Genomic DNA, 112123 nt, shown 5'->3' with positions numbered 1-112123 from the left:
GGCATCACATAATAGCCGGTAAGGTCCATCTCCTGGTCGCCGGGCGCGGCGCGCTCGGTGGGATCGATCGCGCCGGGGGAGCCGATCGACTTGATCTGCGCGATGCGGTCGTTCTCGATCACGATATCGAACGGCCCCTGCGCGGGCGCGCCGGTGCCGTCGATCATGGTGACGTTGCGCAGCACGACGCGCTTGAACGGACCGATTCCTTCGGTGCGCGCGGGGATGACGTCGGCCGCCGTCTGTCCGGCCGACGCGGGCGCCGCTGCGGTGGTGACGGGGAGGGCGGCGAATAAAGAAGCGGCCGCCATCAGGGCGGCGATACGACGCGGTTTGAAGGTCATGAAATAGGGCCTTCCATAGCGGAAAAAGAAAGGCCGGCGGAGCAGTGACGCGCCGCCGGCCGGGAGCAAGTTTTTAGAACTTCATCCGGACACCGGCGAAATAGCGCCTGCCGAGCGTGTCGTAGAGCGACACGTCGACATTGGCGTCGCCGACGAAAGTGGTGCCGAGGATCGGCGGCATCTTGTCGAGCAGATTGTCGACGCCGGCGAAGAAGGTGAAGTTGTCGTTGATCTCGAACGTGCTCGTCAGATCGAAATACCAGGTGGCCGGAGCCGACTTCACGATCGTGGTCACGGTCTTGTAGGGCTTGAGGCCGCCGATCATGCGGGCCTGGCCGCGGATGCTGAGCGGACCGCTGGTATAGGCGGCGCCGAGATTCAGCTTGAAGTCCGGAACGATGAACCCGCCGGTGCCGGTCGAACAACCCGCGCCATAGAAGCCGGCGCAATCCTGCGGCGCGTTGGCGCTGAGCACTTGCGTCGAGCGCTCGAACAGCCAGCTCGCAACGCCGGTCAGGCGCAGGCTGGCATCGTCGCCGAGCGCCGCCGGAAGCGGAATGGTATAGTCGCCCTGGACGTCGAGGCCGCGGACCTTGAGCGCCCCGATATTATTCTGGGCGGTGCTGACATGGTCGATCTGGCCGCTCGGCAGGCGAGAGATGGCCAGGCAGGTCGGGCTGTTGGCGTCGAGGTTGGTGTAGCAGTCGTTCATCGTCTGCTGCGCGTTGATCGTCGTGATCGCGCCCTTCACCTCGACGTTGAAATAATCGACGGTAATGTTGAGGCGCGGGATGAACGGCGGCGAGATCACCGCGCCGATCGTATAGGTCTTCGATTTCTCTTCGGTCAGATTGGGATTGCCGCCCGATTCCTGCGTGACGCCGAGCGTCGCCTGGGTGAAGTTGGTGATATCCCCCGAAGGGACGCCCTGCGCGACGCAGAAATCGCGCAACTGCTGGCTGCGGGGATCGGTGCCGGTCAGGTTCGGACGCGCGCACGGATCGGTGCCCCCGGTGAAGCCCTGACCCGTCGCCGAAAACAGCTCGCTGATGTTCGGTGCGCGGATCGCGCTGTTATACGCACCGCGAATGCGGACCCAGCTGACCGGCGCCCATTCGCCGCCCGCTTTCCAAGTAAAGACGCCGCCGACGGTCGAATAGTCCGAATAGCGCGCGGCCCCTTCGATCGCGAGCGTGTCGAAGAAGGGCGTGTCCGACAGGATCGGGATGCGGATTTCGCCGAAGATTTCCTTGACGTCGAACGAACCCGACAGCGCGTTGTTCGACGCGGCACCATATTCCTTGTTGAGGTCCATCGCGCTCGGCGTCGACTGATAGCTGTCCTTGCGATATTCGACGCCCACCGCGACCGCCACCGGGCCGGCGGGCAGGTCGAACAACGTGCCGCTCAGCGAGGCGCCGGCGACCTGGCGTTCGAAGATGTCGTTGCTGGCACGCGTCGGCGTCAGATAGGCACCGGCTTGGGGGGTGATCGAACCGAGGCCGAAGATCGAGACGGGGACGCAGCCCGGGACTCCCGACCGGCAAACGACCTGGCCCGCTCCGTTGACGATCGAATCGAGTCCGAGGCTGAGCCGCGTCTGGTTGATCACGCCTTCCGCACGCGTGTCGGTGCGGTTGCGCAGATATTGATAAAAGGCATCCCAGCGCCAGTTCTGCTTGCCGATGTCGAAATCGCCGCGCAGGCCGGTGGTGACCGCATAGGATTGCCGTTCGAAGAAGCTGTCGCGCGTGCCAAGCTCGTCGGCGCGGCGGCCGCCGCCGACTACCGCCGCGGTGCCGTCGCCATCGGGATCGAAGGTTCGGGCGTTGTTGATGAAAAAGTCCCGTACCGTCGGCGAGAGGCTGGCGCTGGTCGCATAGTTGGGAACGAGCAACGTTTGCGAAGCAGCACCCGGCGTCACCGGCGTGAAGCTGTCGGGCGCCAGCTTCGAATTATTCTTCGCGTTGACGAAGAAGGCTTCGGCATAGGCGGTGATGTGGTCGGTCACGTCATAATGCGCGAGCGCCGAGAAGTTGATGCGTTCGAGCGGGCGCTGGAGCAGGTTGAACGGCGCGTAGTTGTAGGTGTCCTCGGGCTGGCAATAGGGCATGGGCGTGCCGCCCTCGCCGAAACGGATGCCGGTGATCGAGGTGCAGGGGCCGCTCGGCGTCAGGTTGACGCCGACGAGAGCGTTGCGCTGCGCCAGGCTGAGCGGCACGCGCGTGCCTGGGATGTTGCCCGATCCCGAATAGACCAGCGCGCCGCCGACTTCGGCGAGCGGCAGCACGCCGAACGGACGGTCGGCCTGCGTGATCGAATCCTGCCGGGCCCAGGCGCCCGAGATCGCGACATTGCCGCGCCCGCCGCCGATGTCGGCGCCGAAAGTGATATCGATCTTCTTCGATGCGGCATCGCCGCGGTCCGAAATGCCGGCCTGCGCGGACATCTCAAGGCCCTCGAAATTATCGTCGAGGATGAAGTTGACCGCGCCCGCGATCGCGTCCGAACCATAGACGGCCGACGCGCCGCCGGTGATCACCTCGACGCGCTTGATCAGGGCGTCGGGGATGCTGGTCAAGTCGACCGAGCCGTTTGCGTTGGCCGGGATGAAGCGGCGCCCGTTGACCAAAGTCAGCGTCCGCGTTTCGCCCAGACCGCGCAGATTCGCCGCCAGCACGCCCGCGCCGCCGCCATTGTTGACGGTCGAGGTGTTGCCCGAGGCGAGCTGCGGGAATTCGTTCATCGTCTTTTCGAGCGTGAGGTTGCCCGACAGCTGGACGTCTTCCTGTCCGACGACCGTGATCGGGCTCGGCGCGGTCAGGTCGGTGCGCTGCAGGCGCGACCCCGTCACGATGATGTCGGTCGGCGCTTCAGCGGCGGCTTCGTCGACCGCGACATCCTGCGCGGACGCGACGCCGGGCAGCAGGATGGTGGACAACAGGCTGGTGGCAAGAAGTATGCGGCGAAAACGGACCTGCGGATTGGTTTGATCGTAAGACATATGGACGCTCCCTGTGTACGGCCTTTGGCCTGTCGTTGATTTCGCTTGTGCCCCCCGACCGGCGGGCGACGTCGTTCTCCTGCACACTTCCCCGGACGCCGCTCAGCCCCCATTTTTTGCCCGGGACGGGCGCGATTTTTCGCGCCGCGACCCGGCTGGCTGAACGGTGAACATGTCGGAGCTTTGGGCGCCCTCGCCGGCAGCGGGATCGAAGGGGAAACACATCCCTTCATCGCGCGCGGGGCGGTGATCGGTGATCGTCGGAATGCCCTTGCGGGCTCCGGGCATTTGAGTCTGATATGACAGCTTTGGCGCGCGCGCGGCCATCCGCGAAAAAACGGCGTTGCCACGCGTCGCCAATTCCTCGCGGTACAGCATCAAGACCCCTTTTTTGCTATTACTGTATACGAAATACGATATACTCAATCTTCGAAGAGTCAATGCCACATGTTTCCGGGGAGGGTCGCTTGACCGCAACAAACTGTCTTAGAACCGCTTTTGCTGGCATGTTTCTGATGATTTCCGCGCTTTTCGGCCCACAGTCGACTCGTGCGGAGTCCCCTGCCGGGGGGCGGATCGCCATCACCGGCGTCACGCTGATCGACGGTACGGGCGCTCCGCCGAAGCCGGGCATGACCGTCGTCGTCGAAAAGGGCCGGATCGTTTCGATCGCCAAGGGCGGTGCCGATGCGGCGGGGGCGCAAGTCATCGACGGCCGCGGTCGCTATCTGCTGCCCGGCTTCATCGACAGCAATGTCCATGTCTCGGTCTATGGCCAGCCGGCGCGACGCGACACGTCGCTGAAATATGCCGACCGCGGCGAGGAACTCGCGCTCGAATTCGCGCAGCGCGCGCTGACCTATGGCGTAACGACGATGCGTGACAGCTATGGCGTACTGCCGCCGATCCTGACGGTGCGCGACCGCATCGACCGTGGCGAAGTCGTCGGCGCGAGGCTTAAGGCGGCGGGCAACATTCTCGGCTGGGGCGGGCCCTTCTCGCTGACCTTCTCGCTCACCAAGGATTCGGACCTGTCGCTGTTCCAGGAAAAATGGAACGACCTGCTCGCACAGGACATGGGCGAAGAGATCATGGACATGACGCCCGACGAGCTGCGCGTCGCGATGAACCACTATCTCGACAAGGGAGTCGACTTCATCAAATATGGCGGCACCAGCCATTTCCTCCGCCCCGCGCTGATCGGCTTTTCGCCGCGCCAGCAGGCCGTGATCGTCGAGGAAGCCCACAAGCGCGGCAAGCCGGTCGAGACGCACGCCACCAGTTCGGAAGGACTGACGCTCGCAGTCGAAGCGGGGATCGACCTGATCCAGCATCCCGAGCTGACGAGCCGCGACCTGCCCGACGATCTCATCGCGCTGATCGTGAAGAAGGATGTGCTGTGCGGAATCCGGTCGAATTACATCACCGGCGACTATCGTAAAAAGCATCTCGCCAAGCGCGCAGAACTGGAGGCGAAGATCGCGAAGATGCCGCCCCCGACGACCAGCGCCGAACGCTGGCGGCGGCTCGAAATGATGGACGACAATCAGGACGTGCAGCGCCGCAACGCCGAACGGCTGATCAAGGCGGGATGCCGGGTCACCCCGGCGACCGACAGCTTCTATGGCGACGCTCCCGAATTCCGCCGCGTGCCCAAGGGCGACGAGGCCGAGCCGGGGATCGGCACGATCCGCGCGATCGAGGGACTCGTCGAACTCGGCATGACCCCGATGGAGGCGATCGTCGCGGGAACCAAACATGGCGCCGCCGCCGCGCGGATGAGCGCCGACCTCGGCACGATCGAGCCCGGCAAGATCGCCGACCTCGTCCTGCTGTCGGACGATCCGCTCGCCGACATTCGCAATATCGAAAAGGTCGAGGCGGTGATCGCGGGCGGGAAGATTGTCGATCGCTCGCGCCTGCCCGAACATCCGCTGTTCCTGCGCAAGCCCTGAGGAGAGGGGTCCCATGACGAAATGGATGAGGATGCTGGTGGCGGCGCTGCTGCTGTTCGGCGCCACAACTCCGGCGCACGCCGACGATGCGGCGGAGAAGGCGGCGATCCTGAAGGTCGTGACCGATATGGAGGCCGCGTGGAACCGCAGCGATTTTAACGGCTATATGGCGGGCTTCTGGAACCCCGGAGTGACCTTCGTCTCGGGTGGCAAGATCCAGGACGGGTGGCAGGGCACGCTCGACCATTATGTCCGCGACTATGGCGGCTCACCCGACCGGCGCGGGACGCTCCATTTCTATGACATCAGCATCGACATCCTCGCGCCCGACGCCGCGCTGCTCATCAGCCACTATAATCTCGCGCGGCCCGAGCGGTCTCAAGAAGGGATCAACACCCGCCTGTTTCGCAAGATCGACGGCCGCTGGGTGATCGCGATGAACCATGTTTCGTCATACGACCCGGCAGCGCCCGCCGCGAAATAGCCTGCCTCGGCCGCTGCCGGAGGGGTCGGGGGTGGACCAACAACGGTGAGATTGCGCCCACCCCGCTGCGGCTAGCCAGCAAGCTGGCAAGCGTCGCTGCGCCTCCCGCTTGCGGGAGGGGATATTCGTGCGCCATTCAAACGTCCGCTCGCCACCCCGCAACCGCCATACCCTACCCTCAAACCAGCCCCACCATTCGCATCCGTACCTTCATCGCCGCAAGGAACAGCCGCACCGCGGGCAAACCGGCGCGCGACGGTTCGAACAGCAGGTGCACCGGCAGCGCGGGCGGCTGCTCGTCGGTGAGCAACGCGATCAACCGCCCCGCATCGATCGCCGCAGCGAGCTGGTAACTCAAGAGATTGGCGATCCCCAGCCCCGCCTCGGCCGCCGCCAAAATGCCGTCGACGGTGTTGAGCATCAGCCGCGGGCGCGGTTCGACGCGCCAGCGTCTCGACACGAATTGCCATTCGCCCGCAGCGCGCGGCCCCATCGCCGCGATCAAATCATGCCCCGCCAGCTCCGCCACCCTTTCCGGCGCGCCGCGCCGCGCCAGATAGGCGGGGCTCGCGACGAGCATCTGGCGCACCCGGCCGATGCGCACCGCCTTCAGCCCGGAGTCCGCGAGCGGACCGATGCGCACTGCGACGTCGATCCCCTCCTCGACGATCCGCACATTGCGGTCGATCAGCATCATCCGCGCCGACAGCTCGCGGTGCTGCGCCATCAACTCGCCCACGACGGGCAGCACATGCAGCCGCCCGAACATCACCGGCGCGGTCAGGTGCAATTGCCCGCGCGGTTCGGCCTCGGCACCGCGGATTTCGCGCTCGGCGCCCGCGAGGTCGGCGAGGATCCGGCGCGCCTGTTCCAGAAACGCCGCGCCCGCATCGGTCAGCGCGACCGCGCGCGTCGAACGATGAAACAGGCTCGTCCCCAGCCGCGCCTCGAGCGCCGCGATTCCGCGCGTCACCGCGGGCGGCGAGCTGCCCAGCTTGCGCGCAGCGGCGGCAAAGCCGCCCTCGGTCGCGACCGCGACGAACATTTCGAGCGTGAGCAGGCGGTCCATAATTATTCCATTTACCGGAATTAACTTGTTCAATCTCCACTCATTATCACAAAAAGAGCAACAGCCTAAACCACTCTCGAAAGGAAACGGCCCATGGCGCAAAATTATCGGCACACGCTGTTCAGCGACGCGGTGAAAGCGGTGCAGGAACGCCATGGCTCGCGCGCCGCCTATATCAAGATGGACGCCGGCGCCGACGGCACCCCCGACGCGCTGACCGCCATGGAACTCGATTATATCGCGCTGCGCGACAGCTTTTACATGGCGAGCGTCAACGCCGATGGCTGGCCCTATATGCAGCATCGCGGCGGTCCCGCGGGCTTCCTCCGCCACATCGCGGGCAATCGCATCGGTTTCGCCGACTATCGCGGCAACCGCCAATATATCAGCACCGCCAACCTTGCCGGCAACGACCGCGTCTCGCTGTTTCTGATGGATTATCCGAACAGGGACCGGCTGAAGCTCGTCGGCCATGCGGTGAGCGTCGAACTCGCCGACGACCCCGCCGCGGTCACCGCGCTGATGCCCGAGGGGTATCGCGCGACCCCCGAACGCGCCTTCTTCATCGATGTCATCGGCTGGGAATGGAATTGCTCGCAGCACATCACCCCGCGCTTCACCGAGGTCGAGATTGCCGCCGCGGTCCGCCCGATGGCGGCCGAGATCAACCAGCTGCGCGCCGAAATCGCAGCCCTACGCGCCGCATCGTCCGGAGACCCCCAATGATCACCCTCTATGGCACCCCTCTGTCGGGCAACACGCACAAGGTCCGCATGGCGCTCGCCTTCCTCGGCCTGCCGTGGGACGCGCGATTGACCGATGCCGCGGCGCGCCAGTCGGACGCCTATCGCGCGCTGACCCCGATGACGCAGATCCCGCTATTGGTCGACGGCGATGTCACGCTACGCGACAGCCAGGCGATCCTCGCTTTCCTCGCCGCGCGCTACCGCGCGGGCGTGTGGGACGGCGAGACGCCCGGGGAGCGCGGCGAGATTGCCCTCTGGCTCTCGCACGCCGCCAACGAGATCGCGAACGGTCCCGCCGCGCTCCGCCTCGCGCGCAGATTCGGCATATCGATTCCCGAGGATCATGCCGCCGCGGTCACCGCGCGCTTCCTGCCCGTCATCGAGGCGCATCTGGCGCGCCGCGACTGGCTCGTCGGCGGCCGGCTGACCATCGCCGACCTTGCGGCGAGTCCGTATCTGGCGCTGATGGCGGATGCCGGGATCGACCTCGTCGACTGGCCGGCGATCGACGCCTGGGCGCGCCGGATCGCCGCGCTGCCCGGCTTCCCCGCCATGCCGGGCTGGCAACCACTGTCGTGACGATCGACGCGGCAGGGACCGCCAATTGGGGATTAGGCGGATGGCCCATCCTCGCCTATCGCGCTGCGCAGGCCGCCAAGGAGATCCAGCGATGACCGCGAACAATGCCGCCCCCGCCTTCGCCACGATCATGTTCCTGACCGGGGTCGGCATCCCGATCCTCGCCGCATTGAACGGCGGCCTCGGCGCGCGGCTCGAAAGCCCGATGGCGGCATCGGTGATCCTCTTCAACCTCGGCCTGCTCATCGCGGTCACCGGCGCTATCGCTACCGGCTCGCTCGGGCAGGTGCGCCTGTCGCCCGACATTCCGGCGCATTTCTATTTCGGCGGCGCCTTCATGGCCTTTTACGCGATCTCGGTCACCTTCATCGCGCCGCGCTTCGGGGTCGGCAACGCGATCTTCTTCGTGCTCGTCGGCCAGCTGATCAGCGCCGCGACGATCGACCATTTCGGCCTCTTCGGCGCGATGCGCTCGGCGATCGACGCGAAGCGCCTCGCCGGGATCGCGCTGATGGTCGCGGGAGTATATCTCGCGCGGCGCTCCGCCTGAGCCGCGCCTACATATGCGACGTGACCTCAGGCGGGTTCCACCAATTGTTGCCCGCGCCATCCATATACTGAACTGGCAGCGCCGCCATCTCGGCGGGCTCCAGATCGTCGAGGCACGCGATCGCGACCGAATAATAGGCGCCGCCGATTTCCTCGACATAACCGTGGCCGAACGACGACACGCCGCACGTCTTGCAAAAGACATGGTGCGCGCTGTTCGACCCGAACTGATAGTCGGACAGCACCGCGGGATCGCTCAGCAGGCGAAAGGCGTCAGGCTTGATCTGCGCGCTCCAGCCGCGCTTCTTGGTGCAGATCGAGCAATTGCATTTGCCCGTCCCCGCCGCGAGGTCGATGTCGGCTTCGAATTTGACCGCGCCGCAATGGCACGAGCCGTGATAGGTCTGGGTCATCGCTGAAAATCCTTGGCATTCGCGGACGCCGATCGCCGGCCGCCCTTCACCCGGCAGGGTTTAGCCGGGTCTCCTGACAGATCATGTCAGCAGGCTGTTCGGAATAGTCGCGGTGGCGCCAGAAATCGGCCATCAGCACCGCGCGGCGTCGCCCAAAGCCTTCGTCGCCGATCCGCGCCGATGTCACGCGGTCGATGCGAAAGCTGCGGAAATCCTGGCGCAGCAGGCACCAGGCGGCGATGATATGCTTCTCTTCGAAATAGGCGAGTGCCGCGGGCCAGATCGCGCGCTCGGTCGCCGCGCCGCTCGCGTCGGCATAACCGATGTGCAGCGTCTTTTCGGTGCGCATCGCCGCGCGAACGGTCGCCAGCAACGGCGCATTGATCTCGCGCCACCCGCTGCTCACCGGCCAGAGCCCGGCCTCGTCGATCCGGTGCTTGAGTTCGTCGGGGCTCGCCGCCGCGATCTTGGCGAGCGCCAGCCCCGCCGCGCGCGACAGCGATCCGTCCTGCCGCCCCTCGACCCAGCGTGCCCCGAGCACGAGCGCTTCCAGCTCGTCGGCGGTGAACATCAACGGCGGCAGGAAGAAGCCGGCGCGCAGCACATAGCCGACCCCCGCCTCGCCCTCGATCGGCGCGCCAAGCGCGACCAGCGCCTGCACGTCGCGGTACAGCGTGCGCACCGACACGCCCTGTTCCTCGGCGAGTATCTCGGCGGTCACCGGCCGCCGCCGTCGGCGCAGGCTGTCGATGATCGCGAACAACCGTCCCGTCTTGTCCATCAGCGCCGCCGATAGGTCCAGCTGCGCGGCTTCGACCCGTCGATCGCCGAAATCGTCGCGGTCAGCGTGTCGCCAGTGCGGGCATAGGCGATGCGCTGCGGATAATCATGCGCGGCATTCTCGAAGGTCGCGCTCGCCTTGTCGTGCCGCACCAGCGGAAAGGCGACCGGCGCCCGCCCCTGCGGCTGCGCCAGATAGGCGAGTCCGCCGCCCTCCCCCACCGCGATCCGCAGAAACTCGAACTCGCGCAAAGCCTCGCCGCGCCCCGACCGGCTGTACCCGATCATCACCCCGCCGCGCGGCGCCGACCAGCTCTCCTCGGTCCAGCGTCCGTCGGCCTCGCTGGCCCAATCGCCCGCAAGCCAGGCGAGATCGTCGACCGTCGCCACCGGGCTCGCCGCCACGAGCAGGAGCGAAAGAACCGCCGCCATGATCCGCATAAATCTCTCCCTCGCCGCTCTTTACCACCGCCCCATCCCCATCATCAATGGACAGCGCATCGCCCGCCGCCTATAACGCCCCCATCCCCGGGGAGCCGCGTCTGTAATGGCCGGTTGAGAGCGGAATAGACCGCGACCCGTTGAACCTGATCCGGCTAATACCGGCGGAGGGAGGGTTGGCGTTCCTAGGCCGGAATCCCATTCTCGCTCCGATAACCAACGGAGCGACTGCACATGGCCGACATCGATTCCCGCCTCGACAAGCGCGACGCCACCCCCATCGGCGTCACCACCGGCCCGATCCGCGGCAGCCGCAAGATCCACGTCGCGACGCAGACCGGCAGCGGCATCCGCGTCGCGATGCGCGAGATCGACCTCGACCCGCATTCGGGCGAGCCCCCCGTGCGCGTCTATGACACCAGCGGCCCCTATACCGACGCCAACGCGACGATCGACATCAACGCCGGCCTCCCCGAGATCCGCGCCGACTGGATCCGCGGCCGCGGCGACGTCGAAGAAGTCACCCAGCGCGAGGTGAAGCCCGAAGATAACGGCCAGCTCGGCCCCGACCGCAGCGGCGGCGTCCCCGCCTTCCCCAACGTCCGCCGCCAGGTCCTCCGCGCCAAGCCCGGCCAGAACGTCAGCCAGATGCACTATGCCCGCCGCGGCATCATCACGCCCGAGATGGAATATGTCGCCGAGCGCGAAAATCTCGGCCGCGCGCGCCTCGCTGAATATAAGCGCGACGGCGAAAGCTTCGGCGCCAGCATCCCCGATTATGTCACCCCCGAATTCGTCCGCGACGAGGTCGCGCGCGGCCGCGCGATCATCCCCAGCAACATCAACCACCCCGAATCCGAGCCGATGGCGATCGGCCGCAACTTCCTCGTCAAGATCAACGCCAATATCGGCAACAGCGCGGTCGCGTCCGACGTCGCCGCCGAGGTCGACAAGATGGTCTGGTCGATCCGCTGGGGCGCCGACACCGTCATGGACCTGTCGACCGGTCGCAACATCCACGACACGCGCGAATGGATCATCCGCAATTCGCCCGTCCCGATCGGCACCGTCCCCATCTATCAGGCGCTCGAAAAGGTCGGCGGCGTCGCCGAGGATCTGACGTGGGAAATCTTCGCCGACACGCTGATCGAACAGGCCGAACAGGGCGTCGACTATTTCACCATCCACGCCGGGGTCCGCCTGCCCTACGTGCCGCTCGCGGCGAAGCGCATGACCGGCATCGTGTCGCGCGGCGGCAGCATCATGGCGAAATGGTGCCTCGCGCATCACAAGGAAAGCTTCCTCTACGAACGCTTCGACGAGATTACCGAGATCATGAAGGCGTATGACGTCGCCTACAGCCTCGGCGACGGCCTCCGCCCCGGCAGCATCTACGACGCGAACGACGAGGCGCAGTTCGCCGAGCTCTATACGCTGGGCGAGCTCACCAAGCGCGCCTGGGCGCAGGATGTGCAGGTGATGATCGAGGGGCCGGGCCATGTCCCGATGCACAAGATCAAGGAAAATATGGACAAGCAGCTCGAAGCGTGCGGCGAGGCGCCCTTCTACACATTGGGGCCGCTCACCACCGACATCGCGCCGGGCTACGACCATATCACCAGCGGCATCGGCGCCGCGCAGATCGGCTGGTACGGCACCGCGATGCTTTGCTACGTCACGCCCAAGGAGCATCTGGGCCTGCCCGACCGCGACGATGTGAAGGTCGGCGTCGTCACCTACAAGCTCGCCGCGCACGCCGCCGACCTCGCCAAGGGCCACCCCGCCGCACAGGTCCGCGACGACGCGCTATCGAAAGCGCGCTTCGAATTCCGCTGGCGCGACCAGTTCAACCTGTCGCTCGACCCCGACACGGCCGAGCAATATCACGACCAGACCCTCCCGGCGGAAGGCGCCAAGACCGCGCATTTCTGCAGCATGTGCGGCCCGAAATTCTGCTCGATGAAGATCAGCCAGGAGGTGCGCGAGTTCGCGGCGAAGCAGAACCAGCCCGCCGAAAACTTCATTGCAGCCGAGGAAGCCGAAAAGGGCATGGCCGAGATGAGCGAGCTGTTCAAGGAGACGGGGAGCGAGCTTTATATGGGTGCGGGCGGGCGCGAACACGACTGATGACCGGAGGGGGCTTGTTCGGAAAGCTGTTCGGACGGCGGGGGCCGTCCGCTCTCGAATTTCTGCAATCGGCCCGCTGGAAATGCGCGAGTTGCGATGTCGAGCACCCGATCATTGGGGCAAGGCCGAACATCTCGATCCCAACAGCGCGCTACGCCTCGACGGCGATTTCCTGTCTGAAGATTTCTGCGTGATAGGCGGCGAGCATTTCTTCGTCCGATGCGTCTTCGACATCCCCGTCCACGGCATGCCCGAAAAATTCGGCTACGGCGTCTGGTCCACCCTCTCGCGCGAGAATTTCGAACGCTATGTCGACGGCTTCGACGACGGAAAATACAGCGATATGGGGCCGTGGTGGGGATGGTTCGCGAACAGCCTCAAGGGTTTTACCGAGACGATCAATCAGGGCTGCTGGGTTCATCCGCAATTGGCGCGGCAACGGCCGGTGATCAGCCTCGACGACGAAGGTCACGAACTGGCCATGGCACAGCAGGACGGTATCAGCCCCGAGCGGCTGCTCGAACTCTACGCCGAATATGGTCACGCGCCAGACGTAAGCTGACCTCAAGGATTAAGGGTTGTTGCACCTGCCACCGCAATTGCAGCGCCTATTCAGGCATTTCGAATTCTTCGATTTCCTCCACCCTGAGCGCCGGACTCGGAGCAAGCAAACTCTGAAAATTATGCCCAAGTTCGCGAAGGCGATTCTCAATTTTCGGCAAAATAATCTTACCTAGAGAATAATGGAAGCTGACCCTGTCACCAATTACGTTATCGATATTCTCTCGGCCTTCGAAAGTTCTCAAAATTTTGAACTTTAAATCTTCACGCTTCCTCGTAATTTTAGATGATAGCTTTGCCTGATTTTCATCGATCACTTCTTCGATAATCGTAAATGCCTCGTCTCCGTCAATCTCGCAAATTTCGGCGACATGATCCGAGCTACAAAAGAAATGCTCTATATCTGTAAGCGTAGATATAAACATAGTGGATCTTTCTGGAAGGATATTCGCATATCTTTCAAGAGCCCAAGCTCGCTCATTGGGCGTCATTCCATCACCATCTCTATAAATAAATACTCTGGCTTCTTCACTCATGCTGAGAAAATATTCCACTACGATCTTTGTCGCTTCTAGGTTATCAACTCCATTGAACGAAATGAATCTGCATTTTTCCAGATCCCATCCGTTTGACAGAAGAAGTATCTCAAGTTTCTTCGTTTTTTCATCCTCTGCAAATACCAAAACCTTTGGCTCAGCGCTTTTAAGCTCCTCAAATCGATCAAGCGCTCCCAGTTCTAGAAGAAGCCCAACGTCGGCGTCCAAATCTTCAACTAAATCTCCAGCACTTAGCCAATAAACGGAGCCGAGCGGATTATTCTGTATCGAATCAAAAACGTGACGCGAATGACTAGCGAGTATTATCTGAGTCCCCGCCGTGTCCGACAACGAAAATAGTAATTCTACAAGTAACTTCTGATTGCCGGGATGGAGATGGGCATCAGGCTCGTCCAGCAGCAGCAATTTTGGTTCATAGAGAATCACGTAGGCGGCGAGCTGCAAAGCCTGTAGGCATCCTGTCCCGGCCATCTCAAGCGGCGTCCAGCTGCCTCCGAGGCGCACTTTAGACGAAATGTATTGATTTAAATTTTCGTCGAATTTTGTCTCTACTGCGAATTTTGGGAATATATTGCGCATTAAAGTGCATAGCGCCGCCATATGGCGCGGCTCTTTTTCTAAACGATGCAATACATTACGAAGAAAAAGATTTGCATCCCCCTGCGCAATACCAGTTTGTACAATTGAATTTGCCCTACGCTCTTCGGCCAGTGGAATTCCCGCCAAGCCGGGCACATACACCGAAAACGGCGTTCTAACGTCAGATGCAGCGCGAAAAAATGGGGAATTTTTCGGGAAATTTAGCGAGATATTTGCATTCTTCCCTCGAAAAAGAGACAAACGAAAATCTTGAAGATCTCCATCTTCATCAAGGTACTGGAAGTCAAATTTAGGGCCGTAGTCCTGAGTCATCGGCCATCTATGATGAATCTCCATTATTTCTTGTGTTGGAAGAAATGTGAATTGATTAACGCCCAGCGTGCTAGCTGGCATATTTGCGCTTTTTCCATGCATCTTAGCAGAACGAAGAGCGCTTATAGTGAAATGTATACCTTGTATGACGGATGATTTTCCAGCGTTGTTTCCACCAACTAAAAGGTTCATATCATCTAGGTCTAATGAAATATCATTGATATTCTTAAAAGAGCGAATTCTTATCTTCTTGATTTTCATTCCGCTTCCCCTCTTGAATCCAGCGTGATCCTTTTTTTTCGCATTTTCAAGAGTTGGGGTGACGTTGACCGTTTACGAAACCACCCAATTCCAGCCCGCATGAAACGGCCGTCAGTCGTCCCCACCGCCGCCCCATGCTACACTCCCACCCATGCGCGCCCGGAACCCCCTCTACGTCATGGCCAAGCCGCCGCCGGAGGTGCAGGCGCAGATCGCCGCGCTGCCGCGCAACGATCCTTCGCGCGGGCCGCACCTCCTCCATGTCACGCTCATCTCGCTCTACGACCTGCACTATGCGCCGCCCGAGTGGCTGCCCGCGACCATCGCCGCGCTGGACGGCTTCGCCGCAGCACCTTTCCCGCTCCGCTTCGACCGGATCGAGAACCGCAAGGCGGTGACGCTGCGCACCCGCGAGCCGCTGGCCGAGGCGCGGGCGTTCCAGAAGGCGCTGGTGAACCATCTGCTGCGCGAAAAGGCGCCGATCATGGACGGCACCACCCCCGAACCGCACATCACGATCAACTACCGCGGCGACCGGCAGAACGCACAAAAGATGCCCCCGATCGGCTGGACGGTCGACGAGATCATCCTGATGGAAAGCATCGTCGGCAAGACCACCCATGTCGAACACGGCCGCTGGCCGCTCCGGGGGGAGGCCGCCTGAGTGCGCATCCCGCCATGGCAGTGCAGGGGTGCAAGGAGTCATTTCGTGTCTCGTCACCCCGGACTTGATCCGGGGTCCCGCTCAACAACGGCCAGAAGCTGGACCCCGGATCAAGTCCGGGGTGACGAAAGGGATGGGGCAGTCTAATGTGTCCGCGCCCCGCCAATCCTATTTTGCACCGCCCGGGCCAGAAACCCCTTTCCTACAATCTGCACATCTGCTCCACTCTATCGGCCGCTGTGGCAGCATCGCCTCCGGCTTCCGCTCCGTCTCCGCCGCCGCTCCTGTCATCCCGCCTGATACCGCCATCACCGCATCGCCATTGGGCTGAACTTTCCTGAACTTTGGCGGGCAACGATCAAAAGGCCCGCCCCCTCGAAGGCACCGCCATGTCCCACCCCTCGAACATCGTCCATTGCACCGGTCCCGGCGACCCGCATGCACTCGACGGCATTTCGCGGCGCCACCGCACCGGCGACCTCGACGCGATTTGCCCGGTCTGCACGGGACATGGTCAATGGAACAGCCAGATCGACCTCGTCAGCCACCGCTCGATCCGCGTGCCCTGCCCCAAGTGCGACGGGCGCGGCTGGATCGAGACGGGGGCCGACATGGTCCCCAGCCACGACATCGCGCTGTCGCCCGACGGGCGTCCGGTCTGGGTGGTGCGGCTCGACCCCTCCGACGATATCGAATGAGCTTCACGCTGCACCGGGTCGACTCGCGCGTTCGTCGCCGATAGGCTGACATCGGTTACCGATACACAGGAGAGCAAGGATGCGTGGACGGATCTGGCTGACGGCGGGCGCGGTGCTGTCGATTGCGGGGTGCGGCAAGGCGGAAGCCCCGGCGGCGCCCGAAAAATCGGTGCTCGCCGACGGGCCCGCGGCCGACATCCGCGCGGTCGCCGAAGCCGACTTGCCGCAGGGCGTGCGCGACGCGGTGCTCGCCAAGGTGCCCGGGATGAAAATCGCCGAGGCCGAGCGTAAGGCGCGCGACGGCAAGCTCTTCTACGACGTCGAGGGAACGCGCCCCGACGGCAGCCCGGTCGAGCTCGACCTGATCGAGGAAGCGGGCAAATACCGCGTCGTCGAGATGCAGCGCGACATCGCCTGGGCCGACGCGCCCGCCCCGGTGCGGACCACCGCCGGCGCCGCGGCCGACGCCTTCACCCCGGCGCGCGTCATCGAAAGCACGCAGGACGACGGGACGATCGTCTATGAACTGTTCGCGCCCGGCAAGGCCGACGAGCCCGCCGCCGAGGTCAATTGGAAGAACGGCAAGGCAACGCTGCGCACGACACGGAACGAGTATTGACCCGATGACCGACACCGCACCCACCGGCCCCGATATGGGCGCGACCTTCTATCACGGCACCCGCGCCGACCTGTCCATCGGAGACCTGCTCGCGGCGGGCTGGAGCAGCAATTACCAGGCCGCACCGATGTCGTGGATCTATTTCTCCGCCGCATTGGAGTCGGCGATCTGGGGCTGCGAACTCGCCGCCGGAACCGGCCGCGAGCGCATCTATATCGTCGAACCCACCGGCGACTGGTTCGACGACCCCAACCTCACCGACAAGAAATTCCCCGGCAACCCGACGCGCAGCTATCGCAGCCGCGCGCCGCTGCGCATCGTCGGCGAGGTGACCGAGTGGGAATCGCATCCGCCCGAAATCCTGCAGGCGATGAAGGACAATCTCGCGCGGTTGCAGGCCGAAGGCGCGCCGATCATCGACTGACCCGACCTTCGCTGCGCTCCATCAAGGAAGCCGATCATGCCCTCCCCCATTCGAATCCTCGCTATCGCGGCGCTTCTCGCCTTCGCACCGACCGCGGCCTCGGCCACCACCGCCGCACCCGTCCCCGCACGCGCCCCGCTGCAACAACTCCGCATCTACGAAATCCCGCACGCCAACGAGGGCGCGTTCCACGACCGTTTCCGTGACCATGCGCTGCGCATCATGGCACGCCACGGCTTCGCGGTCCGCTCGATCTGGCGCAGCGAGCATCAGGACAAGGTCGAATTCGTCTATCTGCTCGACTGGCCCGACGCCGCGGCGATGAAAGCCGCGTGGGACGCCTTCATGGCTGACCCCGAATGGATCGCGATCAAGAAGGAGACGGGCGCGCGCCACGGCCGCTTTGTCGACGCGATTGCGGACCGCACGCTCGAACCCCTCGCCTGGTCCCCCGACCGTGCGGGTGCGGCGGACTAGCGCGGCAGGGAACCCGGACCCGCTTTGGGGGGTCTATGCATCAGAGGGGCAAAGCATGCCCCGCCCGCTTGGCCCGGCACGCAATCCTGATGGAGTGATGTCGATGAACAAGCTGATGATCCTGCCCCTCGCCGCCGCGACCGCGCTGGCGGGCTGTGCCACCACCGGCGACGGTTACGCCTCGAATTATGATGACGGCGGTTATGGCTATTACGACCGCGCCTATTACGACGAGTACGGCCGCTATGACTACGACCGCCCCGACCCGCGCCATGGCGGCTATTATGCCGACAACTATTACCGCAACGACCGCCGCTACCGCGAGCGCCGCTTGTCGAACAACGACCGCGTCTATCGCGGCCGCGACGACAAATATTATTGCCGCCGCAACGACGGTTCGACCGGACTGATCGTCGGCGGCATCGCCGGCGGCGTGCTGGGCAACGTTATTGCGTCGGGCCGCTCCGAAACGCTCGGCACCGTGCTAGGCGCGATCGGCGGCGCGGCGGTCGGCACCGCGATCGACCGCGACAATGTGCGCTGCCGCTAACCGCGACGGCTGACGCGAAGGAGGGTGACAGGCGCAGCAGGCGCGCTAGGCTGAGAGTCCCATTTCCAAATCGGGAGCCGCCATGCTGACGACCCTGCTCACCCTCGCCGCCGCGACCGCAACGCCCGCATCCCCGGCCGACCTCGCCGCGATCGAGGCGACCTGCTTCGATTATGTCGACGGCCAGCTCGAGGGCGATCCCGAGCGCGTCAAACGCGCGCTCCACCCCGACCTCGCCAAGCGCCGCGTTCTGGGCGACACGCCCGACGAGCGGCTCGGGCTGCAGCGCATGAGCCGCGAGGAACTCGTCGACCTCACGAAACGTGGCGCGCTCAAGACCCCGCGCGCCGGGTGGAACCGCACGTGCAGGATCCTCGACGTCGCGGGTAACGCCGCCGCGGTGCGCGTCGAAACCCCATGGTTCGTCGACTATTTCCACATGGGCAAATTCGGCGAGCGATGGGTCATCGTCAACGCGCTGTGGCATATGAAGCCGCGGCCAGCGACGAAATAATGGGTGCCCCACCTCGCCCACGCCAGCTCGATCCGAGCTCAGGTAAGTGGAAGCTTGCGAACGGCGTGCCGCCTACATGTTGCGGAACGACTCCCACTCGGCGAGCCGTTCGGCGATCAGCGCGGCACGCGCCTGGCCGTCGCGGCCGTCCATCGTTTCCATGTCGCCCGGGTGCGCGCGCCAATAGACGCCGGTGGTGCGTATATTGAGTTCGGGATCGGCGCTCGATCGCGTCGTGAAATAGCCCGCGGCGCGGTCTTCGGCCTCGAGCCGGATCTCGCCCGTGCCGTCGAGCCGCGGCGCATCGGGGTCGAGTGGGCGCTCGCCGTTCCAATAATAGAAGAGCCCGTCGTCGCGCGCCGTCGTCGCTTCGCTCGCATAGCGTGCCGACAGCGTCCCGTCGGCGCGCCAAGCGCGCCCAACGAGCGTGAGCGCGCCGGCGCGGTCGCGCCCGATGCGCAGCAAGCCCAATGCGGAAGGCTCCTTTTCGCTGCGCGCGGTTAGCGAATATTGCCACCACACGCCCTCGATGCGCTGGAGCCGCCCTTCGCTCTCGATCGCCTTGCGCAGCTTTTGATTCATAACGCGCATCTCGGTCGCGGTCATCTCGCCCGGGTAGCGCACGCACGTGAGGCCAAGAAGGTCCGTGGGCAGCTTCGCACCGTTCGCGTGGAGGATGAAGGTCCGCCGCATCCCTAGCACGCCGCCGAACAACCCCGCCTCGAACACAACATTATCGCGCGGCGCAGCCTGGCTCGATTCGGTGCGCGACGCCGTCGACGGACTCGTCGTCCAGTCGTCCTCAGCGAAAACGAAGGCCGCGAAATCGACCTCGCGCGTCAGTTCTAGCAGCCGCTCGAGCGTCGACACGCCCGGGTTGAACGTCGTCGTCCAGGGCTCGACGTTCGCGATGTCGCCGAGTCCGCGCGTCAGCGCCTGGATCAGCTTCTCCTGCTTGCCCGACGAGCCCAGGAAAATCCGCGGCTTCTCCGTCATCTTTTCCCTCCATTGCGTTCGGCTGGCTTGTCCCGACCGCGCCGCGACTCGTTTCTATCATCCAAAAGCGCGTCGATCTCTTCCCCGCGAGGCTGCCGCCGATAAGCTAGCTCTTCTTGGCCCGCGTCGGCTTTTCGAGGTTCGCCTCGACCGCGGCGCGCACCAGCGCCTTGAACGCCGCCTCGTCGACGTCGTCGCCCTCGAACAGGTCGATCGCGCGCCGCATGTTGCCGTCGAGGCTCGAATTGAACAGCCCCTTTGGATCGGCAAGCGCCGCGCCTTTGGCAAAGGTCAGCTTGACCTTGTCCTTATACGTCTCGCCCGTGCACAGGATGCCCGTATGCTCCCACACCGGAACGCCCGACGGGTTCGACGGCTTCTGCCACTTCACCGTCTCCTCGACGTCCGGATCGGCGGCATGGATCAGCGTGCGCAGCTTCGTCAGCGTCGCTCCGCGCCAATCGCCGAGCCCCGCGATCTTCGCATCGATCAGATCCGCCGCCATGCCCTTCTCCTCACATCTTCTCGCCCGGCAGCGCCGCCGCCTGTTTCGCCCAGTCGGCGAATGCCGCCTCGTCGACCGGCTCGTCTTCATGGATATGGAAATAGCGCGTGTCGCCGCTCTTCGACGCGACCGGCGGCACCGGATCGAGCGACTGGCCGCGAAAGAAGGCGACCTTGATATATTTGTCGAAGCAATGGATGCTCAGGAACCAGTGGGTCGGCTCGTCGCCCTGCCCCGGCGGACCATAGAAAGGCGAGTTCCATTTGACCGCCTTCGCAACCCCCGGAATGCTCTTCTCGATCAGCTTGTCGAGCCGGCGCCAAACGCCCGACTTCCACCCCGGCATCGCGGCGATATAGGCTTGCACCGGCGCGTCGCCATAGCCTTTCGCGATCTGCGGATTGCCGCCGGACAGCAGCACGGGTGCCCTGTCAGCCATGGAATTCGTCGGCCATGGAATCGCGCTCCCTTCTTTCGTCTTCAAAAGAACGCGATAGCCACAGCGAGTCAAGTCACGCGGGCCTAGCCGGCGATCTCCGCCGTCGCCGCGCGCTCGATCGCGGCGCGCCAGTGCGCCCGCACCGGTAGCAGGAAAATCTCCGACAGCGTCCGCTCGATCTCATCGGCGGTGAGGTAGCGCCGGTCGATGCGCCCGTCGACGAGCCGCGTCGTCAGCCGGTTGTCGCGCAGGCCGTAACGCGCGTCGGCGGTCGTCCGCGCCGCGATCAGCTGGTGCCGAAAATGCGAGTCCGGATGCGCCGAGGTGTACCAGTTGCCGATTTCATAATCGATCGCCGGCGGCGATGCGGGGTCGAGCCGGTACAGCGTCCGCCACTCACTCTCAATCAGCGCCGCGACCTGCCACACGTCGCCGTGCCGCACGACACGATAGCTTTCGTGCCGCGTCGGCTGGGACTCCTCGCTGTCCATCGCGAGCGGCGCGGGCGGGACCGCCGCGCCGAAGCCGACATCGGCAAGCCAGGGCCGCCCACCCAGCGTCACCCGCACCACCATATGCGTGCGTGGGGTCGGCGGGGCATCATCGGGCAGCATCCAGCGCACCCGGCCGAGCAGCCCTTCGGCCTCGAACCCAATCGCCCGCAGCGCGCGGAGGAACAGGCTGTTCTGTTCGAAACAATAGCCGCCGCGCCGTTGGCCGATCAGCTTGGCGTCGATCGCATCGGCACCGATATCGATCCCCGCGCCGGTCAGCGCGTCGATCGCCTCGAACGGGATCGCGGCGATATGCGCGGCCTGAAGCGCGGCGAGCACCTCGAGCGTCGGCGCCACCGGCCCGGCATAGCCGATCCGTGCGAGATAACGCGGCAGGAAGGCCGCGGCGGGCGCGGCGGCATCGGTATCGACGGGGTCGGCAGGCGTGGCAGCGGGATAATGCAGCATGAACAAGGCTCCGTTCGCGAATCAACTGTCCCGCTCTTATGAAAGCTCAAGCCCGGTTGAGGTCAAGCGCGGATCGACAGCCAGGTTTGCTGTCCCGCAAAACACCATCATCTTGGTAACTTAGCCATTGCAGGCGGCCGCGCGCTGCGGCAGATGCGTCACACAACATAAGTCGCATAACATAAACATTTCAGGGAGCCACTCATGCGCACCACGACTTATTCCCGCCTCGCGATCGCGATCGCGCCGGCCGCAATCCTTCTCACGGCAGGCACAGCCAACGCCGCGACCTGCGAGGAAGCCTTCGTCAAAAAGGGCAATCCGATCACCGGACTGCGCTTCACCGCCGCGGTGACCGTCGCCGACCTGCCGCCCGCGGTCGCGATCGGCCAGATGCGCGGGCTCGTCGCTGCCAAGGGCTATGACATCATGGCCGACGAGGCCGAATATGGATCGATGCTGATCGAACAGCCGATGACGGGGACCGTGCGCGCCTTTCCGATCCAGATCACCGCGACCCAGACCGGCGGGATCGGCACAGTGGTGATGGAAGCCAAGCTGCGCGCCGGACAGGCGACCAAGGCCGATGCGGCGATGGCCGAAATGTGCGGAATGCTGAATCAGGTCAAGGGCGGCAAGGCGGGTGCCGCCGCTGCAAAGAAGGGTTCGACCGCGACCACCGTCGCCGCCGCGCCCGTGAAAATGAACTCGCTAAGCTTCTCGCAGCAGGTGTCAAAAGACACCGAACGCAATTCCGCGGGCATCCTCACCCGCTATAAGGGCAAGCAATTCACGATCGACGGGCTCGTCGACTATGTGACCAAGGACGGCAAGGATTTCCGCGTCGGCTACAAAATCCCCCAGCCCTATGAACAGGCGATCCGCCTGCCGAACCAGGCACCGTTCAAGACCGACATCGTCTGTTATATGGCACCGGGTCAGGCCGCTTTTTCGCTCCAGCTCAAGCCGAACAAGAGCATCAAACTGACCGGCACCGTCGAGGACTTCGACGAATACAAGCATGTCATCTGGCTGAAGGATTGCCGTCCGGCGCAGTAACCGGGCGGTAGCAACGGGAGGGGCCCATGCGCGGAATGATAGCGGCGATACTGGCTTTCGGCGTGGCGGCCTCAGCCGCTGCTGCCGAGGCGCCCGCCAGCGAAATTGCGGAGCTGCGCACCTTTGCCGATGCGTTCGACGCGGCGCAGATCGCGCAGGATCGCGCCGCGCTTGACCGCATGGTCGCCGACGACCTCGTCTTTATCGACGGCAGCGGGAAACGGTATGGAAAGGCGTTTTTCATCGACGGCTGGACCGGCGCCGACGACGATTACGACCCCGTCACGCTCAACGATCGCGTAATCCTCCCACTCGGCAAGGACATGGGCCTCGCGAGCGCCGAGACGGTCCTGTCGGGCCGCTCGGCGGGCAAATCCTTTCGCGTCCGCATCCGCTTCACCGACATCTTCCGCCGCCACGGCGACAGCTGGCAGGCGACCTATATCCACGTGACGCGCATGGCGGCCGATAGCGAGTAACGAGAAGGATTCGACTCTCGCTATTGATGAGAACATAATAGGAACATTGATCCGATTCGGAGGAATGGATGATGGACCCGATGTTCCGCTATTTCCTGGGTTTTCAGGTAAATGCCGACCGCGCCGGCTGGCTCGCGCGCCAATTGCCGCCCGTTTCGGGCGATCTGTTCGCGGGCCTGAGGCCCCAGCTTTACCATCTGACGCTGTGCACGATCGCCGAAACAATGGAGCCGCAGCCGTTCTTGCCCCAGCGTGTCGCGGCAGCGTTTGCATCGGGCCTCCCCGCTGCGAGCCACATTCCCTTTGGACGCATCAAGAGCCGGGAGGTGGGGGCCGAACTCACGACCGTCGGAAACATCGGCAGCATTCGCCATCTCTATGAGGGCATCGTCGCACTCTTAGAGACGCAAGGCATCGAACCGATGCATCGAAAGTCGGGGCTGCGGCCCCACATCACGCTCGGCTATGGTGCCTGTGACTTCGACCCGGTCCCGATGGCTTGGCGGTGGACTCCACGCGAGCTCGTCCTGATTGAAAGCCATGTCGGCCATCGCCGCCATCGCGTGCTGCAAAGCTGGTCGCTGCTTCCGCCGGCGCAGAGTGCCTTCGCCTTCATGGAAGATGAACTGCCCGCACCGTTGCTACGCGCCGCCTAGACGTCGAGACTGTGCTCCAGCGTGATCTCGCAATCGAGCAGCTTCGACACCGGGCAATTTTTCTCGGCTTCTTCAGCGATCTTGGCGAACTCGTCGGCTGAGATGCCCGGCACCTTGCCGGTCAGCGTCAGCGCCGATTTGGTGATCGTAAAGCCGCCGTCCTGCTGCTCCAGCGTCACTTCCGCGCTCGTCTCAAGCGTGTCGCCCGAATAGCCGGCGCGCGCGAGACCGAACGACAGCGCCATCGTGAAGCAGGCTGCATGCGCCGCGGCGATCAGCTCCTCGGGGTTTGTACCCGGCTGCCCTTCGAAGCGCGTACCGAAACCATAGGGCTGCTTGTCGAGCACGCCTGATTTGGTCGTGATCGATCCCTTGCCTTCCTTGCCGAAGCCTTCGTAGCGGGCCGATGCGCGATTGACGGTCATAATCGTATCTCCTTGGTGGGGTCGGGGAGTGAGCGAAAAAGCGGCCCGGGACTCGCGCCTCAGGCGGGCAGCAGCTTACGCCGCGCGCCCACGCGCTTCCACGCCTTTTCATGGAAGAAGAATGCGACAGCATTGATACACGGCTCGATGATCGCGATCCCGCCCCCCAGCGCGGCCGATCCGGTCATCACATAAGCGACGCTGAACCCGATCGTCAGGTGGATCGTGAGATAGGTGAAGGTCTTGATCAGGTCGGTGGGCATGGCCCGTCTCCAGCAAATGCGAACTCGCTCGAGTTAAGAATGATTCGCAATAAATGCCAGAGGGTGCCTTCGGTCAGTCTGATCGATTTTCCCGCACGACCCCGGCCCGGTCGAGTTCGGGACCGAGCCGCCCGGTGAGCCACATCGCCCACATTTTGAAATCGGCGGCGAGGCTCCACAGCGGATAGGTGAAGGTCGCTGGCCGGTTCTTCTCGACCCCGAAATGCGCGACCCACGCAAAGAAATAACCCGCGACCGGCAACGCGATCAGCCAACCCCAGCGGCCCGACAGCCCCGCCGCGAGCGCGATCAGCACGACGAGGCTGGTCCCGACATAATGCAGCGCGCGCGTCGACGTCTTGCTGTGCTCGCGCAGGTAAAAGGGCCAGAATTCGGCGAAGGTCGTATATTGGCGCGCCATTGCCCGATGCTGCCCTTCGCCGCGGCGCGGGTCAACTACAGGCTGCGCGCCGCCTCGTCGATCAGCGCCGCGACCTCGACCGGCCGCGAGGCGAGCGAGGCATGCCCCGCGTCGAGCGCGATCACCTTGCGCGCGCCGAGCCGGTCCGACATCGCCTTCTGGTTCGCGGGGTCGATCATCCGGTCTTCGTTCGAAATCTGGTACCAGCTCGGCTTCATCCGCCACGCCGGATCGCTCACCGCCTCGCCAAAGGTCGACGCGAGCGGCGCCTTTTGCGTCACCGCCATCACCAGCGCCTCGTCGGCGCTCACATCCTGACAGAAACTTTCGTGAAACTTGTCGGGCTTGACCCACAAATAGCCGTCGGCGTCGGGCGCCAGGTTCGCCGCGCCAGCAGGCGGATGCTGCTGCGTCAGCGCGCCGGGGCTCTCGCCCGCATCGGGCGCGAAGGCCGCGATATAGACGAGCCCCGCAACATTCGGTGCCGTACCCGCCTCGGTGATCACCGCGCCGCCATAGCTGTGCCCGACGAGCAGCACCGGCCCCTCGACCTGCGCCGCGATCTGCCGCGTCCGCGCGGCGTCGCCCGCAAGCGAGGTCAGCGGCAGTTCGACCGCGCGCATCCCTTTGTGCCCCAGCCGATCGAGCTCGACGATCGCCTTTGCCCAATGCGCGGCGCCGCCCCAGAAGCCATGCACGAGGATGATCGTAGGAAGCGCTGCCATGGTCCCGACTCCTGTAGAATTTCGCGAAGCCCGAAGCTAACATGCCCGGCAGATAGCCGACAGCAAAGAAACCGTCGGGATTTCGGGAGGGGAAATTTTCATGAAAAAATCGACGCGCGCGCTACTCGGGCTGGTCCTGCTCGACCTCATCGTCGTCGCCGGGGCCTGGTGGATGATCGACCGGACGCAAAGCGGCGCGTGGAACTCGAATGATCCGGCGGGCTCGATCACGATGGTGACGACGACCGCGGGCATGCTGGTCGGGGTAATCTCGGTCGTGCTGTTGCTTGCCTTTTTCATGCACCGCCGCGCGGGGAACTGATCGGCGGGCCTTTCAGGCCTCCCGCAAACTCACTCCTCGCTGTTGACGATCACGTCCCAATGCTCCTCGACCAGCGCGAACCGCCTGGCCTCTTCGGCCTTGAAATTCGCGAGGTCAGGAAACAGACGCGCACCCACAGCTTCTGCGGCGGCGTCATATCCGGTGCCGTCGCCGACCGCATCCTCGGCGCCGCGATAGGTGATCGCCACGCGCAGGTCCCAGCGCGTCCCGCCCGCCATATGGGTGAAGGGGGTCGTCGTCTCGATCCGGGTGATGAAACCCAGCCGCTTCATCTCGTCGAGGATCGGCTGGTGATTCTTCGCATAGAGCGCGCGGAACTCGTCCATCGCGCCCCAGCGGATGCGATAATAATATTCGATCGTCACCGGGGTCGCCTTTGCGGCAACCGATGCTGGCGCGGCGGCGGATGGTGCGGCCGCCGGCGCGCCGGCGATCAACAGCAGTGGCAAAATGGAAAGCATGGCCCCTCTCCCCTTCGCATTATAGCCTACGCCTGATGCAAGGGGCGTTCAAGGCGCCGGAAAAACGACAGCCCTCCCGCCTGGGTCGCAGGGGCGGGAGGGCTGGTTTCCAGTCCGGCGTGGCAGGCCGGGCCGGAGACGAAAACGGGTGTGCGGCCTAGCGCGCCGCGGCTTCGCGGACCTTTTGCACCGCGGGGAGCAGCAGGCCGATCAGGATCTGCACCGGGTTCGACGTCACCGTCATGCCGCCCTGTGCGGGCTGCGCCGACTGCGCCATAGCGGGGGTGGCCGAAAGGACCATGGTGAGGGCAAGCACGGGGGTGAGGATCATCTTCTTGGTCATCGTCTCTTCCTTTTCACATTCGTTGATCTGGTTCGAATTGGGCTCGGGTCGTTCCCGATGCCCCGCTTATGACGCACAGCCGATCACCCAGCCGTGATCGCCATCACTCGGCCGAACAAATTTCACAAAGCATTGGAAAGAAACGAAAGAAATTTACGCTTGGCGCTTGAGCCGCACCAGCGCGCTATCGAGCGCTTGCAGGAATTGCGAACGATCGGCCTTCGAGAAGGGCGGCGGCCCGCCCATCCCGTCGCTCATTCCCGACCGCAGGTCGGCCATGATCGCGCGCGTCGCGATCGCGGGTCCGATCGAGGCGAGGGTGAAGGGCTTGCCATTGGGGCCGAGCACGGCCGCCCCCGCCTTCAGCGCGCGGTCGGCGAGCAATATGTCGGCGGTGATCACGACACTCTGCGCATTCGCCGCCTCTGCGATCCAGTCGTCGGCGGCGTCGAAACCGTCCGACACGGTAATCCGTTCGATCAACGGATGTTCGGGGACGCGCAGCCGGCTGTTGCTCACGACCTTCACCGGCACCTCGTGCCGCCACGCGACACGGTAGATCTCGTCCTTCACCGGACAAGCGTCGGCATCGACGAGGATTTGGACAGGCGTGGACATGGACGAAAGCGGTCAGCCGACCGCGACACCCTTCCAGAAGGCGATGCGATCCTTGATCGCCGCCGCCGCTTCCTTGGGATCGGGATAATACCAGGCGGCGTCTTCGTTCACCTGTCCGTCCACGGTGACATGGTGATAATGCGCTATCCCCTTCCAGGGGCATAGGCTCGTCGTCGCGCTATCCGACAAGAGCGCCGCATCGACCGCATCGCGCGGGAAATAATGATTGCCCTCGACGACGACCGTGTCGTCGCTGTCGGCGATCACCGCGCCATTCCACCGTGCCTGAACCATCGCGCCTACTTCTTCATATTGTCGAGCCCGGCGACCACGCCGACCTTGGTCGACGGATTGCTCGCATTGGGCTTCTTGGGCTTTTCCGCCTTGGGTTTGCGGGTTTCGCGGTTCGATTTCTTCTGGCTCTTGGCCATGGTCAATACCTTGGAAAGGCGACGGACGCCGATGCCCGTCAAGACGATCTTACGCGCATTGCCCGCCCGCGTCGCCTGTTATCCCGCCAGCCCGTCCCAGACCAGCTTGGCGCCGAGCAGGACCATCAACACGTAAATGAGCACATAGAAACGCGCGCCATCGATCCGTTTCAGCCAGCGCACGGTGAGCAGCGTTGAACCGATCGCCAGCGGCATCAACAACACGGCGGCGACGAGCACCTCGTGCGGGAAGGCACCGAGCGCGATATAGGCGGGCACCTTCATCCAGTTGATCGCCGCGAACAGGATCGAACTGGTGCCGACGAAGACGAGGTGCGGCAGGCGGCGCGGCGTCACCCACATCTGGAACGGAGGCCCGCCGGCATGCGCGATCTGGCTGGTGAAGCCCGTCGCGACCCCGAACAGGCTGCCGACCCAGCCGGGCGATGTCGACGCCGCGACGACGCGCCCGCCGCGCTCGACCCACAGCCGATAGAGCCCGAACGCCAGCGTGATCGCACCGAGTGCCGCCATCAGCTTCGCCTCGTCGACGCGCTCGGCATAGGCATAGCCCGCGGCGATGCCGACCGCGGCGCCGGGGAGCATCCATGCAATGACCCACCCGTCCCACGTCTTGCGGAACGACCAGACGCTGACGACGTCCTGCACGATCAATATCGGCAGCAGAAGCGCGGCGGCGATCGTCGACGGCAGCACCAGCGCGACGAGCGGCGTCGCCAGCGCCCCGACCCCCGACAATCCGCCCTTGGCAAGCCCGAGCAGGATCACCGCGATGGCGAGTACCAGCAACGTCAGCGGATCGGCGAGCAGGCTCATGCGGCGGCGATCTCCGCCGTTTCGGGCAGCCGCCAGTCGATCGCGCCGCGGCCATGCGCTTCCAGAAACGCGTTCGTCTGACTGAACGGCCGCGACCCGAAAAAGCCGTTGTGCGCCGACAAAGGCGAGGGATGCGGCGCGCGCAGAATCAAATGCGGGCTACCCGCGCCGAGACCCGGCACATTCGCCGCTTTCTTCTGTGCATGGCTACCCCACAGGATGAAGACCTTCGGCGCCGGGTCGGCGGCGACCGTGGCGACCACGGCGTCGGTGAACTTCTCCCACCCCTTGCCCTGATGCGACGCGGCCATGCCGCTCTCGACCGTCAGGCAATTGTTGAGCAGCAGCACGCCCTGTTCGGCCCAATGCTTCAAATAGCCGTGCGCGGCACGCGCAATGCCGAGGTCGCTCTGCATTTCCTTGTAGATATTGACGAGGCTCGGCGGCGTGCGCACCCCCGGCTGGACTGAGAAGCACAGCCCATGCGCCTGCCCCGGGCCGTGATAGGGATCCTGCCCGAGGATCACGACGCGCACATCCTGCGGCGGTGTCGCGTCGAGTGCCGCGAACCAGTCGCGCGGACGCGGATAGATGGCCTTGCCCTTCTCGCGCTCGGCGCCAAGGAACGCCTTGAGCGCCGCCATATAGGGCTGCTCGAACTCGCCGCCGATGCGCGCGAGCCAGTCGGGATGCAGTTTGACCTCGGACATGCCCGCGCTTCACCAGAGGAGCGCGGGCTTGTCCAGAGGCTTACAGACTGCCGCGCACGCTCAGGAAGAAACGGCGGCCCAGATAGTCATATTGCGTACCAAATGCTGGCGCCTGGCCGATCACCGGCGGCGTCGCGGTGACGACGGTCGACACGCGCGGCGGCGGGGTGTCGAACAGGTTCGCGACACCCAGCGTGATGCGGAACCGCTCGGCGACGTCGCGGCTCAGCGACAGCGAGTGATAGAAGGTCGCGGGCACGCTGACGTCGGGGCAGAAACGCCCGCCCGGACGGAAGCCCGACGTGCGGCACGCGTCGCCGCCCTGCGCGCGGAACAGATCTTCCGCGTTAGAAGCGGCCCCAGTGACGTCGAGGCCATAGAACAGCGTCCATCCACCCTTCATCCAGCCAAGGTTGAAATCGCCGACCCACTTCGGATTGCCGATCTTGCCATTGTCGTCGACCTCGGTGCCGGGGAAGAGCGAAACCTTGTCCTTCACCTGCCAGGTCATCTGCGCGCGAAACGCGAGCGAGCCGAGGTTGCCTAGATCCTGATCGACCGCGAGCGACAGGTCGACACCGCGGTTCCGCTGGCGGCTGATGTTCACATAGCGATCGGTGACGGTCGCGACGCTCTGTGCATCGGGCCCCGCGGCGGTGCGCGTGAACAGGCCGCACAGCGGCTCGTCGGCCACCTCGGAGTCATAGCAACCGCGAAGAATATTACCCGCGCCGAGCAGGTTGATCTCGTCCTTCACCTCGATATCGAAATAGTCGACCGCAAGGCGCGTCTTGAGCCCACCCCACAGCGCACCGGACAGATCGGGGGTCAGGATGACCGACACCGTCTTTGCGGTCGAGGTTTCGGGCTTGAGCCGGCCAATGCCGCCGCCCGATGCGATCACTGCCGGGCCAAACCCGCCCGCGAAATTGGAGCCGATGCCGTCGGCGGCGCAATTGTCGAAGATGCGCTGGCTGATCGCCCCCGCCGCGAGCCGCGCCGCGGTCTGGATGCACGGATCGATCGCCTGCTGGCCAAGGAATCCCGTCTGGTCCTGAAGGAAGAGTTCGAACAGCGCGGGCGCGCGGAACGAGGTGCCCCAGGTGCCGCGAAAACGCAGCCAGTCGGTCACCGCCCAATCGGCGCCGACCTTCCATGTCGTGTCGCTGAACTTGTCCTGCACTCCGTCGCGGCGCGTCGCCTCAACATGCGTGTAACGCGCCGCCCCCGACAGCGTCAGCCGCTCGATCATCGGCACGCCTTCAAGCAAAGGCACTTCGACCTCGCCGAAGATTTCCTTCGACACGGTGCGCCCTGCGGTGATGCCCGAGGTCGTGAAATTGGAGACATTGCCGGCAAGCGTCGCTTCGCCTGGCGTGTCGTTGATCTCGTCGCGGCGGATATTCGCCCCGAACGCCGCACCGACTGATCCGGCGGGCAGGTTGAACAATTTGCCCGTCAGTAAAGCCTCGGCCGACGTCTGCTTGAACAGCGTACGACCCGTCTCGCGGCCCATCAGGAACGCGCGCTCGGCCGGCGTGAAGTCGCCGCGCAGCACACGCGGGTCGGTGAAGTCGATATCGATGCACGGCACGTCGCGGACCGCCGTCGTGGTGCCGACGCACGAACGCGTGCGCAAAGTCTGCGACGCAAGCGCGTCCTGATAGATGACGTCCTGCGTATAGCTCGCATCCGAACGGCTGTGCTGGCCGCTCACATCCCACTTCCACCCGCCGCCGATCTCGCCGCGCAGACCGAGCACGCCGCGATAATAATCGACGTCGGCTTTGCTTTCGGTCTTCACCAGCACGCGCGGGCGCAGGATGATGTTGCCGCCGAACTCGGCGTTGAACGGATCGCCCAGGTCATTGGGATCGCAATTATATGCGGTCGGATCGCAGAGGAAGAAGGGCAGCATCGACGCGCCGGTGAATTGCTGGAGTTCGATCCGCTGAAAACCATTGTTGCGCGACTTGCGGTTGCTGAACAGGAATTCGCCATAGGCGGTGATGCCATCGGTGACATCATACGCCCCCTCGACAAAGGCGCTGATCCGGCTCACGCCCGAAAACACGTCCGAATCCTGCTCGACGGGCTCGAACTGGTTGAGCGCGCCGGTCGACGGGCCGTCGAAATTGACTCCGAAGAAATTGGCGGGGCCGAACACGCCGATCGGGTTATAGGCATTGATCGGGATGCCGACCCCCGCGAACTCGGCGCCATATTGGCCCGACAGGATCGCCTGCCCGTTCGGCGCGATCAGCCCGGGACCGAAGGTAGGGAAGCCGTTCTGGTCGACTCCCGAAAAGTCACTGAAGGCGATCTGATTGCCTTGCGTGCTGCTGCACGTCGGGCGTCCGGTGCGGAAATCGACGATATCGGCGCGGCTGCCATCGGCCTCGCGCTTCAGATATTCTTCGGAACAGAAGAGAAAGCCGCGGTCGCGGCGCGTCAGGTTCTGCTGGCGGAAAACATCGACCGTCGCAAAGATGTGGCCACGATCGAATCGCTTGCCGAAGCTGGCATCGGCGCCATAGCTTTCGCCGCCGCCATGTTCGGTGATCGACGAGAAACCGCCACCCTCGAAGCCGTCGAGATCGTCGCGGGTCAGGATGTTGACCACGCCTGCGACCGCATCCGAACCATAGATCGACGAAGCGCCGGTCTTCAGCACCTCGACCTGGCGCACTACCGACAGCGGCAGGACGTTAAGGTCGAACGGCGCGACCGAGCCCCTGATCCCGGCAGGGCCCGCGCGGCGGCCGTTGATCAGCACGAGCGTCCGCTCGGCGCCAAGCCCGCGCAGCGACACCGTCTGCACATCATTACCGCCATTGGCGACGAAGCGGTTCGAAATGGCAGAAGTAATCTGGATCGAGCCCTGCGCTGCCGGCGTCGACCGTAAGATATCGGCAAGCTGGACCTGCCCCTGCAGCTTCGCATTTTCGGGATCGATGACCTGGATCGGGTCGGCGCTGGTGAATTCGCTCTTCGCGATGCGCGAGCCGGTGACGATAATTTCGTCGCTGCTCTGCGCCGCCGCGGGCGAGGCCGCCAGCGCGATCACCGAGGCTGTCGCAGTCAGAAACACCGAGGGGCTGGTGCCCATTTTCATAATCTTCGTCCGATTTATAAAGTTGATCTCGCCCCCCGGCAGGGCAGAAATTACGCGAAAAGGCGTTTCGATATGGTTTACGCAGCAGTAAGTTTTTGTGGCCCTGCCGTCCCGCTTGTCGGGACCGCGCGGCACGGCTAGGCACGCTGGCGAAAGGGTGTGGCAAAGGGATCGCGAGATGAGCAAGGCAATGGGCGACACGCTGGGGCGGCTGGAAGCGGTCATCCATGACCGGCTCGCGGCGAGCGAGGTCGAGGCTTCTTACGTGGCAAGCCTCGCCGCGAAAGGCCGCGGCAAGATCGCGCAAAAGCTCGGCGAGGAAGCCGTCGAAGCGGTGATCGCGGCGGTCAGCGAGGATGATCCCGAACTGATCGGCGAGGCAAGCGACCTCATCTTCCACCTCTCGATCCTGCTCGCCGAGCGCGGGCTGACATGGGACATGATCGCCGCCGAACTCGACCGCCGCCACGGCACCTCGGGCCATACCGAAAAGGCGAGCCGCCCCCAATAGACTGAAAGAGCAGGAACTCTCCGATGCCGATCGACGCGACTCTCCCCTATGACGACAGCAACATCTTCGCGCGCATCCTGCGCGGCGAACTGCCTTCGAAAACCGTCTATGAGGACGAATTCGCCCTCGCCTTTCACGACATCAATCCGCAGGCGCCGCTCCACATCCTCGTGATCCCCAAGGGCCCCTACGTCAGCTGGGACGATTTTTCGGAGCGCGGCAGCGACGCCGAAATCGCGGGCTTCGTCCGTGCGGTGGGCCAGGTCGCGCGCGATGCCGGCCTCGTCGCCCCCGGTTATCGCCTGCTCGCCAACGTCGGGCTCGACAGTCATCAGGAAATCGCGCACCTCCACGTCCATATCTTCGCGGGACAGCCGCTCGGCCCGATGCTCGCGCGCTGATCTTTCGGCGCCGCCTATGACGGCGGTCACAGCATTTTACAGAAGCGCGACTAACCGTGTGTTATATGCGGCGCGGGTGGACTCTGTCCCCTGTTTCCAGCAGGATAGAAGTTCGGACCGAACGGGGAGTTGATAATGGGCAAGGGATGGCGCGCGCTGGCTACAGCATTGGCCGGCAAGGCAAAACTGGCGCTGATCATCCCCCTCAGCCTCGCGATGGCCGCGACCGCCGCCGACACTGTTCCGCAGGTCACGCTCGCAACCCCCGGCAGCTCGGGCACCGGCGACGGCACGATCACGCGCTTCACCTTGCGCTTTTCGGAAGACATGGTCCCGCTCGGCGATCCCCGCGCCGCCGCGCCCGCGACCAACGACTGCAAATTGCCCGCGACCGGCCGCTGGGTCGATACGCGTACCTGGGTGCTCGAATTCGACAAACCGCTCCCGGGCGGGCTCGCCTGCCATGTCGAGCTGCGCGACGGGCTCAAGACCGCGCGCGGTGTCTCGGTCGTCGGCAACAGCCGCTTCACGCTCGACACCGGCGGCCCCTCGGCGCGCGCCGTGTTCGCGGGCGGGATGGACGGCGATATCGAGGAGAATCAGATCTTCCTCGTCGCCACCAATGTCGCAGCCGACCGCGCCTCGGTCGGACGTTTCGGCTATTGCGCCGTCGACGGCATCGGCGAAAAGATCCCGCTCGACGTCCTCCCGCGCGAAACCGCGACCGAAATCCTGACCGGGCTCGGCGAGAATAACTGGTCGCGCCAGTCCTTCACCTACGACGCCGGCCTGCCGCAGCACTTCCCCGCCGCGGGCGCCGACCGCGAAGCCGCGCTCGACCGCATCGTCCCCGTCAAATGCCGCCGCCCGCTGCCCCCCGGCCGCGAGATGGCGCTTGTCTGGGATTCGCGCATTTCGCAGGCGGGCGTGCCGGGCCGCACCGCCGGCCGCGACCAGCGCTTCGACCATGATGTGCGCCCCGCCTTCACCGCGAAAATGTCGTGCAGCCGCGTCAATCCGCAGGCGGGCTGCAACCCGATCAAGGATGTGACGCTCAGTTTCGCCTCGCCGGTATCGCGCGAGAGCGTTCTCGCCGCGACGCTGAACACCGCCGACGGCAAGAAATTGACGCCGAAGATCGATGACGACGACAAGAATGACGCCTGGCTGACGAGCGTCCGCTTCACCGGTCCGCTGCCGCAGAATGTCGACGCGACGCTCGTGCTCCCTGCCGACGTCACCGACCAGAGCGGCCGCAAGCTGCAGAACCAGTCGAATTTCCCGCTGAAATTCCACATCGACCGCGCCCCGCCGCTCGTCAAATTCGCCGCCGAATTCGGCATCCTCGAAGCGGGCGAAGGCGGCGTGCTGCCGGTAACCGTGCGCGGGGTCGAAAGCTCGCTCGTCCAGGCGAACCTCAAAATGCCCGCGACCGCGCTCAAGGTCGGCGACGACGATGCCGCGATCGCGCGCTGGCTGAAGCGTGTCGATGACGCCGACGACACCGACTATCGCGAGGAAAAGAACGCTGCCGGCAAGGACGTCACGGTCAATTACACCGGCACCAAATCGGTGTTCGCGGATGCCCCTGCCGGCGGCGAACGCCGCGACATGCAGCTCGCGCCTGCCGCGGGCGGCAAGGAATTCGAGGTCGTCGGCATCCCGCTCGCCGAAAAAGGCTTCCACGTCGTCGAGATCGCGAGCCCCGAGCTTGGCGCCGCGCTGCTCGGCCGCAAGTCGACGCGTTACGTCGCGACCGCGGCGCTCGTCACCAATATGGCCGTCCACTTCAAATGGGGCCGCGAGGGCTCGCTCGCGTGGGTAACCGCGCTCGACACCGGCCTTCCCGTCGCGGGCGCCGAAATCCGCGTCTCCGACAGCTGCACAGGCCGCCTGCTCGCGCGCGGCACCGCCGACAAGGCGGGCCGCCTCGCCTTCGCGGGCGGGCTGCCGCAGCCCGAAACCTATTCGAGCTGCGAAGAAACCCCCGACATGGCGAAAAGCGAAGGCCACGCGCTGATGGTCAGCGCGCGCTCGGGCGACGATTTCAGCTTCACGCTCACCGACTGGGGCAACGGCATCCGCCCTTATGACTTCGACCTCCCCTATGGCTGGTCGGAGCGGAACGACATCCTCCACACCGTCTTCGACCGCGCGCTCGTGCAGGCGGGCGAGACGGTCCACATGAAGCATCTGCTCCGCCGCCCGGTCGGCCTTGGCTTCCGGACCCCAGAGGCGCTGTCGGGCAAGCTCCGCCTCGTCCACCGCGGCTCGGACACCGAATTCGAAATGCCCTTCGCCATCGCTGCGACCGGCAGCGGCGAGACGGTCTGGAACGTCCCCGCATCGGCCCCCATGGGCGATTATGAGCTTGTCTTCGTCACCAAGGACAAGGACGGCGAGGACAAGACGATCTGGTCGGGCCAGTCGGTCAAGGTCGACGAATATCGCCTGCCGACGATGAAGGCGACGATCACCGGGCCGAAAACCGCGCTCGTCCGCCCCGCCGCCGTGCCGCTGTCGCTGTTCGTCGGTTATCTGTCGGGCGGCCCCGCGCCCAACATCCCGGTCGAACTGCGCACCAATTTCCGCTCGAGCTGGTCGCCGCCCGAGGATTATAAGGATTGGGATTTCGACGGCCAGCCGGTGAAGGAAGGCGTCGTCCAGCTCGACGACAGCGGCGACACCCCCTCCGCCGAACTGCCGCTCGCACGCTCGGTGCCCTTGAAGCTCGACGCCAATGGCGCCGCGACGACGAGCGTCACGGTCGACCAGCCGATCACCGAACCGACGCTGATGGCCGCCGAAATGGACTATGAGGACGCGAATGGCGAAACGCTGACGTCGAGCCGCCGCGTCACCCTCTACCCCTCGGCCGTCCGCCTCGGCGTCAAGACCGACGGCTGGCTGATGCGCGACAATGATCTGCGCCTCAATTTCATCGCGCTGAACCTCGATGGCAAGCCGATTTCGGGCCAGCGCGTGCAGGTCGCGCTCTACAATCGCGAGATCATCACCGCGCGCCGCCGCCTGATCGGCGGCTTCTACGCCTATGACAACCAGATGCGCACGACGCGGCTCGATGCGACCTGCTCGGCGACGACCGACAAGCTCGGCCGCGCGAGCTGCGCGATGGCGCCCGGTATCTCGGGCGAGGTCACCGTCGTCGCGACGACGCTCGATGCCGACGGCAATGAAGCGCGCGCGGTCCGCTCGGTGTGGCTCGCGGGCGACGACGACTGGTGGTTCGGCGGCGACAATGGCGACCGCATGGACGTGATCGCCGAAAAGCCGCGCTACGCCGCGGGCGATACCGCAAGCTTCCAGGTCCGCATGCCGTTCCGCGAAGCGACCGCGCTCGTCACCGTCGAGCGCGAAGGCGTGCTGTCGAGCTTTGTCGTGCCGCTCAAGGGCACGAACCCCGTCGTGAAGGTCAAACTTCCCGCGACTTACGCGCCCGACGTCTATGTCTCGGTGATGGCGGTGCGCGGGCGCGTGACGGGCGAGGAAAGCTGGTTCCGCAAGATGAAACGCGCGGTCGGCTTCAAGATCGAGAATAGCGAAGGCGCGCCGCCGACCGCACTCGTCGATCTCGCCAAGCCGAGCTATCGCATGGGTATCGCGCGCATCAAGGTCGGCTGGGAAGGCCATCAGCTCGGCGTCAAGGTGAAGGCCGACAAGGAGAAATATTCGGTCCGCGAAACCGCGAAGGTCGGCATCGAGGTCAAGACCCCCGACGGCAAGGCGCCGAAGAACGCCGACGTCGCCTTCGCGGCGGTCGACGAGGCGCTGCTCCAGCTCGCCCCCAACGAAAGCTGGGAAGTGCTGAACGCGATGATGGGCGAACGCACGCTCGACGTGCTCACCTCGACCGCGCAGATGCAGGTGGTCGGCAAGCGCCATTACGGCCGCAAGGCGCTCGAACCCGGCGGCGGCGGTGGCGGCGATCTTTCGGGCCTGACCCGCGAAGACTTCCGTCCCGTCCTGCTGTGGAAGGGCAATGTTCCGCTCGACGCCAAGGGCCGCGCGACGGTCGACGTGCCGCTGTCCGACAATCTCTCGGGCTTCCGCCTCGTCGCGATCGCGACCGACGGGTCGCAATATTTCGGCACCGGCGAAACCACCGTCCGCACCGTGCAGGATCTCGGCGTCTTCGCCGGCATGCCCGAATTGGTGCGCACCGGCGACACCTATGATGCGCGCTTCACGCTTCGCAACGGCACCGATCAGCCGATGGAGGTCACCGCGACCCCGACGCTGTCGCCAGCCGTCGCGACCGCCCCGCCGCTCACCGTCACCATCCCGGCAGGCGGCGCGGTGCCGATCAGCTGGTCGATGACCGCCCCCGAAACCACCGGCCCGATCGAATGGACCATCGAGGCAGTGGCCAAGGGCGGCAAGGCCCGCGACCGCCTCGTCTTCGCGCAGACGGTCGAACCCGCGATCCCGGTCGAAACCTGGGCCGCCAGCCTGTTCCGCGTCGGCCCGAACACGACCTTGCCGATCGCGATCCCGGCGGGCGCACTGCCCGGCGGCTATGTCGACGTCGCGCTCGCCGGCACGCTCGCGCCGCCCTTGTCGGGGGTGCGCGATTATATGGCGATCTACCCGTACAACTGCTTCGAACAGTCGACCTCGCGCGCCGTCGCGCTCGGCGATGTCGGGCGCTGGCAGGCGCTTGCCGGGGCGATGCCGACCTATCTCGATGACGACGGGCTGCTCCGCTACTGGCCCAACGAACGGCTCGAAGGGTCGATCGAGCTCACCGCTTATGTGCTCAGCGTGACCGCGGCGAACGGCTTCGCGATCCCCGAGGCGTCGAAGGCGAAGATGGTCAAGGCGTTGCAGGCGGTCGTCGAAGGGCGCCTGACGCGTAAGGGCTATGGTCCGTGGGACATCCGCCCCGTCCGCATCGCGGCCCTGGCGGCACTCGCGCGCAACAACGCGTCGAGCGCGAGCCTCGTCGCCGCGATCGACGTCGCGCCGATCGACATGGCCACCGGCACCCTCGCCGACTGGCTCGTCGCGATCGAAAAGACGCCGGGCGTGCGGGGCGCGCCTGCGCTGCGCACCGCCGCCGAGGCCGAACTGCGCAAACGTCTCGTCTACGAAGGCACGCGCCTCGACCTTGTCGACGACGCGCGCGCGCCCTGGTGGATGATGACCAGCGGCGACGAAATGGCGATCAAGGCGCTCGAAGCCGTGCTCGGCCGCAAGGGCTGGGAGGATGACGCCGGCAAGCTGATGGTCGGCGTCGCGCAGCGCCAGCGCAAAGGTCATTGGGACACCACCCCCGCCAACGCCTGGGGCGCGGTCACCGTCCGCCGCTTCGCCGACCTCTATCCGGCGAATGCGATCACCGGCGTCACCAACATCGGCCTTGCGGGCGCCACCGCTTCGCAAAGCTGGCCGCTGCCCGCCGAGCCCGTCTCGCCGCTTCGCGTCGCGCTCGCCGCGGCGACGATGAGCCTGAAGCACGAAGGCACCGGAACGCCATGGGCCACCGTCAGTGTCAAGGCGGCGGTGCCACTGAAGGAACCGCTCAACGCGGGTTACCGGATCAAGCGCTCGGTCAGCATCGTCAAGGCAGCGAACAAGGACCGGCTGACGCGCGGTGACGTGATCAAGGTGCGGATCGAGGTCGTTGCCGCCGCCGGCCGGACGTGGGTCGTCATCAACGATCCGATCGCGCCGGGCGCGACGATCGTCGGCAACCTCGGCGGCCAGTCCGAAATGCTCGCCGAGCAGGCGGGCGGATCGGGCGCGCAGCCGAGCTATGTCGAACGCGGCAAGGACAGCTGGCGCGGCTATTTCGGCTGGATGCCCGCAGGCACCCATGCGGTCGAATATGTCGTGCGGCTCAACGGCTCGGGCCGCTTCACCCTGCCGCCGACGCGGGTCGAGGCGATGTATTCACCCGCGATCCGCGGCCAGTGGCCGAACGCTCCGCTGACGATCGCCAGCGTCACGCAGTGATGCGATGAGCCTGTCGCCCGTCCCCGGGCGCCGGCGGCGCTGGCCCCATGTTCTCGCATGGGCCGCGCTCGCGGCGCTTGTCCTCGTCACCGCCGCGCATCTCGCGACGCGACCGCCTGCGATGCCCGCCTTCGAAAAGGTGCGCGCCGATTGGCGCCCAAGCGAGGCGTGGCTCTACGACCGCGAAGGCCAATTGCTCGACAGCGAGCGCGTCAATTTCGAACGCCGCCGCCTCGCATGGGTGCCGCTGAACCAGATCAGTCCGGCCGTCCGCACCGCCGTGGTGCAAAGCGAGGACCGCCGCTTCTGGTCGCACGGCGGGGTCGACTGGCTTGCGATCGCCAGCGCAATCCGAGCGCGCTGGACCGGCGACCGCTCGCGCGGCGCCTCGACTCTGCCGATGCAGCTCGCCGCCTTCCTTGACCCCAGCCTCGCGCAGCCGGGCAAACGCGACTGGCGCACCAAGCTCCGCCAGATGCGCGCCGGACAAGCACTCGCGGCGAACTGGTCGCATGACGAAATGCTCGAGGCCTATTTCAACCTCCTCCCGCTGCGCGGCGAGGCGCAGGGTATCGGTGCGGGCGCGCAAAGCCTGTTCGGCAAGAAACCCGCCGAGCTCAATCGCACCGACGCCGCGCTCTTCGCGGGCCTGCTCCCCAGCCCCGCCGCGGGCGCCGAGGCGCTCGGCCGCCGCGCGTGCCGCGTGGCACAAGCAAAGGACTGCACCGCGATCCGCGCCGCGGCCGCGACGCTCGTCTCGGGCGAGCATGCCGCGCGCTTCGACCCCGCGCTCGCCCCCCACCTCGCCGTCCGTCTGCTCGACCAGCCCGGCAAGCGCGTCAAAACGACGATCGACCGCCGCATCCAGACCGCCGCGATCGTCGCGCTGCGCCGCCAGCTCGCCGGCCTCGGCTCGGACCGCGTGCGCGACGGTGCGGTCGTCGTTCTCGACAATGCCACCGGCGAAGTGCTCGCCTATGTCGGCGGCGTCGGCCTCAAATCGACCGCATCGCAAGTCGACGGCGCCAACGCGCCGCGCCAGGCAGGCTCGACGCTCAAACCGCATCTCTACGCGCAGGTGATCGAGCATGGCTGGCTCACCGCCGCCTCGATCCTCGACGACAGCCCGGTCCAGCTCGACACCGCGTCGGGGCTCTACGTGCCCAAAAACTACGATCACAGCTTCAAGGGGCCGGTCAGCGTGCGCCACGCGCTCGCTAGCTCGCTCAACGTCCCCGCGGTCCGCGCGCTCGTCATCGACGACGTCCAGCAATTCCGCGACCGCCTCTGGACGCTCGGCTATCACGGCCTCGTCGAGGACGGCGAATATTACGGCTTCAGCCTTGCGCTTGGCTCCGCCGAAGTTTCGCTTGTAGAGCAGGCCAACGCCTTCCGCACATTCGCCAATTTGGGACGCTGGTCGCCGGTCCATTTCATGCCAAACCAAAGGACGGACGGCGCCCGCCAGATCGTCAACCCCGCCGCCGCCTTCATCGTCGGCGACATCCTCGCCGACGCGACCGCCCGCTCCGACGCCTTCGGCGCCGACAGCGCGCTCCGCCTGCCCTTCTGGGCTGCGGCGAAGACGGGTACGTCGAAGGGCATGCGCGACAATTGGTGTATCGGCTGGTCCGACCGCTTCACCGTCGCGGTGTGGGTCGGCAATCTCGAGGGCGATTCGATGCGCGCCGTCTCGGGCACCTCGGGCGCCGCGCCGGTGTGGCGCGATGTGATGCTCTCGCTCCACGCCGGCAGCCCCGGCAAGCCGCCGACGATGCCTGAAGGCGTCGAAGCGCGCCAGATTACCCTCCCCGGCACCCGCGAGCCGCCGCGCCGCGAATATTTCCTGCGCGGCACCGCGCAAACGGAAATGGCCGCCGCGCCGCAGGCTGCGCGCCGCCCACGCATCACCAGCCCGGTCAGCGGCAGCGTCTATGCGCTCGACCCCGACATCCCGATCGACCGCCAGCGGCTGGCGGTGACGGTTAGCGGTTCGGTCGCCGGATACCGCCTGAACCTCGACAAGAAAGCGCTCGGCGATGCCGATGCGGGGCAACAAATCCTGCCGCGCCCCGGCGTCCATATGCTGACGCTGGTTGATCCAGGCGGCCGAATGATTGACCGAGTGCGCTTTACCGTACGGTAAGCGGCGCTGGTCCCCATTAAATGCAGCGCTGGCCTCATGAAATTAAGTTGCGCTGACGCGCGGAGCGGCTAGTCTGCCCCGCCATGAGACGGGCGGCAGTTCAGCCGCTCCCAAGGGGATGATTATGCTATTTGACCGCGTAAAGCCGTTGGATGCCATTTTGGCGACAGCGGAAAAAAAGTCGCTTACGCGCACGCTCGGCGCCTTCCAGCTAACGATGCTGGGGATCGGCGCCGTGATCGGGACCGGGATTTTCGTGCTGACCGCCGAAGCCGCGCAAAAGGCGGGTCCGGGCATGATGATCAGCTTCATCATCGCCGGCTTCGTCTGCGCCTTTGCCGCGCTCTGCTACGCCGAAATGGCCTCGATGGTCCCGGTATCGGGCTCGGCCTACACCTATAGCTACGCCGTGATGGGCGAGCTGATCGCGTGGATGGTCGGCTGGGCGCTGATCCTCGAATATGCGGTCGCCGCGGGCGCCGTTTCGGTCGGCTGGTCGGGCTATGTTGTCGGGCTGATCGAAAATGCCTTCGCCATAGATATACCTTCTACCTTGGTGCTTGGGCCATATGACGGTGGCATGATCAACCTGCCCGCGATGTTCATCGCCGGCCTCGTCACCATGCTTCTGGTCATCGGCACCCGCGAATCGGCGACGGTCAATGCGTTCCTCGTGGTCATCAAAGTTGCGGCGCTGACGCTGTTCGTCGTTCTCGCGGTTCCCGTGATGAACATGGAGAATTTCGAACCCTTCGCCCCGCTCGGCTTCGGCGGTATCGGCGCCGCCGCGGCGTCGATCTTCTTCGCTTATGTCGGCTTCGACGCGGTTTCGACGGCGGCCGAAGAAACCAAGAATCCGCAGCGCAACATGCCGATCGGCCTGATCGGCAGCCTCGCGATCTGTACCATCTTCTACCTGCTCGTCGCCGCGGGCGTGATCGGTTCGGTCGGCGCGCAGCCGGTGGGGATCGATGCGGCAGGCGCCCATGCGCTCGAACCCGGCAGTCGCGAACTCGCCGCCGCGTGCGGCGCGATCGGAGATCAGGCGGTGGTCTGCTCGAAGGAAGCGCTGGCATGGACGCTGCGTGAAATCGGCTGGCCGCAGGTCGGCAATTTGATCGGTCTTGCCGCCGGTCTCGCGTTGCCGTCGGTCATCCTGATGATGATGTTCGGCCAGACCCGCATCTTCTTCGTGATGAGCCGCGACGGCCTGCTGCCGCAAGCCTTTTCGAAGATCCACCCGAAGTTCAACACGCCGCACGTGATCACGATCATCACGGGCATCGCGGTTGCGCTGTTCGCCGCCTTCTTCCCAGTCGGGCAGCTGGCGAACATCTCGAACTCGGGCACGCTCTTCGCCTTCGCCGCGGTGTCGATCGCGGTGATGGTGATCCGCAAGACCGATCCCGGCCGTCATCGTCCGTTCAAGACGCCGCTTATCTACCTCACGGCGCCGATCGCGATCGCGGGCTGTCTGTATCTCTTCTTCAATCTCGACCAGAAGAGCATCAACCTCTTCCTGATCTGGGCCGCCATCGGCCTCGTCGTCTACTTCGCCTACAGCCGCTCGCGCAGCCATGTAGGTCAGGGACATATCGAGGTGCACGAGGACGACGCCGACGCACCGCCGCCGCCGGTCCCGCCGGCACCGTCGTTCAACTGACGGATCGAATGATACCAAGGGAAAGGGGGCTTCGGCCCCCTTTCTTTGTATCAAGCGCATCGAAATGGGATCTCAGCCGCTACCGACCGGTTGCTGCCGATAGAGAGATGTGCCCCGGCGAAAGTCGGGGTCCAGAAGCCTGACGCAAACCTAGCATATGTCCGCACTGGCCCCGGCTTTCGCCGGGGTGCACAAAGGGACAGCTTCCCACCTCAAAGCAGACGTTCACCGGCTTCAAGCCGACAGGGCCGCTAATAGGGACTTTTCGGTGCCGTTCCCGGCCGCGTGAACAGCTTGCCGCGCTCGGCCCAGAAGACCAAAGCCAGGCCGACCACCGCGCTGATCAGGAAGGCATAAGCCAGCGGCAGCGTCGAGCCGTCATATTGCTGCCCGATCGTCGCGCCGACGGTTGCCGCGAGCAAGGTCTTGGCAAAGCTCTGATACGACGACGCGACGCCCGCCATATGCCCGAAATCCTCCATCGCGATCGACCCGAAATTGCTGCCGATAAAGCCGACGAGGCCGACGTTGGCCATCATCAGCGCGGTGAACATCCACAGCGTCTCGACGCCGCTCAGCGCCGCGACGATCTGCAGAATCGAGGTCGCCATGAAGGCGAAGACCGCCGCCTGCGACACGCGCCGCGCCCCGAACCGCTCGACGATCGCGGCGTTCGAGAAATTAGCGATCGCGATGCCGACTGCGACGCACGCGAAGATCAGCGGGAACATCGCCTGCGCGCCGAACACCTCGGCGATGATCTGTTCGCTGCTGTTGAGATAGCCGTAGAGCGCGCCCTGCATCATCCCCGAGGCGATCATATAGCCTGCGGCACGGCGATGTCGCGTCACCGTCGCCCAGCCCGCGATCATCGTGCGAAGATCGAGCGGGCGGACATCGGCGGGGTCGAGCGTCTCGGGAAGGCGGCGCAACCAGAACAGCATCACGATCGACATCACCGCCAGCACGACGAAAATCGCGCGCCAGCCCGCCACCGCGGCGATCCCGGCGCCGATCGTCGGCGCGATGATCGGCACGATCATGAAGACGAGGAAGATCAGCGACAGCCGTTTCGCCATCGCATCGCCCGCGAACAGGTCGCGGATCACCGCGACCACAATGACGCCGAGCGCCGCGCTGACCAGTCCGTGGATGAAGCGGAGCACGAGCAGCATCGCGAAGCTGGTCGCGAGGCCGCAACCAATCGAGAGTGCGAGATAGGCGAACAGCGCGGGGACAAGCACACCCTTGCGCCCGAACCGGTCCGACAGCGGGCCGTATAGCAGCGAACCGAAGCCGATACCGAGCAGGTAGATCGAGATGACATGCTGACGATCGTTGGCGACCGTAACGCCCAGCGCCTCGCCGATCGCGGGCAGTGCGGGCAGCATCGAATCGATGGCGAGTGCATTGAGCGCCATGACCATCGCCATCATGACCACCATTTCACGGTCGCCCGGCAGGCTCCGTTGGGGGGATTGGGCCGGCTTGTGCATGGCGGCAGCCTATGCGCCCATGCCGCCGCTTTGGATAGTCCCCGAATGGCCGCAAACCCAAAGGGCATTGCTATGCAAAGCAAAAGGGCCGCCCACTCCCTTCACAGGAGCGGACGGCCCTTCGCTTTTCGTGAGGCGTGACTCAGCCCTGGCGGGTGCCGGTCATCGCCATCGATCCGAACGCACCGGCCTTGATCGTGCCGGTCAGCGCGTCGCCGTCGATCGTCGCTTCGCATTCGAGCGTCATCGGCATCGGCACCTTCATGTTCATGGTCCAGGTCAGCTTGTTGCCGTCGACCTTGCCATTTTCGACATCGAGCGCGCCCATCGCGCCCGCATTCTGGCCGGTGAAGCTGCCGCCGTCGCTGTTCACGGTGAAAACCGACTTCTGATCGCCCATCGGCGACTTGGTTACGCAATCATAGCTACCATCGACTTGGGACATATGGGCTCTCCTTACTGAAACTGATGTTAGTTATCGAGGGACACCGTTTCCACCGGCAGACCCAATCCGTCAAGCTGCGGTTTAACCACCGCGGCATCGCCGACGACGACATAGACGAGACCATCGGTGCTGAGCGCCTTGCGCGCCGCCGCGTCGATTTCGGCCGCAGTCATCGCTTCATAGGTCGCGGGCAGCGTCTCGTAATAATTGTCGGGACGGCCGAATTTGACGATCTGCCGGATTCCGCCGAGCACGTCGCCCGAGGTTTCGAAGCTGCCGGGCAGTTCGCGAACGCTGCCGTTGATCGTGCGCTCGAGTTCTTCCTTCGTCACGCCCTTGTCGCCGAGGAAGCTTTTAAGGTCGCTCTGCAACTCCTTGATCGAATCGCCCGTGCGATCGGCCTGCACCGGCGCCGCGGCGACCCAGGTCAACCGGTCCTGATCACCCGAAATGCGGCTGCGCACGCCATAGGACCAGCCCTTGGTCTCGCGCAAATTGGTGTTGAAGCGCGACAGGAAATTGCCGCCGAAAATATCGTTCGCGGAGCGGAGCACTTCGAGTTCGTCGCCGCCCTTGGCGTCGAGCACCTTGCCCGCAAGGATCACCGACTGCGGCGACTTCGGCCGGTCGAACAACAGGATGCGCGGCTTCGGCGCCGGGATCGCGATCTCGAAATGCTTGACCGGCTTCGCGGTCGCAGGGGCTTTCCACTGCCCCAGCGTCGCGTCGAGCTGCTTCTTCACTTCGGCAAGCGTCGTGTCGCCGACGACGAAGACGCGCGCATTGTCGGGACGGATCCACGCCGAATGAAACGCCGCAAGCTGATCGCGCGTCACCGCCGCCACCGATTTCGAATTGCCAAGGCCCGACGGCGGGATGCCATAGGGATGATCGGCGCCGTACAGCACCGGCGTCAATATGCGCGAAGCGATCGCGTTCGGATTATTGAGCTCGGCCTTCAGCCGGTTGAGCTGCTGCGCACGCACACGATCGAGCTCCTTGGCGTCGAACGCCGGATTGCGGATATAGTCGGCGAGCAGGCTCAGCGAGGCGCCGAGGTTCGGTTTCAGCGCGAACAGGCTGAACACCGTTTCGTCGGCATTGGCGGTCGCGTCGATCTGCGCGCCCAGTCGCTCCTTCGCTTCGGCAAAGGCGATCGAATCGAGGCTCGTGGTGCCCTCGTCCATCAGACTAAGCATCAGCGACTGGGTGCCGAGCGCGCTGTGCGGATCGGCGGCATAGCCCGCGTCGAAGCTGACCGCGACATTGACCGTCGGCACCGTCGTGCGCCGCGCGAAAACGACCTCGACGCCGTTCTTGAGCTTGGTGCGTTCGATCGCCGGAAAGTCGAGCGCCTTGAGGTCGGCAACCGCCGGCAGCTGCGAACGGTCGGCGAACGACGAAGTGCCGCCCGTATCGGGACCGACATCGCCGAGCGCCTCATTCCAGTAACGGTCGGGCTGGACCGGTGCGGTCACCTTGCCGCCCGTCACCGCGCCGCCGCGATTTTCGCCGCCCTCGGTGCGCTCACCGGGGGTATAGGTCAGCGAGAAGGCCGGGCGCGACAGCCATTTGTTGGCAACCGCCTTGACCTGCTCGGGGGTCGCCTTCGCCATCCGGTCGAGCTCGACCTTGTAATAAGCGGGATTGTTCGAATAGAGCGCGCCCTCGGCCAGCGTCACCGCCTTGCCGCCGAAACCGCCGACCGATTCGAGCCCGGAGATCGTGCCCGCCAGATAGCTCGCCGCGGTCCGCTGCAATTCGTCCGCGGTCGGCCCGCTGGCAAGGAAGCTCGCGATTTCCGCGTCGAGCTGCGACGCGACGAGCTTGGGGTCGACGCCCGGCTTTACGTCGGCCTGCACCAGCAGGATACCGGCATCCTCGAACGGCTGCGCCGCCGCCGAAACGCTCACTGCGACCGGATCCTTGCGCACCAGCGCATTGTCGAGCCGCGACGACGACAGGCCGCCGAGCACGCCCATCGCCATCTGCAACGGCACCGCCTCGGGATCGTTCAGGCCGGGAATTGCCCACATGCGATAGATGCGCGTCGTCGGGACGAGGTCCTTGACCTCCTTCGCCAGCGGCGCGGGCAGCGTCGGGATCGATGTCTTGGGCGCCGCAATTTCGGGGCCGCGCGAAATGTCGCCGAACCATTCCTGCACCTTGGCTTTTGCAGTGGCGACGTTCACGTCGCCCGCGAGCACGAGCACGGCGTTGTTCGGGCCGTAATTGTCGGTGAACCACTTCTTCACGTCGCCGAGGCTCGCCGAGTTGAGGTCGCCCATCGAACCGATCGTGCTGTGGTGATAGGGATGCCCCGTCGGAAAGAGATTTTCGAAAATCTCGTAACGCAGCAGGCCATAGGGGTTGTTGTCGCCCTGGCGCTTCTCATTCTGGACGACGCCGCGCTGGTTATCTAGCTTTTCCTGCGTCACCGCGCCGAGCAGATGCCCCATGCGGTCGCTTTCGAGGAACAGCGCACGGTCGAGCGCGCCCGTCGGCACCGTCTCGAAATAATTGGTGCGGTCGACGTTGGTCGTCCCGTTGCTGTCGGTCGCGCCGACCTGTTGCAGCGGTTCGAAGAAATCGCCCGGCGAATTTTCGGACCCGTTGAACATCAGATGTTCGAACAGATGCGCAAAGCCCGTCTTGCCCTTGGGCTCATGCTTCGACCCAACGCGATACCACACCGATACCGCAACGACGGGCGCCTTGCGATCCTCGTGCACGATCACGCGCAGGCCGTTGTCGAGCGTGAACGCCTCGTACGGAATATCGACGGCCTTCACGAGGTCGGCGATCGGTGCGGGGTTGGCGGCCTTCGCCTTGGCGAGCGCGGGGCCCGCGGCGACGAGCGAGGTGGAAACCGCCAGAGCGAGCGCGAAGCGATGGAAACGGGGCATGAAAATCCTCTTGTTCGGGCGCAGGCTTTATGCCCGCGTGCGACCGGGCGCCGGACGGCACTGTATCAACGGTTTAGGACAGCAAATCCCGGCTTTCAAGGCCGATAGAAGCGCGCCCCGCCCGCCTTCAGCGCCGCGGGATCGAACAGCACAGGCTTCAGCTTGTGCGCCACGAACAGGGGCGCCTGATCATTATAGTGCGGGCTATCGGGCCGCGTCGTTGCGGCGCCGAACGGCTGGATCGATTCCGAGTGCACCCGGCCCTGCGCATCCCACGTCACGAACATGATGAAGCTGTCGCCGTGGCGCACCTTCAGCCGCCCGTCGGGTTCGGCGTCCCACAAGGTCGACGCGCGCACCGTATCGTTGCCGCCATCGAGCGGTAGGTCGACGCGGTTCGCGCCCTCACCATGCCGTAATCGCAATACGGTCCCGAGCTTCGGATCGAGCCCGTCGAAATGCTCCTGCAGATGCGCGACCGTCTCTTTCAGCACCGTGCGCGGATCGGGCGCGGCGCGGCGCTGGTAATGGCTGCCGTTCGCGGGGCGAAGTAGCATCAGCGCCAGCGCGTCGCCCTTCCCCCTGCCGTCGAGGTTCCAGTCCCATTGACGCAGCAGTTTTTGCGCCTGCGCCAGTGCCGGATCGCTCTTGGTGTCGAGCGCGAGCATGCGGTCCATCCACGCCTTCGCATAACCCGTCTTTGCATAGGCGGTATCATATTTGATCGCCTTCAGCCGCGCCTCGTCGATCTGCCCCGACGCCTCGAACAGCTCGATCAGCCGCACCCCGCGATTGGTCATATCGTCCTCGACCCCCAGCAGCGGCGAGAAGGCCGCGGCATCGAGTTCGTCGCCCGGCCCCGCCGCGACCCACGGCGTGTTGTTCGCGTTCATCACATAACCCGAGCGCGGGTTGACCAGCGTCGGCACGCGGTCGAACGGCAGCGTCTGCGTCCACAAATCCGCCGAGGTGTCGCCGGGCAAAACGCCGCGCCAGTTGAACCCCGGCTGCCGGTCGGGGAACATCGCATTATAGAAAAGCCCGATATTGCCCTTCGCATCGGCGTAGATGAAATTGGTCGCGGGCACGCCCTGCCCCGCCATCGCCGCGCGCCATTCGGCAAAGCTCTTCGCCTTGTTCAACCTATAATACTGGGTGACCATATTTGCCTGATCGATCCCGGCATAGCGGATCGCAAAGGCGCCTTTCGCGTTCTTAACCACCGGCCCATGGACCGAGCGATAGATGGTGCGCGGGACTGGCAGCACGAACGGGCCGAACTTGACCTTCAGCCAGATGCGCTTTTCCTCAAGCGGGCGCCACGCGCCGTCGAAGCGGTATTTCTCGCCGCTGTCGTCGAGCACCAGCTTGTAGACGTCGATCAGATCGGGCCGGTTCACCGTGTTGGTCCAGCCGAGATATTTATTGTGCCCGAGGAAGGGGTAAGGCGAGCCGGGGAAGTTCGCGCCGGCGAAATCCCAGCCCTCCTCCGAATGCACGACCAGTTCGTACCAGGCGACGCCGCCCGTCCACGGCTGGTGCGAGTTCGACACGAGCCGCGTCGCCCCGTCGGTCGAGCGCGCGGGCGCGACCGCCATGCCGTTCGATCCATTGTCGGCGGGATCGGTCCCGACCGGGGTCAGTTCGCGCGGCACCAGCTTGCCCGTCGCATCGAGCGCGGGGCCACCCTCGCGCCCGATCTCCTTGTTCTCGACGAGCGAGCCGAGCACCGAATCGAGCCCGAAGAAAAAGGGCGAACGCAGCACGAAACCCGCGACGACATCCTCGCCGGTCGCGGGGAACAGTCCCGACAGGCGCACCTCATCGGGATGTTTTCCGGCATAATGGTTGAGCCCCGCGGCATAGGCGGTGAACAGCGCCTTCACATCGGCGGGCAGGCGCGGCCAGTCGCGCGCGGTGGTCGCACGCACGCCGAGCAGCGCTTCGGCATAGTCGATCTTCGCACCATCCTCGCCCAGCATCGCCCCCGCCCGGCCGCGCGTCATCGCCAGCACTTCCTGCAAGGTCGAAAAATCATCCTCGGCGTGCGCGTAGGCAACGCCGTAAGCGACATCGGCGTCGGTCTTGCCGAAGATATGCGGCACACCGAATTTGTCGCGCGCAATCCGAACGTCGGTGGGCTTGAAGGCGGGCGCGGCGGGCGCTTCGGCGGTCAGCGGCTCCCAGAGCGCGAGCGAGGCGGCGGTGAGCACCAGCAGCAGCAGGAATCCCAGCAAAATCCGTCGCAGCATCTCTGGTCCTCTTCGCACCCGGTCCGGCGCATCTGTGGCGGCCATGTCGTCCGATGGCAAGCGACTGTCGTTCGTCGAGCCGGATTTGCGGGCGAACAGTGCGTCGCTATGCATGGGTCAGGTCATTGAACAACGGGGAATATCGAACCATGCGCATGAAAAGCCTGCTCCTTTCCGCTTGCCTGTCGCTCGCCCTCGCGCCCGCCGCGATGGCGCAGTCCGTCACGGGTTCGGGTGTCGTGCCCGCAACCGCCGCGAACAGCGCCGAGCGGGCGATCGACTTTGCGGCAAATGCCCCTGCAAGCGCCGCGCTCGTCGTCGTGATGACCGACGCGACATTGCCCCCGCTCGACGGTGTCGCGCTAGGCGCTGCCGAGCGCACGGCGGTCACCGCCGCCATCGCTGCGGCGAGCTTCGACGGCAAGGCCGGTACGACATTGTCGCTGCGCGGCATCGGCACGCATCCGCGCATCCTGCTCATCGGGGCCGGCGCAACGCCCTCTTCGCTCGCGCTCGCCGAAGCGGGCGGCAAGGCGGCGCAGGAACTCAGGAGCGACGCCCAGCCGGTGGCCATCGCCGGTGCCTTCGGCGACGTCTCGGCCGCCGATGTCGCCTATGGCTTCGCGCTCGGCCAATATCGCTTCGACCGCTACAAGACCGTCGACAAAAAGGCGCCCTCGACGGGCCCGGTCACGATCGTCGGGGCCAATTCGCCGGCCGCCGAAGCCGCCTTTACGAGCCGCTGGAAGCCGCTTGCCGAAGGCGTGCGACTGTCGCGCGACCTCGCCAACGAGCCCGCGAACGTCATCTATCCCGAAAGCTTCGTTGCGCGCGTGCGCGAAACGCTCGCGGGCACGCCGGGCGTGAGCATCGAAGTGCTCGACGAAGCCGCGATGCGCAAACTCGGAATGGGCACGCTCGTCGGCGTCGGCCAGGGCAGCCCTCGCGGATCGCGGCTGCTGCTCATCCGCTATCGCGGTGCCGGCGCGCCCGACGCGCCGACGGCCTTCGTCGGCAAGGGCATCACCTTCGATTCGGGCGGCCTGTCGCTCAAGCCCGGCGCCGGGATGGGCAATATGAAGGGCGATATGTCGGGCGCCGCGTCGGTGATGGGCGCGGTCGTCTCGCTCGCCAAATCGCGCGCGCCGGTGCATGTCGTCGGGGTCGCGGCGCTCGCCGAGAATATGCCCGACGGCAATGCGCAGCGTCCGGGCGACGTCACCCGCACCATGTCGGGCAAGACGATCGAGATGGTCAATGCCGACGCCGAAGGCCGCCTCGTCCTCGCCGATGCCAATGAATATGTCGCCAAGGCCTATCGGCCCAAAGCGATCGTCAACATCGCGACGCTCACCGGCGCGGTCGTCGGCGCGCTCGACAACAGCTATGCGGGCCTCTTCGCGCGCGACGAAGCGCTTGCGGCGCGCCTGATCGCCGCCGGCACCGCCAGCGGCGAGGAATTGTGGCGCCTTCCGCTCCACAAGGATTATGCCGAGCGGATGAAGTCCGACATCGCCGACATTCGCAACTCCGCGACCGGCCAAGGCCCGGGCGCGAGCCTCGGCGCGCATTTCATCGGCTTCTTCGTCGACGAGACGACCCCGTGGGCACATCTCGATATCGCCGGGGTCAACCGTTCGGAGAAGGCCACCTCACTCGTTCCCAAAGGCATGACGGGCTTCGGCGTGCGCCTGCTCGACCAGCTCGCGCGGAGCGAATAGGTTTTGCGGAACCTCGGAAGGCCCCTTGTGTTGCACAATGGCAACACTATCTTGCTCGGCAAGAAAGGGGCTTATCCAGAATGAACCTCGAGAAATTTACCGACCGCGCCAAGGGCTTCCTGCAGGCGGCGCAGACGATCGCGATCCGCATGAACCACCAGCGGATTTCGCCCGAGCATATCGCTAAAGCACTGCTCGAAGACAATGAAGGCATGGCCGCAGGCCTGATCGCGGAGAGTGGCGGCGACGCCAAGCGCGCGGTCGCCGGCATCGACGCGCTGCTCGCCAAGGTTCCCGCCGTGTCGGGTTCGGGCGCGCAGGCGACCCCCGGCCTCGACAATGACGCGGTGCGCCTGCTCGATCAGGCGGAGCAAGTGGCAAGCAAGGCGGGCGATGGCTATGTCACCGTCGAGCGGCTGCTGCTTGCGATGGTGCTTGCGCCGACCACCCCGGTCGGCAAGGCATTCGCCGAGGCCGGCGTGAAGGCCGACGCCCTCAACACAGCGATCAACGACCTGCGTGGCGGGCGCACCGCCGACACGGCGAGCAGCGAAGACCGCTACGAAGCGCTCAAGAAATTCGCGCGCGATCTCACCGAGGTGGCGCGCGAGGGCAAGCTCGACCCGGTCATCGGCCGCGACGAGGAAATCCGTCGCACCATCCAGATCCTCGCGCGCCGGACCAAGAACAACCCGGTGCTGATCGGCGAACCCGGTGTCGGCAAGACCGCGATCGCCGAAGGCCTCGCGCTGCGCATCACCAACGGTGACGTGCCCGACAGCCTGAAGGACCGCCGCCTGTTGTCGCTCGACATGGGCGCGCTGATCGCGGGCGCCAAATATCGCGGCGAGTTCGAAGAGCGGCTCAAGGGCGTGCTCGACGACGTGAAGGCGGCCGAGGGCGAGATCATCCTCTTCATCGACGAGATGCACACGCTCGTCGGCGCAGGGAAAGGCGAGGGCGCGATGGACGCCTCGAACTTGCTCAAGCCCGCGCTCGCGCGCGGCGAGCTCCACTGCATCGGCGCGACGACACTCGACGAATACCGCAAGCATGTCGAAAAGGACCCCGCACTCCAGCGGCGGTTCCAGCCAGTGTTCGTTGGCGAACCGACGGTCGAGGATTCGATCTCGATCCTCCGCGGGCTCAAGGAAAAATACGAACTCCACCATGGCGTGCGGATCACCGACGCCGCCATCGTCGCTGCGGCGACGCTGTCGAACCGTTATATCTCCGACCGCTTCCTGCCCGACAAGGCGATCGACCTGATGGATGAGGCCGCGAGCCGCATCCGCATGGAAGTCGAATCGAAGCCCGAGGAAATCGAGACGCTCGACCGCCGCATCATCCAGATGAAGATCGAGGAATCGGCGCTGTCGAAGGAAACCGACGCCGCGTCGAAGGATCGTCTCGCGACGTTGCGGGCCGAACTCGCCAATCAGGAACAGCAGTCGGCGGGGCTCACGCAGAAGTGGAAGGCCGAGAAGGACAAGATCCACGCCGAAGCCAAGATCAAGGAAGAGCTCGACGCCGCGCGTTCGGCGCTCGATCAGGCGCAGCGCGCCGGCGACCTCGCGAAGGCGGGCGAGCTATCCTACGGCACGATCCCCGGCCTCGAAAAGCAGCTTGCAGATGCGGAAGCCGCAGCGGGCAATGCGATGCTGCGCGAAGAAGTCACCGCCGACGATATCGCCGCGGTGGTCAGCAAATGGACCGGCATCCCCGTCGACCGGATGATGGAAGGCGAGCGCGAGAAATTGCTTGGCATGGAAGGCACGCTAACGCAGCGCGTCATCGGACAGGACGAAGCCGTCCGCGCCGTCTCGACCGCCGTCCGCCGCGCGCGCGCGGGCCTGCAGGACCCGAACCGCCCGCTCGGCAGCTTCCTCTTCCTTGGCCCGACGGGTGTCGGCAAGACCGAACTCACCAAGGCGCTCGCGCGGTTCCTCTTCGACGACGACAATGCGATGGTCCGCATCGACATGTCCGAATTCATGGAAAAGCACAGCGTCGCGCGGCTGGTCGGCGCCCCCCCGGGCTATGTCGGTTATGAGGAGGGCGGCACGCTCACCGAAGCGGTGCGGCGCAGGCCCTATCAGGTTGTGCTCTTCGATGAGGTCGAAAAAGCGCATCCCGACGTGTTCAATATCCTCTTGCAGGTGCTCGACGACGGGCGCCTCACCGACGGGCAAGGGCGCACGGTCGATTTCACCAACACGCTGATCATCCTGACCTCGAACCTCGGCAGCCAGGCGATCGCGGCGCTTCCCGACGACGCGCCGATCGAACAGGCCGAGCCCGCGGTGATGGAGGTCGTGCGCGCGCATTTCCGGCCTGAGTTCCTCAACCGGCTCGACGAGATCGTGCTCTTCAATCGCCTCGCGCAGCGGCATATGAGCGGCATCGTCGACATCCAGGTCGCCCGCGTCCAGAAACTGCTCGCCGACCGCAAGGTCACGCTCGACCTGACCGACGCCGCGCGTGCGTGGCTCGGGCGCGTCGGCTATGATCCGGTGTACGGCGCAAGGCCGCTGAAGCGCGCGGTGCAGAAATATCTGCAGGACCCGCTCGCCGACCTGATCCTGAAGGGCGAGGTCAAGGACGGGTCGACGATCAAGGTCGACGAAGGCGACGGGGCGCTGGTACTAATGTCGAGGTAAGAATGGGGTAAGTTGGTGGAACCATGGATGCGGCTCGATGCTGCCGCGGAAAAATGCATCGACCAACATCGTTATGCGAATGCCGCGGACCTACTCCGGCAGGCTGTGGCACTCAATCCTGATCATGCCGACGGCTGGTTCAATCTTGGTTATGCTCTTCGTCAATTGCGTGCCTACCCCGAGGCATTACGTGCTTATGATGAGGCCATAAGGCGAAACGTCGTCGACCCCGAGGCCGCCCACGTCAACCGGGCGGCCATCCTGTCCGAATATCTCGAACAGATTGATGAGGCCGAACAGGAACTGCACACCGCAATCGCGTTGGATCCCGGCTATCTTCCCGCATGGCTCAATCTCGGCAGCCTGATGGAAGACGCCGGGAACGCCGATGCCGCGGCAACGGCGTATCATGAAGCATCGCGGATTGCGCCCGGCAACGGCCGCGCGCGCGCGCGACTGTCCGCAATCCGCGTCCACAGAGGCGAGGGTGCGGCGGCAATCAACGACCTCGAACAAGGGCTGCGCCTGGGCGTCGACAGCGAAGACGACCGGGCGGAACTGCTTTTCGCCCTTGGCAACGCGCTAGACGCGGAAGGGCGATATTCTCAGGCCTTTGCCGTGATCACCGAGGCAAATGCCATAACTGCTGCTCTTCGTCCCGCTGCCCTGCAGTATAACCGGCGAGCGCAAGAACAACTCGTTGACGATCTCATTGCGCAGTTTCCCGTCCGGCCCGATCGGGTCGCGGACGATGTTGACGTCGGCATGATTTTCGTTTGCGGGATGTTCCGTTCGGGATCGACCGTGATCGAACAATTGCTCGGGCGCCATCCGCTGATCCAGATCGGTGGAGAGCTTGAGCTCATTCCGGCCATGGTGCACGACCACCTTCTGCCCTACCCGTCCGCCTTGCGGAATGTCGGTGCAGAAAAGTTGCAACATCTGCGTGAACAATATTTGGCCCGGGTACGATCAAATTTCCCTTTAGCGCGTTATGTCACCGATAAACGACCTGACAATTTCATTCACATCGGACTGATCAAGACGTTATTTCCGGACGCCAAAATCATCCATACGCGGCGAAATATGCGCGACAATATATTGTCTGCATTTTTCCTGAATTTTGCAGAATCGATTAACTACGCCGATCGAATCGAGGATCTTGTCCACTATGCGGTCCAATATCGCCGCCTGTTGGCGCACTGGCAGACGGTGTTTGGCGAAGACATCGTCGTCGTCGACTATGACCTTATGGTTCGAGATCCCGATGCCATTATGGCTGCCGCATTTCGCGAGCTGGGGCTTGGCGTTCCCGGACATGCTTTGGCGGATGCCGGCGGCTCCTCGATCATTCGTACGCCGAGCAACTGGAAAGCCCGCTCAGCCGTTAACAGCAAATCCTCCGGGCGCTGGAAAAACTACGCCGACGCGCTCGGATCCGCCGTCGCAAAATTAGGCGAAGCTCCGGAATAGCGTTATTTTTGCATAGCGTAGAATTCGGTGAGAAGTTCACACTCACGTTCCGACAGATGGGGATTCCATACGTCGAAGATTAGCACCAGGCGGTTCTCCCCACTGCGATTGACGGCCTCGTGCTCGATCGTGTCGTCGAAAGCAAACGCCTCCCCTTCCGTCCAGGCGCGCGTCTCGCCGCCCACGCGAAATTCGCATCCGGGCGGAACCACGAGCGGCAGGTGAATGATAGCGCGGGTGTTGGTTACGCCGGTATGCGGCGGAATATGAGCCCCGGGCTTGAGCATGGAGAAAAAGGCCGAGGGCGCCTTGCCCGGAATCGGTGCGAGCGGGGCACGCGAAAGAGCAGCGGCAGTTGCAGGGCAACGGTCGAGCACCCGTTGGTTCGGCGTGCCATATTCCCATAGAAAACAGGCACTCCAATCGAGTGAACCATCGAGCCCGGTCCATTTGCTATCGGGTGAGCCTTCGTCCATCCGCACATAAGGTCGCAAATCGTTCCCGCCCTCGTCGAATAGTGCGAGTCCTTCGCGCCGAATGTCGGAAGTCGCCGCTTCAATATCGGAAAACCAAGGGAACAAACGTCTGTCAAAATATTCGTCGGCCGGAAGGAAGGGGTAGTAGAGTCCGTGGCATTCGTTTCGATAAACGCCTTTGCGCCCAAGCACGATGTCGAGGCAGCGATTGAAACGACGCATGTCGGGATCGGCAGCACGGTCGGCACCGAAATTATCGTCATAGCGATCCGCCAGGTCGCTTGTATGCCGAGCCATAAAAGCCTGGCCGCGCTGGATGGCATCCAGGACAGGCGGTGGTGCATCCGGTATCTGACGCGCGACCTGAATTACGGCGTTCCATGCTACGACGGCATCGCCCTCTTTGCCCGAACGCTCTTCAAGTTCGGCCTTTCGAAGCAACGCCGTGAGTTGAAAGCGATCATTTGCAAGGGCACGATCCAATGCCGCGCGTTCTCCTTCGACGTCTTCCAACCCACGCTGGGCTGTCGCAAGATTGATCCACAATATCGGTTCTTTGGGATCATGATTCGCAGCTTTGGTGAAATAGCCCGCAGCCTCCGCCCACGCACCATCTTGCAGATGGCACATGCCGCGCGCGTTGAGCAGTTGGGGATCGTCCGGTGCCAGGCGAAGCGCGGCGTCAAGATGCAGAACCTCCGCGATGCGGTCGCCCCGACGGCGGGCATCGGCTATCTTGGCAATGTGTGACTGGACTTCTGCGGCAGGCTCTGTCAGGCTCATGCTTGATCATAGCGCATGTTTCGGCGCAAAGCAGCAGAGATTGAAACACGAATGACCGATCGAATTCTGGCGATGCCGGAGCCGCTCGGCCCAGAATGGTTGGCGCACCGTTTCGATGAAAGCAGCCGCGCTTTTCGCTTCATTTCCTGCAGCCGGGAGGAACGTGCTTCGGTTCCATTCTTGACCGACGACTATTTGCCCCCTCGCGAATGGCAGTCGCTCTCGCAGCGGGATATACAAGCGTTTCGCCAACAGGCCCCGCTGCATTTCATCTTTCATTCCGGCTTTTGTTGCTCGACACTGCTAGGCAAGTGTTTCGATCTCCCCGGCTTAGCCAGCAGTTTCAGCGAACCATTGATCCTGAACGACATTGTGGGCTGGCGCCTGCGCGGCGCCCCTGCGGACGGCGTCGCCATGGCATTGGCGGACGCACTACGACTGCTCGGTCGCCCGTTCCCCGGCGATCACGCAACCATTGTAAAGCCATCGAACATCCTCAACGGCCTCGCGATGGTCATGTTGGCGATCCAGCCATCGGCCAAAGCGGTCGTGATGCACGCCCCGCTGGAAGATTTCCTGATATCAATCGCGAAAAAGGGTCTTGATGGGCGGCGCTGGGCGCGCACCTTATTCGTCAAACTGCGCGCGCAAGGCTGCGTTCAATCGCTCGGCTTCAGCGATACAGATTTTTTCGAACAGACCGATTTGCAGATCGCGGCGATGGCCTGGCTCGCGCAGCAAAGCCTGTTCGGGGCGCTGATTGCGAACCATCCCGATCGAGTGCGGTCACTCGACAGCGGCACCTTCATGTCAGAGACGCAGCAAACCGTTCGCGATGTGGCAATGCATTTCAATCTTGATCTGTCAAATGCCCAGCTTGCATCCATTGTAGCTGGCGCGCTCACGCGCGATTCCAAAAGCGGACAACGTTTCGATGCGGCTGATCGCGCGGCGGAATATGGGCGGATGCGGCCAATTTACGGAGGCGAGATCGAAAAGGTTACGGCTTGGACTCACGAGGTCGCTGCCGCTCGCGATATAGCGATGCGCTTACCGGCCGCGATCGCGGCCTGACGGCATACCCTCCACAAATCCACGGACTTTCGTTTCGGCTGAGCCGATGCCTGGCTATTCACCGACCGCTCTACGCTCAACCGTCACGGGCCCGATATATTTCCAAGACAAAATAAAAAGGGCGGATCCGCAGATCCGCCCTTCCTATGCATTGCCTTCCGACTGAATCAGAAGCGCAGGCGTGCCGTGGCGCTGTAGCGGCGACCGACCACGTCGTACGTCGACGGGAAGGTGTTGCCGCTGCCGGCCGTTGTCGTGCCCGCCTGGTTGCCGACGAGCGGCGGCTTCTTGTCGAGCAGGTTGAACGCGGTCAGCGTCAGGTCGAAGTTATCCGTCACTGCAAAACGCGTCGTCAGATCGAAATAATCGTACGACGGAATGCGGTTCAGGTTGACCTGCTTACCGACGAGCGGACCGATACCCGTGATCGCGCCTTCGAACAGTTCGTCATCCGTTCCGATGAACTCATATTTGAAGCTCGAGATGTGACGCCACAGCAGCGAGATGTCGATCTTGTCGAAGCTCAGCGTGGTGCGCTGGCTCCAGCTCCACTTCGGCTGAAGCTGGCCAACAGACAGACCGCAGTTCGCGCTGTAGATGCCCGGGCAGTTCGTGCCATAACCGGTGGTCGGCGAGGCCGCGAACTTCGCGCTCTTCGTATAGTTGCCCGAGAAGTTAAGCGCCAGATCGGCAAAACCGATGTTGCGCTTGTAGTTCGCGACCAGGTCGAAACCATCGGTGAGCAAACGCCCCGCGTTGGTCAGAGGCGCCGGCAGGCCGGGAGTCGTCGCGGGGGAACCGCTCAGACGGCTCGAAGCCGGGTTGCGACGGATGGCCGTGCAAGCCGGGTCGGCCGCCGAAGCTGCCGTGATGCTATCAAAGCAAGCGCTGATGATGTCATCGGGCAGAGGCGCGGTGATCGCATTCGTCACCTTGATGCGGTAATAGTCGAACGACAGCGTAAAGCCGGGGACCAGATCGCGCGGCGTCAGCACAACACCGACCGTCAGGGTCTTCGCCGTTTCAGGCTTCAGATTGGTGTTGCCACCACCCGTCACGTTCGCCTGACCCGAAGCCGGATCGGCGATCGTGCCGCGCGCAGCCGGATTTGCGCCCTGCGCGAGACAGACGGCCCACAAGTCATTCTGCGCGCCCGTGTTCGGGCCACCGACGGTGCCGGGCTTCGTACCCGAGCAGGGATCGGTAGCCAGGTTCGTCAGACCGGTGCTGGTCGGCGCGAACAATTCGCCGATGTTCGGCGCGCGAACAGCCTTCTGATAGTTGCCACGGAACTTGATCGCATCTGCCGGAGCCCAGTTCACACCGACCTTCCAGCTCGTCGCGTTGAAGCTCGGCTTGTTCGGAGCAGCCACCTCATAGTGCGAATAGCGGATGCCGCCTTCGAGCGTCAGTTCGTCAAAGAAGGGCTTGTCGCTGACGAGGGGGATGATCAACTCGCCGAACGCCTCGGTCGCGTTGTAGCCGCCCTCGAACGGAACGACCGCACCGCCGGCGCCGCCCAGTTCGCCCGGAACCTGCGCCAGGTTGTCGGGGCGCTGCGCCGCGAAATAGTCGCGATATTCGCCACCGATCGCGAACGACACTTCCTCGCTCGCCCAGGGAAGGGCGAAGCCGGTCGAACCCGAAAGCACGCCATGAACCTGTGCCAGCGACGAATATTGCTGGATCGAACTGGTAAGACCGCCGACGAATGCGCCCATTTCAGGCGTAATGCTGCCGAGACCGCCGAAGATGTTCAACGGGACACAGCCGCCCGAGGGGTCGGTACAGGTCGTGGCGTCGACGGCGTCAAGGGCCTGGATCACGCGCGATTTCGCGACATAGCCGGAACGGGTTTCGGTATTTTCCGATTCGCCGTACGCGCCATAGATGTCGAACGAGATCTTGTCCGTGATATTGAAGGTCGCACCGGCCTTCATGTCGAAGATGTTGGTGACGTAGCGCGACTTGCGCGGCCCAAGCTCAACCGAACGACGATATACGGCACCCAAGGGGATCGCCGTATTGTTGTTACAAGACGCCCCCAGCGCAATGCCCGAGAAGGTGCAGAGCTGATCGCGGATGCCGGCCGGCAGGAACGGGTTGTTGCCAGCAACGGTGAGTTCTTCGCCGAAGATACCCGAGGAAGCGATTTCCGTGTCGACAGTGTTCTTCGAGAACAGGCCGCGACCGTAGACGGTCACGCTATCCGACACGTCATAGCGCGCTTCACCGTACATGTTGAAGCGACGATAGGGCGTGATGTAGATGTTCGCCGGGTTGAAGTTGTAGAGCGAATATTGCGGCACCAGGCTCTGCCCGTCGGGGCCGATCTGCATGTTGTTGGTCTGACCCGGGATCGCAAACGAAGTCGGCGAAGCCGTCGGCGAGTCACCACCGCAAGCACCCGAGAAGGAGTTGATAACGCACTGGCCCTGCGGACGGGCACCGAAAAGCAGCTTGTCGGCTTCGGTATAACCAAGAGACAAAACCGCATTACCGCGGCCGTCGTCGAAGTTCGCGCCGATAACGAGATCGGTGCTGAACAGATTGGCATCGCCGCGCTCGCTGAGCTGTTGAGTCGCCGACAGGTCGATACCTGCAAAGTCGCGCTTGGTGATGAAGTTGACGACACCGGTCACGGCGTCCGCGCCATAGGTCGTCGAAGCGCCACCGGTCAGGACGTCGACGCGTTCGATCAGCGCGACCGGGATATTGTTGAGGTCGACCGCACCGAAGGTGCTCGACGGCACGATGCGGGTCGAATTGAGCATGACGAGGTTGCGCTGCGCGCCCAGGCCGCGAAGATCGACACGCGACGAACCGACCGAGCCGTTGTTCACGTTCGAACCGAGGTTCGCAACGACGCCGGGGGTTTCACGAAGCAGCAGCTCGGCGCTCGTCGACTGACGCAGCCTGATTTCGTCTTCGGTGGTGACGTTGACCGGCGAGGCCGATTCAAGATTCGGGTTACGGATGAGCGAGCCGGTGACGACGATTTCCGACTGTGCGGCACCTTCTTCGGCGGCGTCCTGCGCAAAGGCAGGAGCCGAAACCAGGGCGACGCTCAATACGAGCGGCGCAGCGCCTAGTCTCAGCTTGGAATATTGGGTTTTCTTCACAGTGCAGTCCCTTGCTACTGGTGGATTGAATTACCCGGACGCCCCCGCGCGGCAGGCCAAGGCCGACGCGCACAGATGCCCCGATAGCGTGCGGGATGTAACTTCGTTCATGTCGAGTAAAGCAAATTCCCGGCGCAATCGGCGGTTTCGGAAGCCATTGTGACGTATTTGCAACAAACGCGGAAATCCGCGAAATACAATATGCTGCAGCGCGTCATTCGCGACATATTGTTTCAACGGTTACGAATTCGTGCTTGGGGTGAGCCGGGGCTCAGCCGCCGATCGGTCCCGCGAGCTTGCCCGGATCAAGCCGCGCGTCGCGCCATTTCAGCCCCCAGTGCATATGCGGTCCCGTCGCGCGTCCAGTCCGCCCCACCGTACCCAGCCGCTGCCCCTGCACAACCCGGTCGCCGACCTTCACGTCAAGCCGCTGGCAATGGAGGAAGGCGCTGCTGAGCCCCATGCCATGATCGATGATCAGCAGATTGCCCTCGAGCGTGAAGGGGGCGCTCGCGGCAAGCACGACGATACCGTCGGCGGGCGCCACAAAGGGCGTTCCGGCCGGCACCGCGACGTCGGTGCCGCTGTGATAGCTGCCCGGCTTGCCCTGATAGACACGCTGCGACCCGAAAAGTCCCGACAGGCGCCCCGTCACCGGCCAGCGGAATGTCTGCCGCCAACCGTCCGAATCGATCTGCATGTTCCGCGCTGCGGCGATCTGCGCGAGTTCGGCGGGGCGGCGGCGCTCGAAATCGGCGTCGTTCGCCGCGCTGCCGCGATAGGGCGCGTTGATATGTTCGAGCCGCCAGCGGCCGGCGGCGACCGCGATGATGCGCTCGACCTCGCGCCCATCGGCGAGCGTCGCAACCAGCCGCGCGCTTGCCCCGGCATCGCGGTCGAAAGCGATCAGGAAGCGGCCGTCGCCGGCGAGCGGAATCGCCTTGCCATCGAGGGTGAGCGCACGCGTGTCGCCGGGCACCTGCCCCATCATCACCGCGCCCTGTTCGGCGAGCCCGGCCAGCGTGAAGCCCGGACGGACAGGCGCGCCCGGCGGCGCGGGCGGCGACGGCGGCGCGGCGACGGGCTGAACCGCCGGCCGCGGCGCGGGCGTAGCTTCGGTCTCTGCGGCCGGAACGCAGCCGACGGCAACGATCAGGAGCGCAAGCGTCGCTCCCTGCCGCAGCCCGTCGGCCCCGACCCTCATGCCTTGCGTACGGCGTCCAGTTCGGCCTGCACCGATATCTCGGCGGTGGCATAGGGCTCCTGCCGCGCGACCGACCAATAACGCAGCTCGTCGAGCCCGATCGGCGCGCCGCTAACCGCGCACAGCACATGGTCGCCGGGCGCCAGGACGCGGAACCCGTTCGGTCCATATTGCAGGCGGGCAAGGCGGTTGCGGCTGGCGATCAACATGATTCTCTATCCATTCGGCGGTACGTTGTTGCCGCGACTATAACAGCATCGCGCCGCGCAGCCACCCCCGGTCCCTTGGCTAAGCTCAGAAGAGCTCACCCTGCCCCCGCCTGGGCTCAGCAGGCGGCGTTTTGAGCGCCGGCTTCGGCGTCACAGGAGGCGCCGTACCATCGCCACCGACCGCGACCGGCACCTCGCCGTCGGCGAACTGCAGCTGCAAATGCCCGGCAGCGCGCGCCTTCGCCGCCGTCGTGACGATCGCGCCTCCGCCATCGCGCACCATCGCATAACCGCGCGACAGCAGCGCACGCGGGTCAAGCGAAACAAGCAACCGTCCCAGCCCTTCGAGCAGCGCCCGGTCGCGGTCCCAGCGCCGCGCGAGCAACGCAGGGCGCAGCGCGGCACCACGCGTCGCAAGCCGCTCCGAAATCACAGCGAGCCGGTGGCGCTGGCTGCGGTCGAGCCGATCGCCGGCATCGTCAAGCCGCTGGCGCTGCGGCGCATAGAGCGCATCGCGTTTCGGCAAATGTCGTGCCAGCGCGGTGAGCCGCTCGCCTGCCAGTGCCTGATGCCGGTTCGCCGCCCCGATGATCCGCCCGTTCCACGTTGCAAGCTGGGCCTGCAGTTCGGCGCGCACCGGCACCGCCATTTCGGCCGCCGCGGTAGGGGTCGGCGCGCGCACATCGGCGGCATAGTCGGCGAGCGTCACGTCGGTCTCGTGCCCCACCGCGCTGATCGTCGGGATGCGGCAATCGGCGATCGCGCGCACGACGACCTCCTCGTTGAACGCCCACAGATCCTCGATCGACCCGCCGCCGCGTGCGACGATCACCAGGTCGGGGCGCGGCACGGCGCCGCCGGCTTCGATGGCGTCGAAGCCGCGGATCGCATTGGCGACCTGCCCCGCCGCGCCGTCGCCCTGCACCAGCACCGGCCAGACGATCACATGCGTCGGACAGCGGTCGGCGAGACGATGAAGGATATCTCGGATCACCGCACCCGTGGGCGACGTCACGACGCCGATCGTGCGCGGCAGATAGGGCAGGCGGTCATATTTGCGCTCGCGGTCGAACAGCCCTTCGGCACCGAGCCGCGCCTTCAATTTTTCGAAGAGCAGCATCAACGCACCCTCGCCCGCGACCTCGAGCGTATCGACGACGAGCTGATATTTCGACCGCCCCGGATAGGTCGTGAGCTTGCCGGTCGCGATCACCTCGATCCCGTCCTCTGGCCTGAAGGCGAGCCGCCCCGCCTGCCCCTTCCACATCACCATGTCGATCAGCGCATTGTCGTCTTTCAGCGCCGCGTAGAAATGTCCCGACGCCGCGCGTTTGGTCCCCGACAATTCACCCCGCACGCGCACGCGCGCGAAGCCGTCCTCGACGGTACGCTTGATCGCTGCCGATAACTGGCTGACCGACAGCGCCGGTGCATTGTCGCCGGGCGCCGCCTCGGCTAACAGCCGCGCTTCGGTGCCATCGTCGGACGCCGTATCGGGAAAAGGGACTGACATGAATATCCTGCTGGTCGGATCGGGGGGCCGCGAACATGCGCTCAGCTGGCAGTTGGCACAATCGCCAAGCTGCGCCAAGCTCTATGCCGCACCAGGCAATCCGGGGATCGAGGCGCACGCCGAATGCGTCGCCATCGCCGCCGATGATCTCGATGGCCTGATCGCGTTCGTGAAGGCGCATGCGATCGATTTCGTCGTCGTCGGCCCCGAAGCCCCGCTCGTCGCGGGCCTCGCCGACCGGCTGCGAGAGATCGGCGTCCCCGCGTTCGGCCCCGGCGCCGCCGCAGCGCGGCTCGAAGGCTCGAAGGGCTTCACCAAGGATCTGTGCGCGCGCGCCGGCATCCCGACCGCCGCCTATGTCCGCTGCACCGGCGCCGAAGAAGCGCTCGCGGTGCTCGAAGGCTTTTCGATCCCCGTCGTGATCAAGGCCGACGGCCTCGCCGCCGGCAAGGGCGTGATCATCGCCGAAACAATTGAAGACGCCGAAGCCGCGATCGACGACATGTTCGACGGCGCCTTTGGCAGCGCGGGCGCCGAGGTGGTGATCGAGGAATTTATGACCGGCGAGGAAGCGAGCTTCTTCGCGCTCTCCGACGGCAGCGACGTGATCGCCTTCGGCAGCGCGCAGGACCACAAGCGCGTCGGCGACGGCGACATAGGGCCGAACACCGGCGGCATGGGCGCCTACAGCCCCGCCCCCGTGCTCACCGCCGATCTTGAAGCCGCGGTGATGGACCGCATCATCCGCCCGACGGTCGCGACGCTCGCCGCCGACGGCACGCCCTATATCGGCGTGCTGTTCGCGGGGCTGATGCTCACCGATGCCGGGCCGAAGCTGATCGAATATAACGCCCGCTTCGGCGATCCCGAATGCCAGGTGCTGATGATGCGCTATGCCGGCGACCTTGCCGCGCTACTCCACGCGGCGTCGACCGGCGCGCTCGCCGGCGCCGCCCCGCCCGCTTTCGCCAGCGATTATGCGCTGACCGTCGTGATGGCCGCGAACGGCTATCCCGCCACCCCCGAAAAGGGCGGCGCGATCCACGGCATCGCCGACGCCGAAGCGGGCGGTGTGCGGGTCTTCCACGCCGGCACGGCACGCAACGACGGCCATATCGTCGCCGCGGGCGGGCGCGTGCTCAACGTCACCGCGACGGGGCGCACCTTGACCGAGGCGCAGACGCATGCCTACGCCGCCGTCGACAAGCTCGATTTCAAGACCGGCTTCTGCCGCCGTGATATCGGCTGGCGCGAGGTCGCGCGCGAAGCAGAGTGAACTTTCCTGCGAGGAATTTCATGGTGGCCCATTCGTTAAGGTAGACCCGGCACATAAGCCCGCATAGGCTTGCCGAAAATCACAAGCGGAGAAGATCATGACCTGGCTTCAGGAAAACTGGATTATCGCGGTCGTCGGCCTCGTCGTTGCCGTTGTGCTGCTGTGGTGGCTGTTCGGACGCTCGAAACCCGAAGAGATCGCGCGCCCGACCGTCGAACCCACGAAACCCGCGAAGCCGCTCGAACCGGTAAAGCCCGAGATCATCGCCGCCGAACCTGCGCGCTTCAAGCCGATCGAGCCCAAGCCGCAGCCCGTTGCCCCCGCAGCCCCGCAGCCGGCACCCGAACCGGTCGCCAAGGCTGCGCCGCCGGCGCCCAAGCCTGCGCCCACTCCAAAGCCCGCGCCTGTTGCCGAGCCGGTTGCCAAAGCCGCGCCCCCGGCGCCCAAGCCTGCTGCGAAGCCGAAGGCCGCTGCAAAACCTGCTACGAAGAAACCCACGGCCAAGGAACCGGCAGCGAAACCCGCTGCACAGCCCGCGGCAAAGACGGCAACCAAGCCCGCAACCAAAAAGGCGGCCAAACCGGCGCCCGCCAAGGCAGCTGTTGCCATCCCCGAAGAACCGACCGTTCCGCCGCCGCCCGCAGTAAAGCCCGCTTCGCCAGCGCCCAAAACCGGCCCCGACAATCTGCAACTGCTAAAGGGTGTCGGCCCCAAGCTCGCCGTGCTGCTGAACGGCCTCGACGTCACCAGCTTCCGGCAGATCGCCGACTGGACCGACGCCGACGTCGCGCGAATCGACCCGCAGCTCGGCGCCTTCCAGGGCCGCATCGCACGCGACAATATCGTCGACCAGGCGGGCTATCTCGCACGCGGCGACAAGGCCGGCTTCGAAGCGAAATATGGGGCGCTCGGCGGGGAGCTCTAGCCGCCCTCGCCTTCGTCCCTCGGCTTGCGCACCTCACTGACCAGCAGCTTGTCGATCTTGCGCCCGTCCATGTCGACGATCTCGAAACGCCAGCCCTTGTCGGTGAAGCGCTCACCTTCCTTGGGCAGATGCTTGAGGATCGCGAGCGCGTGGCCCGCGGCGGTCGCATAGTCGCGGTCGTCGCCGAGTTCGATCCCCAGCCGTTCGGCCATCTGGTCGGCGGGCATCGACCCCGCGATCAGCAGGCTGCCGTCCTCGCGCTCGACGACGAACGGTTCGCTGCCGATGTCCTGATCCGACGCGAATTCGCCGGCGATCGCCGCGAGCAGGTCGGCGGGGGTCACCAGCCCTTCGAAATGACCATATTCGTCGTGGACGAAGAGCATCGGCACATCGGCGGCGCGCAAGGCTTCGAGCGCGTCCATCGCGTCGATCTGGTCGTGGATCACTTTGGCCGGCCGCATCAATTGTTCCAGGTCGAGCGTCTCGCCCTGGAACAGCGCCGCGGCGATGTCGCGCGCCTGCACGACACCGACGATATCGTCGACCGACCCGCGGGCGACGGGCAAACGGCTGTGCGGCGTTTCGACCAGCTTGTCGCGCACGCCGCGCGCGTCGAGCGAGACATCGACCCAGTCGACATCCTTGCGCGGGGTCATCACCTCGCGCACCGGCCGATCGGCAAGGCGCACGACGCCCGAGATGATCGCGCGTTCGCTTTCCTCGATCACCCCCGATTTCGACGCCTCGGCGACGATCAGGTGCAATTCCTCGGCGGTCACGCGATCTTCCGATTCGCGTTTGAGCCCGAGCAGGCGAAAGACGAGCGCCGAGCTCGCGTCGAGCAACCACACGAGCGGCGCGCCGATTTTCGACAGCCACAGCATCGGCAGCGCCATGAAAATGGCGATCGGTTCGGGCGCGCGCAGGGCAAACTGCTTGGGCACCAGCTCCCCCGCGATCAGCGAGAAATAGGTGGTCACCGCGATGACGACGGCGAAACCCGCGGCGCGCGCATTTTCGGCGTCGAGCCCGAACATCGCCTGCAACCGCTCGCCGACCGGTCCGCCGAGGCTCGCGCCCGAATAGGCGCCCGCAAGAATGCCGATCAGCGTGATGCCCACCTGAACTGTCGACAGGAAACGGCCGGGGTCGGCGGCGAGCTGGCGCGCGACGGCGGCGCCGCGGCTGCCGCGCTTTTCGGCCGCCTGCAAACGCGGTCCGCGCGCCGAGACGATCGCCAGTTCGGAAAGCGCGAAGACACCGTTCAAAAGGATCAGGACGGCGATGATCGCAACGTCGGACCAGGGAAAGGGGGTCATTGGGCGGTCGTACGGCGCGTCAGCGCCCGGCCCCTGTCAGCGTCGGTCATTTCTCCCCTATAAGCGAAAGGCGCCGCATTGCACAATGGCACGCGCCTGAACGTCCGGCTCAGCCGCCATTCAGGCGAATTTTGGAACCAGATCGCCGGCTATATGTTATCGGCAAGGAAGGGCGGCATGCGATGGATCAGACGCATCCGCCGGATAAAGGGAGCGAAAAGATGAACAGCAAGACGATCAAGCTCACCATTTTGACGAGCATCGGCGCGATCGCGCTGACGGGCTGCGTCACCGATCCTGTGACCGGGGAACGAAAGATATCGAAGGCCGCGATCGGCGGCGTTGGCGGTGCGCTCGGCGGCTATCTGCTCGGCGACCTGATCGGCGGGCGCAACAGCCGGACCGAGGAAATCGTCGGGGCGGGCATCGGCGCGGTCGCCGGCGCGGGCGCCGGCTATTATATGGACCAGCAGGAAAAGAAGCTGCGCGAACGCACCGCGGGCACCGGCATCGATGTCGAGCGCCAGGGCGACCAGCTCGTGCTCAACATGCCCGGCGACGTGACCTTCGACCTCAACAGCGCGATGGTGAAGTCGCAATTCCGCAGCGCGCTCGACGGCGTCGCCACGACACTGGCCGAATATCCGAGCACCTATATCGACGTCTACGGCCATACCGATTCGACCGGCAGCGACACCTATAATCAGGGACTGTCCGAACGCCGCGCCGCATCGGTCGCCGACTATCTGGGCGGCCGCGGCATCCAGCGCGCGCGCATGGCGACGCTCGGCTATGGCGAATCGCAGCTCAAATGCTCGCCCGAACGCGGCGAGGCCGATTATCAGTGCAACCGCCGCGTCGAAATCCGCATCGCGCCGGTGACGCAGGCCGACGTCAACGCGGCGCAGTAAGATTTTCCATTCCCGTGGAAAAGAAAGGGCGTCGCCGAAAGGCGGCGCCCCTTTTATCCGAGGCTCGGGAAGCTCGCCTTCAGCCCGTCGATCACGAACTGCGCCGCGAGCGCCGCGAGCAGCACGCCGAGCAGACGCGTAATCACCGCCTCGCCCTTGTTGCCGATGAGCCGCATCAGCGGACCCGCCGAAAGCAGCGCGGCGAGCGTCAGCAAGAGCACGAGCAGCAAAGCGCCAAAGATCACGAACGCGCGGTCGAGCCCGTTGTTCTGCGATACGAGCAGCATCACCGACGCGATCGATCCCGGCCCCGCGAGCATCGGCATCGCCATCGGAAACACCGAGACATCCTCGATCTCGGGCGTCGCCATCACCTTTTCGGCGCGCTGCTCGCGGCGTTCGGTGCGCTTTTCGAACACCATGTCGATCGCGATGATGAACAGCATGATACCGCCCGCGATGCGAAAACTGTCGAGGTCGATGTGGAGGAAACTGAGCAGCGCTTCGCCAAACATCGCAAAAAAGACGAGGATCAGCCCGGCGATCACCGTCGCACGGATCGCCATCGAGCGCCGCTGCGCCGCGCTCGCCCCCGTCGTCAGGCTCGCGTAGATCGGCGCGCAGCCCGGCGGGTCGATGACGACGAACAGCGTGACAAACGCCGAGATGAAAAGATCGATCATGGCTGCTTCGGCGCCGCGACCTGATCGTCGATGACGGTCGCCATTTCCTTGCCATCCCAAAGGCGGATCGTGACGCGGCGCGACTTGTCGGCGCGGACGGCCGACGTCCAGCTGAGCGTCTGGTCGGGCGACAGGCCGACCGCCCTATCCTCACCCTCGCCGCCCGCTTCGATCGGCACGGCGGGCCGCGAGCCGCAGACCGCCTGCTTCGATGCGATGAAATCGGGCGCTTCGCGCGGGGTCGCCAGCGTATCGCCATGGTCGAGGGTCCAAGCGAGCTTGCCCTTCTTGGGATCGCGCAGCCAGACCGTCGTGAAATAGCCGTTCGCCTGACCCTTCTGCCACGCGCCCGTGGTAACGCCGACATTGCCGTCGCAGCTGATATAGACCGCATGCGGCTGCCACTTCACCGCCTCGGCGGGGTCCTTCTGTGACTTCAGCCAATCGCGCGCCTTCACGCGCTGCGGCACGAACATCACCGCTTCGGGCGCCGAGGTTTCGCGAAACGCCGTCCACTGGCCTTTTTCCTGCGCAAGCCGCGAGAAACCGATTTCGGCCGCGATGAAAGCGCTGGGATTCGCCGCGAGCGGGTCGCGTTGGCGTGCCGCCGCAGCGCCGCCCGCGATCACCGAAAGCGAAAGGACCGCGAAGGCCAGACGGCGCATCAAAAACCCTCCGGATCGGCGAGCCCGGCGCGGCGGTGCGCCGCGACGAGCGTGTTGCGCAGCAGGCACGCGATGGTCATTGGGCCAACCCCGCCGGGCACCGGCGTGATCGCATCGGCGACCGCGGCGACGCTGTCATAATCGACATCGCCGACCAGCCGCCCCTTCGCCGCGCCGTCGGCGGGCGGCAGTCGGTTGATACCGACATCGATCACGATCGCCCCCGGCTTGATCCAGTCGCCCTTCACCATTTCGGCGCGGCCGACCGCCGCAACGACGATATCGGCGCGACGGACGAGCCCCGGAAGGTCCTTCGTACGGCTATGCGCCATGGTGACGGTGCAATTGGCGCCCAGTAGCAGCTGCCCCATCGGCTTGCCGACGAGGATCGAACGGCCGACAACGATCGCGTCCTTGCCCGACAGGTCACCCAGCCGATCCTGCAGCAGCAGCAGGCAGCCATAGGGGGTGCATGGCACCATCCCGGCGATGCCAAGCGCGAGACGCCCGGCGCTGACCGGGGTCAGCCCGTCGACATCCTTGTCGGGATCGATCGTAGCGACCGCCGCCTGTTCATCGAGATGGCCGGGCAGCGGCAATTGAAGGAGGATGCCGTCGACGGCATCGTCGGAATTGAGCTGGCGCAGCAAGGCTTCGACCTCGGCCTGCGATGCGGTCGCAGGCAAGCGGTGTTCGAAGCTTTCCATGCCGGCGGCGACCGTCGCCTTGCCCTTCGACCCGACATAGACCGCGCTCGCCGGGTCGTCGCCGACGAGCACGACCGCCAGACCGGGCGCACGCGACGTCGCGGCCTTGAAAGCCGGAACCGCATCGGCGATCCGCGCCCGCAGGCCGGCGGCGAATGCCTTGCCGTCGATCACCTGCGCAGCGGTCATCACGCCATTCCGTTGGCGTAGGCGAGCTTCGCGAGATAGTTCAGCACCGGCCCGTCGAGGATGATGATCAGGATCAGCACCAGCATGGGGGTCAGGTCGAGCCCGCCGAAATCGGGCATGATGCGGCGGAACGGGCGGTAAAGCGGCTCGGTGATCCGGTCGAGCACGGTCCAGAGCTGGCCGACAAACTGGTTGTGCGTGTTGATGACGTTGAACGCGATCAGCCACGACATCACCGCCTGCGCGATGATGAACCACCACAGGACCGTCAGGATGATGTGGACGATCTGGAGGAGCATGAGAAGCAAGGCGATTTCTCCGAAAAAGGGTCTTGCCGCGTCTCTTAGCGGTGAATGAGCGTCCCCGCACCCCTCGCGGTGAAAATTTCGAGCAGCATCGCGTGCGGGATGCGCCCGTCGAGGATGACCGCCGCCTCGACCCCGGCATCGACCGCGGCGACGCACGTCTCGACCTTCGGAATCATGCCGCCGGTGATCGTCCCGTCCTGTTTCAGTTCGTCGATCGCCGGGCGGTCGAGGTCGGTGAGCAGCGCCCCCGACTTGTCGAGCACCCCGGCAACGTCGGTGAGCAGGAAGAAGCGCTTCGCCCCCAGCGCGCCCGCAATCGCGCCCGCCATCGTGTCGGCGTTGATATTATAGGTCGCGCCGTCGGCGCCGAGCGCAACCGGGGCGACGATCGGGATGAAATTATCCTTCGTCAGATTGACGAGGATCGTCGGGTCGACCGCGACGGGTTCGCCGACGAAACCCAGGTCGACATGGCGCTCGATCCCCGAATTGGGGTCGGGCTCGGTGCGGGTGACCTTTTCGGCGAGTACAAGATTGGCGTCCTTGCCCGAAATACCGACCGCACGCCCGCCGAGTGCGGCGATCCAGCTGACGATTTCCTTGTTGATCTTGCCCGCCAGCACCATTTCGGCAACCTCGGCGGTCGCGGCGTCGGTGACGCGCAGCCCGCCGACGAAGGTCGATTCGATCCCGAGCTGTTTCAGCATCGCGCCGATCTGCGGCCCGCCGCCATGGACGACGACGGGGTTGATCCCGACCGCTTTCAGCAGGACGACATCCTCGGCGAAATCGCGCTGCGCCTCGGGATCGCCCATCGCATGGCCGCCATATTTGATCACGAAGGTCTCGCCGGCATAGCGCTGCAGATAGGGCAGCGCTTCGACGAGCGTTTCTGCCTTGGCGAGCAGGTCGGGCATTTTCGAAGGATCGGTCATCGTCATCATCCTGCCGGCAGTTCGGCTTTGGCGTCCATCTTGCGGCCGATCGCGACCACCGCCATCACCAGCAAGGGCACCATCACCGCCGACAGCACGACCTTGGCGATCATCTGGCCGACCATCAGATCGGCGATCGGGCGAACGCCATAGAAGCTGACGGTGATGAAGATCAACGTGTCGATGATCTGGCTGAGTGCCGCCGCGATGAAGCCGCGCAGCGGCAGCAGCCGGCCGTTGTTCGCGGTCATCCGCGCAAAAATCCAGACGTTGAGGCTGACCGACACGCCATAGGCCAAAATACCCGCCGCCATCATCCGCCAGCCTTGCCCGACGATGATCGGAAAGGCTTCCTTGGCAGGCTCATACATCCCCGCGTCGGTCGGCAGCTGCAGGACGAAGACCGTCAGAATGATCGCGAGAATGAGCGGAATGAAACCGAACCGAACCAGCTTGTCGGCGATGGCACGGCCATGCAGTTCGGCGATGCCGCTTGAGATCGCGATCAGCGTCAGAAAGGGGAAAATCCCCGCCTCGACCGCCAACGGGCCAAGCGCGACCTGTTTCGCGCCGAGGAAACCCCCGAGCGGAACCATGCCGCCGTACAGGATTGCGAACAGCAGCAGCGAAGGCGCAATCAGGCGTGAGGAGCTATTTTCCATCGAGGCCGCTTAATCGCTTTTGCGGCGGGTGGAAAGGTGCCGCATCGGCACGGACTTGCCCCACCGCCAAAGCCCGCTAGACACGGGTATCAATTTGCGGGGGACGCACAGAAATCATGGAACGCCTGATCGGTCTGCTCGGCATCGTCGCATTGCTTGCGATTGCCGTGCTTTTTTCATCGAACCGCCGCTGGATTCGCATGCGCATCGTCATCCCCGCCTTCCTGCTCCAGGCCGGCTTCGCCGTGCTCGTCATCGGCACCCCGTGGGGCCGTGCGGTGATCCAGGCGATGTCGAACGGCGTGTCGAACCTCTTGAGCTATGCCGACGAGGGCACCCGGTTCCTCTTCGGCGACGTGCTGACGCAGGCGCCCTATGGCAAGGCGGTGTTCGCGATCGGCGCGCTGCCCGTGATCATCTTCTTCGCCTCGCTGATCTCGGTGCTCTATTATCTTGGCATCATGCAGATGATCATCAAATGGGTCGGCGGCGCGATCCAGAAGGTCACCGGCATCACCAAGGTCGAAAGCCTTGGCGCCGCGGCGAACATCTTCGTCGGCCAGTCCGAATCGCCGCTCGTCATCCGCCCCTATCTCGCCGGACTGACCCCGCCGCAGCTGTTCACCGTGATGACGGTCGGCATGGCGGGGGTCGCGGGCACCATTCTCGGCGCCTATGCCGGGATGATCGGCCCGCACCTCCTCCCCTATCTGCTCGCCGCCAGCTTCATGTCGGCGCCCGGCGGCATATTGATGGCCAAGATCATGATGCCCGACGATCCCAAGGACATCGGCATCGAACCCGTCGTGATGCCCGAGGCGAGCCACGACGAGGAAAAGCCCGCCAACATCATCATGGCGGCGGCGCAGGGCGCACAGACCGGGGTCAGGCTCGCGGTCGCGGTCGGCGCGATGGTGATGGCGTTCGTGGCGCTCGTCGCGCTCGCCAACGGGCTGCTCGCGGGCATCGGCGGCTGGTTCGGCGTCGACGGCCTGTCGTTCCAGGCGATCATCGGTACCATCTTCCGCCCCGTGATGTGGCTGATGGGCGTGCCGTGGGACGAAAGCGCAACGGTCGGCGGGCTGTTCGGCAGCAAGGTCGTGCTCAACGAATTCGTCGCCTTCATCGATTTGGGCCGCGCGCAGGGCGACATGTCGGCGGCGGCGGTCGCGATCGCGACCTTTGCGCTCTGCGGCTTCGCCAATTTCAGCTCGATCGCGATCCAGATGGCGGTGACCGGCGGGCTCGCCCCGAACCAGCGCCCGGTGATCGCCAAGCTGGGGCTGAAGGCGCTGCTTGCGGGCAGCCTGTCGAATCTGATGTCGGCGGCGCTCGCGGGGCTGATGCTCGGCGTCGCGCCGCCATTGGCCGCCCCTCCCGCCCCGCCAGCTCAGCCTGTTACGGCGCCGGCTGCGGCGCCGACACCCGATGTGGCGACGGTCCCGGAGGCGGAGCCCGCCAAGGCGCCCTGATTTAAGCCAGCACACGGCAAGTATTGACGCCGGCCGGTTGGGAAAATTTGCAAGCCGCCGCCTAATCGCGTAAATTCCGCGCAGTATACCGAATCCCGGGTCACGTTCGCCAATAGGGAGGTTGCCATGAAAACCGCTTATCGTTTGTCGATCCTTGCCGCGGCCGCGGCGTCGATAGGGGCGGGTTTCCTCGCCACCTCCTATGCCCAGACCGCCGAGACAGAACGCTACCGCCCCGATCGGCCGCCCGAAGCGACGATCTATCGCGACGCCGGCTATCGCGGCCCCGCGGTGTTCATCGGCGAAGAAAAGCCGAACCTCGGCCTCGCCTGGCCGGTCAATTCGATCCGTGTCCCCAACGGGCGCTGGGAACTGTGCGAAAAGACGCGCTATCGCGGCAATTGCCGCACGGTCGACCGTGACACGCCGATGCTGAACAACGTCCTGCGCGGCCTCACCATCCAGTCGATCCGCCCGGTAGGCGGAGGCGGAGGCGGAGGCTGGAATCCGAACCCGCCTGCCAACGACCAGGTCGCACGCGGCAATTTTGCCGAATTCCACACGCAGCCCGCGGAGCGCAATTATCGCGTGCTCGCCTGCGCGCGTGGTTCGGCGACCGCCAATTGCGCGGCGCAGACCGCCGACACCTGGTGCCGCTCGATCGGCTGGAACGGGTCGGCGCGCGAGCATATGGAAACGGTCAGCGGTCGGGTCTACCTCGCCGACGTGCTGTGCGTCCGTTCGGGCTACTAAGGGGAGACATATATGAAGACGACAGCTCTTGTCGCGGCGGGCGCCGCGATCCTTGCGCTCGCGGCCTGTTCATCGGTGCCGCGCAACACCGGGACAAGCTATGACTGCAGCGGCGGCACGCGGTTGAAGGTCGACTATGTCGGCGATGGTGCGATCGTCCGGGTCAATGGCGGTCGGACGATGGTGCTCAAATCGACGCCGGCGAACCGCGGCCAGATCTACGAGAACAAAAGCGGCGCGCGGCTGCAGCGCAATGGCAACGACGTGACGTGGAATACCGCGCTGCGCTCGGCGCCCGAAAGCTGCCGCGTCGTCTATACGCCGATGTGACCCCGACGGCCGCCGGCGCCGTCGGCTGCCGTCGGCCTACGGATTCATTTGCGCCAGCGCCGCGCGGACCTCCCCGACGAACAATTCGGGCTGTTCCCACGCAGCGAAATGCCCGCCGCGATCGAGTTCGTTCCAATAGACGATATTCTTGTAGCGCCGCTCGGCCCAGCGCCGCGACAGCCGCATGATCTCGCCTGGAAACAGGCTGCATCCCGTCGGTACGAGGATTTCACCCGCCGAAAAATCGCGAAAGCTGTGCCAATAGAGCCGCGCCGACGAAGCCGCACTCGCCGTCAACCAGTAGAGGCTGACTGTGTCGAGCATCGCATCCTTCGATAGCGCGTTTTCGGGATGGCCGCCGACCGACTGGCCGCCGGGAAGATGCCCGCAATCGGTCCAGCCGTGGCATTTTTCGACAATCCACGCCATTTGCCCCACCGGGGAATCGGTAAGCGCGTAACCGATCGTTTGCGGTCGCGTCGCTTGCTGGGTCGAATAGCCGCTGTCCTTTGCCTGATACCAGCCGAAGCGCGCGAGATAGCGTTTCTCGCTGTCGGTGAGGTCGGTCATCAGGTCGGGCGGCGGGGCGCCGACCACCATGTTGACGTGGATGCCCGCGCAATGATCGGCATGGTTCATCCCGATCGCGCAGGTTACCGCGCTGCCCCAATCACCGCCTTGCGCAAAATAGCGTTCATAGCCGAGCGCGCGCATCAGCGCGTCCCACGCCACGCCGATCTGCTCGACGCTCCACTTGGCTTCGGCGGGCTTGCCCGAAAAGCCATAGCCGGGAAGCGACGGGATCACGAGGTGATAGTCGGCCGCAAGCGGCTCGATGACATCGAGGAACTCGAGTACCGATCCCGGCCAGCCATGCGTCAGGACCAGCGGCCGCGCGGCGGGATTTACCGAGCGGATATGCAGGAAATGCACGTCGAGCCCGTCGATCGTCGCGAGATAATTGGGCAGAGCGTTCAGCCGCGCTTCGGCCGCGCGCCAGTCATAATCATCGCGCCAATAGGCCGCGAGCTCCTGCGCATAGGCAAGCGGAATGCCCTGATCCCAGTCGTCCACCGTTTCCTTTTCGGGCCAGCGCGTGCGCGCCAGCCGCTCCTTCAGATCGTCAAGCGCCGCTTGCGGCACGTCGACGGTGAAGGCGCGAATATTGTCGACCTGCATCTGCCCCGCCCCTCCCTAACCGATATTTTCAGGGCCGCGCAGGCGCCTTGCAGCCGCGCTCCAGCCCGACGCCCTTCAGGAAACCGCGCCGCACCGTCCCGGCATAGACCGCCATCGCATAACGCCGCCGCTCGGCATTGGCGCCAGTAACCTCGCCGATCAGCCCGCGAAACGGGATGATCCCGCCCGCCACCGTACCGGCGACACGGCCCGCGGTTTCTTCGCGCTTCTTCGCTCGGTCCTTGTCGACCTGTTCGTTGACGTCGGCACCCAGAACATCGTTGAGTTCGCTTACTTCCTTGATGATGGCTGCGCACTTTCCGAGACCCGCCAGCGAATAGGGGCTGCCCTGAATCGCCAGCAGCTTTGGCGGAACTTCCTTGCCGTCGAACGGCTCGGTCACCGAATTCGCGGTGTCCTTGATCGTCGATTCTTCGGGCGAACCCTGTTGCGCCTGGACGGATATGGCCCCGGTAAGAAGGACGGTAGCGAGCGCGAATAAGGTCTTGTTACGCATGATCATTCATCCCCTGCATTCCATATATACCCAACGCACCGGATGCCTTCCGGCTCCATCGCCCCTATAGTGGACGGCGCAGGGTGATTTGAACCCACGGCCCCTGCGCACCGTCATAGCCTCCGCCGACGCCTTCGGAGATATCGAGTAGATCCCAGACGGCGGCTTCGTGATAGATGGATTCGAGCTCTGCGCGCGCAAGATAGTTGAAATAGCGCCCGAAGCGGTCGCGTCCTTCCGCGCCGCCGCCCTTGTAGCTTGCGAAATGCAGCCCGCCGGGCCTCAGCGCACGATGGACGCGAGCAACAACGTCCGGAAGATCGCAGCGCGGTACGTGGAGCAAGCTCGCCGACGCCCATATAGCGTCGTAGCGCCCGGCGGCATCGAGCTCGCCGAAGCGCATCACGCGCACGGGTCGGCCGAGTTGCGCTTCCGCTTTCGCCGCGATCTCGGCGACCCCGTCGGTCGGATCGACCGTAAAGCCCCGCGCCGTCATGTGCGCGGCGTCGCGCCCGCCGCCGCATCCGAGTTCCAGTATGTCCGCTCCGGCCGGCAGTCGGTCGAGGAAGCGATCGAGATGGCGCGACACGCCGAGCTTGCCCGACGCCGTATAGACCGGCGCGTCCGCGGCATAGAATGCGAGGGTCCGGGCGTCGTATCCGCTCACCGCGTCGGAACGGGCTCCGCACCGGTCCAGTCGTAGAAGCCGCGGCCTGCCTTTTTCCCGACCCAGCCTGCATCGACATATTGGACGAGCAAGGGCGCCGGACGGAATTTGGGATCGCCGGTGCCGCTGTAGAGCACACGGATGATTTCGAGGCAGGTGTCCAGCCCGATGAAATCGGCGAGCGTGATCGGCCCCATCGGATGGTTGAGGCCGAGACGGCAGCCGGCGTCGATGTCCTGCATCGTCGCAACGCCTTCGCCGAGCGCAAACACCGCCTCGTTGATCATCGGCATCAGCACGCGGTTGACGATGAACCCCGGTGCGTCATTGGCATGGACGATCTCCTTGCCGAGCCCGCGGCCAAAGGCCTCGACTTGTCCGAGCGTGTCGTCGCTGGTGGCGAGGCCGCGGATCAGTTCGATCAGCCCCATCACCGGGACCGGATTGAAGAAATGGACGCCGATGAAGCGCGCCGGGTCGGGTGCGGCCTGCGCCAGCCGCGTGATCGGGATCGAGCTGGTGTTGCTGGCGAGGATCGCGGTCGCCGACAGATGCGGACCGACGCTGGCGAAGATCGCACGCTTGATCTCCTCGCGCTCGGTCGCCGCCTCGATGACGAGGTCGGCGGGGGCAAAGGCGCCGTGGTCGGCGACTGGTGTGATGCGTCCCAGCAGCGCGTCGGCATCACCTTGCGTCATTTTCTCCTTGGCGACGAGGCGGCCGAGCGCCTTGGCGATACCCGCCTTGCCGGCTTCGGCGCGTGCGAGGTCGATATCGGAGAGCAGCACATCATGCCCGGCGCCCGCCGACACCTGCGCAATGCCCGCACCCATTTGTCCCGCACCGATAACGCCAACGATCATATGCTGCCCTTTTCGCTGAAAACCGTGCCTGTGCCCCTACGGCCTCGGTCCCGCGCGTCAAGAGCGCGCGGAGTCCGGCGTATTAGGGGGCCGAACGAAAAGCGGTCGCTTCGGCGAGGATCAGGGCAAAGGCGGGATCGGCGTCGTCCCATGTCACGATCGGCGTCCAGCCGCTCGCGCGGAGCAATAGATTGGCGTCGCGCGGGCCATATTTATGGCTGTTCTCGCTGTGGATGGTTTCGCCCTTCGCCATCGCATAGTCGTGTCCGTCGACGGTGAAGTCCATGTCGCACGCCGCCACGAGGTGCATTTCGATGCGCGCGTGGACATCGTCCCACACTGCGCGGTGGGCGAAATTCTCGATGGGGATGTCGCCGCCGAGCTCGCGATTGATCCGCTCGAGCAGGTTGAGATTGAACGCCGCGGTCACGCCGGCCGGATCGTCGTAGGCGAGTTCGAGCGTCGCCACATCCTTGATCCGGTCGATACCGATGAGGAGGAGCGACGCTTCGCCGAGCGCGCAGCGCCAGTTGCGCAAAAGGTCGATCGCGGTGCGCGCGACCATGTTGCCGATCGTGCTGCCCGGAAAAAAGCCGAGCTTGGGCAGGTCGGCGATCTCGTCGGGCATGACCACGCGCTGGGTGAAGTCAGCCTCCACCGGATAAATGGGCAGCCCCGGAAAGCGTATGGCGAGCGCCTCGGCACTGCCGCGCAGAAAGTCGCCCGAAATATCGACGGGCACATAGGCGGCGGGTGCGATCGCATCGAGCAACAGCGGCGTCTTCGTCGAACTGCCCGAGCCGAGTTCGACAACGGCACGGCCGGAGCCGATCGCAGCGGCGATATCGGCGGCATGGCGGGTGAGCATGTCGGTTTCACTGCGCGTCGGATAATATTCGGGAAGCGCGGTGATATCCTCGAACAGCGCCGATCCCACCGCGTCGTAGAACCAGCGCGCGGGGATCGCCTTCGGCTGCTGGCTGAGGCCGGCGTGGACGTCGGCGCGAAAGGCGATATCGACGCCCGCGTCGTCGGCCGCAACTTGCCGAAGATTGCGCACAACGCCCATGGTCAAAGATCCTTTGCGAGCCGCACGCCGGTGAATTGCCAGCGCTGGTGGGGGTAGAAGAAATTGCGGTAGGAGGGCCGCAGATGGCCGCGCGGGGTCGCGCAGCTGCCGCCGCGGAGGACGAACTGGCCGCTCATGAACTTGCCATTATATTCGCCGACCGCGCCGGGCGCGGCACGGAAGCCGGGATAGGGGCGGTAGGCACTGCCGGTCCATTCCCACACGCTGCCGAACATCTGTTGCAAGCCGGTGTCATCGTCGGCGGGAGCGGGCTGCACCGGTCCGCCGGTATCGAGCTGCTGGCCGCCATGCGGATCGCGCCCCGCCGCCGCGGCTTCCCATTCCTGCTCGGTCGGGAGGCGCGCGCCGGCCCAGCTCGCGAAGGCGTCGGCCTCGAAGAAGCTGATGTGCGTCACCGGCGCGGCGGGGTCGATATCCTGCCAGCCCGACAGGGTGAAGGTCTGGCCGTCCTGCCAATAGGCCGGCGCCTCGATATCCTCGGCGCGCACCCATGCCCAGCCGTCGCTGAGCCAGAGCGAGGGGGTGTGATAACCGCCGTCGGCGATGAATTCCTGCCATTCGCCATTGCTCACCGGGCGGCTGGCGAGCGCGTGCGGGGTCAGCAGCACATCGTGGCGCGGGCCTTCGCAGTCGAAGGCGAAGCTGGTGCCGTCATGCCCGACCGCGGCGACGCCATCGGCGCCCTTGATCCATTTCATCGCAGAAAACGGCGCAACTTCACTCGCGATTCGCGTTTCCCACACGGCCGGTCCGAGCGGATTTTGCGCGAAGAGATGCTTGAGGTCGGTGAGCAGCAATTCCTGATGCTGCTGCTCGTGATGGATGCCGAGGTCGACAAGCGCCAGCGCGCTCGCCGGGAGGTCGGGCAGCGCGGTCTGGACCGCGGCATCGACATGCGCGCGCCAGATACAGACCTCGTTGAGCGACGGGCGGGTGAGCAGGCCGCGATGCGGGCGCGCGTGACGCGGCCCTTCGGCTTCATAATAGCTGTTGAAGAGGAAGGGATAGCGCTCGTTAAAGAGACGATAGCCCGGAACATGATCGCGCAGGATGAAGGTTTCGAAGAACCAGGTCGTGTGCGCGAGGTGCCATTTGGCCGGCGAGGCGTCGGGCATCGACTGTGCGCTGGCGTCGGCGTCGGAGAGCGTCACCACCAGATAGAGCGACAGACGGCGCGTCGCGACGAAGCGCCGCGTCAGCTCTTCCAGCGGATCGGTACGATTTTGGGCGTCGGTGCGGCTGGCCATGGTGAGACAATCCCCGGGGGTGCGATTCGGTTTCGCTGCGTGCCCGATTATGGTTACGCCGCGATGGAATGTCTAGGAACATTTAGGGAACATCGACGCTCGTCGTGATGCCGAACTCGATCCGGCATCCATTTTCCCGGCGTTGCGGTGGACCCCGGATCAAGTACTGGGTGACGAATGGCGGGTCAGCGCGTCGCGCCGGGTTTCCAGAGAATGTCGCCGCCCGCCGCGGCGTTGATGTGCCGCGTGAGCACGAACAGATGGTCCGACAGGCGGTTGAGATAATTGAGCGCGATCGGGTTGAGGTCGCGCGTCGCGCCCGCCGCGACGGCGGCGCGTTCGGCGCGGCGCGTCACCGCGCGGGCGAGGTGGAGCCGCGCCGCGGCTTCGGTGCCGCCGGGAAGGATGAAGCTTTTGAGCGCACCCAGCGCGTCGTTCATGCGGTCGATCTCGTCCTCGATCCGCGCAATCTGGCTCGGCACGATACGCAGCGCCATCTCGTGCGGGCCGAAGCCGAACTGGATGTCGGGCGGGGTCGCGAGGTCGGCGCCGAGGTCGAACATCTCGTTCTGGATGCGCGCGAGCATCGCGGCTTCGTCGCTGTCCGCATCGAGCGCGGCGGCGGCCATGCCGACCCAGCTGTTCGCTTCGTCGACGTCACCGATCGCCGCCATCAGCGCGTCCGATTTGGCGATGCGCGAGCCGTCGACGAGCCCCGTGGTGCCGTCGTCGCCGGTGCGCGTGTAGATCTTGTTGAGCTTGACCATGCGCGTCGGCCTATTTGCCCGCGGCGAAGAGGCCGATCAGCACAAGCAGGATGATCGTGATCGCCTGCCACTTCACGCGCGCCATCATCATCTTGTTCTGCATCACCTGATTTTCGTGCGCGGTGCCGTCCATCTGGGCGCGGTGGCCTTGCGAGAAATAGAAGAGCCCCCGCGCAAGCGAGAAGAGGACGAAGCCGGCGGCAATCACGACGCCAAGGATGAGCAGGATTTCCATGCTCCCTATCTAGGGATTTTGCAGCGAATAGCCAGCGGGAAGCCGCCCGGCGGCCAAATCGGCGGCGAGCGTGCGCCCGTCGATCCCGGCCGCGCGGAGCGATGCGAGCGAGGCTGCCGCGTCGCGTTTCGCGAGCCTTTTGCCGTCTGCACCACGAACGAGAGCGTGATGGCAATAAAGCGGGGTCGGCAGATCGAGCAGCGCCTGGAGCAACCGGTGGACGTCGGTCGAGGCGATGAGGTCGGCGCCGCGGATGACATGCGTCACCCCCATCGCAGCGTCGTCGAGCGTGCTCGCGAGATGATAGCTCGCCGGCGCATCCTTGCGCGCGAGGACGATATCGCCGTGCGCCGCCGGATCGGCGGACCGAGGCCCGTGCCCCGCCTCTTCCCATGCAAGCTCGCCCGCCTCGGCGGCGGCACGCGCCATGTCGAGGCGCCAGCAATGCGGCTCGTGGGCCATCCGCCGTTCGCGCTCCGCATCCGGCAGACCCCGGCACGTGCCGGGATAGACCGCCCCCGATGGCCCATGCGGTGCCGACAGGCTGGCGGTAATATCGGCGCGGGTGCAGAAGCAGGGGTAAACGAGGCCGCGCCCCCGCAAATTATCGAGCGCGGCGGCATAGTCGCCGAGCCGCGCCGATTGACGCACCGGATCGCCGTCCCAGTCGACCCCGAGCCAGGCGAGATCGGCGAGCGACGCGCCGACATACTCCTCGCGCGAGCGGCTGCCGTCGATATCGTCGATGCGGATCCGGAACTTTCCGCCCGCATCGCGCGCCGCATTGTACGCGAGCACCGCGCTATAGGCGTGGCCGAGGTGGAGTTCGCCGGTCGGGCTGGGGGCGAAGCGGGTCAGCATAGGGCTGGTAAAATTTCCATATACTGTGCCGCCTTCCCGTGAATCCTTCCATATCTTGCGGCAAAAGCCCCCTTGACGTCAGATTCTGATGCGTCATGTAATACGTATGTCACTTCGGGAAGGCAGTGGCGCGCCAACCCGCGCAACTTAGGGGGCAGCGTCCTAGAGCCATGTTTCATCCCGATCTCGCCCGGCATCCCGATAATTGTCCCGCCCTTGTCCTGAATGCCGATTATACGCCGCTCAGCTATTATCCCCTGAGCCTGTGGCCCTGGCAGACGGCGGTCAAGGCGGTTTTCCTCGACCGCGTCACCATCGTCGAAAATTACGAACGCGAGATTCATTCGCCGACGAAGACGATGCCGATCCCGAGCGTGATTGCGCTCCGCCAATATGTGAAGCCGTCGCAGCATCCGGCCTTCACGCGCTTCAACCTGTTCCTGCGCGACCGGTTTTCGTGCCAATATTGCGGGTCGGGCAAGGATTTGACCTTCGATCATGTCGTGCCGCGCCGGCTGGGCGGGCGGACGACGTGGGAAAATGTCGCGACCGCGTGCGCGCCGTGCAACCTCAAGAAGGGCGGCCGCACTCCGCAACAGGCGCATATGCCGATCTATCGCCAGCCCTGGCGCCCGACGAGCTGGCAGCTGCAGGACAATGGGCGGGCATTCCCGCCGAACTATCTGCACACCAGCTGGATCGACTGGCTGTATTGGGATGTCGAGCTGGAGGGTTGACCCCCACCCGGGCATCGGACAGGCTCGGTTCATCGCGGCGCCGTCAAAGGGTCCGCCTGTGAAGGAGATAATGCCATGGTCCGCCTGACCCATATGCTCGCCGCCGGTGTTGCCGCGGCCGCGCTCGCCGGCTGTGCCACCACCCCCGCGCCGGCCGAGCAATCGGTGACCGTCACGGGCAGCATCGCCTATCGCGAACGCATCGCCCTCCCGCCGACGGCGCAGATCGAAGTGAGCCTCGACGACGTCAGCCTTGCCGACGCGCCCGCGCGCAATCTGGCGCGCCAAATTTTCAAGGCCGACGGCAAGCAGGTGCCGTTCGCCTTCACGCTGACCGTCGACAAGGCGCGGATCGAGCCACGCAACAGCTATGCGGTTTCGGCGCGGATCACGGGCCCCGATGGGAAGCTGATGTTCATCACCGACATGCGCAACTCTGTTACGTTCGACAGCCGTTCGGCGATCGATATGGGCACACTCCAGCTGGTCCGGACCCCCTAAATTGCCGGGCGCATAGCTATGCGCCGCTTGACGCTGTGCCTTCGCAGGTGCAGCAATCCGGCGCATGGGCCCGCCTATCCAGATCTCGCAAAATCCCGACATCCGCTATTTGGGGCGGATCCTCGGCGACGTCATTCGCGCTTATGGCGGCGACAAATTGTTTCGCCAGACCGAATATATCCGTTCGTCGAGCGTCGACCGCCATCGCGGGATCGCGGGGGCGGAGGCGATCGACCCGGGGCTCGATGCGCTGAGCCTCGATGACACGATCGCCTTCGTGCGCGGCTTCATGCTGTTTTCGATGCTCGCGAACCTCGCCGAAGACCGGCAAGGCGTTGCCGCCGAGCCCGAGGCGACGGTCGCGGCGGCGATCGAAAAGCTGCGCGCGGACGGGATCGACGGCGATGCGATCGCGGCGCTGCTGAGCGCCTCACTCGTCGCGCCCGTGCTGACCGCGCACCCAACCGAGGTGCGGCGCAAGTCGGTGCTCGACCACAAGAACCGCATCGCCGAGCTGATGCTGCTGCGCGATACAGGCGCCGACGAGACGCCCGAGGGCGACGTCGTCGAGGATGCGATCCGGCGGCAGATCGTTCTCCTTTGGCAAACCCGCCCGCTGCGTACCGAAAAATTGTTCGTCGCCGACGAAATCGACAATGCACTCACCTATTTGCGCGACGTCTTCCTGCCCGTCGTGCCCAAGCTCTATGCGCGCTGGGAAGCCGAGCTGGGGCAGCGCCCCGCAAGCTTCCTGCGCGTCGGCAGCTGGATCGGCGGCGACCGCGACGGCAATCCCTTCGTCACCGCCGAGACGATGCACATGGCGACGGCGCGCAACGCCGCGGCGGTGCTCGGGCATTATATCGACGCGGTCCACCACCTCGGCGCCGAGCTGTCGGTGTCGGCGAGCCTTGCCGTGGTTCCCGAGGCGGTCGAAGCGCTGGCCGAGGCGAGCGGCGACGCCGCGCCGAGCCGCCGTGACGAACCCTATCGCCGTGCTTTGTCGGGCATCTATGCGCGGCTCTGCGCCACTTATGCCCAGATCGTCGGCCGTGCGCCGCCGCGCCCCTCGGCGCTGAACGGCGCGCCCTATGCCGCCCCGGCGTCGCTCCGCCGCGACCTCGTCACCATCGCCAACGGCCTTTCGGCGAACAGCCAGGGGCAGTTCGGCGGCATTGGCGCACTCGGGCGGCTCATCCGCGCCGTGGAAGTGTTCGGATTTCACCTCGCGACGCTCGACATGCGGCAGAACAGCGCGGTGCACGAACGCGTGCTCGCCGAGCTGCTGTCGGTATCGGGCGTGTGCGCCGATTATCTGGCGCTGGACGAAGAGGAACGCGTCGCGCTGCTCACGGCAGAGCTGCAAAGCGACCGGCCGCTCGCCGCGCCGTGGCACCAGTGGAGCGACGAGACCGCGGGCGAACTCGCGATCGTCCATGCCGCCGCCGACGTGCGCGCGCGGCTGGGCAATGACGCGATCTGCCAGTGGATCATCAGCATGGCGCAGGACTTATCCGACCTGCTCGAAGTCCATGTCCTCGCGCGCGAAGCCGGCCTGTGGCGGAGCGGCGGCGACGCCGGCAAGTCGAACCTGATGGTCGTGCCCTTGTTCGAGACGATCGCCGACCTCGACCGCGCGCCGGCGATCATGGCGCGTTATTTCGCGATGCCCGAGATCGGCCCGCAGATCGGGCAGCGCGGGCATCAGGAAGTGATGATCGGCTATTCGGATTCGAACAAGGATGGCGGTTACCTGACCTCGACCTGGGGGCTGCATCAGGCGTCGCAGGCGCTGACCCCGGTGTTCGAGGAGGCCGACACGTCGATGCAATTGTTCCACGGCCGCGGCGGTGCGGTCGGGCGCGGCGGCGGCAGCGCCTTCGCCGCGATCCGCGCGCAGCCCGCGGGCACGGTGCAGGGCCGCATCCGCATCACCGAACAAGGCGAAGTGATCGCGGCGAAATATGGCACCGCGGCGAGTGCGGCGACGAACCTCGAGGCGATGGTGTCGGCGAGCCTGCTCGCGAGCCTCGAGCCCGAGGCGCTGAGCGAGACGGATGCGGCGCGCTTTACCGCGGCCATGGACCAGCTTTCGGCCGGCGCCTTCGCCGCCTATCGCGGGCTCGTTTACGATACGCCGGCGTTCAAGGATTTCTTCCGCGCGATGACGCCGATCGCCGAGATCGCGACGCTGAAGATCGGGTCGCGGCCGTCGAGCCGCACCAAATCGAGCGCGATCGAGGATCTGCGCGCGATCCCGTGGGTGTTCAGCTGGGCGCAGTCGCGCGCGATGCTGCCCGGCTGGTACGGCACGGGCGAAGGCTTCGCCGCGTTCGAGGACAAGGCGCTGCTGGCCGACATGGCAGCGGGCTGGCCATTCTTTGCGGCGCTGCTCGGCAATATGGAGATGGTTCTCGCGAAATCCGACATGGGGATCGCGGCGCGCTATGCCGAGCTGGCGGGGGATATCGACGGGCATGATGCGATCTTTGGGCGCATCCGCGACGGGTGGAACCGCGCGCATGACGGCTTGCTCGATATCACCGGACAGACGCGGCTGCTCGACAAGAATCCGGCGCTCGAGGCGTCGATCCGGCTGCGCCTGCCTTATATCGAGCCGCTCAACCTGCTCCAGATCGAGCTGATGAAGCGCCACCGCGCCGGGGAGACCGACCCGCGGATTGCCGAGGGTATCCAGCTGACGATCAACGCGATCGCGACGGCGCTGCGGAATAGCGGGTAAGCTTTTTCGTCATTGCGAGCGAAGCGAAGCAATGACGGAAAGGCTCAGCTCTTGACGATCACCACCTCGCCCTTGGCGTTCGCGCCTTCGGGCGCGAAGTTGATGCGGAAATCGGCGCCGTCCTTGTCCTTGCCCGCGAGCGTGTCGCCGCTGCGCGTGACTTTGACGCCCTTTTTGGCGAACTCACCCGCCATCCAGTCGGCGGCCTTGGTGGGCGCGGCGGGCGAGGTGAAGCCGAGTTTGACGGTCGCCTTGTCGGCGCCGCTCTTGTCGTTCGCGTCGACGTCGACCTTGGTGATTTTGCTGCCCGGATAGAGCTTCACCCCGTCGATATCGAAATCATCTTCGATGTTCAGGTCGACGAAATCGGGGATGTCGATGTCGATCGCCGCGCCATCGCCACCAATCTTGAGCGTGCCGCCGTCCTTGCCGGTCTTGATCTGGACCCCGCCATGCTCGTCGCCGGCGTTGATCGAGACTTCGGTGCCCTCCCCGGTCTTTTTCTCCTCCGACCCGCAGGCGGCGAGGAGCATCATCGGGGGAATGAGGAACGCGAGACGCATGGACTATCTCCTTGGTGCATTAGTTGTATAATACACCTTGGCTGTGGTTGAGTCAACTTCCCCTCTTTCGTCATGCCGGACTTGATCCGGCATCCATTCCGACAGCACGGTCGTGGACCCCGGATCAAGTCCGGGGTGACGATAAGAGAGTTACGCGTCGATGCTGTCGATGCTCGTCCGCACATCGCCGTGGACCAGCCCGCCATCGACGGTGATCGTGTCGCCGACGACATAGTCGCCCGCCTTCGACGCGAGGAAGATCGCGGCGCCCGCCATATCCTCGGGCACGCCGATACGCTTGACCGGGATGCTCTGCGCCACTGCGTCGCCATGGTCGCGGGCGGCCTTGTTCATGTCCGACTGGAACGCGCCCGGCGCGATCGCGGTGACGAGGATATGGTCGGTGACCAAGCGCGCGGCGAGACGCTTGGTGAGGTAGAGGATCGCGGCTTTCGACGCGTGATAGCTGTAGGTTTCCCATGGGTTCAAACGCTGGCCGTCGATCGAGCCGATATTGATCACCTTCGCCGGACGCTCGGCGGTGCCGCCGCCCTTGAGCAGCCCGTGGAGCGCCTGCGTCAGGAAGAAGGGCGATTTGACGTTGATATCCATCACCTTGTCCCAGCCCGCCTCGGGGAAGCCCTCGAACGGTTCGCCCCACGCCGCGCCGGCGTTGTTGACGAGGATGTCGAGGCGTTCCTCGCGCGCTTCGAGCTCCGACGCGAGCGCGCGGCAGCCCTCGACGGTCGACAGGTCGACCGGCAGGCCGATGACCTTGCCCGGATAGCGCGTTTCGAAATCGGCGACGGCTTCCTCGATCTGCGCGCTCTTGCGCGCCGAGATGTAGACGCGCGCAGCGCCCGCGGCGAGATAGCCCTCGACGATCATCTTGCCGATGCCGCGCGAGCCGCCGGTGACGAGTGCGATGCGGCCGTCGAGGCCGAACATGTCTTGGAGGTTCATTGTCTTATCCTTTTTCTCCCTCTCCTTCAGGGGAGGGTTGGGGTGGGGCCTGTGGGCGGTCCGCCCTCCCCGCTGCGACTAGCGAACGAGTTCGCTAGTCTCGCTGCCCCTCCCGCAAGCGGGAGGGGAGAGGTTAGTAGCCGTTCATCCGCGCAACCTGGTCGATGTGATAATGCACATCGCCCATATATTCGGCGAGTGCGCGGTCGCGTTTCATATAGAATCCGATGTCATATTCGTCGGTCATGCCGATGCCGCCGTGCATCTGCAGGCCTTCGCGGACGGCGAGGTTGGCAGCGCGCCCAGCCTTCGCTTTCGCGACCGACACCATCAGCTTCGCGCCTTCGCTGCCCTCGTCGAGCAATTGCTGCGCCTTCATCACCGTCGCACGGGCGACTTCCATCTCGCCATAGAGATGCGCGGCGCGGTGCTGGAGGCCCTGGAACTCGCCGATCAGCTTGCCGAACTGCTTGCGTTCCTTGAGGTAGTTGACCGTCATGTCCATCGCGCCCTGTCCGACGCCGACCATTTCGGCGGCGGCGCCGGTGCGCGTCGCGGCGAGCAGCGCGTCGAGGATGTCCTGCCCGGCATCGACTTCGCCGATCACCGCATCGGCATCGACCTCGACGCCGTCGAAGGTGACATGGCTCGCGAGGCTGGAGTCGACGAGGCGGCGCGGGTCGGCGGTCAGACCCTTCGCATCCTTCGGCACAGCGAACAAAGTGATGCCGCCGTCGGTCTTCGCCGCGACGATGCTGATGTCGGCGACATGGCCGTGGAGTACGAAGCTTTTCTTGCCGTCCAACCTGAACCCGTTGCCGGCGCGCGTCGCGGTGCTCGCGATGCGGTCGGGGCGGTGCTTCGCGCCCTCGTCGATCGCAAGCGCGACGATCGCCTCTCCGGAAGCAATCGCGGGGAGCCAGCGGCCCGCCTGCGTACCGCCCGCCCTGGCGAGCGCGGCGACCGCGCCGACGCTGGTCGACAGGAAAGGCGACGGGGTCAGGTTGCGGCCGATTTCCTCGAGCACGATGCCCGCCTCCATATGCCCCATGCCGAGCCCGCCATGTTCTTCGGGAACGAGCATGCCGGGCAGGCCCATTTCGGTGAACTGCGTCCAGAGGGCGCGCGAGAAGCCGGTGGCATCGGCGCTGTCGCGCAGTTTGCGCAGGTGCGACACCGGCGCCTGTTCGGCTACGAAGGGCGCAACGCTGTCCTTGAGCATCGCCTGGTCGTCATTGTGATACAAAGGCATGGGTCAGGCTCCGGGCAGGTCGAGGATACGCTTGGCGATGACGTTAAGCATGACTTCGCTCGTCCCGCCTTCGATCGAATTGGCCTTGGTGCGGAGCCAGCCTCGCGCGCGCGCGCCGCCCTTCGTCTCTTCGCTGTCCCATTCGAGCGCTTCGCTGCCGCCGCCCGACATGACGAGTTCGTGGCGGCGCTTGTTGAGCTCGGTCCCGACATATTTCATCATGTTCGAGCTGGCCGGATGCGCGCGGCCGGTCTTCCACATGTCCATGAAGCGCTCGCCCATCGCACGGTACGCAAAGACGTCGACGTCGAACGCCGCCATTTCCGCGCGCAGGATCGGGTCGTCGAGTTCGCCGGCCGCATTCTTGCCGAACGCCTTGGCAAAAGCGCCGCCGATGCTGACCATGTCGCCGCCCGCACCGCCGCCCGAGATCATCTCGCGTTCATGGCCGAGCAGATATTTGGCGACGTCCCAGCCGCGATTGATCTCGCCGATGAACTGCGTCTTGGGCACCTCGACATCGTCGAAGAAGGTTTCGCAGAAGGGCGAGTTGCCGCTGATCAAGAGGATCGGCCTGGTCGTGACGCCCTTGCTCGCCATGTCGAAGAGCATGAAGGTGATGCCCTGATATTTATTCGCCTTGTCGGTGCGGACGAGGCAAAAAATCCAGTCGGCCTTGTCGGCGTAGCTGGTCCAGATCTTCGATCCGTTGACGACCCAATGATCGCCCTTGTCTTCGCCGAAGGTCTGCAAGCTGACGAGGTCGCTGCCCGAGCCGGGCTCCGAATAGCCCTGACACCAGCGGATTTCGCCGCGCGCGATCGGGTTCAGATATTCGACCTTCTGCTCCTCGGTACCGAATTGCAGCAGCGCGGGGCCGAGCATCCAGATGCCGAAGCTGTCGAGCGGCGAGCGCGCGTGGATGCGCTTCATTTCCTGTTTGAGAACCTTGGTCTGCTCAGGCGTCAGCCCGGCGCCGCCATAGGGCTTCGGCCAGTCGGGGACGGTGTAACCCTTCGCCACGCAGGCTTCGAGCCACTGCTTCTGAGCGTCGTTCTTGAAAACCCAGTCGCGGCCGCCCCAGCAGACGTCCCCTTCGTCACGCACGGGCTCGCGCATTTCGGCGGGGCAATTCGCCTCCAGCCATTCGCGCACCTCGGTGCGGAAAGCGTCCAGTTCGCTCATCCTTTTGGCTCCTCTTCTCCGGCCAAATCTACGTCCGCTTCGCTAGTTTACGCAAGCGTCAACTTGGCAACGCGGCGCTGCCGTTACGGCGCCGTAGCGTCCGTCAGGCCGCCGTTGACGCGTCACCTTTGGCCCCTAAGCTAAGTGGCAAAAGAAAACGGGAGAATGGGTCAATGCGATTCGCAGGCAAGATAGCCGTCGTCACCGGAGCGGCGTCGGGCATCGGCAAGGCAGCGGTTTTGAAACTCGCGAGCGAAGGCGCACACGTCTTCGCCGCCGACATCGACGAGGCCGGCGGACAGGCGCTCGCCGCCGCATCAAATGGCAAGATCGACTTCGTCCGCTGCGACGTCACCAAGCCATCGGACATCGAGGCGCTGATGAATGCGGCCGCCTCGAAAGCCGGCGGGATCGACATCGTGTTCAACAACGCGGCCGCCGCGGGCGACCGCGCGCCGATCGACGAGATCAGCCCCGAGGGCTGGGACCTGACGATGGATCTGGTGCTGAAATCGGTCGCGATGGGCATCCGTTATGCGAGCCCGCATATGAAGGGCCGCAAAGGGGCCAGCATCGTCAATACCGCGAGCGTCGCGGCGCTCGGCGCGGGCTATTCGCCGATCGCCTATGCCGTCGCCAAAGCCGGCGTTCTCCACCTCAGCAAGGTCGCCGCCACCGACCTCGCGCGCTACGGCATTCGCGTCAACGCGATCTGCCCGGGGTTCATCAACACCAATATCTTCACCTCGTCGCTCGACGTGCCCGACGAACATAAGGATCAGGCGAAGGCGATCATCGCGGGGATGAGCGAGGCCGCGCAGCCCGTTGCACGCGGCGGCCAGCCCGAGGATATCGCCAACGCCGTCGCCTATCTCGCGAGCGAGGAATCCTCCTTCATGACCGGCACGCATATGCTGGTCGACGGCGGGCTGACGATCGGCCAGCGCCACGCCTGGGACCCCGAAGCCCCCGGCCTGTTCGACGCGCTTGTTGCGATGGAGGAGGCCGCCAAGGCCGGAGCCCCGGCGTGAGCGCTACCGCCACGACGGTTCCTCCGCCCAAACGCCTCCCCCTCTGGCTGAAGGTCACCCACGGCCTCGGCAGCATCGCCTATGGCGTCAAGGACAACGGCTTTTCGACCTTCCTGCTGCTCTTTTACAATCAGGTGATCGGGCTCGATGCGGGCATCGTCGGCGCCGCGATCATGGTCGCGCTGATCGCCGACGCGTTTGTCGATCCGGTGATCGGCGAGCTCACCGACCGCACGCGCAGCCGCTGGGGGCGCCGCCTGCCGTGGCTTTACGGCGCGCCGATCCCGCTCGCTATCGCGTGGATGCTGCTGTGGAGCCCGCCCGAAATGAGCGACACGATGACGGTCGCCTGGCTGATCGGTTTCGCGATCATCGTCCGCTCGCTGGTGTCGATGTGCGAAGTCCCATCGGTCGCGATCGTTCCCGAACTCACCGGCGATTATGACGAGCGCACCGCGGTCATGCGCTATCGCTTCCTGTTCGGCTGGGGCGGCGGGCTGCTGATCCTGCTGCTTGCCTATGGCGTCTTCTTCGGCGGCGCGAAGGGCCTCGTCGATCCGGCAGGTTATTTCCCCTACGCCCTCGCCGGCGCCTTGATGATGGCGGGCGCAGTGCTGGCCTCGGCAGCGGGGCAGCATAAGCGGATCGCGGTTTCGAACCTTGCCGACGTCAAGCCCGTGATGACGCTTCGCCATATCCTGCGCGACATGCGCGACACGCTGTCGAACCGCGCCTTCCTGTGCCTGATATTCGCCGCGCTGTTCGGCTTCATCAACCAGGGCATCACCTTTTCGATGAACAATTACCTGCTCGGTTTCTTCTGGCAGTTCACGCAGGGCGAGATGATCGCCTATGTCTTCCTGCTGTTCGCCTCGATGATCGCGGCCTTCGTGCTCGTCGCCCCCGTGTCGGCGCGGCTCGGCAAGCGCGACGGCGCAATATTCGCAGGCGCGATCTCGCTGCTCGTCAACAGCGGCATCTATTTCGCGTGGATCCAGGGATTTTTTCCCGGCCTGCCGGGCAAGCCGAGCGTTGCAACGATGTTCGCGCTGGTGTTCATATCGAACAGCTTCTCGATCATCCTGATGATCCTGTCGTCGTCGATGATGGCCGATGTCGTCGAGGCATCGCAGAGCGAGACCGGGCGTCGGTCCGAGGGGCTGTTCTTCGCGGGCTATTTCTTCATGCAGAAATGCGCGACCGGCATCGGCATCTTCGTCGCCGGGCTGATCCTGTCCTTCGCGGCGTTTCCGGCGAATGCCAAGCCGGGCGAGGTCGGGAGCGATGTGCTCGGCAATTTGGCGCTCGGCTATGCGCTTGCGGTGCTCGTAATCGGCACGCTGGGGCTGATCGTGATGCGTAAATTCCCGATCTCGCGCGCCGATCATGAGGCGCGGCTGGCGCTACTGGGCGACGTCGCACGCGGCGAACCCGACGCCACGGGTGCGCATCCGTAACGAGAATGTCGTCGGACGGCGGAATGATGTAATTTTGGGTCCGCAGGACTTGGCAAGGCCGACGAATCGGTCCAAAGGTTTACGTGAACGTAAAGGGAAAGGACGCGCAGATGGACTTCGATCTCACCGACCGGCAGGTCTATTGGCGCGACCGGGTACGCGATTTCATCGAGCGCAAGGTTCGCCCCGCGGTCCCGACCTATAACGAGCAGGACAAGGCGGGTGATCGCTGGAAAGTCATCCAGATCGTGGAGGATCTGAAGGCCGAGGCGAAAGAAGCCGGCATCTGGAACCTGTTCATGCCGCCCAAGTCGGGCGCGCACCACCATGTCGACGAGACGTTCGAGTTCGAGGGGCCCGGCCTTTCGAACCTCGAATATGCGCTCTGCGCCGAGGAGATGGGCCGCGTCGGCTTTGCGAGCGAAGTGTTCAACTGCTCGGCGCCCGACACCGGCAATATGGAAGTGTTCCACCGCTACGGGACGCGCGCGCAAAAGGAAAAATATCTCGGCCGCCTGATGAACGGGCAGATCCGTTCGGCCTTTCTGATGACCGAACCGCGCGTCGCCTCGTCCGACGCGACGAACATCGAAACGCGGATCGAGCGGGACGGCGACGATTATGTGATCAACGGCACCAAATGGTGGTCGTCGGGCGCGGGCGATCCGCGCTGCGAGGTCGCGATCGTGATGGGCAAGACCGATTTCGCCGCGAAGCGCCACGCGCAGCAGTCGATGGTGCTGATGCCGCTGAACGCGCCGGGGGTGAACATCCTCCGCCACCTGCCCGTCTTCGGTTATGACGATGCGCCGCACGGCCATATGGAAATCGAATTGAAGGACGTGCGCGTCAACGCCGAGGAAGCGATGCTGCTCGGCGAAGGCCGCGGGTTCGAGATCGCGCAGGGGCGCCTCGGGCCGGGGCGCATCCATCACTGCATGCGCACGATCGGTGTGGCGGAAGAAGCGATCGCCAAGATGGCGAAGCGGCTGCAATCGCGCGTCGCGTTCGGCAAGAAGGTCGCCGAATACAGCATCTGGGAACATCGCCTCGCCCGCGCGCGCATCGACATCGAAATGACGCGCCTGCTCTGCCTGAAAGCCGCGGACATGATGGACAAGGTCGGCAACAAGTCGGCCGCCGCGGAGATCGCGATGATCAAGGTGCAGGCACCGAACATGGCGCTGAAGATCATCGACGACGCGATTCAGGCGCATGGCGGCGGCGGCGTGTCCGAAGATTTCGGGCTGGCCAAGGCCTATGCGCACCAGCGCACTTTGCGCCTCGCCGACGGGCCCGACGAAGTCCACGAACGCGCGATCGCGCGGATCGAATTCGCCAAGCATAGCGAAGCGAGCGAGCCGGGCTTCTCGTCGGGCGACATCGGCGTTTCGCGTTAAAACCAGAAACCGGAGAGATATTGTGACCAAAGCCGCGATTCTGATCGAACCGGGCAAGCCGCTGTCGATCGAGACGGTGCAAATTGCCGACTGCGGCCCGCACGAGGTGCGCATCCGCACCGCCGCGTGCGGGCTCTGCCATTCGGACCTGCATTTTATCGACGGCGCCTATCCGCACCCCCTCCCCGCGATCCCCGGTCACGAAGCCGCGGGGATCGTCGAGGCGGTCGGCAGCGAGGTGCGCACGGTGAAGGTCGGCGACGCGGTCGTCACCTGCCTGTCGGCCTTTTGCGGGCACTGCGAGTTCTGTGTGTCGGGCCGCATGTCGCTGTGCATGGGCGGCGACACGCGGCGCGCCGTGGGATCGGCACCCCGAATCACGCGTCCTGACGGGTCGCCGGTCAATCAGATGCTTAACCTGTCGGCCTTTGCCGAAACGATGCTGGTCCACGAACATGCGTGCGTCGCGATCGACCCTGCGATGCCGCTCGACCGCGCCGCGGTGATCGGCTGCGCGGTGACGACGGGCGCGGGCACGATCTTCAACGCGTGCAAGGTGACGCCGGGCGAGACCGTCGCGGTCGTCGGTTGCGGCGGCGTCGGCTTGGCCACGATCAACGCCGCGAAGATCGCCGGCGCGGGCCGCATCATCGCCGCCGACCCCGTTCCGGAAAAGCGCGCGCTGGCGATGAAGCTCGGCGCCACTGACGTAGTCGACGCGCTCGCCGACGATGCCGCGAAGCAGATCGTCGAGCTGACCAAGGGCGGCGTCGACCATGCGATCGAGGCCGTCGGGCGTCCGGCGTCGGCGAGCCTTGCGGTCGCGTCGCTCCGCCGCGGCGGCACTGCGACGATCCTCGGCATGATGCCGCTGAGCGAGAAGGTCGGCCTTTCAGCGATGGACCTGCTTTCGGGCAAGAAATTGCAGGGCGCGATCATGGGCGGCAACCGCTTCCCGGTCGACATCCCGCGGCTTGTCGACTTCTATCTCCGCGGCCTGCTCGACCTCGACAGCATCGTTGCCGAGACGATCCCGATCGAGCGGATCAACGAAGGCTTCGACAAGATGAAGAAGGGCGACGCCGCACGGTCGGTGATCGTGTTCGACCAATGACGCTCGACGCGCAAAAGGCCTTCAGCGGCACGGTCGCGCCCGAGGGCGCCGATGTCCTCGACGAGGTGAAACTGACCGCGTGGATGGAAGCCAATGTCGAAGGCTTCGAAGGTCCGCTGACGCAGGGAAAATTCGCCGGCGGCCAGTCGAACCCGACGTACAAGATTTCGGCGCCGTCGGGCAATTATGTGCTGCGCCGCAAGCCCTTCGGCCCGCTGCTCCCCTCGGCGCATGCGGTCGACCGCGAGTATAAGGTGCAGGCGGGGCTCCATAAGATGGGCTTCCCCGTCGCGCGCCAATATGGCCTGTGCACCGATGACTCGGTGGTGGGCAGCTGGTTCTATGTGATGGGGATGGTCGACGGCCACACGATCTGGGACGGCGCGATGCCGGGGTCGACGCCGGAGAACCGCCGCGCCACATACGAGGCGATGATCGATACGCTCGCCGCGCTGCACAGCGTCGATGTCGAGGCGGCGGGGCTTTCGGATTTCGGCAAGCCGGGCAATTATTTCGGCCGCCAGGTCGATCGCTGGACCAAGCAATACCGGCTTTCCGAAACCGAGACGATGGACGAGATGGAGCAGCTGATCGCGTGGTTGCCCGCGACTCTGCCCGAACAGACGCGTACCAGCGTCGTCCACGGCGATTACCGCATCGACAATATGATCTATGCCAAGGACCGTCCCGAGGTGCTCGCGGTGCTCGACTGGGAGCTCTCGACATTGGGCGATCCGCTCGCCGATTTTACTTATGTAGCGATGGCGTGGGTCACCGAAAATGGCGGCCGCTCGGGGGTGATGGATCTCGATCGCAAGGCGCTCGGCATCCCCGAACTCGACGAGATGGTCGAGCGTTATTGCGCCGCCACGGGGCGCGACGGCGTGCCCGATATGAACTGGTATTTTGCCTATAATTTCTTCCGCCTCGCGGGGATTATCCAGGGCATCAAGAAGCGCGTTATCGAGGGCACCGCCTCGTCGCAGCACGCCAGGGATATGTCCGAACGCGTCCGCCCGCTCGCCGAAAAGGCGTGGGACTTTGCCAAAAAGGCCGGCGCATGAGCCTGTTCGACATGACGGGACAGGTCGCGCTGATCACCGGATCGTCGCGCGGCATCGGCAAGGCGACCGCCGAAGCGATGGCCGAACAGGGCGCGAGAGTCGTGATCTCGAGCCGCAAGGCCGACGCCTGCGAGGAGACCGCGGCCGAAATCAACGCGCGCTTCGGCGAGGGCACCGCGATCGCAGTACGCGCGAACATCTCTTCGAAGGAAGAGCTGGAGATACTCGTTGCCGAGACGCGCCGCGCCTTCGGCAAGATCACCACGCTCGTCTGCAATGCCGCGTCGAACCCCTATTACGGCCCCGGCCTTGGGATCAGCGACGACCAGTTCCGCAAGATTATGGACAATAATATCCTGTCCAACCACTGGCTGATCTCGATGGTCGCGCCCGAAATGCTCGAACGCGGCGAAGGGTCGATCACGATCATCAGCTCGATCGGCGGGCTGAAAGGATCGCCGATCATCGGCGCCTACGGCATTTCGAAAGCCGCCGACATGCAGGTCGCGCGCAATTTCGCGGTCGAGTTCGGGCCGCGCGGCGTGCGCGTCAACTGCATCGCGCCGGGGCTGGTGCGCACCGACATGGCGCGCGCCTTGTGGGAAAATCCCGAGACGCTGAAACGATCGACCGCCGCCTCGACCCTGAAGCGCATCGGCGAGCCGCACGAGATCGCGGGCGCCGCGGTCTTCCTCGCCAGCAAGGCGGGAGCTTTCACCACCGGCCAGACCATCGTGTGCGATGGCGGGGCCACAATTTCGGGAGGCGCATGATGGGCGCGTTGGACGGCAAGGTTGCGATCATCACGGGTGCCGGTTCGGGCATCGGCCGCGCGAGCGCGCTGCTCTTTGCCGCCGAGGGCGCGAAACTCGTCATCGGCGACAAGACCGCCGCGGTGCACGAGACCGCGAAGCTGGTGAAGGATGCCGGCGGCGAGGTCGTGGCGCTTGAGATCGACGCGGGTGTCGAGGCCGATGTCGCCTCGCTCGTCGCGACCGCGAAAGACACCTATGGCGCGCTCGACGTCGCCTTTGCCAACGCCGGGATCATCGGCGACATGGGCGGCATCTTCGATTTCGACCCCGATGCCTGGGCCGAGACGTTGCGCGTCAATTTGATCGGCCCGGCGCTGATGGTGAAGCATGCCGGCAAGGCGATGGTCGATCAGGGCCGCGGCGGCGCGATCGTGCTGACCGCGAGCGTCGCGGGGCTCAATTCGGGCGCGGGTCCGGGGGCCTATTCGGCGTCGAAGGCGGGGGTGATCAACCTCGCCAAGGTCGCGGCGCAGCAGCTCTCGACGAGCGGCGTACGCGTCAACGCGGTGTGCCCCGGCCTCACCGAAACGGGGATGACCAAGCCGACCTTCGATTATGCCAAGGCGAAGGAAGTCACGCACAAGCTCGGCCAGTTGAACCCGCTCCGTCGCGCGGCGCAACCCGAGGAACTCGCCAATGTCGCGCTGTTCCTTGCGAGCGATCAGGCGAGCTATGTCAATGGACAGGCGATCGCGGTCGATGGCGGGCTGACCAGTTCGCATCCGGTGACACGCCAGTTGCTCGGCCAGACCTCACACTGATAGATCGATCATCATGGCACATGGATTCGACACCGCGCGGCTGGACCGCATTCCCGCCTTTCTCGCCGCCAAATATGTCGACACTGGCCGCCTGCCGCACGCGGCGACGCTCGTATCGCGGCGCGGCGAGATCGCACATTTATCGTGCATCGGCGAGGCGCGGCCGGGCGAGGCACTGAAAGAGGATGCGATCTTCCGCATCGCCAGCATGACCAAGCCGATCACCAGCATCGCCTTCATGATGCTGGTCGAGGAGGGCAAGGTCGCGCTGTCCGATCCGCTCGTCAAATATTGCCCCGAGTTCAAGGATACCGGCGTGTTCGTCGCGGGCGGCGGCAATGTGCCGTTCCTGACGCGGCCGCCAACGCAGCCGATCCGCATGGTCGACCTGCTGCGCCATACCGCCGGCCTCACCTATGGTTTTCAGGAGCGCACCCCGGTCGATGCCGCGTACCGCAAGGCGCGCATCGACGATTTCGACGCCGATTATACGATGGACAGCTTCATCGCCGACCTCGCGAAAATCCCGCTGCAGTTCGATCCAGGCGCGCACTGGAATTATTCGATGGCAACCGATGTGCTCGGCGCGGTGATCGAGCGCATCGAGGGCAAACCCTTTGCACAAGTTTTGCAGGATCGCATCTTCGGCCCGCTCGGCATGGTCGACACCGGCTTCAAGGTGCCCGCCGACCAGCAGCACCGGCTGACCGACGCCTATGCCTTCCACCCCAAGGACAAGAAGCAGGATTTCGACAGTGGCGCGAAGAGCCGCTGGGCGAAGGATCGCAGTTTCCATTCGGGCGGCGGCGGGCTCGCCTCGACGCTCGATGATTATCACCGTTTCTGCCTGATGCTGCTCGGCGGCGGCAAGCTCGGCGACGTGCGGATCATCAGCCGCAAAACGCTCGACCTGATGACGTCGAACCATCTGCCCGGCGGCGGCGACCTGACCCAGCACAGCGTCGGCATCTTCTCCGAGGCGGAGAATGCAGGAATCGGCTTCGGCCTCGGCTTCGCGGTGAACGAAAGTCCCGCGCAGACGATGACCCCCGGCTCGGTCGGCGATTATTATTGGGGCGGCATGTTCTCGACCGGTTTCTTCGTCGATCCGGTCGAGCAGATCTGCATGGTCTTCATGACCCAGCTCATGCCCTCCTCCACCTATCCCGTGCGGCGCGAGGTCAAGACGCTCGTCCACGCCGCCATTGACGACTGAAATGCAACACCCCTTTCCGTTCGCCCCGTGCGAACGGGCTTTAGATTGAAGGAGTCTCCCATGTCCGAAGAAACCCCCGTCAGCGTTACGATGGAAAAGGATGGCGACGTCGCCGTCATCATCGTCAACAATCCGCCCGTCAACGCGCTGAGCTGGCATGTCCGGCAGGGCCTTGAGGACAATTTCGGCGCCGCGCTCGCCGACGACAGCGTCAAGGCGATCGTCCTGCGCTGCGCCGGCGCGACCTTTATCGCGGGCGCCGACATCAGCGAATTCGGCAAGCCGCCGCGCGGTCCCGATTTCAACGCGGTGCTCAACAGCATCGAAGCGGCGTCGAAGCCGGTCGTTGCCGCTATCCACGGGACGGCGCTCGGTGGCGGTCTCGAAACCGCGCTTGTCTGTCATTACCGCATCGCGGTGCCCTCGGCAAAGCTCGGCGTGCCCGAGGTGAAGCTCGGCCTGCTGCCCGGCGCAGGCGGCACGCAGCGCCTGCCGCGCGTCGTCGGTGTCGAAGCCGCGGCGACGATGACCTCGACCGGCGATCCGCTGCCCGCCGCGAAAGCCAAGGAACTCGGCCTCGTCGACGAACTCGCAGGCGAGGACAGCCTTGCCGCCGACGCTATCGCCTTTGCGCGCGCGAAGATCGCCGACGGCCCGCGTCCGACGCGCGAGCGCCCCGTGTTCGGCGACGTCGCGGTGATCGAACAGCTCAAGACCGCCAACGCCAAGCGCTGGCGCGGCTTCGAGGCGCCCTACGCCAACCTCGCCTGCGTCGAAGCCGCGACGCGCCTGCCCTTCGAGGAAGGTTTGGCGTTCGAGCGCGAGCAATTCATGAAGCTGATGTTCGGCAGCCAGTCGGCGGCGCAGCGCCACATCTTCTTCGCCGAGCGTCAGGCCGCGAAGATCGACGGCCTGCCCAAGGATACCCAACTGCGCGACATCAAAAAGGTCGGCGTGATCGGCGCCGGCACGATGGGCGGCGGCATTTCGATGAACTTCCTCCAGAAGGGCATCCCCGTCACGATCGTCGAGATGCAGCAGGAAGCGCTCGACCGCGGCACTGGTGTGATCCGCAAGAATTACGAGGCGTCGGCCGCCAAGGGGCGCTTCAAGCCCGAGCAGGTCGAGCAGATGATGGGCATCCTGACCCCGACGCTCAATCTCGACGATCTTGCCGACTGCGACCTGATCATCGAGGCGGTCTATGAGAATATGGACGTCAAGAAGGACATTTTCGGCAAGCTCGACAAGATCGCCAAGCCCGGCGCGATCCTCGCATCGAACACCAGCTATCTTGACGTCGACGAAATCGCGACCGCCACCAGCCGCCCCGGCGACGTGCTCGGCATGCACTTCTTCTCGCCCGCCAATGTCATGAAGCTGCTCGAGGTCGTGCGCGGCGACAAGACCGCGCCCGATGCGCTGGCGACCGCGATGGCGATCGGCAAGAAGATCGGCAAGGTCGCGGTGGTCGCGGGCGTGTGCGACGGCTTCATCGGCAACCGCATGCTCAAGCCGCGCCAGGTCGAGGCGATGAACCTCTTGATGGAAGGCGCGACGCCGCAGCAGATCGACAAGGTGCATGTCGAATTCGGCATGCCGATGGGTCCGTTCCAGATGAGCGACCTTGCCGGCGTTGATATCGGTTGGCACCGCGATCCGACGCGCATCGAAAGCATCCGCGACGCGCTCGCCGCGGTCGGCCGCTGGGGACAGAAGACCGGCAAGGGCTTTTACGATTATGACGAAAAGCGCAATCCGTCGCCCAGCGCCGAAGTTGCCGAAATCATCGAGGATTTCCGCCAGCGGTCGAACAAGGCGAAGCGCGAGATCAGCGACCAGGAAATCATCGAGCGCACGCTCTATCCGATGGTCAACGAGGGCGCACTGATCCTGGCCGAAGGCAAGGCGCAGCGTGCGTCGGACATCGATGTCGTCTGGATCTATGGCTATGGCTGGCCGGTCTATCGCGGCGGCCCGATGTTCTGGGCGGGGCTGGAAGGCACCGACAAGATCGTCGCCGCGCTCGAAAAACATGGGTTTGCGGTCGCGCCTTTGCTCAAGGAGAAGGCGGAGGCGAAGTCGGGCTTCTAGGCCCCTCCCCGCCTACGAAGATCAGGCCGTCTGTCCCGGCGTGGGGCAGGCGGCCTTTCTTTTGCCGCCCCTCCGCCGCAGGTGCGACCGGAAACTTGCGATTCAGGGTTAAAGCGCTGGCAAGACCTGCCGTTACGGCAGAGCATGAATGCCATGTCCACCCTCGCCGTCCTGCTGCTCGCTGGAAGCGCGCCGGCTGCCGTCCCTGTCGCGGCGCCGCAGGTGACCGCCGTCGCCGTGGCGCGGGCACGGATATTGGCGCCCGCCGAAGTGCGGCGGGTTGGCGACCGGATCGAGGTCCGGACCGGCGAGCGCAAGGCACCGACGCAAGTGCACCGGACCGAACGCCGCGACGGCGGCGAAACCGCTGACTTTTACTGAAGCGTCTTGATGATCGCCGAAAAGTCGCGGCCGTCCTTGTCGGCCTCGACAAAGGCTTCGTAGAGCTCGCGCGCTTTGGAGCCCATCGGAACGTCGGCGTCGACACTCGCCGCCGCCTCCATCGCAAGGCGCAGATCCTTGAGCATCAGCGCCGCGGCGAACCCGCCCTTGTAATCATTGTCGGCTGGGGTCGTCGGGCCGACGCCGGGGAGCGGCGCGTAACTGATCAGCGACCAGCACTGCCCCGACGACACGCTGGCGATGTCGAAGAATTTCTGCGGGTCGAGCCCGAGCTTCTGCGCGAGCGCGAGCGTCTCGCACGTCGCGACCATCGAGGCGCCGAGGAGCATGTTATTGCAGATCTTCGCGCCCTGCCCCGCGCCCGCGTCGCCGGCGTGGATCACCGCCTTGCCCATCTTGGCAAGAATCGGCTCGGCGCGCGCGAAGCCATCATCGGTGCCGCCGACCATGAAGGTCAGCGTGCCCGCGTTGGCGGCGGCGATGCCGCCCGAGACCGGCGCATCGACCGCGACGAGACCCTTGGCGGTCGCGGCTTCGATATTCGCGCGCGCGGTCGCGACGTCGATCGTCGAGCAATCGAGAAGCAAGGTGCCCGATGTGGCGTTCGGGAAGACGTCGCTTTCGTAGACCGAGGCAACATGCTTGCCTGCGGGAAGCATCGTCACCACAGCCTCGGCGCCCGCAACGGCTTCGGCGGCCGATGCTGCGCGCGAACAGCCCGCTTCGACCGCGCGCGCGAGTGCGTCCTCGCTGAGATCGAAAGCGCGTACCTCGTGCCCCGCTTTCGCGAGGTTCGCAGCCATGCCGCCGCCCATATTGCCGAGTCCGATAAATGCGATTTTCATGTCAGCGACCCTTCCACACGCCTTCGCGCTTTTCGATGAAGGCGGCCATGCCTTCGGCCTTGTCCTCGGTTGCGGCGAGAATCTGGAACAGGCGGCGTTCGTAGATCAGCCCCTGATCGAGCGTCGTTTCGAACGCGGCGTTGACCATGTCCTTGTTCACCATCGCCGCCATCGGCGGCATGCCGGCGATCGTGGTCGCGGTCTTCACCGCTTGCTCGACCAGCGCCGCATGCTCGACGACGCGCGCGACGAGGCCCGAGCGTTCGGCTTCGACGGCGTCCATCATCCGGCCGGTGAGGCACATTTCCATCGCCTTCGCCTTGCCGATCGCGCGCGTCAGCCGCTGCGATCCGCCCATGCCCGGCGCGACGCCGAGCTTGATTTCAGGCTGGCCGAATTTCGCCTTGTCCGACGCGATGATGAAGTCGGCCATCATCGCGAGTTCGCAGCCGCCGCCGAGCGCGAAGCCGTTGACCGCGGCGATCCACGGCTTGCGAACCTTCTTCACGAAGTCGCTCGTCCATTTCGAGAAGAAATCCTCGAGGTAGAAATCGGACGCCGGCTTGTCGGCCATTTCCTTGATGTCGGCGCCCGCGGCGAAGGCCTTGTCGCCCGAGCCGGTGAGCACCGCGCAGCGCTGGCTGTCGTCGGCTTCATACGCCGCGAAGGCCGCGATCAGGTCGTCGAGCACACCCGAGTTCAGCGCGTTGAGCGCCTGCGGGCGGTTGAGCGTCACCAGCGTGACGGCCCCGCGCGTTTCGACGAGGAGGGTTTCGTAGGTCATGGTCTTGTCCTGTATCAGCGGTTGGCGTCGATATTGCGCAGCAGCATTTCAAGCTGCGCCGGGGTGGCATGCTCACGCGCCTCGTCGGTCGAGGTCGGCTGGTTGTCGTAGGGGATGGGCTCGTCGAACTGGTCGGCCGCCAGGTCCCAGGTGCGTCCGTCGATCCGGTTGTAGAAATGGGTACCGCCCTTCGTCGCGGTCTTCATGATGTCGCCGCCTAAATGATGATGCACGGCAAGCGCGGTCACCGCGCACTGGTTGCGGCAGGGATTGGCCGGGTCGAACGGGTCCGATATCGTCTCGGCCGACCAGCTTTGCTTCACCGCATGATAAAGGGCGATCGGGTCGGCGAAGCTCACAGCGGCGACCATTTCTCGCTCTCGGGCAGTGGCGCGAAGATCGCGTCGATCCAGTCGTCGGTGACCGCCTCGGCGGTCGGCGGATCCCATTTGGGGCTGTTATCCTTGTCGACAATGAGCGCGCGGACGCCTTCGATGAAGTCGTGCATCTGGACGACGCGGCTGCCGATCGCATATTCTTGCGTCATCTGCGCGGCGAAGTCGTGCATCTCGCCGCCTTCCTTGAGCTGACGCAGCGCGACCTTGCACGTCTGCGGCGATTTGCCGTGGAGCGTCGCGAGTTCCCTGGTCGCCCATTCGCCGCCGTCGGCGTCGAGCGCGGCGAGGATATCCTCATAGGTATCGCTCGCGAACAGCCGGTTGATCCGTTCGAGATGCTGGGTGATTCCGGCGGGCGGCGCGGTGACCGACAATTCGCCCAGGATGCCGCCGATACGGGTCGGATCGACCACGATCCGCTCCTTCGCCGCGGCGAGCTTTTCGGACGGCAGATAGTGCGTCGCAAGGCCGAGCGCGAGGCACTCCGCCCCGTCGAGCCGTGCGCCGGTGAGCGCGAGATAGGCGCCGACGCGGCCTTCGAGGCGCGGCAGATACCAGCCGCCGCCGACATCGGGAAACAGGCCGATCCCCGTCTCGGGCATCGCGAAGCGCGTGTGTTCGGTCGCGACGCGATATTTCGCCGGCTGCGAAATGCCGACCCCGCCGCCCATCGTGATGCCGTCCATGAAGGCGACGACGGGCTTGGGATAAGTGAAGATCAGGTGGTTGAGGCGATATTCGGTGTGGAAGAATTGGCGCGCTTCCTTGCCGTCCTTCGCGCCGCTTTCCGCGAGCATGCGGATATCGCCGCCGGCGCAGAAGCCGCGGCCCTCGCTATGGTCGATAATCACCGCCTCGACCGCATCGTCATCGCGCCATTTCACGAGCGCGTCGATCATTGCGTCGCACATTGCGAGGTTGAGCGCGTGGATCGCCTTGGGCCGGTTGAGCGAGATGCGCCCGACCCGAACATCGGCGCCAATCAAAACATCTTCGGTCATTGGCGCAGCAGGTCCCTTCCGACGATCATTCGCATCACCTGGTTGGTACCTTCGAGGATCGAATGGACGCGGAGGTCGCGCCAGAAACGCTCGATCGGATAATCGCGGAGATAGCCGTAGCCCCCGAACAGCTGGAGCGCGTCATTGACGATCTTGCTGCCATTGTCGGTCGCAAGCCGCTTCGCCATCGCCGAGAAGCGCGACTTGTCAGGGGCGTTCGCGGTGACCTTTGCCGCCGCCATGTAAAGCAGCGCGCGCGCGGCTTCGAGGTCGGTCGCCATGTCGGCGAGCATGAACTGGGTGTTCTGGAAATCGGCGATCGGCTGCCCGAACTGCTGGCGGTCCTTGGTGTAGGCGATCGCCTCGTCGAGACAGCGCTGCGCGCCGCCCAGGGAGCAGGCGCCGATGTTGAGACGGCCGCCGTCGAGCCCCGCCATCGCGAAGCGGAAGCCATCACCCTCGGCGCCGACCAGATTTTCGACGGGCACGCGGCAGTCCTCGAAAATTACCTGCGCCGTAGGGGATGCATTCCAGCCGAGCTTTTTCTCGGGCGCGCCGAAGCTGAGCCCCGGCGTGTCCTTTTCGATGACGAGGCAGCTGATCCCCTTCGACTTTTCCTCACTTGTGCGCACCATGCAGACATAGATGTCGTTATAACCCGCGCCCGAGATGAACTGCTTGGTGCCGTTCAGCACATAATGATCGCCATCGCGCTTTGCCGTGGCCTTGAGCGCCGCGGCGTCGGACCCCGAACCGGGTTCGGTCAGGCAATAGCTTGCGATCTTCTCCATGCTGACGAGGTCGGGCAGGAAGCGCGCCTTAATCTCGGCGCCGCCGAAGCGGTCGATCATCCACGTCGCCATATTGTGGATCGAGACATAGGCGCTGGTCGCCGGGCAGCCATAGGCCATCGCCTCCATGATCAGCGCGGCTTCCATCCGGCCAAGCCCGATACCGCCCGATTCCTCGGCCACGTAAATCGCGCCAAAGCCGAGCTCGCCCGCAGCCTTCCACACATCCACGGGATAATGATGTTTCTCATCCCATTCGGCCGCGAAGGGCGTGATGCGGTCGGCGGTGAATTTGCGCGCCATATCCTGGATCGCGAGCTGGTCGTCGGTAAGCTGGAACTGGTCGGTCATGGTCATTTCTCGATGATGGCTTCGGCTTCGATTTCGACTTTCCACTCGGGGCGGATCAGCGCGGGCACAACCAGCATTGTCGATGCCGGACGCACATTTTTGAATGCCGATCCGTGCGCACGTCCCACAAGATCGGAATCCGCGGCATCGGTGATGTACATGCGCGTGCGCACGACGTCGGCGAAGCTGCCGCCGAGCGCTTCGAGCGCCTCGCCGATGATGGTAATGCAGCGCGCCGCCTGCGCCCCGGCGTCGCCGGGGGTCGAGCTGCCATCAGGCTCGATCGGCGCGCAACCCGCGACGTCGATGCGGTTCCCCACCCGAACCGCGCGGCTGTAGCCGTAAATCGGTTCGAACGGGGACGCCGAGCTATGATTGCGGCGACTGGATTCAGCCACAGCTGATCCGCTCGATCTTGAGCGCGTCGTCATAGGAGACGGTCAGCCGGTCAGGGCGGAAGTCCATGGTGACGGCGGTGCGCGGCGGCACCCAGCGCAGCGTCCGCGCACCGCTACCCTTGAGCAACTGGCCGCCCACGTCGGCGGTTGCCGTCTGGCCGACGAGCGATTGTACGGCGTCGGCGTTGCAAGCGGCTTCGGCGGGTGGGGTCGGGGTCGATTCGACGGGCGGCCGCTCTTGCGTACAAGCGGCGAGCGGCAGGACGGCGGCAATTGCTAACAGGCGAATGTCCATCATGTGTCTCCCTTTCAAAACCATCAGACGCAGCGCGTATAGCGCATCGGGCCCGCGGCGGCACCCTCGCCAGAGTCGCGGCGCACCAGCGTCTTGCCGCCATCGGCGAGGTCGAGTTGCATCCGGCGATCCCACTCCACGCCCTCGCCGCTGAATTTATAGTCGGCAACGATGCGGCCGGCGTCACTTTCGCGAACGCGCGCGAGTTCGCCGTGCGATTCATAGAAACGCAGGTTTGTCGCATCGATCGTCAGCGCGGTCAGGTCGGTGCCCTTCTTCGCCTTGCAATCGGCGACCTTGAGCGCCCAGCGGCCGCGAATTGCGGGCGGGATCGCCTTGCCGTCGCCCGCGGTTTTGGGCTCGGGCTTTGCCGGGGTTTCTTCGACCGCTTCGGGCAGGTCCGCATCCACCGTCGGCTCCGCCGGTTCGGCGGGCGCCGGGCGATCGGCCTTTTGCAGCGGCGAGATCGCCGCGCTGTCTTCGGGCTGGGATTTGTCCTCGCCGCCGCTGCACGCGGCGAGCAGCAGCAAACTGGCGGGAAGCATCAGGCGGGTCATCGACATTCTCCTTCGATAGGAGAATGCCCGGCGTGGCGTGCGGGTTTCATCGCCGCGCATCATTCGCCCAGCACCTTTTCACGGAACACCGCGGTCGCGAGGTCGGTCTGGTTATAGCGATACCAGCGCGGCGCGGGGACGCCCGCCTGCCATGCCAGCGCCTCGGTCAGCGTGCCGTTCGCCGCCGGCGTGTCGGGCATTTCCTTGCCAATCGGGTCGGCATAGGCGGTGTCGGCGCTGACGACAGTCCAGCCCGCTTTGCGCAGCGCGCGGACGAGGTGGCCGATATGGAGCGCGGCGAGGTCGGTTTCGTGAAGCAGCATCACCTGCACCGGCTGGCGACCGGTCACGCGCCGCATCATCGCGTCGGCGAAATCGGCGGCCTCGACATGCCAGGTGACGTAGAGATTACCGAGCGCCTTGCGGTCGATCGTCTTCTTCGCCTGTACCGCCTCACGCGTAAGGCTTTCGAGGTGCCAGTCCGACGATTCGGCGGTGACATAGCCGTTGCGGAGCCCGCGCGCGGCAAGACCCTGCCGCAGCGCATCGCGCTTCGCCTTGTCTTTGCCGCCCTCGTCGAGGAAGGGGAAGCGGAACCACGGGCGATAGCCGTGGCGGCCCTTGAGCCAGACCTCGGCCGTGTCGATATCGGCGAGATAGGTCGCGGTGTCGGTCGTGCTGAGCCGCTTGTGGCTATTGCTGTGGTTCGCGATCACATGACCCGCAGCGACATAGGCCGCGATGCGCTCTTCGCCGCGAACGCCGTCGCCCTGCCCGATCGCGCCGGGGTTGACGAAGAAGACCGCCTGCGGCGCCTTCGCTTTCTCAAGTTCCGCAACGATGCGCTGCGTGCGCTCGTCTGGGGTGAAGAAGGCGCCGGGATGGCGCGGAACATCGTCGAAGCTGAGTGCGATCCGCTTTTGCGCGTGCGCGGGCTGCGCGAGAAGCAGGACAAGGATCGCGAGCCACAGCCTCATTCGGCGGCCGCCACGATCTCGATCTCGACCAGCCAATCGCTTTCAAGTGTCTGCGCGACGATCGCGGTGGTTGGGATGCGCCGCGTACCGAGCGCCTTGAGCCGGGCGGCGGCATTCGCCTCGGCATAGCTTGCATCGCGCAAATAGCTGGTCAGCCGGACGATGTTGGCGGTGTCCATATCTGCGCTGGCCAGAATCGCTCGGAGGTTGTTCCACACGCAATCAAGCTGCTCTTCCAGCGTAGCGGGAGCCGAGAAATCGGGTCTCAAACCCATCGTGCCACTGACGAACAGCAGTCGCCCGGCGCCGCGAACTTCCATGGCGTGCACCCAGTCGCCGCCCGTCGCGTAAACGCCGTCGGTCGGATTGTGGGGGATGAGCTCCATGGAGCTCACCCCATCGTCGGAATGACGAAGGCGTTGCCCCCGTCAGGTGATCCGTCGGGCCAGCGCTGGGTGACCGTCTTGACCTTGGTCCAGAATTTCACGCCTTCCATGCCGTGCTGGTTGGTGTCACCGAATGCCGAACGCTTCCAGCCGCCGAAGCTGTGATAGGCGACGGGCACCGGAATAGGCACGTTGATGCCGACCATGCCGACATTGACGCGCGCCGCAAATTCGCGCGCAGCATGGCCGTTGCGGGTGAAGATCGCGACGCCATTGCCATATTGATGCTTCGAGGGCAGTTCGAGTGCTTCCTCGAAATTGGCGGCACGGACGATCTGCAGCACGGGGCCGAAAATCTCTTCCTTGTAGCTTTCCATGTCGGTCGTGACATGGTCGAACAGGGTTGGGCCGATGAAGAAGCCCTTTTCATGCCCCTGCAGGCTGAAACCGCGGCCGTCGACGACGAGCTCGGCGCCTTCGTCGGCGCATTTCTGGATCCAGCCTTCGACCTTTTCCTTGTGTGCCTGCGTCACCACCGGGCCATAATGCGCCTCGGCATCGGTCGACACGCCAACGCGCAGCGCCGCGATCGCGGGGATCAGCTTCTCACGCAGGCGGTTCGCGGTGTCTTCGCCGACGGGGACGACCACCGGCAGCGCCATGCAGCGCTCGCCGGCCGAGCCAAAGGCCGCGCCGGTGAGGTCGTTGACGACCTGGTCGAGGTCGGCGTCGGGCATCACGATGCCATGGTTCTTCGCGCCGCCCATCGCCTGTACGCGCTTGCCGTTCGCGACGCCGCGATTGTAGACATAATGCGCGATGTCTGACGAGCCGACGAAGCTGACCGCGCCAATGTCGGGATGATCGAGGATCGCATCGACCATTTCCTTGTCGCCGTGAACGACCTGGCAGATGCCTTCGGGCAGACCGGCTTCGAGGAAGAGTTCGGCGAGGCGGACGGGGACCGACGGATCGCGTTCGCTCGGCTTGATGATGAAGGCGTTGCCCGTCGCGATCGCGACGCCCGACATCCACAGCGGGATCATCGCGGGGAAGTTGAACGGGGTGATGCCCGCGCCGATGCCGATCGGCTGGCGCATCGAATAGACGTCGATGCCGGGGCCCGCGCCCTGCGTATATTCGCCCTTCAGGACGTGCGGGATGCCGCAGCAAAATTCGATGACTTCAAGCCCGCGCTGGATGTCGCCCTTCGAATCGGCGATCACCTTACCATGCTCGCTCGACAGCATGTGCGCGAGCGCGTCCATATTGGCTTCGACGAGGCGCTTGAATTCGAACATGACGCGCGCGCGGCGCTGCGGGTTCGTCGCGGCCCACGCGGGCTGCGCCTTTTTTGCCGCGGCGACTGCACGGTCGAGAAGCGCCGCGTCGCCAAGCGCGACCCGCGCCTGCACGCCGCCGCTGTTGGGGTCGAAGACGTCGCCCTGGCGCGCGCTGCCGCCGGCACCGCCGACGATGTGATGGTCGATCTGTCGCATATCCCGAGTCTCCCGTAAAATCTTGTCGCTGCCACAGCCCATGTGCGCCCCTTTTGCAAGGGATAGACTTGCAGGACGATACTGCATATTTGCAGGTCATGGATTGGGCTAGGCTGCAATATTTCCTGTTCGTCGCGCACCACGGCACGCTCGCGCGCGCCAGCGCCGCGCTGCACGTCGATGCGACGACGGTGAGCCGGCGCGTGAGCGCATTGGAGGCCGCGCTCGGCCAGACCTTATTCGAACGCACGCCTTCTGGTTTCGTTCTGACTGCAGCGGGCCGGGCGCTCGTTCCGCACGCCGAAGCGATGGCGGCGGCGGCGGCGCGCATTCATTCGGCGCGCGAGGGCGGTTCGGCACTGTCGGGGCAGTTGCGGGTCAGCGTGTCCGAAGGGTTCGGCAACAGCTTCATAGCGCCGCGGCTGGCGGGGTTCGTGGCGGCGCATCCCGAACTCGAGATCGACCTTGTCGCCTCGTCAGGTTTCCTCAACCCGTCGCGGCGCGAAGCCGATATGGCGGTGCTACTCGCACGGCCTCGAAAAGGCCCGCTAATCACGCGCAAGCTGTCGGACTACAGCCTCGGCATTTATGCGCCCGCCGATCGGCCCGACTGGCAGGCGGCAATCGCTGCCGCGCCGCTGTCGCGCACGGGCATCCCGGTGATCGGTTATATGCCCGACATCCTCTATGCGCCCGAACTCGATTATCTGGGCGAGATCGAGCCGGGGCTGCGCGCGACGGTGCGCTCGTCGAGCATTCTTGCGCAGAGGCGGATGATCGCGGGCGGCGCGGGGGTGGGTGTGCTCCCATGCTTCCTCGCGAGCGGCGATCCGGCGCTCGTCCGCGTGCGGCCCGAGCAGACGGTCGCGCGCGCCTTCTGGCTCGCGCTCCACCGCGACGTCGCGCCTCAGCCGCGCATCCGGGCGTTTATTGACTGGCTCGATGCCGAGGTGCGCGAGAGCCGGGGGTTGCTGGTTCCGGCTTAAACCGGACGCCAGCCGGAGGCGATCAGACCGCCGTCGCCCAACAGCCTTTCGATTGCATCTGGACCGGCCGCCGCTTCGCGCAGCCGGTCAGCGAGCGGATCGTCAAGCGGATGGTCGCTGCGCAGGAAGGCGATCCATGCGGCGATCGCCGTTTCGAGCGCGGGACAGCGCTGCCCGCGCGCCTGATGCCATGCCAGCGTTTCGAGCCAGCGCTGAGGGATCTTCTGGCTGCCGTCCATCGCGATCTGGATCAGCCGATGGTGCAGCGCCGGATTGGCAAAGCGGTCAAGCAGCGCGTCGGCGTAGGCGGGCAGATCCTGCCCCGGCGCCGCGGCGATCGTCGGGGCCGCTTCCTCGCGCATCAGCCGCTCGATCACCGGCCGGATCGCCGGGTCGGCGATCGCCTGATGGACAAAAGCATGCCCTGCCCCAAGCCCGATATAGGC

The 112123-nt window shown here is 65.0% G+C and carries 110 protein-coding genes, 2 pseudogenes and 1 riboswitch (1 of these 113 cut by a window edge); of the genes and pseudogenes, 47 read left to right on the top strand and 65 right to left on the bottom strand.

What is annotated here, in order from left to right; all coding sequences use genetic code 11:
• The 3 genes from ASD73_RS20230 to ASD73_RS20220 form a co-directional block, all read right to left on the bottom strand.
• Positions 1–344 carry the start of an amidohydrolase family protein gene (locus ASD73_RS20230; protein ID WP_056368242.1) on the bottom strand. The gene continues 1303 nt to the left of window position 1, outside the view, so the window shows 344 of its 1647 coding nt (coding positions 1–344); its start codon is at positions 342–344; the stop codon falls past the left edge of the window.
• 73 nt (positions 345–417) lie between these two features.
• Complete coding sequence (locus ASD73_RS20225) at positions 418–3348, bottom strand: TonB-dependent receptor domain-containing protein (protein WP_056367684.1); 2931 nt, start codon at positions 3346–3348, stop codon at positions 418–420.
• Positions 3349–3450: 102 nt separating this feature from the next.
• Entirely contained in the window at positions 3451–3729 is a 279-nt protein-coding gene (locus ASD73_RS20220; RefSeq protein ID WP_156407296.1) for a hypothetical protein, read from the bottom strand.
• Between the two features lie 134 nt (positions 3730–3863).
• Here ASD73_RS20220 and ASD73_RS20215 point away from each other — a divergent pair, with 134 nt between their 5' ends.
• Together ASD73_RS20215 and ASD73_RS20210 are read left to right on the top strand one after the other, a co-directional pair.
• Positions 3864–5303, top strand: coding sequence for an amidohydrolase family protein (locus ASD73_RS20215; RefSeq protein ID WP_235534624.1), 1440 nt, complete (start codon positions 3864–3866; stop codon positions 5301–5303).
• A 13-nt stretch (positions 5304–5316) separates the two neighbouring features.
• A complete protein-coding gene (locus ASD73_RS20210) occupies positions 5317–5787 on the top strand; it encodes a YybH family protein (RefSeq protein WP_156377485.1) in 471 nt (156 codons plus the stop codon).
• A gap of 178 nt (positions 5788–5965) precedes the next feature.
• Here the strand turns inward: ASD73_RS20210 and ASD73_RS20205 are convergent, their stop codons facing one another.
• Positions 5966–6856 (bottom strand): LysR family transcriptional regulator, encoded by an 891-nt coding sequence (locus tag ASD73_RS20205; protein WP_056367678.1) that lies wholly within the window; start codon positions 6854–6856, stop codon positions 5966–5968.
• A 93-nt stretch (positions 6857–6949) separates the two neighbouring features.
• Between ASD73_RS20205 and ASD73_RS20200 the strand changes: the two genes are divergently transcribed.
• From ASD73_RS20200 to ASD73_RS20190, 3 genes are all read left to right on the top strand, one after another.
• Positions 6950–7582, top strand: a complete 633-nt coding sequence (locus ASD73_RS20200; RefSeq protein WP_056367676.1) for a pyridoxamine 5'-phosphate oxidase family protein — start codon at positions 6950–6952, stop codon at positions 7580–7582.
• Positions 7579–8181 carry a glutathione S-transferase family protein gene (locus ASD73_RS20195; protein ID WP_056367673.1) on the top strand — a complete coding sequence of 201 codons (603 nt, stop codon included), beginning with the start codon at positions 7579–7581 and terminating at the stop codon, positions 8179–8181. The genes ASD73_RS20200 and ASD73_RS20195 overlap by 4 nt, the downstream gene beginning before the upstream one ends.
• Before the next feature lie 91 nt (positions 8182–8272).
• Positions 8273–8731 carry a DMT family transporter gene (locus ASD73_RS20190; protein WP_056367671.1) on the top strand — a complete coding sequence of 153 codons (459 nt, stop codon included), beginning with the start codon at positions 8273–8275 and terminating at the stop codon, positions 8729–8731.
• A 7-nt stretch (positions 8732–8738) separates the two neighbouring features.
• Here ASD73_RS20190 and ASD73_RS20185 read toward each other — a convergent pair whose 3' ends face one another.
• From ASD73_RS20185 to ASD73_RS20175, 3 genes are read right to left on the bottom strand one after another with little or no spacing between them, the layout of a single operon-like run.
• Entirely contained in the window at positions 8739–9143 is a 405-nt protein-coding gene (locus ASD73_RS20185) for a GFA family protein (protein ID WP_056367667.1), read from the bottom strand.
• A 46-nt stretch (positions 9144–9189) separates the two neighbouring features.
• Positions 9190–9924: a helix-turn-helix transcriptional regulator gene (locus tag ASD73_RS20180; RefSeq protein ID WP_056367665.1), complete on the bottom strand. Its 735-nt coding sequence runs from the start codon at positions 9922–9924 to the stop codon at positions 9190–9192.
• A complete protein-coding gene (locus tag ASD73_RS20175; protein WP_056367663.1) occupies positions 9924–10364 on the bottom strand; it encodes a DUF6265 family protein in 441 nt (146 codons plus the stop codon). Before ASD73_RS20175 ends, ASD73_RS20180 begins: the two co-directional genes overlap by 1 nt.
• A 78-nt stretch (positions 10365–10442) precedes the next feature.
• A riboswitch (TPP riboswitch) is annotated at positions 10443–10554 on the top strand.
• A 44-nt stretch (positions 10555–10598) separates the two neighbouring features.
• Between ASD73_RS20175 and thiC the strand changes: the two genes are divergently transcribed.
• The gene (gene thiC / locus ASD73_RS20170) at positions 10599–12491 is read left to right on the top strand and encodes a phosphomethylpyrimidine synthase ThiC (protein ID WP_056367661.1); all 1893 of its coding nucleotides are present in this window, start codon (positions 10599–10601) and stop codon (positions 12489–12491) included.
• Positions 12492–12573: 82 nt separating this feature from the next.
• On the top strand, positions 12574–13053 hold the full coding sequence (locus ASD73_RS20165) for a DUF2199 domain-containing protein (protein WP_056367660.1): 480 nt from the start codon (positions 12574–12576) through the stop codon (positions 13051–13053).
• A 46-nt stretch (positions 13054–13099) separates the two neighbouring features.
• Here ASD73_RS20165 and ASD73_RS22520 read toward each other — a convergent pair whose 3' ends face one another.
• Positions 13100–14782: an AAA family ATPase gene (locus tag ASD73_RS22520; protein WP_082521735.1), complete on the bottom strand. Its 1683-nt coding sequence runs from the start codon at positions 14780–14782 to the stop codon at positions 13100–13102.
• Between the two features lie 151 nt (positions 14783–14933).
• Here ASD73_RS22520 and ASD73_RS20155 point away from each other — a divergent pair, with 151 nt between their 5' ends.
• From ASD73_RS20155 to ASD73_RS20125, 7 genes are all read left to right on the top strand, one after another.
• Entirely contained in the window at positions 14934–15446 is a 513-nt protein-coding gene (locus ASD73_RS20155) for a 2'-5' RNA ligase family protein (protein WP_082521734.1), read from the top strand.
• Between the two features lie 389 nt (positions 15447–15835).
• Positions 15836–16144, top strand: coding sequence for a hypothetical protein (locus ASD73_RS20150; protein ID WP_056368236.1), 309 nt, complete (start codon positions 15836–15838; stop codon positions 16142–16144).
• Between the two features lie 79 nt (positions 16145–16223).
• Entirely contained in the window at positions 16224–16763 is a 540-nt protein-coding gene (locus ASD73_RS20145; RefSeq protein WP_056367654.1) for a hypothetical protein, read from the top strand.
• A 4-nt stretch (positions 16764–16767) separates the two neighbouring features.
• Positions 16768–17187 (top strand): NAD(+)--rifampin ADP-ribosyltransferase, encoded by a 420-nt coding sequence (arr, locus tag ASD73_RS20140; RefSeq protein WP_056367653.1) that lies wholly within the window; start codon positions 16768–16770, stop codon positions 17185–17187.
• A 36-nt stretch (positions 17188–17223) separates the two neighbouring features.
• Positions 17224–17664, top strand: a complete 441-nt coding sequence (locus ASD73_RS20135) for an NIPSNAP family protein (protein WP_056367652.1) — start codon at positions 17224–17226, stop codon at positions 17662–17664.
• A 103-nt stretch (positions 17665–17767) separates the two neighbouring features.
• Positions 17768–18214 (top strand): glycine zipper 2TM domain-containing protein, encoded by a 447-nt coding sequence (locus ASD73_RS20130; RefSeq protein WP_056368234.1) that lies wholly within the window; start codon positions 17768–17770, stop codon positions 18212–18214.
• A gap of 82 nt (positions 18215–18296) precedes the next feature.
• Positions 18297–18728, top strand: a complete 432-nt coding sequence (locus ASD73_RS20125; protein ID WP_056367650.1) for a nuclear transport factor 2 family protein — start codon at positions 18297–18299, stop codon at positions 18726–18728.
• A gap of 72 nt (positions 18729–18800) precedes the next feature.
• Here the strand turns inward: ASD73_RS20125 and ASD73_RS20120 are convergent, their stop codons facing one another.
• From ASD73_RS20120 to ASD73_RS20105, 4 genes are all read right to left on the bottom strand, one after another.
• Positions 18801–19724, bottom strand: a complete 924-nt coding sequence (locus ASD73_RS20120; protein WP_056367648.1) for a TIR domain-containing protein — start codon at positions 19722–19724, stop codon at positions 18801–18803.
• Positions 19725–19830: 106 nt separating this feature from the next.
• Positions 19831–20229 (bottom strand): DUF1801 domain-containing protein, encoded by a 399-nt coding sequence (locus ASD73_RS20115; protein ID WP_056367646.1) that lies wholly within the window; start codon positions 20227–20229, stop codon positions 19831–19833.
• Positions 20230–20239: 10 nt separating this feature from the next.
• Positions 20240–20668, bottom strand: coding sequence for a DUF1801 domain-containing protein (locus tag ASD73_RS20110; RefSeq protein WP_056367644.1), 429 nt, complete (start codon positions 20666–20668; stop codon positions 20240–20242).
• A gap of 83 nt (positions 20669–20751) precedes the next feature.
• Positions 20752–21630: an arylamine N-acetyltransferase family protein gene (locus ASD73_RS20105; protein WP_082521761.1), complete on the bottom strand. Its 879-nt coding sequence runs from the start codon at positions 21628–21630 to the stop codon at positions 20752–20754.
• A 204-nt stretch (positions 21631–21834) separates the two neighbouring features.
• On the opposite strand from ASD73_RS20105, the gene ASD73_RS20100 reads away from it, so the two are divergent.
• The 3 genes from ASD73_RS20100 to ASD73_RS20090 all read left to right on the top strand — a co-directional run bounded on the left by ASD73_RS20100 (position 21835) and on the right by ASD73_RS20090 (position 23824).
• Positions 21835–22689 (top strand): hypothetical protein, encoded by an 855-nt coding sequence (locus ASD73_RS20100; RefSeq protein ID WP_056367642.1) that lies wholly within the window; start codon positions 21835–21837, stop codon positions 22687–22689.
• A 26-nt stretch (positions 22690–22715) separates the two neighbouring features.
• Positions 22716–23168 carry a nuclear transport factor 2 family protein gene (locus ASD73_RS20095; RefSeq protein ID WP_056376142.1) on the top strand — a complete coding sequence of 151 codons (453 nt, stop codon included), beginning with the start codon at positions 22716–22718 and terminating at the stop codon, positions 23166–23168.
• Positions 23169–23236: 68 nt separating this feature from the next.
• On the top strand, positions 23237–23824 hold the full coding sequence (locus tag ASD73_RS20090) for a 2'-5' RNA ligase family protein (RefSeq protein WP_156377484.1): 588 nt from the start codon (positions 23237–23239) through the stop codon (positions 23822–23824).
• Here the strand turns inward: ASD73_RS20090 and ASD73_RS20085 are convergent.
• The 4 genes from ASD73_RS20085 to ASD73_RS20070 all read right to left on the bottom strand — a co-directional run bounded on the left by ASD73_RS20085 (position 23821) and on the right by ASD73_RS20070 (position 25658).
• Positions 23821–24249 carry an OsmC family protein gene (locus ASD73_RS20085; protein ID WP_056367633.1) on the bottom strand — a complete coding sequence of 143 codons (429 nt, stop codon included), beginning with the start codon at positions 24247–24249 and terminating at the stop codon, positions 23821–23823. The two genes, ASD73_RS20090 and ASD73_RS20085, sit on opposite strands and share 4 nt — an antisense overlap.
• A gap of 59 nt (positions 24250–24308) precedes the next feature.
• The gene (locus tag ASD73_RS20080; RefSeq protein WP_056367631.1) at positions 24309–24512 is read right to left on the bottom strand and encodes a DUF2061 domain-containing protein; all 204 of its coding nucleotides are present in this window, start codon (positions 24510–24512) and stop codon (positions 24309–24311) included.
• A 73-nt stretch (positions 24513–24585) separates the two neighbouring features.
• Entirely contained in the window at positions 24586–24933 is a 348-nt protein-coding gene (locus ASD73_RS20075) for a DUF962 domain-containing protein (protein ID WP_056367629.1), read from the bottom strand.
• A 35-nt stretch (positions 24934–24968) separates the two neighbouring features.
• Positions 24969–25658 carry an alpha/beta hydrolase gene (locus tag ASD73_RS20070; protein ID WP_056367627.1) on the bottom strand — a complete coding sequence of 230 codons (690 nt, stop codon included), beginning with the start codon at positions 25656–25658 and terminating at the stop codon, positions 24969–24971.
• Positions 25659–25758: 100 nt separating this feature from the next.
• Here ASD73_RS20070 and ASD73_RS20065 point away from each other — a divergent pair, with 100 nt between their 5' ends.
• Positions 25759–25980, top strand: a complete 222-nt coding sequence (locus ASD73_RS20065) for a hypothetical protein (protein ID WP_056367625.1) — start codon at positions 25759–25761, stop codon at positions 25978–25980.
• Positions 25981–26009: 29 nt separating this feature from the next.
• Here the strand turns inward: ASD73_RS20065 and ASD73_RS20060 are convergent, their stop codons facing one another.
• The 8 genes from ASD73_RS20060 to ASD73_RS20030 form a co-directional block, all read right to left on the bottom strand.
• Entirely contained in the window at positions 26010–26462 is a 453-nt protein-coding gene (locus ASD73_RS20060) for a hypothetical protein (RefSeq protein ID WP_056367623.1), read from the bottom strand.
• A 157-nt stretch (positions 26463–26619) separates the two neighbouring features.
• Positions 26620–26805 (bottom strand): hypothetical protein, encoded by a 186-nt coding sequence (locus tag ASD73_RS20055; RefSeq protein WP_056367621.1) that lies wholly within the window; start codon positions 26803–26805, stop codon positions 26620–26622.
• Positions 26806–26958: 153 nt separating this feature from the next.
• A complete protein-coding gene (locus ASD73_RS20050; protein ID WP_056367620.1) occupies positions 26959–27423 on the bottom strand; it encodes a YaiI/YqxD family protein in 465 nt (154 codons plus the stop codon).
• A 12-nt stretch (positions 27424–27435) separates the two neighbouring features.
• A complete protein-coding gene (locus ASD73_RS20045) occupies positions 27436–27717 on the bottom strand; it encodes a DUF427 domain-containing protein (protein WP_056367618.1) in 282 nt (93 codons plus the stop codon).
• 5 nt (positions 27718–27722) lie between these two features.
• On the bottom strand, positions 27723–27854 hold the full coding sequence (locus tag ASD73_RS23450; protein WP_268801259.1) for a hypothetical protein: 132 nt from the start codon (positions 27852–27854) through the stop codon (positions 27723–27725).
• 78 nt (positions 27855–27932) lie between these two features.
• Positions 27933–28691 carry a sulfite exporter TauE/SafE family protein gene (locus ASD73_RS20040; RefSeq protein ID WP_056367616.1) on the bottom strand — a complete coding sequence of 253 codons (759 nt, stop codon included), beginning with the start codon at positions 28689–28691 and terminating at the stop codon, positions 27933–27935.
• Positions 28688–29401: a uracil-DNA glycosylase gene (gene ung, locus ASD73_RS20035; protein ID WP_056367615.1), complete on the bottom strand. Its 714-nt coding sequence runs from the start codon at positions 29399–29401 to the stop codon at positions 28688–28690. Before ung ends, ASD73_RS20040 begins: the two co-directional genes overlap by 4 nt.
• Before the next feature lie 40 nt (positions 29402–29441).
• Positions 29442–32516, bottom strand: a complete 3075-nt coding sequence (locus tag ASD73_RS20030; protein ID WP_056376140.1) for a TonB-dependent receptor domain-containing protein — start codon at positions 32514–32516, stop codon at positions 29442–29444.
• A gap of 178 nt (positions 32517–32694) precedes the next feature.
• On the opposite strand from ASD73_RS20030, the gene ASD73_RS20025 reads away from it, so the two are divergent.
• The 5 genes from ASD73_RS20025 (at position 32695) to ASD73_RS20005 (ending at position 43213) form a co-directional block, all read left to right on the top strand.
• On the top strand, positions 32695–33027 hold the full coding sequence (locus ASD73_RS20025) for a phosphoribosyl-ATP diphosphatase (protein WP_056367610.1): 333 nt from the start codon (positions 32695–32697) through the stop codon (positions 33025–33027).
• 23 nt (positions 33028–33050) lie between these two features.
• Complete coding sequence (locus ASD73_RS20020; RefSeq protein WP_056367608.1) at positions 33051–33428, top strand: histidine triad nucleotide-binding protein; 378 nt, start codon at positions 33051–33053, stop codon at positions 33426–33428.
• 135 nt (positions 33429–33563) lie between these two features.
• A complete protein-coding gene (locus tag ASD73_RS20015; RefSeq protein WP_082521732.1) occupies positions 33564–39404 on the top strand; it encodes an alpha-2-macroglobulin family protein in 5841 nt (1946 codons plus the stop codon).
• A gap of 4 nt (positions 39405–39408) precedes the next feature.
• On the top strand, positions 39409–41550 hold the full coding sequence (gene pbpC, locus ASD73_RS20010; RefSeq protein WP_056367606.1) for a penicillin-binding protein 1C: 2142 nt from the start codon (positions 39409–39411) through the stop codon (positions 41548–41550).
• Positions 41551–41674: 124 nt separating this feature from the next.
• Positions 41675–43213 carry an amino acid permease gene (locus ASD73_RS20005; protein ID WP_056368226.1) on the top strand — a complete coding sequence of 513 codons (1539 nt, stop codon included), beginning with the start codon at positions 41675–41677 and terminating at the stop codon, positions 43211–43213.
• A gap of 251 nt (positions 43214–43464) precedes the next feature.
• Here ASD73_RS20005 and ASD73_RS20000 read toward each other — a convergent pair whose 3' ends face one another.
• The 4 genes from ASD73_RS20000 to ASD73_RS19985 form a co-directional block, all read right to left on the bottom strand.
• Positions 43465–44709 (bottom strand): multidrug effflux MFS transporter, encoded by a 1245-nt coding sequence (locus tag ASD73_RS20000; protein WP_056367603.1) that lies wholly within the window; start codon positions 44707–44709, stop codon positions 43465–43467.
• 142 nt (positions 44710–44851) lie between these two features.
• A complete protein-coding gene (locus ASD73_RS19995; RefSeq protein ID WP_056367602.1) occupies positions 44852–45154 on the bottom strand; it encodes a hypothetical protein in 303 nt (100 codons plus the stop codon).
• Between the two features lie 26 nt (positions 45155–45180).
• Positions 45181–48060: a M16 family metallopeptidase gene (locus ASD73_RS19990; RefSeq protein WP_056367600.1), complete on the bottom strand. Its 2880-nt coding sequence runs from the start codon at positions 48058–48060 to the stop codon at positions 45181–45183.
• 95 nt (positions 48061–48155) lie between these two features.
• On the bottom strand, positions 48156–50312 hold the full coding sequence (locus tag ASD73_RS19985; protein WP_200934990.1) for an acylase: 2157 nt from the start codon (positions 50310–50312) through the stop codon (positions 48156–48158).
• A 155-nt stretch (positions 50313–50467) separates the two neighbouring features.
• Here ASD73_RS19985 and ASD73_RS19980 point away from each other — a divergent pair, with 155 nt between their 5' ends.
• The 3 genes from ASD73_RS19980 to ASD73_RS19970 all read left to right on the top strand — a co-directional run bounded on the left by ASD73_RS19980 (position 50468) and on the right by ASD73_RS19970 (position 56166).
• A complete protein-coding gene (locus tag ASD73_RS19980) occupies positions 50468–52033 on the top strand; it encodes a leucyl aminopeptidase (RefSeq protein ID WP_056368221.1) in 1566 nt (521 codons plus the stop codon).
• A gap of 80 nt (positions 52034–52113) precedes the next feature.
• Entirely contained in the window at positions 52114–54693 is a 2580-nt protein-coding gene (gene clpB / locus ASD73_RS19975; protein WP_056367598.1) for an ATP-dependent chaperone ClpB, read from the top strand.
• Between the two features lie 27 nt (positions 54694–54720).
• Positions 54721–56166 carry a tetratricopeptide repeat-containing sulfotransferase family protein gene (locus ASD73_RS19970; RefSeq protein WP_056367597.1) on the top strand — a complete coding sequence of 482 codons (1446 nt, stop codon included), beginning with the start codon at positions 54721–54723 and terminating at the stop codon, positions 56164–56166.
• A gap of 2 nt (positions 56167–56168) precedes the next feature.
• Here ASD73_RS19970 and ASD73_RS19965 read toward each other — a convergent pair whose 3' ends face one another.
• Complete coding sequence (locus ASD73_RS19965; RefSeq protein WP_200934989.1) at positions 56169–57425, bottom strand: aspartyl/asparaginyl beta-hydroxylase domain-containing protein; 1257 nt, start codon at positions 57423–57425, stop codon at positions 56169–56171.
• Between the two features lie 51 nt (positions 57426–57476).
• On the opposite strand from ASD73_RS19965, the gene ASD73_RS19960 reads away from it, so the two are divergent.
• Entirely contained in the window at positions 57477–58499 is a 1023-nt protein-coding gene (locus ASD73_RS19960) for a hypothetical protein (protein ID WP_056367596.1), read from the top strand.
• A 167-nt stretch (positions 58500–58666) separates the two neighbouring features.
• Here ASD73_RS19960 and ASD73_RS19955 read toward each other — a convergent pair whose 3' ends face one another.
• From ASD73_RS19955 to xseA, 4 genes are all read right to left on the bottom strand, one after another.
• The gene (locus tag ASD73_RS19955) at positions 58667–61621 is read right to left on the bottom strand and encodes a TonB-dependent receptor domain-containing protein (RefSeq protein ID WP_056367594.1); all 2955 of its coding nucleotides are present in this window, start codon (positions 61619–61621) and stop codon (positions 58667–58669) included.
• 271 nt (positions 61622–61892) lie between these two features.
• Complete coding sequence (locus ASD73_RS19950; protein WP_056367592.1) at positions 61893–62825, bottom strand: M23 family metallopeptidase; 933 nt, start codon at positions 62823–62825, stop codon at positions 61893–61895.
• Entirely contained in the window at positions 62822–63034 is a 213-nt protein-coding gene (locus ASD73_RS19945; RefSeq protein WP_056367591.1) for a DUF2093 domain-containing protein, read from the bottom strand. Before ASD73_RS19945 ends, ASD73_RS19950 begins: the two co-directional genes overlap by 4 nt.
• Positions 63035–63119: 85 nt before the next feature.
• Positions 63120–64547: an exodeoxyribonuclease VII large subunit gene (gene xseA, locus ASD73_RS19940; RefSeq protein ID WP_056367589.1), complete on the bottom strand. Its 1428-nt coding sequence runs from the start codon at positions 64545–64547 to the stop codon at positions 63120–63122.
• On the opposite strand from xseA, the gene purD reads away from it, so the two are divergent.
• Together purD and ASD73_RS23340 are read left to right on the top strand one after the other, a co-directional pair.
• A complete protein-coding gene (purD, locus tag ASD73_RS19935; protein ID WP_056367587.1) occupies positions 64546–65823 on the top strand; it encodes a phosphoribosylamine--glycine ligase in 1278 nt (425 codons plus the stop codon). The genes xseA and purD overlap by 2 nt on opposite strands.
• Positions 65824–65920: 97 nt before the next feature.
• Complete coding sequence (locus ASD73_RS23340; protein ID WP_056367585.1) at positions 65921–66748, top strand: hypothetical protein; 828 nt, start codon at positions 65921–65923, stop codon at positions 66746–66748.
• Here the strand turns inward: ASD73_RS23340 and ASD73_RS19925 are convergent.
• A complete protein-coding gene (locus ASD73_RS19925; RefSeq protein WP_056367583.1) occupies positions 66745–68070 on the bottom strand; it encodes a hemolysin family protein in 1326 nt (441 codons plus the stop codon). The two genes, ASD73_RS23340 and ASD73_RS19925, sit on opposite strands and share 4 nt — an antisense overlap.
• Before the next feature lie 221 nt (positions 68071–68291).
• On the opposite strand from ASD73_RS19925, the gene ASD73_RS19920 reads away from it, so the two are divergent.
• Complete coding sequence (locus tag ASD73_RS19920) at positions 68292–68981, top strand: OmpA family protein (protein ID WP_056368217.1); 690 nt, start codon at positions 68292–68294, stop codon at positions 68979–68981.
• A gap of 53 nt (positions 68982–69034) precedes the next feature.
• Here the strand turns inward: ASD73_RS19920 and ASD73_RS19915 are convergent, their stop codons facing one another.
• From ASD73_RS19915 to ASD73_RS19890, 6 genes are read right to left on the bottom strand one after another with little or no spacing between them, the layout of a single operon-like run.
• The gene (locus tag ASD73_RS19915; protein WP_056367581.1) at positions 69035–69664 is read right to left on the bottom strand and encodes a MarC family protein; all 630 of its coding nucleotides are present in this window, start codon (positions 69662–69664) and stop codon (positions 69035–69037) included.
• Positions 69661–70329, bottom strand: a complete 669-nt coding sequence (locus tag ASD73_RS19910) for a hypothetical protein (protein WP_056367578.1) — start codon at positions 70327–70329, stop codon at positions 69661–69663. The genes ASD73_RS19915 and ASD73_RS19910 overlap by 4 nt, the downstream gene beginning before the upstream one ends.
• Positions 70329–71225, bottom strand: a complete 897-nt coding sequence (gene folD / locus ASD73_RS19905; protein ID WP_056367576.1) for a bifunctional methylenetetrahydrofolate dehydrogenase/methenyltetrahydrofolate cyclohydrolase FolD — start codon at positions 71223–71225, stop codon at positions 70329–70331. Before folD ends, ASD73_RS19910 begins: the two co-directional genes overlap by 1 nt.
• Complete coding sequence (locus tag ASD73_RS19900; RefSeq protein ID WP_056367575.1) at positions 71225–71524, bottom strand: YggT family protein; 300 nt, start codon at positions 71522–71524, stop codon at positions 71225–71227. Before ASD73_RS19900 ends, folD begins: the two co-directional genes overlap by 1 nt.
• A 44-nt stretch (positions 71525–71568) precedes the next feature.
• Positions 71569–72477: an acetylglutamate kinase gene (gene argB, locus ASD73_RS19895; RefSeq protein ID WP_443027988.1), complete on the bottom strand. Its 909-nt coding sequence runs from the start codon at positions 72475–72477 to the stop codon at positions 71569–71571.
• Positions 72474–73130: a queuosine precursor transporter gene (locus tag ASD73_RS19890; RefSeq protein ID WP_056367573.1), complete on the bottom strand. Its 657-nt coding sequence runs from the start codon at positions 73128–73130 to the stop codon at positions 72474–72476. Before ASD73_RS19890 ends, argB begins: the two co-directional genes overlap by 4 nt.
• Positions 73131–73246: 116 nt before the next feature.
• Between ASD73_RS19890 and ASD73_RS19885 the strand changes: the two genes are divergently transcribed.
• From ASD73_RS19885 to ASD73_RS19875, 3 genes are all read left to right on the top strand, one after another.
• Positions 73247–74602, top strand: a complete 1356-nt coding sequence (locus tag ASD73_RS19885) for a NupC/NupG family nucleoside CNT transporter (RefSeq protein WP_056367571.1) — start codon at positions 73247–73249, stop codon at positions 74600–74602.
• 126 nt (positions 74603–74728) lie between these two features.
• A complete protein-coding gene (locus tag ASD73_RS19880) occupies positions 74729–75355 on the top strand; it encodes a beta/gamma crystallin-related protein (protein WP_056367568.1) in 627 nt (208 codons plus the stop codon).
• Between the two features lie 12 nt (positions 75356–75367).
• Positions 75368–75685 carry an MliC family protein gene (locus ASD73_RS19875; protein WP_056367566.1) on the top strand — a complete coding sequence of 106 codons (318 nt, stop codon included), beginning with the start codon at positions 75368–75370 and terminating at the stop codon, positions 75683–75685.
• A 36-nt stretch (positions 75686–75721) separates the two neighbouring features.
• Here the strand turns inward: ASD73_RS19875 and ASD73_RS19870 are convergent, their stop codons facing one another.
• The 9 genes from ASD73_RS19870 to gluQRS form a co-directional block, all read right to left on the bottom strand.
• The gene (locus ASD73_RS19870; RefSeq protein ID WP_056367564.1) at positions 75722–76864 is read right to left on the bottom strand and encodes an epoxide hydrolase family protein; all 1143 of its coding nucleotides are present in this window, start codon (positions 76862–76864) and stop codon (positions 75722–75724) included.
• A 28-nt stretch (positions 76865–76892) separates the two neighbouring features.
• Positions 76893–77381 (bottom strand): hypothetical protein, encoded by a 489-nt coding sequence (locus ASD73_RS19865; protein WP_235534623.1) that lies wholly within the window; start codon positions 77379–77381, stop codon positions 76893–76895.
• Positions 77382–77445: 64 nt separating this feature from the next.
• Positions 77446–78048: a class I SAM-dependent methyltransferase gene (locus ASD73_RS19860; protein ID WP_056367559.1), complete on the bottom strand. Its 603-nt coding sequence runs from the start codon at positions 78046–78048 to the stop codon at positions 77446–77448.
• Entirely contained in the window at positions 78045–78911 is an 867-nt protein-coding gene (locus ASD73_RS19855; protein ID WP_056367558.1) for a 3-hydroxyacyl-CoA dehydrogenase NAD-binding domain-containing protein, read from the bottom strand. Before ASD73_RS19855 ends, ASD73_RS19860 begins: the two co-directional genes overlap by 4 nt.
• A gap of 82 nt (positions 78912–78993) precedes the next feature.
• On the bottom strand, positions 78994–79980 hold the full coding sequence (gene egtD, locus ASD73_RS19850) for an L-histidine N(alpha)-methyltransferase (RefSeq protein WP_056367556.1): 987 nt from the start codon (positions 79978–79980) through the stop codon (positions 78994–78996).
• Positions 79981–79982: 2 nt separating this feature from the next.
• Positions 79983–81248, bottom strand: coding sequence for an ergothioneine biosynthesis protein EgtB (gene egtB, locus ASD73_RS19845; RefSeq protein WP_056367554.1), 1266 nt, complete (start codon positions 81246–81248; stop codon positions 79983–79985).
• Positions 81249–81433: 185 nt separating this feature from the next.
• A complete protein-coding gene (locus ASD73_RS19840) occupies positions 81434–82015 on the bottom strand; it encodes a cob(I)yrinic acid a,c-diamide adenosyltransferase (protein WP_056367552.1) in 582 nt (193 codons plus the stop codon).
• A 10-nt stretch (positions 82016–82025) separates the two neighbouring features.
• Positions 82026–82250 (bottom strand): HIG1 domain-containing protein, encoded by a 225-nt coding sequence (locus ASD73_RS19835; RefSeq protein ID WP_056367550.1) that lies wholly within the window; start codon positions 82248–82250, stop codon positions 82026–82028.
• Positions 82251–82259: 9 nt separating this feature from the next.
• Positions 82260–83111, bottom strand: coding sequence for a tRNA glutamyl-Q(34) synthetase GluQRS (gene gluQRS / locus ASD73_RS19830; protein WP_056367548.1), 852 nt, complete (start codon positions 83109–83111; stop codon positions 82260–82262).
• Positions 83112–83281: 170 nt separating this feature from the next.
• Between gluQRS and ASD73_RS19825 the strand changes: the two genes are divergently transcribed.
• The 3 genes from ASD73_RS19825 to ppc all read left to right on the top strand — a co-directional run bounded on the left by ASD73_RS19825 (position 83282) and on the right by ppc (position 87092).
• Positions 83282–83848: an HNH endonuclease gene (locus tag ASD73_RS19825; protein ID WP_056367545.1), complete on the top strand. Its 567-nt coding sequence runs from the start codon at positions 83282–83284 to the stop codon at positions 83846–83848.
• A gap of 75 nt (positions 83849–83923) precedes the next feature.
• A complete protein-coding gene (locus ASD73_RS19820) occupies positions 83924–84349 on the top strand; it encodes a YbaY family lipoprotein (protein WP_056367543.1) in 426 nt (141 codons plus the stop codon).
• 64 nt (positions 84350–84413) lie between these two features.
• Complete coding sequence (gene ppc, locus ASD73_RS19815) at positions 84414–87092, top strand: phosphoenolpyruvate carboxylase (protein ID WP_056367542.1); 2679 nt, start codon at positions 84414–84416, stop codon at positions 87090–87092.
• A 44-nt stretch (positions 87093–87136) separates the two neighbouring features.
• Here the strand turns inward: ppc and ASD73_RS19810 are convergent, their stop codons facing one another.
• The 4 genes from ASD73_RS19810 to ASD73_RS19795 form a co-directional block, all read right to left on the bottom strand.
• Positions 87137–87655, bottom strand: a complete 519-nt coding sequence (locus ASD73_RS19810; RefSeq protein WP_056367540.1) for a hypothetical protein — start codon at positions 87653–87655, stop codon at positions 87137–87139.
• Between the two features lie 150 nt (positions 87656–87805).
• Positions 87806–88618 carry an SDR family oxidoreductase gene (locus tag ASD73_RS19805; RefSeq protein ID WP_056367538.1) on the bottom strand — a complete coding sequence of 271 codons (813 nt, stop codon included), beginning with the start codon at positions 88616–88618 and terminating at the stop codon, positions 87806–87808.
• A 133-nt stretch (positions 88619–88751) separates the two neighbouring features.
• Positions 88752–89870, bottom strand: coding sequence for an acyl-CoA dehydrogenase family protein (locus tag ASD73_RS19800; RefSeq protein WP_056367537.1), 1119 nt, complete (start codon positions 89868–89870; stop codon positions 88752–88754).
• Positions 89871–89873: 3 nt separating this feature from the next.
• Entirely contained in the window at positions 89874–91055 is a 1182-nt protein-coding gene (locus ASD73_RS19795) for an acyl-CoA dehydrogenase family protein (protein WP_056367535.1), read from the bottom strand.
• 173 nt (positions 91056–91228) lie between these two features.
• On the opposite strand from ASD73_RS19795, the gene ASD73_RS19790 reads away from it, so the two are divergent.
• The 10 genes from ASD73_RS19790 to ASD73_RS19745 all read left to right on the top strand — a co-directional run bounded on the left by ASD73_RS19790 (position 91229) and on the right by ASD73_RS19745 (position 102388).
• Positions 91229–92086: an SDR family NAD(P)-dependent oxidoreductase gene (locus ASD73_RS19790; protein ID WP_056367533.1), complete on the top strand. Its 858-nt coding sequence runs from the start codon at positions 91229–91231 to the stop codon at positions 92084–92086.
• Positions 92083–93543, top strand: coding sequence for an MFS transporter (locus ASD73_RS19785; protein WP_056367531.1), 1461 nt, complete (start codon positions 92083–92085; stop codon positions 93541–93543). Before ASD73_RS19790 ends, ASD73_RS19785 begins: the two co-directional genes overlap by 4 nt.
• Positions 93544–93653: 110 nt before the next feature.
• Positions 93654–94943, top strand: a complete 1290-nt coding sequence (locus tag ASD73_RS19780; RefSeq protein ID WP_056368215.1) for an acyl-CoA dehydrogenase family protein — start codon at positions 93654–93656, stop codon at positions 94941–94943.
• A gap of 22 nt (positions 94944–94965) precedes the next feature.
• The gene (locus tag ASD73_RS19775) at positions 94966–96057 is read left to right on the top strand and encodes a Zn-dependent alcohol dehydrogenase (RefSeq protein ID WP_056367529.1); all 1092 of its coding nucleotides are present in this window, start codon (positions 94966–94968) and stop codon (positions 96055–96057) included.
• Positions 96054–97121, top strand: coding sequence for a phosphotransferase family protein (locus ASD73_RS19770; protein WP_056367528.1), 1068 nt, complete (start codon positions 96054–96056; stop codon positions 97119–97121). The genes ASD73_RS19775 and ASD73_RS19770 overlap by 4 nt, the downstream gene beginning before the upstream one ends.
• The gene (locus tag ASD73_RS19765; RefSeq protein ID WP_056367526.1) at positions 97118–97894 is read left to right on the top strand and encodes an SDR family NAD(P)-dependent oxidoreductase; all 777 of its coding nucleotides are present in this window, start codon (positions 97118–97120) and stop codon (positions 97892–97894) included. The genes ASD73_RS19770 and ASD73_RS19765 overlap by 4 nt, the downstream gene beginning before the upstream one ends.
• The gene (locus ASD73_RS19760; protein WP_056367524.1) at positions 97894–98697 is read left to right on the top strand and encodes an SDR family NAD(P)-dependent oxidoreductase; all 804 of its coding nucleotides are present in this window, start codon (positions 97894–97896) and stop codon (positions 98695–98697) included. The genes ASD73_RS19765 and ASD73_RS19760 overlap by 1 nt, the downstream gene beginning before the upstream one ends.
• Before the next feature lie 13 nt (positions 98698–98710).
• Positions 98711–99913: a serine hydrolase domain-containing protein gene (locus ASD73_RS19755; protein ID WP_056367521.1), complete on the top strand. Its 1203-nt coding sequence runs from the start codon at positions 98711–98713 to the stop codon at positions 99911–99913.
• Between the two features lie 60 nt (positions 99914–99973).
• Complete coding sequence (locus ASD73_RS19750) at positions 99974–102007, top strand: 3-hydroxyacyl-CoA dehydrogenase NAD-binding domain-containing protein (RefSeq protein ID WP_056367520.1); 2034 nt, start codon at positions 99974–99976, stop codon at positions 102005–102007.
• Positions 102008–102160: 153 nt separating this feature from the next.
• A complete protein-coding gene (locus ASD73_RS19745) occupies positions 102161–102388 on the top strand; it encodes a hypothetical protein (RefSeq protein ID WP_235534622.1) in 228 nt (75 codons plus the stop codon).
• Here the strand turns inward: ASD73_RS19745 and mmsB are convergent.
• From mmsB to ASD73_RS19690, 11 genes and pseudogenes are all read right to left on the bottom strand, one after another.
• Positions 102382–103257, bottom strand: a pseudogene (gene mmsB, locus ASD73_RS19740) (3-hydroxyisobutyrate dehydrogenase); the annotation flags it as partial. The gene ASD73_RS19745 and the pseudogene mmsB overlap by 7 nt on opposite strands.
• Positions 103256–104038, bottom strand: coding sequence for an enoyl-CoA hydratase-related protein (locus tag ASD73_RS19735; protein WP_056367514.1), 783 nt, complete (start codon positions 104036–104038; stop codon positions 103256–103258). The pseudogene mmsB and the gene ASD73_RS19735, both read right to left, overlap by 2 nt.
• 14 nt (positions 104039–104052) lie before the next feature.
• A complete protein-coding gene (locus ASD73_RS19730) occupies positions 104053–104409 on the bottom strand; it encodes a YunG family protein (RefSeq protein ID WP_200934988.1) in 357 nt (118 codons plus the stop codon).
• The gene (locus ASD73_RS19725; RefSeq protein WP_056367512.1) at positions 104394–105437 is read right to left on the bottom strand and encodes an enoyl-CoA hydratase/isomerase family protein; all 1044 of its coding nucleotides are present in this window, start codon (positions 105435–105437) and stop codon (positions 104394–104396) included. The genes ASD73_RS19730 and ASD73_RS19725 overlap by 16 nt, the downstream gene beginning before the upstream one ends.
• Entirely contained in the window at positions 105434–106579 is a 1146-nt protein-coding gene (locus ASD73_RS19720; RefSeq protein ID WP_056367511.1) for an acyl-CoA dehydrogenase family protein, read from the bottom strand. Before ASD73_RS19720 ends, ASD73_RS19725 begins: the two co-directional genes overlap by 4 nt.
• A gap of 2 nt (positions 106580–106581) precedes the next feature.
• The gene (locus ASD73_RS19715) at positions 106582–106977 is read right to left on the bottom strand and encodes a RidA family protein (protein ID WP_235534621.1); all 396 of its coding nucleotides are present in this window, start codon (positions 106975–106977) and stop codon (positions 106582–106584) included.
• Positions 106970–107272, bottom strand: coding sequence for an I78 family peptidase inhibitor (locus ASD73_RS19710; protein WP_056368213.1), 303 nt, complete (start codon positions 107270–107272; stop codon positions 106970–106972). The genes ASD73_RS19715 and ASD73_RS19710 overlap by 8 nt, the downstream gene beginning before the upstream one ends.
• 23 nt (positions 107273–107295) lie before the next feature.
• The gene (locus ASD73_RS19705; RefSeq protein ID WP_056368211.1) at positions 107296–107829 is read right to left on the bottom strand and encodes a hypothetical protein; all 534 of its coding nucleotides are present in this window, start codon (positions 107827–107829) and stop codon (positions 107296–107298) included.
• A gap of 59 nt (positions 107830–107888) precedes the next feature.
• Positions 107889–108806 (bottom strand): polysaccharide deacetylase family protein, encoded by a 918-nt coding sequence (locus tag ASD73_RS19700; RefSeq protein ID WP_056367506.1) that lies wholly within the window; start codon positions 108804–108806, stop codon positions 107889–107891.
• Positions 108803–109192, bottom strand: a complete 390-nt coding sequence (locus ASD73_RS19695) for a RidA family protein (RefSeq protein ID WP_056367503.1) — start codon at positions 109190–109192, stop codon at positions 108803–108805. Before ASD73_RS19695 ends, ASD73_RS19700 begins: the two co-directional genes overlap by 4 nt.
• Before the next feature lie 5 nt (positions 109193–109197).
• Positions 109198–110691, bottom strand: coding sequence for a CoA-acylating methylmalonate-semialdehyde dehydrogenase (locus ASD73_RS19690; protein ID WP_056367500.1), 1494 nt, complete (start codon positions 110689–110691; stop codon positions 109198–109200).
• Between the two features lie 98 nt (positions 110692–110789).
• Here ASD73_RS19690 and ASD73_RS19685 point away from each other — a divergent pair, with 98 nt between their 5' ends.
• Positions 110790–111677 carry a LysR family transcriptional regulator gene (locus ASD73_RS19685; protein WP_056367497.1) on the top strand — a complete coding sequence of 296 codons (888 nt, stop codon included), beginning with the start codon at positions 110790–110792 and terminating at the stop codon, positions 111675–111677.
• Here the strand turns inward: ASD73_RS19685 and ASD73_RS19680 are convergent.
• Positions 111674–112123, bottom strand: a pseudogene (locus ASD73_RS19680) (mannitol dehydrogenase family protein); the annotation flags it as partial. The gene ASD73_RS19685 and the pseudogene ASD73_RS19680 overlap by 4 nt on opposite strands.

Source organism: Sphingopyxis sp. Root154 (assembly GCF_001427105.1).
In the GTDB taxonomy this organism is placed as follows: Bacteria; Pseudomonadota; Alphaproteobacteria; order Sphingomonadales; family Sphingomonadaceae; genus Sphingopyxis.
This window is presented reverse-complemented; position numbering and strand designations above follow the sequence as displayed.

Excerpts from the sequence above, each read along its gene's own strand:
- ASD73_RS20225 (WP_056367684.1), bottom strand. The coding sequence starts at position 3,348 with ATGTCTTACGATCAAACCAATCCGCAGGTCCGTTTTCGCCGCATACTT.
- ASD73_RS20215 (WP_235534624.1), top strand. The coding sequence starts at position 3,864 with ATGATTTCCGCGCTTTTCGGCCCACAGTCGACTCGTGCGGAGTCCCCT.
- ASD73_RS20210 (WP_156377485.1), top strand. The coding sequence starts at position 5,317 with ATGACGAAATGGATGAGGATGCTGGTGGCGGCGCTGCTGCTGTTCGGC.
- ASD73_RS20205 (WP_056367678.1), bottom strand. The coding sequence starts at position 6,856 with ATGGACCGCCTGCTCACGCTCGAAATGTTCGTCGCGGTCGCGACCGAG.
- ASD73_RS20200 (WP_056367676.1), top strand. The coding sequence starts at position 6,950 with ATGGCGCAAAATTATCGGCACACGCTGTTCAGCGACGCGGTGAAAGCG.
- ASD73_RS20195 (WP_056367673.1), top strand. The coding sequence starts at position 7,579 with ATGATCACCCTCTATGGCACCCCTCTGTCGGGCAACACGCACAAGGTC.
- ASD73_RS20190 (WP_056367671.1), top strand. The coding sequence starts at position 8,273 with ATGACCGCGAACAATGCCGCCCCCGCCTTCGCCACGATCATGTTCCTG.
- ASD73_RS20185 (WP_056367667.1), bottom strand. The coding sequence starts at position 9,143 with ATGACCCAGACCTATCACGGCTCGTGCCATTGCGGCGCGGTCAAATTC.
- ASD73_RS20180 (WP_056367665.1), bottom strand. The coding sequence starts at position 9,924 with ATGGACAAGACGGGACGGTTGTTCGCGATCATCGACAGCCTGCGCCGA.
- ASD73_RS20175 (WP_056367663.1), bottom strand. The coding sequence starts at position 10,364 with ATGCGGATCATGGCGGCGGTTCTTTCGCTCCTGCTCGTGGCGGCGAGC.
- thiC (WP_056367661.1), top strand. The coding sequence starts at position 10,599 with ATGGCCGACATCGATTCCCGCCTCGACAAGCGCGACGCCACCCCCATC.
- ASD73_RS20165 (WP_056367660.1), top strand. The coding sequence starts at position 12,574 with ATGCGCGAGTTGCGATGTCGAGCACCCGATCATTGGGGCAAGGCCGAA.
- ASD73_RS22520 (WP_082521735.1), bottom strand. The coding sequence starts at position 14,782 with ATGAAAATCAAGAAGATAAGAATTCGCTCTTTTAAGAATATCAATGAT.
- ASD73_RS20155 (WP_082521734.1), top strand. The coding sequence starts at position 14,934 with ATGCGCGCCCGGAACCCCCTCTACGTCATGGCCAAGCCGCCGCCGGAG.
- ASD73_RS20150 (WP_056368236.1), top strand. The coding sequence starts at position 15,836 with ATGTCCCACCCCTCGAACATCGTCCATTGCACCGGTCCCGGCGACCCG.
- ASD73_RS20145 (WP_056367654.1), top strand. The coding sequence starts at position 16,224 with ATGCGTGGACGGATCTGGCTGACGGCGGGCGCGGTGCTGTCGATTGCG.
- arr (WP_056367653.1), top strand. The coding sequence starts at position 16,768 with ATGACCGACACCGCACCCACCGGCCCCGATATGGGCGCGACCTTCTAT.
- ASD73_RS20135 (WP_056367652.1), top strand. The coding sequence starts at position 17,224 with ATGCCCTCCCCCATTCGAATCCTCGCTATCGCGGCGCTTCTCGCCTTC.
- ASD73_RS20130 (WP_056368234.1), top strand. The coding sequence starts at position 17,768 with ATGAACAAGCTGATGATCCTGCCCCTCGCCGCCGCGACCGCGCTGGCG.
- ASD73_RS20125 (WP_056367650.1), top strand. The coding sequence starts at position 18,297 with ATGCTGACGACCCTGCTCACCCTCGCCGCCGCGACCGCAACGCCCGCA.
- ASD73_RS20120 (WP_056367648.1), bottom strand. The coding sequence starts at position 19,724 with ATGACGGAGAAGCCGCGGATTTTCCTGGGCTCGTCGGGCAAGCAGGAG.
- ASD73_RS20115 (WP_056367646.1), bottom strand. The coding sequence starts at position 20,229 with ATGGCGGCGGATCTGATCGATGCGAAGATCGCGGGGCTCGGCGATTGG.
- ASD73_RS20110 (WP_056367644.1), bottom strand. The coding sequence starts at position 20,668 with ATGGCTGACAGGGCACCCGTGCTGCTGTCCGGCGGCAATCCGCAGATC.
- ASD73_RS20105 (WP_082521761.1), bottom strand. The coding sequence starts at position 21,630 with ATGCTGCATTATCCCGCTGCCACGCCTGCCGACCCCGTCGATACCGAT.
- ASD73_RS20100 (WP_056367642.1), top strand. The coding sequence starts at position 21,835 with ATGCGCACCACGACTTATTCCCGCCTCGCGATCGCGATCGCGCCGGCC.
- ASD73_RS20095 (WP_056376142.1), top strand. The coding sequence starts at position 22,716 with ATGCGCGGAATGATAGCGGCGATACTGGCTTTCGGCGTGGCGGCCTCA.
- ASD73_RS20090 (WP_156377484.1), top strand. The coding sequence starts at position 23,237 with ATGATGGACCCGATGTTCCGCTATTTCCTGGGTTTTCAGGTAAATGCC.
- ASD73_RS20085 (WP_056367633.1), bottom strand. The coding sequence starts at position 24,249 with ATGACCGTCAATCGCGCATCGGCCCGCTACGAAGGCTTCGGCAAGGAA.
- ASD73_RS20080 (WP_056367631.1), bottom strand. The coding sequence starts at position 24,512 with ATGCCCACCGACCTGATCAAGACCTTCACCTATCTCACGATCCACCTG.
- ASD73_RS20075 (WP_056367629.1), bottom strand. The coding sequence starts at position 24,933 with ATGGCGCGCCAATATACGACCTTCGCCGAATTCTGGCCCTTTTACCTG.
- ASD73_RS20070 (WP_056367627.1), bottom strand. The coding sequence starts at position 25,658 with ATGGCAGCGCTTCCTACGATCATCCTCGTGCATGGCTTCTGGGGCGGC.
- ASD73_RS20065 (WP_056367625.1), top strand. The coding sequence starts at position 25,759 with ATGAAAAAATCGACGCGCGCGCTACTCGGGCTGGTCCTGCTCGACCTC.
- ASD73_RS20060 (WP_056367623.1), bottom strand. The coding sequence starts at position 26,462 with ATGCTTTCCATTTTGCCACTGCTGTTGATCGCCGGCGCGCCGGCGGCC.
- ASD73_RS20055 (WP_056367621.1), bottom strand. The coding sequence starts at position 26,805 with ATGACCAAGAAGATGATCCTCACCCCCGTGCTTGCCCTCACCATGGTC.
- ASD73_RS20050 (WP_056367620.1), bottom strand. The coding sequence starts at position 27,423 with ATGTCCACGCCTGTCCAAATCCTCGTCGATGCCGACGCTTGTCCGGTG.
- ASD73_RS20045 (WP_056367618.1), bottom strand. The coding sequence starts at position 27,717 with ATGGTTCAGGCACGGTGGAATGGCGCGGTGATCGCCGACAGCGACGAC.
- ASD73_RS23450 (WP_268801259.1), bottom strand. The coding sequence starts at position 27,854 with ATGGCCAAGAGCCAGAAGAAATCGAACCGCGAAACCCGCAAACCCAAG.
- ASD73_RS20040 (WP_056367616.1), bottom strand. The coding sequence starts at position 28,691 with ATGAGCCTGCTCGCCGATCCGCTGACGTTGCTGGTACTCGCCATCGCG.
- ung (WP_056367615.1), bottom strand. The coding sequence starts at position 29,401 with ATGTCCGAGGTCAAACTGCATCCCGACTGGCTCGCGCGCATCGGCGGC.
- ASD73_RS20030 (WP_056376140.1), bottom strand. The coding sequence starts at position 32,516 with ATGAAAATGGGCACCAGCCCCTCGGTGTTTCTGACTGCGACAGCCTCG.
- ASD73_RS20025 (WP_056367610.1), top strand. The coding sequence starts at position 32,695 with ATGAGCAAGGCAATGGGCGACACGCTGGGGCGGCTGGAAGCGGTCATC.
- ASD73_RS20020 (WP_056367608.1), top strand. The coding sequence starts at position 33,051 with ATGCCGATCGACGCGACTCTCCCCTATGACGACAGCAACATCTTCGCG.
- ASD73_RS20015 (WP_082521732.1), top strand. The coding sequence starts at position 33,564 with ATGGGCAAGGGATGGCGCGCGCTGGCTACAGCATTGGCCGGCAAGGCA.
- pbpC (WP_056367606.1), top strand. The coding sequence starts at position 39,409 with ATGAGCCTGTCGCCCGTCCCCGGGCGCCGGCGGCGCTGGCCCCATGTT.
- ASD73_RS20005 (WP_056368226.1), top strand. The coding sequence starts at position 41,675 with ATGCTATTTGACCGCGTAAAGCCGTTGGATGCCATTTTGGCGACAGCG.
- ASD73_RS20000 (WP_056367603.1), bottom strand. The coding sequence starts at position 44,709 with ATGCACAAGCCGGCCCAATCCCCCCAACGGAGCCTGCCGGGCGACCGT.
- ASD73_RS19995 (WP_056367602.1), bottom strand. The coding sequence starts at position 45,154 with ATGTCCCAAGTCGATGGTAGCTATGATTGCGTAACCAAGTCGCCGATG.
- ASD73_RS19990 (WP_056367600.1), bottom strand. The coding sequence starts at position 48,060 with ATGCCCCGTTTCCATCGCTTCGCGCTCGCTCTGGCGGTTTCCACCTCG.
- ASD73_RS19985 (WP_200934990.1), bottom strand. The coding sequence starts at position 50,312 with ATGCTGCGACGGATTTTGCTGGGATTCCTGCTGCTGCTGGTGCTCACC.
- ASD73_RS19980 (WP_056368221.1), top strand. The coding sequence starts at position 50,468 with ATGAAAAGCCTGCTCCTTTCCGCTTGCCTGTCGCTCGCCCTCGCGCCC.
- clpB (WP_056367598.1), top strand. The coding sequence starts at position 52,114 with ATGAACCTCGAGAAATTTACCGACCGCGCCAAGGGCTTCCTGCAGGCG.
- ASD73_RS19970 (WP_056367597.1), top strand. The coding sequence starts at position 54,721 with ATGCGGCTCGATGCTGCCGCGGAAAAATGCATCGACCAACATCGTTAT.
- ASD73_RS19965 (WP_200934989.1), bottom strand. The coding sequence starts at position 57,425 with ATGAGCCTGACAGAGCCTGCCGCAGAAGTCCAGTCACACATTGCCAAG.
- ASD73_RS19960 (WP_056367596.1), top strand. The coding sequence starts at position 57,477 with ATGACCGATCGAATTCTGGCGATGCCGGAGCCGCTCGGCCCAGAATGG.
- ASD73_RS19950 (WP_056367592.1), bottom strand. The coding sequence starts at position 62,825 with ATGAGGGTCGGGGCCGACGGGCTGCGGCAGGGAGCGACGCTTGCGCTC.
- ASD73_RS19945 (WP_056367591.1), bottom strand. The coding sequence starts at position 63,034 with ATGTTGATCGCCAGCCGCAACCGCCTTGCCCGCCTGCAATATGGACCG.
- purD (WP_056367587.1), top strand. The coding sequence starts at position 64,546 with ATGAATATCCTGCTGGTCGGATCGGGGGGCCGCGAACATGCGCTCAGC.
- xseA (WP_056367589.1), bottom strand. The coding sequence starts at position 64,547 with ATGTCAGTCCCTTTTCCCGATACGGCGTCCGACGATGGCACCGAAGCG.
- ASD73_RS23340 (WP_056367585.1), top strand. The coding sequence starts at position 65,921 with ATGACCTGGCTTCAGGAAAACTGGATTATCGCGGTCGTCGGCCTCGTC.
- ASD73_RS19925 (WP_056367583.1), bottom strand. The coding sequence starts at position 68,070 with ATGACCCCCTTTCCCTGGTCCGACGTTGCGATCATCGCCGTCCTGATC.
- ASD73_RS19920 (WP_056368217.1), top strand. The coding sequence starts at position 68,292 with ATGAACAGCAAGACGATCAAGCTCACCATTTTGACGAGCATCGGCGCG.
- ASD73_RS19915 (WP_056367581.1), bottom strand. The coding sequence starts at position 69,664 with ATGATCGATCTTTTCATCTCGGCGTTTGTCACGCTGTTCGTCGTCATC.
- ASD73_RS19910 (WP_056367578.1), bottom strand. The coding sequence starts at position 70,329 with ATGCGCCGTCTGGCCTTCGCGGTCCTTTCGCTTTCGGTGATCGCGGGC.
- folD (WP_056367576.1), bottom strand. The coding sequence starts at position 71,225 with ATGACCGCTGCGCAGGTGATCGACGGCAAGGCATTCGCCGCCGGCCTG.
- ASD73_RS19900 (WP_056367575.1), bottom strand. The coding sequence starts at position 71,524 with ATGCTCCTCCAGATCGTCCACATCATCCTGACGGTCCTGTGGTGGTTC.
- argB (WP_443027988.1), bottom strand. The coding sequence starts at position 72,477 with ATGATGACGATGACCGATCCTTCGAAAATGCCCGACCTGCTCGCCAAG.
- ASD73_RS19890 (WP_056367573.1), bottom strand. The coding sequence starts at position 73,130 with ATGGAAAATAGCTCCTCACGCCTGATTGCGCCTTCGCTGCTGCTGTTC.
- ASD73_RS19885 (WP_056367571.1), top strand. The coding sequence starts at position 73,247 with ATGGAACGCCTGATCGGTCTGCTCGGCATCGTCGCATTGCTTGCGATT.
- ASD73_RS19880 (WP_056367568.1), top strand. The coding sequence starts at position 74,729 with ATGAAAACCGCTTATCGTTTGTCGATCCTTGCCGCGGCCGCGGCGTCG.
- ASD73_RS19875 (WP_056367566.1), top strand. The coding sequence starts at position 75,368 with ATGAAGACGACAGCTCTTGTCGCGGCGGGCGCCGCGATCCTTGCGCTC.
- ASD73_RS19870 (WP_056367564.1), bottom strand. The coding sequence starts at position 76,864 with ATGCAGGTCGACAATATTCGCGCCTTCACCGTCGACGTGCCGCAAGCG.
- ASD73_RS19865 (WP_235534623.1), bottom strand. The coding sequence starts at position 77,381 with ATGCGTAACAAGACCTTATTCGCGCTCGCTACCGTCCTTCTTACCGGG.
- ASD73_RS19855 (WP_056367558.1), bottom strand. The coding sequence starts at position 78,911 with ATGATCGTTGGCGTTATCGGTGCGGGACAAATGGGTGCGGGCATTGCG.
- egtD (WP_056367556.1), bottom strand. The coding sequence starts at position 79,980 with ATGGGCGTTGTGCGCAATCTTCGGCAAGTTGCGGCCGACGACGCGGGC.
- egtB (WP_056367554.1), bottom strand. The coding sequence starts at position 81,248 with ATGGCCAGCCGCACCGACGCCCAAAATCGTACCGATCCGCTGGAAGAG.
- ASD73_RS19840 (WP_056367552.1), bottom strand. The coding sequence starts at position 82,015 with ATGGTCAAGCTCAACAAGATCTACACGCGCACCGGCGACGACGGCACC.
- ASD73_RS19835 (WP_056367550.1), bottom strand. The coding sequence starts at position 82,250 with ATGGAAATCCTGCTCATCCTTGGCGTCGTGATTGCCGCCGGCTTCGTC.
- gluQRS (WP_056367548.1), bottom strand. The coding sequence starts at position 83,111 with ATGCTGACCCGCTTCGCCCCCAGCCCGACCGGCGAACTCCACCTCGGC.
- ASD73_RS19825 (WP_056367545.1), top strand. The coding sequence starts at position 83,282 with ATGTTTCATCCCGATCTCGCCCGGCATCCCGATAATTGTCCCGCCCTT.
- ASD73_RS19820 (WP_056367543.1), top strand. The coding sequence starts at position 83,924 with ATGGTCCGCCTGACCCATATGCTCGCCGCCGGTGTTGCCGCGGCCGCG.
- ppc (WP_056367542.1), top strand. The coding sequence starts at position 84,414 with ATGGGCCCGCCTATCCAGATCTCGCAAAATCCCGACATCCGCTATTTG.
- ASD73_RS19810 (WP_056367540.1), bottom strand. The coding sequence starts at position 87,655 with ATGCGTCTCGCGTTCCTCATTCCCCCGATGATGCTCCTCGCCGCCTGC.
- ASD73_RS19805 (WP_056367538.1), bottom strand. The coding sequence starts at position 88,618 with ATGAACCTCCAAGACATGTTCGGCCTCGACGGCCGCATCGCACTCGTC.
- ASD73_RS19800 (WP_056367537.1), bottom strand. The coding sequence starts at position 89,870 with ATGCCTTTGTATCACAATGACGACCAGGCGATGCTCAAGGACAGCGTT.
- ASD73_RS19795 (WP_056367535.1), bottom strand. The coding sequence starts at position 91,055 with ATGAGCGAACTGGACGCTTTCCGCACCGAGGTGCGCGAATGGCTGGAG.
- ASD73_RS19790 (WP_056367533.1), top strand. The coding sequence starts at position 91,229 with ATGCGATTCGCAGGCAAGATAGCCGTCGTCACCGGAGCGGCGTCGGGC.
- ASD73_RS19780 (WP_056368215.1), top strand. The coding sequence starts at position 93,654 with ATGGACTTCGATCTCACCGACCGGCAGGTCTATTGGCGCGACCGGGTA.
- ASD73_RS19770 (WP_056367528.1), top strand. The coding sequence starts at position 96,054 with ATGACGCTCGACGCGCAAAAGGCCTTCAGCGGCACGGTCGCGCCCGAG.
- ASD73_RS19765 (WP_056367526.1), top strand. The coding sequence starts at position 97,118 with ATGAGCCTGTTCGACATGACGGGACAGGTCGCGCTGATCACCGGATCG.
- ASD73_RS19760 (WP_056367524.1), top strand. The coding sequence starts at position 97,894 with ATGGGCGCGTTGGACGGCAAGGTTGCGATCATCACGGGTGCCGGTTCG.
- ASD73_RS19755 (WP_056367521.1), top strand. The coding sequence starts at position 98,711 with ATGGCACATGGATTCGACACCGCGCGGCTGGACCGCATTCCCGCCTTT.
- ASD73_RS19750 (WP_056367520.1), top strand. The coding sequence starts at position 99,974 with ATGTCCGAAGAAACCCCCGTCAGCGTTACGATGGAAAAGGATGGCGAC.
- ASD73_RS19745 (WP_235534622.1), top strand. The coding sequence starts at position 102,161 with ATGTCCACCCTCGCCGTCCTGCTGCTCGCTGGAAGCGCGCCGGCTGCC.
- ASD73_RS19735 (WP_056367514.1), bottom strand. The coding sequence starts at position 104,038 with ATGACCTACGAAACCCTCCTCGTCGAAACGCGCGGGGCCGTCACGCTG.
- ASD73_RS19730 (WP_200934988.1), bottom strand. The coding sequence starts at position 104,409 with ATGGTCGCCGCTGTGAGCTTCGCCGACCCGATCGCCCTTTATCATGCG.
- ASD73_RS19725 (WP_056367512.1), bottom strand. The coding sequence starts at position 105,437 with ATGACCGAAGATGTTTTGATTGGCGCCGATGTTCGGGTCGGGCGCATC.
- ASD73_RS19720 (WP_056367511.1), bottom strand. The coding sequence starts at position 106,579 with ATGACCGACCAGTTCCAGCTTACCGACGACCAGCTCGCGATCCAGGAT.
- ASD73_RS19710 (WP_056368213.1), bottom strand. The coding sequence starts at position 107,272 with ATGGACATTCGCCTGTTAGCAATTGCCGCCGTCCTGCCGCTCGCCGCT.
- ASD73_RS19705 (WP_056368211.1), bottom strand. The coding sequence starts at position 107,829 with ATGACCCGCCTGATGCTTCCCGCCAGTTTGCTGCTGCTCGCCGCGTGC.
- ASD73_RS19700 (WP_056367506.1), bottom strand. The coding sequence starts at position 108,806 with ATGAGGCTGTGGCTCGCGATCCTTGTCCTGCTTCTCGCGCAGCCCGCG.
- ASD73_RS19695 (WP_056367503.1), bottom strand. The coding sequence starts at position 109,192 with ATGGAGCTCATCCCCCACAATCCGACCGACGGCGTTTACGCGACGGGC.
- ASD73_RS19690 (WP_056367500.1), bottom strand. The coding sequence starts at position 110,691 with ATGCGACAGATCGACCATCACATCGTCGGCGGTGCCGGCGGCAGCGCG.
- ASD73_RS19685 (WP_056367497.1), top strand. The coding sequence starts at position 110,790 with ATGGATTGGGCTAGGCTGCAATATTTCCTGTTCGTCGCGCACCACGGC.